Annotated in this window: 125 protein-coding genes, 3 tRNA genes and 5 pseudogenes (2 of these 133 running past the window's edge); 101 read left to right on the forward strand and 32 right to left on the reverse strand. The window is 63.8% G+C overall.

Annotated elements, in window-relative coordinates; translation table 11 throughout:
- The 3 genes in view from FBY21_RS07905 to FBY21_RS07915 are tightly spaced (at most 18 nt apart) and all read right to left on the reverse strand, a layout consistent with a single transcriptional unit that may run on beyond the window.
- A protein-coding gene (locus FBY21_RS07905; RefSeq protein WP_069561037.1) for a hypothetical protein crosses the window boundary here: on the reverse strand, nt 1–107 show its 5' portion. It extends 82 nt beyond the left edge of the window; the window shows 107 of its 189 coding nt (coding positions 1–107); it begins with the start codon at nt 105–107; its stop codon lies beyond the left edge, outside the window.
- Nucleotides 108–125: 18 nt separating this feature from the next.
- Complete coding sequence (locus tag FBY21_RS07910; protein ID WP_142010069.1) at nt 126–323, reverse strand: hypothetical protein; 198 nt, start codon at nt 321–323, stop codon at nt 126–128.
- A gap of 10 nt (nt 324–333) precedes the next feature.
- The gene (locus tag FBY21_RS07915; RefSeq protein WP_253543677.1) at nt 334–600 is read right to left on the reverse strand and encodes a helix-turn-helix domain-containing protein; all 267 of its coding nucleotides are present in this window, start codon (nt 598–600) and stop codon (nt 334–336) included.
- Between the two features lie 113 nt (nt 601–713).
- Between FBY21_RS07915 and FBY21_RS07920 the strand changes: the two genes are divergently transcribed.
- From FBY21_RS07920 to FBY21_RS08040, 28 genes and pseudogenes are all read left to right on the forward strand, one after another.
- Nucleotides 714–1,358, forward strand: a complete 645-nt coding sequence (locus FBY21_RS07920) for a helix-turn-helix domain-containing protein (RefSeq protein WP_142010071.1) — start codon at nt 714–716, stop codon at nt 1,356–1,358.
- Nucleotides 1,359–1,474: 116 nt separating this feature from the next.
- Nucleotides 1,475–1,723, forward strand: a complete 249-nt coding sequence (locus FBY21_RS07925; protein WP_142010073.1) for a DUF1654 domain-containing protein — start codon at nt 1,475–1,477, stop codon at nt 1,721–1,723.
- A 720-nt stretch (nt 1,724–2,443) separates the two neighbouring features.
- Entirely contained in the window at nt 2,444–2,623 is a 180-nt protein-coding gene (csrA, locus tag FBY21_RS07930; RefSeq protein ID WP_142010076.1) for a carbon storage regulator CsrA, read from the forward strand.
- Nucleotides 2,624–2,766: 143 nt separating this feature from the next.
- Nucleotides 2,767–3,078, forward strand: coding sequence for a hypothetical protein (locus tag FBY21_RS07935; protein WP_142010079.1), 312 nt, complete (start codon nt 2,767–2,769; stop codon nt 3,076–3,078).
- A complete protein-coding gene (locus FBY21_RS07940; RefSeq protein WP_142010082.1) occupies nt 3,075–3,263 on the forward strand; it encodes a hypothetical protein in 189 nt (62 codons plus the stop codon). The genes FBY21_RS07935 and FBY21_RS07940 overlap by 4 nt, the downstream gene beginning before the upstream one ends.
- Nucleotides 3,260–3,385 (forward strand): hypothetical protein, encoded by a 126-nt coding sequence (locus tag FBY21_RS29875; protein WP_260845191.1) that lies wholly within the window; start codon nt 3,260–3,262, stop codon nt 3,383–3,385. Before FBY21_RS07940 ends, FBY21_RS29875 begins: the two co-directional genes overlap by 4 nt.
- Nucleotides 3,375–3,845 (forward strand): zinc-finger-containing protein, encoded by a 471-nt coding sequence (locus tag FBY21_RS07945; RefSeq protein WP_142010085.1) that lies wholly within the window; start codon nt 3,375–3,377, stop codon nt 3,843–3,845. Before FBY21_RS29875 ends, FBY21_RS07945 begins: the two co-directional genes overlap by 11 nt.
- Nucleotides 3,842–3,988: a hypothetical protein gene (locus tag FBY21_RS29535; protein ID WP_170832288.1), complete on the forward strand. Its 147-nt coding sequence runs from the start codon at nt 3,842–3,844 to the stop codon at nt 3,986–3,988. Before FBY21_RS07945 ends, FBY21_RS29535 begins: the two co-directional genes overlap by 4 nt.
- 9 nt (nt 3,989–3,997) lie before the next feature.
- Complete coding sequence (locus FBY21_RS07950) at nt 3,998–4,750, forward strand: hypothetical protein (RefSeq protein WP_069564777.1); 753 nt, start codon at nt 3,998–4,000, stop codon at nt 4,748–4,750.
- Nucleotides 4,751–4,764: 14 nt separating this feature from the next.
- Nucleotides 4,765–5,724 carry a hypothetical protein gene (locus FBY21_RS07955; protein ID WP_142010087.1) on the forward strand — a complete coding sequence of 320 codons (960 nt, stop codon included), beginning with the start codon at nt 4,765–4,767 and terminating at the stop codon, nt 5,722–5,724.
- Between the two features lie 80 nt (nt 5,725–5,804).
- The gene (locus tag FBY21_RS07960) at nt 5,805–6,455 is read left to right on the forward strand and encodes a 3'-5' exonuclease (RefSeq protein ID WP_142010098.1); all 651 of its coding nucleotides are present in this window, start codon (nt 5,805–5,807) and stop codon (nt 6,453–6,455) included.
- A gap of 3 nt (nt 6,456–6,458) precedes the next feature.
- Nucleotides 6,459–6,917, forward strand: coding sequence for a single-stranded DNA-binding protein (ssb, locus tag FBY21_RS07965; protein WP_142010101.1), 459 nt, complete (start codon nt 6,459–6,461; stop codon nt 6,915–6,917).
- 21 nt (nt 6,918–6,938) lie between these two features.
- Entirely contained in the window at nt 6,939–7,859 is a 921-nt protein-coding gene (rdgC, locus tag FBY21_RS07970) for a recombination-associated protein RdgC (RefSeq protein WP_142010104.1), read from the forward strand.
- Between the two features lie 14 nt (nt 7,860–7,873).
- Nucleotides 7,874–8,869: pseudogene (gene yejK / locus FBY21_RS07975) on the forward strand (nucleoid-associated protein YejK); the annotation flags it as partial.
- A gap of 54 nt (nt 8,870–8,923) precedes the next feature.
- Nucleotides 8,924–9,121 (forward strand): annotated as a pseudogene (locus FBY21_RS29880) (DNA translocase FtsK); the annotation flags it as partial.
- Nucleotides 9,114–9,329 carry a hypothetical protein gene (locus FBY21_RS07980; RefSeq protein ID WP_142010106.1) on the forward strand — a complete coding sequence of 72 codons (216 nt, stop codon included), beginning with the start codon at nt 9,114–9,116 and terminating at the stop codon, nt 9,327–9,329. The pseudogene FBY21_RS29880 and the gene FBY21_RS07980, both read left to right, overlap by 8 nt.
- 108 nt (nt 9,330–9,437) lie before the next feature.
- Nucleotides 9,438–11,987 (forward strand): DNA methyltransferase, encoded by a 2,550-nt coding sequence (locus FBY21_RS07985; RefSeq protein WP_142010108.1) that lies wholly within the window; start codon nt 9,438–9,440, stop codon nt 11,985–11,987.
- Nucleotides 11,984–13,900, forward strand: coding sequence for a DNA cytosine methyltransferase (locus tag FBY21_RS07990; RefSeq protein WP_142010110.1), 1,917 nt, complete (start codon nt 11,984–11,986; stop codon nt 13,898–13,900). Before FBY21_RS07985 ends, FBY21_RS07990 begins: the two co-directional genes overlap by 4 nt.
- Nucleotides 13,897–14,130, forward strand: coding sequence for a hypothetical protein (locus tag FBY21_RS07995; protein ID WP_142010112.1), 234 nt, complete (start codon nt 13,897–13,899; stop codon nt 14,128–14,130). The genes FBY21_RS07990 and FBY21_RS07995 overlap by 4 nt, the downstream gene beginning before the upstream one ends.
- Before the next feature lie 3 nt (nt 14,131–14,133).
- Nucleotides 14,134–14,523 (forward strand): hypothetical protein, encoded by a 390-nt coding sequence (locus FBY21_RS08000; RefSeq protein ID WP_142010114.1) that lies wholly within the window; start codon nt 14,134–14,136, stop codon nt 14,521–14,523.
- Nucleotides 14,520–14,876 (forward strand): hypothetical protein, encoded by a 357-nt coding sequence (locus FBY21_RS08005; RefSeq protein WP_142010117.1) that lies wholly within the window; start codon nt 14,520–14,522, stop codon nt 14,874–14,876. Before FBY21_RS08000 ends, FBY21_RS08005 begins: the two co-directional genes overlap by 4 nt.
- 125 nt (nt 14,877–15,001) lie before the next feature.
- Nucleotides 15,002–15,406, forward strand: a complete 405-nt coding sequence (locus tag FBY21_RS08010; RefSeq protein ID WP_142010119.1) for a VVA0879 family protein — start codon at nt 15,002–15,004, stop codon at nt 15,404–15,406.
- A 353-nt stretch (nt 15,407–15,759) separates the two neighbouring features.
- Nucleotides 15,760–16,404: a dATP/dGTP pyrophosphohydrolase domain-containing protein gene (locus FBY21_RS08015; protein WP_253543679.1), complete on the forward strand. Its 645-nt coding sequence runs from the start codon at nt 15,760–15,762 to the stop codon at nt 16,402–16,404.
- Nucleotides 16,404–16,739, forward strand: coding sequence for a DUF4406 domain-containing protein (locus tag FBY21_RS08020; protein ID WP_142010121.1), 336 nt, complete (start codon nt 16,404–16,406; stop codon nt 16,737–16,739). The genes FBY21_RS08015 and FBY21_RS08020 overlap by 1 nt, the downstream gene beginning before the upstream one ends.
- A 2-nt stretch (nt 16,740–16,741) precedes the next feature.
- On the forward strand, nt 16,742–17,779 hold the full coding sequence (locus tag FBY21_RS08025; RefSeq protein WP_142010123.1) for a hypothetical protein: 1,038 nt from the start codon (nt 16,742–16,744) through the stop codon (nt 17,777–17,779).
- Between the two features lies 1 nt (nt 17,780).
- On the forward strand, nt 17,781–18,230 hold the full coding sequence (locus FBY21_RS08030) for a hypothetical protein (RefSeq protein WP_142010125.1): 450 nt from the start codon (nt 17,781–17,783) through the stop codon (nt 18,228–18,230).
- Nucleotides 18,231–18,280: 50 nt separating this feature from the next.
- The gene (locus tag FBY21_RS08035; protein ID WP_174244720.1) at nt 18,281–18,517 is read left to right on the forward strand and encodes a DUF4224 domain-containing protein; all 237 of its coding nucleotides are present in this window, start codon (nt 18,281–18,283) and stop codon (nt 18,515–18,517) included.
- A gap of 1 nt (nt 18,518) precedes the next feature.
- Nucleotides 18,519–19,586: a tyrosine-type recombinase/integrase gene (locus FBY21_RS08040; protein WP_142010129.1), complete on the forward strand. Its 1,068-nt coding sequence runs from the start codon at nt 18,519–18,521 to the stop codon at nt 19,584–19,586.
- Between the two features lie 99 nt (nt 19,587–19,685).
- On the opposite strand, the gene FBY21_RS08045 is transcribed toward FBY21_RS08040, so the two are convergent.
- The 5 genes from FBY21_RS08045 to uvrY form a co-directional block, all read right to left on the reverse strand.
- Nucleotides 19,686–19,759, reverse strand: a tRNA-Cys gene (locus FBY21_RS08045).
- Between the two features lie 43 nt (nt 19,760–19,802).
- Nucleotides 19,803–19,878, reverse strand: a tRNA-Gly gene (locus tag FBY21_RS08050).
- A 68-nt stretch (nt 19,879–19,946) separates the two neighbouring features.
- The gene (gene pgsA / locus FBY21_RS08055; RefSeq protein ID WP_044406387.1) at nt 19,947–20,507 is read right to left on the reverse strand and encodes a CDP-diacylglycerol--glycerol-3-phosphate 3-phosphatidyltransferase; all 561 of its coding nucleotides are present in this window, start codon (nt 20,505–20,507) and stop codon (nt 19,947–19,949) included.
- A 32-nt stretch (nt 20,508–20,539) separates the two neighbouring features.
- Nucleotides 20,540–22,363: an excinuclease ABC subunit UvrC gene (gene uvrC, locus FBY21_RS08060; RefSeq protein WP_142010131.1), complete on the reverse strand. Its 1,824-nt coding sequence runs from the start codon at nt 22,361–22,363 to the stop codon at nt 20,540–20,542.
- Complete coding sequence (gene uvrY, locus FBY21_RS08065; RefSeq protein WP_044406381.1) at nt 22,363–23,007, reverse strand: UvrY/SirA/GacA family response regulator transcription factor; 645 nt, start codon at nt 23,005–23,007, stop codon at nt 22,363–22,365. The genes uvrC and uvrY overlap by 1 nt, the downstream gene beginning before the upstream one ends.
- A gap of 857 nt (nt 23,008–23,864) precedes the next feature.
- Here uvrY and FBY21_RS08070 point away from each other — a divergent pair.
- The 6 genes from FBY21_RS08070 (at nt 23,865) to FBY21_RS08095 (ending at nt 29,600) form a co-directional block, all read left to right on the forward strand.
- Entirely contained in the window at nt 23,865–24,113 is a 249-nt protein-coding gene (locus tag FBY21_RS08070) for a hypothetical protein (protein WP_142010134.1), read from the forward strand.
- Nucleotides 24,114–24,670: 557 nt separating this feature from the next.
- Nucleotides 24,671–26,044 (forward strand): HEPN domain-containing protein, encoded by a 1,374-nt coding sequence (locus tag FBY21_RS08075; RefSeq protein ID WP_142010137.1) that lies wholly within the window; start codon nt 24,671–24,673, stop codon nt 26,042–26,044.
- 181 nt (nt 26,045–26,225) lie between these two features.
- Nucleotides 26,226–27,194, forward strand: coding sequence for a hypothetical protein (locus FBY21_RS08080; RefSeq protein WP_142010140.1), 969 nt, complete (start codon nt 26,226–26,228; stop codon nt 27,192–27,194).
- A 36-nt stretch (nt 27,195–27,230) separates the two neighbouring features.
- On the forward strand, nt 27,231–27,635 hold the full coding sequence (locus FBY21_RS08085; RefSeq protein ID WP_142010142.1) for a hypothetical protein: 405 nt from the start codon (nt 27,231–27,233) through the stop codon (nt 27,633–27,635).
- 1,455 nt (nt 27,636–29,090) lie between these two features.
- Nucleotides 29,091–29,336 carry a hypothetical protein gene (locus FBY21_RS08090; RefSeq protein ID WP_142010144.1) on the forward strand — a complete coding sequence of 82 codons (246 nt, stop codon included), beginning with the start codon at nt 29,091–29,093 and terminating at the stop codon, nt 29,334–29,336.
- A 12-nt stretch (nt 29,337–29,348) separates the two neighbouring features.
- Entirely contained in the window at nt 29,349–29,600 is a 252-nt protein-coding gene (locus FBY21_RS08095) for a hypothetical protein (RefSeq protein ID WP_142010146.1), read from the forward strand.
- A 53-nt stretch (nt 29,601–29,653) separates the two neighbouring features.
- On the opposite strand, the gene FBY21_RS08100 is transcribed toward FBY21_RS08095, so the two are convergent.
- Nucleotides 29,654–30,670, reverse strand: coding sequence for a phage portal protein (locus tag FBY21_RS08100; RefSeq protein ID WP_253543681.1), 1,017 nt, complete (start codon nt 30,668–30,670; stop codon nt 29,654–29,656).
- The gene (locus FBY21_RS08105) at nt 30,670–32,427 is read right to left on the reverse strand and encodes a terminase ATPase subunit family protein (protein ID WP_142010151.1); all 1,758 of its coding nucleotides are present in this window, start codon (nt 32,425–32,427) and stop codon (nt 30,670–30,672) included. Before FBY21_RS08105 ends, FBY21_RS08100 begins: the two co-directional genes overlap by 1 nt.
- Nucleotides 32,428–32,581: 154 nt before the next feature.
- Here FBY21_RS08105 and FBY21_RS08110 point away from each other — a divergent pair, with 154 nt between their 5' ends.
- The 29 genes and pseudogenes from FBY21_RS08110 (at nt 32,582) to FBY21_RS08235 (ending at nt 53,241) form a co-directional block, all read left to right on the forward strand.
- Nucleotides 32,582–33,421, forward strand: coding sequence for a GPO family capsid scaffolding protein (locus tag FBY21_RS08110; RefSeq protein ID WP_142010154.1), 840 nt, complete (start codon nt 32,582–32,584; stop codon nt 33,419–33,421).
- Nucleotides 33,422–33,464: 43 nt separating this feature from the next.
- Nucleotides 33,465–34,484 carry a phage major capsid protein, P2 family gene (locus tag FBY21_RS08115; protein ID WP_142010156.1) on the forward strand — a complete coding sequence of 340 codons (1,020 nt, stop codon included), beginning with the start codon at nt 33,465–33,467 and terminating at the stop codon, nt 34,482–34,484.
- A 5-nt stretch (nt 34,485–34,489) separates the two neighbouring features.
- Nucleotides 34,490–35,194: a terminase endonuclease subunit gene (locus FBY21_RS08120; RefSeq protein ID WP_142010159.1), complete on the forward strand. Its 705-nt coding sequence runs from the start codon at nt 34,490–34,492 to the stop codon at nt 35,192–35,194.
- Between the two features lie 100 nt (nt 35,195–35,294).
- Nucleotides 35,295–35,759 carry a head completion/stabilization protein gene (locus tag FBY21_RS08125; RefSeq protein ID WP_142010162.1) on the forward strand — a complete coding sequence of 155 codons (465 nt, stop codon included), beginning with the start codon at nt 35,295–35,297 and terminating at the stop codon, nt 35,757–35,759.
- A complete protein-coding gene (locus FBY21_RS08130) occupies nt 35,759–35,965 on the forward strand; it encodes a tail protein X (protein ID WP_142010165.1) in 207 nt (68 codons plus the stop codon). Before FBY21_RS08125 ends, FBY21_RS08130 begins: the two co-directional genes overlap by 1 nt.
- A 35-nt stretch (nt 35,966–36,000) precedes the next feature.
- Nucleotides 36,001–36,315, forward strand: coding sequence for a phage holin, lambda family (locus FBY21_RS08135; protein ID WP_107331438.1), 315 nt, complete (start codon nt 36,001–36,003; stop codon nt 36,313–36,315).
- Nucleotides 36,312–37,136, forward strand: coding sequence for an N-acetylmuramidase domain-containing protein (locus tag FBY21_RS08140; protein WP_142010167.1), 825 nt, complete (start codon nt 36,312–36,314; stop codon nt 37,134–37,136). The genes FBY21_RS08135 and FBY21_RS08140 overlap by 4 nt, the downstream gene beginning before the upstream one ends.
- Nucleotides 37,133–37,498: pseudogene (locus tag FBY21_RS29890) on the forward strand (LysB family phage lysis regulatory protein); the annotation flags it as partial. The gene FBY21_RS08140 and the pseudogene FBY21_RS29890, both read left to right, overlap by 4 nt.
- Nucleotides 37,419–37,676: an Rz1-like lysis system protein LysC gene (lysC, locus tag FBY21_RS29735; protein ID WP_222119520.1), complete on the forward strand. Its 258-nt coding sequence runs from the start codon at nt 37,419–37,421 to the stop codon at nt 37,674–37,676. The pseudogene FBY21_RS29890 and the gene lysC, both read left to right, overlap by 80 nt.
- On the forward strand, nt 37,673–38,152 hold the full coding sequence (locus tag FBY21_RS08150) for a phage tail protein (protein WP_142010172.1): 480 nt from the start codon (nt 37,673–37,675) through the stop codon (nt 38,150–38,152). The genes lysC and FBY21_RS08150 overlap by 4 nt, the downstream gene beginning before the upstream one ends.
- A complete protein-coding gene (locus FBY21_RS08155; RefSeq protein ID WP_142010176.1) occupies nt 38,145–38,612 on the forward strand; it encodes a phage virion morphogenesis protein in 468 nt (155 codons plus the stop codon). The genes FBY21_RS08150 and FBY21_RS08155 overlap by 8 nt, the downstream gene beginning before the upstream one ends.
- 255 nt (nt 38,613–38,867) lie before the next feature.
- Nucleotides 38,868–39,083 carry a hypothetical protein gene (locus FBY21_RS08160; RefSeq protein ID WP_111264494.1) on the forward strand — a complete coding sequence of 72 codons (216 nt, stop codon included), beginning with the start codon at nt 38,868–38,870 and terminating at the stop codon, nt 39,081–39,083.
- A complete protein-coding gene (locus FBY21_RS29370) occupies nt 39,080–39,226 on the forward strand; it encodes a hypothetical protein (RefSeq protein ID WP_160158581.1) in 147 nt (48 codons plus the stop codon). Before FBY21_RS08160 ends, FBY21_RS29370 begins: the two co-directional genes overlap by 4 nt.
- Before the next feature lie 13 nt (nt 39,227–39,239).
- Nucleotides 39,240–40,067: a phage antirepressor N-terminal domain-containing protein gene (locus FBY21_RS08165; protein ID WP_142010179.1), complete on the forward strand. Its 828-nt coding sequence runs from the start codon at nt 39,240–39,242 to the stop codon at nt 40,065–40,067.
- Between the two features lie 152 nt (nt 40,068–40,219).
- The gene (locus tag FBY21_RS08170; RefSeq protein WP_142010182.1) at nt 40,220–41,245 is read left to right on the forward strand and encodes a restriction endonuclease; all 1,026 of its coding nucleotides are present in this window, start codon (nt 40,220–40,222) and stop codon (nt 41,243–41,245) included.
- Nucleotides 41,246–41,340: 95 nt separating this feature from the next.
- Entirely contained in the window at nt 41,341–41,925 is a 585-nt protein-coding gene (locus FBY21_RS08175) for a phage baseplate assembly protein V (protein WP_142010186.1), read from the forward strand.
- Nucleotides 41,922–42,266 carry a GPW/gp25 family protein gene (locus FBY21_RS08180; protein ID WP_107331432.1) on the forward strand — a complete coding sequence of 115 codons (345 nt, stop codon included), beginning with the start codon at nt 41,922–41,924 and terminating at the stop codon, nt 42,264–42,266. Before FBY21_RS08175 ends, FBY21_RS08180 begins: the two co-directional genes overlap by 4 nt.
- A complete protein-coding gene (locus FBY21_RS08185) occupies nt 42,263–43,162 on the forward strand; it encodes a baseplate J/gp47 family protein (RefSeq protein WP_142010189.1) in 900 nt (299 codons plus the stop codon). Before FBY21_RS08180 ends, FBY21_RS08185 begins: the two co-directional genes overlap by 4 nt.
- The gene (locus FBY21_RS08190) at nt 43,159–43,779 is read left to right on the forward strand and encodes a phage tail protein I (RefSeq protein ID WP_174244721.1); all 621 of its coding nucleotides are present in this window, start codon (nt 43,159–43,161) and stop codon (nt 43,777–43,779) included. The genes FBY21_RS08185 and FBY21_RS08190 overlap by 4 nt, the downstream gene beginning before the upstream one ends.
- Nucleotides 43,776–45,179 (forward strand): phage tail protein, encoded by a 1,404-nt coding sequence (locus FBY21_RS29895; protein WP_142010196.1) that lies wholly within the window; start codon nt 43,776–43,778, stop codon nt 45,177–45,179. The genes FBY21_RS08190 and FBY21_RS29895 overlap by 4 nt, the downstream gene beginning before the upstream one ends.
- 11 nt (nt 45,180–45,190) lie before the next feature.
- Complete coding sequence (locus FBY21_RS29375) at nt 45,191–45,778, forward strand: phage tail protein (protein WP_160158582.1); 588 nt, start codon at nt 45,191–45,193, stop codon at nt 45,776–45,778.
- A 68-nt stretch (nt 45,779–45,846) separates the two neighbouring features.
- A complete protein-coding gene (locus FBY21_RS29380; RefSeq protein WP_160158583.1) occupies nt 45,847–46,611 on the forward strand; it encodes a hypothetical protein in 765 nt (254 codons plus the stop codon).
- 127 nt (nt 46,612–46,738) lie between these two features.
- Complete coding sequence (locus FBY21_RS08205; protein ID WP_142010202.1) at nt 46,739–47,926, forward strand: phage tail sheath protein; 1,188 nt, start codon at nt 46,739–46,741, stop codon at nt 47,924–47,926.
- Between the two features lie 45 nt (nt 47,927–47,971).
- Nucleotides 47,972–48,487, forward strand: coding sequence for a phage major tail tube protein (locus tag FBY21_RS08210; protein WP_142010205.1), 516 nt, complete (start codon nt 47,972–47,974; stop codon nt 48,485–48,487).
- A gap of 44 nt (nt 48,488–48,531) precedes the next feature.
- Nucleotides 48,532–48,828 carry a phage tail assembly protein gene (locus FBY21_RS08215; protein ID WP_107328454.1) on the forward strand — a complete coding sequence of 99 codons (297 nt, stop codon included), beginning with the start codon at nt 48,532–48,534 and terminating at the stop codon, nt 48,826–48,828.
- Nucleotides 48,829–48,836: 8 nt separating this feature from the next.
- Nucleotides 48,837–48,956: a GpE family phage tail protein gene (locus FBY21_RS08220; protein WP_107328453.1), complete on the forward strand. Its 120-nt coding sequence runs from the start codon at nt 48,837–48,839 to the stop codon at nt 48,954–48,956.
- Complete coding sequence (locus FBY21_RS08225; RefSeq protein ID WP_142010208.1) at nt 48,946–51,528, forward strand: phage tail tape measure protein; 2,583 nt, start codon at nt 48,946–48,948, stop codon at nt 51,526–51,528. Before FBY21_RS08220 ends, FBY21_RS08225 begins: the two co-directional genes overlap by 11 nt.
- Nucleotides 51,529–51,535: 7 nt before the next feature.
- A complete protein-coding gene (locus FBY21_RS08230) occupies nt 51,536–51,979 on the forward strand; it encodes a phage tail protein (RefSeq protein ID WP_142010212.1) in 444 nt (147 codons plus the stop codon).
- Between the two features lie 8 nt (nt 51,980–51,987).
- A complete protein-coding gene (locus FBY21_RS08235; protein ID WP_409563810.1) occupies nt 51,988–53,241 on the forward strand; it encodes a phage late control D family protein in 1,254 nt (417 codons plus the stop codon).
- 44 nt (nt 53,242–53,285) lie between these two features.
- Here the strand turns inward: FBY21_RS08235 and FBY21_RS08240 are convergent, their stop codons facing one another.
- A complete protein-coding gene (locus FBY21_RS08240) occupies nt 53,286–54,425 on the reverse strand; it encodes a hypothetical protein (RefSeq protein ID WP_142010219.1) in 1,140 nt (379 codons plus the stop codon).
- A 166-nt stretch (nt 54,426–54,591) separates the two neighbouring features.
- Here FBY21_RS08240 and FBY21_RS08245 point away from each other — a divergent pair, with 166 nt between their 5' ends.
- The 3 genes and pseudogenes from FBY21_RS08245 to FBY21_RS08255 all read left to right on the forward strand — a co-directional run bounded on the left by FBY21_RS08245 (nt 54,592) and on the right by FBY21_RS08255 (nt 55,745).
- Nucleotides 54,592–54,825, forward strand: a complete 234-nt coding sequence (locus FBY21_RS08245) for a hypothetical protein (protein WP_142010223.1) — start codon at nt 54,592–54,594, stop codon at nt 54,823–54,825.
- Nucleotides 54,826–54,845: 20 nt separating this feature from the next.
- A pseudogene (locus FBY21_RS29900) lies at nt 54,846–55,028 on the forward strand (phage late control D family protein); the annotation flags it as partial.
- Nucleotides 55,029–55,070: 42 nt separating this feature from the next.
- Nucleotides 55,071–55,745: a hypothetical protein gene (locus FBY21_RS08255; RefSeq protein WP_142010226.1), complete on the forward strand. Its 675-nt coding sequence runs from the start codon at nt 55,071–55,073 to the stop codon at nt 55,743–55,745.
- On the opposite strand, the gene umuC is transcribed toward FBY21_RS08255, so the two are convergent.
- On the reverse strand, nt 55,729–56,991 hold the full coding sequence (gene umuC, locus FBY21_RS08260) for a translesion error-prone DNA polymerase V subunit UmuC (RefSeq protein ID WP_142010229.1): 1,263 nt from the start codon (nt 56,989–56,991) through the stop codon (nt 55,729–55,731). The two genes, FBY21_RS08255 and umuC, sit on opposite strands and share 17 nt — an antisense overlap.
- Before the next feature lies 1 nt (nt 56,992).
- On the reverse strand, nt 56,993–57,424 hold the full coding sequence (locus tag FBY21_RS08265; protein ID WP_142010233.1) for a LexA family protein: 432 nt from the start codon (nt 57,422–57,424) through the stop codon (nt 56,993–56,995).
- A gap of 159 nt (nt 57,425–57,583) precedes the next feature.
- Between FBY21_RS08265 and FBY21_RS08270 the strand changes: the two genes are divergently transcribed.
- Nucleotides 57,584–58,066: a hypothetical protein gene (locus tag FBY21_RS08270; RefSeq protein ID WP_142010236.1), complete on the forward strand. Its 483-nt coding sequence runs from the start codon at nt 57,584–57,586 to the stop codon at nt 58,064–58,066.
- On the opposite strand, the gene FBY21_RS08275 is transcribed toward FBY21_RS08270, so the two are convergent.
- The 6 genes from FBY21_RS08275 to FBY21_RS08300 form a co-directional block, all read right to left on the reverse strand.
- Nucleotides 58,063–59,115 (reverse strand): hypothetical protein, encoded by a 1,053-nt coding sequence (locus tag FBY21_RS08275; RefSeq protein ID WP_142010240.1) that lies wholly within the window; start codon nt 59,113–59,115, stop codon nt 58,063–58,065. The genes FBY21_RS08270 and FBY21_RS08275 overlap by 4 nt on opposite strands.
- Nucleotides 59,116–59,325: 210 nt before the next feature.
- Complete coding sequence (locus FBY21_RS08280; protein WP_142010243.1) at nt 59,326–59,547, reverse strand: carbon storage regulator; 222 nt, start codon at nt 59,545–59,547, stop codon at nt 59,326–59,328.
- A gap of 158 nt (nt 59,548–59,705) precedes the next feature.
- Complete coding sequence (locus tag FBY21_RS08285) at nt 59,706–60,272, reverse strand: hypothetical protein (protein WP_142010245.1); 567 nt, start codon at nt 60,270–60,272, stop codon at nt 59,706–59,708.
- Nucleotides 60,273–60,275: 3 nt separating this feature from the next.
- Nucleotides 60,276–61,265 carry a hypothetical protein gene (locus tag FBY21_RS08290; protein WP_142010249.1) on the reverse strand — a complete coding sequence of 330 codons (990 nt, stop codon included), beginning with the start codon at nt 61,263–61,265 and terminating at the stop codon, nt 60,276–60,278.
- An 8-nt stretch (nt 61,266–61,273) separates the two neighbouring features.
- Nucleotides 61,274–61,681 carry a hypothetical protein gene (locus tag FBY21_RS08295; RefSeq protein ID WP_142010252.1) on the reverse strand — a complete coding sequence of 136 codons (408 nt, stop codon included), beginning with the start codon at nt 61,679–61,681 and terminating at the stop codon, nt 61,274–61,276.
- Nucleotides 61,682–61,719: 38 nt separating this feature from the next.
- Nucleotides 61,720–62,109, reverse strand: coding sequence for a helix-turn-helix transcriptional regulator (locus FBY21_RS08300; RefSeq protein ID WP_142010255.1), 390 nt, complete (start codon nt 62,107–62,109; stop codon nt 61,720–61,722).
- A 116-nt stretch (nt 62,110–62,225) separates the two neighbouring features.
- On the opposite strand from FBY21_RS08300, the gene FBY21_RS08305 reads away from it, so the two are divergent.
- The 11 genes from FBY21_RS08305 to FBY21_RS08350 all read left to right on the forward strand — a co-directional run bounded on the left by FBY21_RS08305 (nt 62,226) and on the right by FBY21_RS08350 (nt 69,049).
- On the forward strand, nt 62,226–62,462 hold the full coding sequence (locus tag FBY21_RS08305) for a hypothetical protein (protein WP_142010258.1): 237 nt from the start codon (nt 62,226–62,228) through the stop codon (nt 62,460–62,462).
- Nucleotides 62,463–62,497: 35 nt separating this feature from the next.
- Nucleotides 62,498–62,971, forward strand: coding sequence for a YmfL family putative regulatory protein (locus FBY21_RS08310; protein WP_142010261.1), 474 nt, complete (start codon nt 62,498–62,500; stop codon nt 62,969–62,971).
- A gap of 77 nt (nt 62,972–63,048) precedes the next feature.
- The gene (locus FBY21_RS08315) at nt 63,049–63,240 is read left to right on the forward strand and encodes a hypothetical protein (RefSeq protein WP_107328439.1); all 192 of its coding nucleotides are present in this window, start codon (nt 63,049–63,051) and stop codon (nt 63,238–63,240) included.
- Between the two features lie 2 nt (nt 63,241–63,242).
- Nucleotides 63,243–63,521, forward strand: a complete 279-nt coding sequence (locus FBY21_RS08320) for an ogr/Delta-like zinc finger family protein (protein ID WP_142010264.1) — start codon at nt 63,243–63,245, stop codon at nt 63,519–63,521.
- Entirely contained in the window at nt 63,518–63,868 is a 351-nt protein-coding gene (locus tag FBY21_RS08325) for a hypothetical protein (protein WP_107328437.1), read from the forward strand. The genes FBY21_RS08320 and FBY21_RS08325 overlap by 4 nt, the downstream gene beginning before the upstream one ends.
- 66 nt (nt 63,869–63,934) lie before the next feature.
- On the forward strand, nt 63,935–64,180 hold the full coding sequence (locus FBY21_RS08330; RefSeq protein ID WP_142010268.1) for a hypothetical protein: 246 nt from the start codon (nt 63,935–63,937) through the stop codon (nt 64,178–64,180).
- The gene (locus FBY21_RS08335; protein ID WP_107328435.1) at nt 64,177–66,915 is read left to right on the forward strand and encodes a toprim domain-containing protein; all 2,739 of its coding nucleotides are present in this window, start codon (nt 64,177–64,179) and stop codon (nt 66,913–66,915) included. Before FBY21_RS08330 ends, FBY21_RS08335 begins: the two co-directional genes overlap by 4 nt.
- A 52-nt stretch (nt 66,916–66,967) precedes the next feature.
- Nucleotides 66,968–67,111, forward strand: coding sequence for a hypothetical protein (locus FBY21_RS29385; RefSeq protein ID WP_160158584.1), 144 nt, complete (start codon nt 66,968–66,970; stop codon nt 67,109–67,111).
- Between the two features lie 50 nt (nt 67,112–67,161).
- Nucleotides 67,162–67,374: a hypothetical protein gene (locus FBY21_RS08340; protein ID WP_107328434.1), complete on the forward strand. Its 213-nt coding sequence runs from the start codon at nt 67,162–67,164 to the stop codon at nt 67,372–67,374.
- 70 nt (nt 67,375–67,444) lie between these two features.
- Complete coding sequence (locus FBY21_RS08345) at nt 67,445–67,744, forward strand: hypothetical protein (RefSeq protein ID WP_253543684.1); 300 nt, start codon at nt 67,445–67,447, stop codon at nt 67,742–67,744.
- Between the two features lie 135 nt (nt 67,745–67,879).
- Nucleotides 67,880–69,049, forward strand: coding sequence for an Arm DNA-binding domain-containing protein (locus FBY21_RS08350; protein WP_142010271.1), 1,170 nt, complete (start codon nt 67,880–67,882; stop codon nt 69,047–69,049).
- A gap of 121 nt (nt 69,050–69,170) precedes the next feature.
- Here FBY21_RS08350 and FBY21_RS08355 read toward each other — a convergent pair.
- A tRNA-Ser gene (locus FBY21_RS08355) sits at nt 69,171–69,258 on the reverse strand.
- Nucleotides 69,259–69,389: 131 nt separating this feature from the next.
- Between FBY21_RS08355 and FBY21_RS08360 the strand changes: the two genes are divergently transcribed.
- From FBY21_RS08360 to FBY21_RS08390, 7 genes are all read left to right on the forward strand, one after another.
- A complete protein-coding gene (locus FBY21_RS08360; RefSeq protein WP_044406370.1) occupies nt 69,390–70,058 on the forward strand; it encodes a Bax inhibitor-1/YccA family protein in 669 nt (222 codons plus the stop codon).
- Between the two features lie 103 nt (nt 70,059–70,161).
- The gene (tusD, locus tag FBY21_RS08365; RefSeq protein ID WP_142010274.1) at nt 70,162–70,554 is read left to right on the forward strand and encodes a sulfurtransferase complex subunit TusD; all 393 of its coding nucleotides are present in this window, start codon (nt 70,162–70,164) and stop codon (nt 70,552–70,554) included.
- On the forward strand, nt 70,554–70,913 hold the full coding sequence (gene tusC, locus FBY21_RS08370; protein ID WP_142010276.1) for a sulfurtransferase complex subunit TusC: 360 nt from the start codon (nt 70,554–70,556) through the stop codon (nt 70,911–70,913). Before tusD ends, tusC begins: the two co-directional genes overlap by 1 nt.
- A complete protein-coding gene (tusB, locus tag FBY21_RS08375) occupies nt 70,913–71,215 on the forward strand; it encodes a sulfurtransferase complex subunit TusB (RefSeq protein WP_142010279.1) in 303 nt (100 codons plus the stop codon). Before tusC ends, tusB begins: the two co-directional genes overlap by 1 nt.
- Nucleotides 71,212–71,547: a TusE/DsrC/DsvC family sulfur relay protein gene (locus tag FBY21_RS08380; protein WP_069561068.1), complete on the forward strand. Its 336-nt coding sequence runs from the start codon at nt 71,212–71,214 to the stop codon at nt 71,545–71,547. Before tusB ends, FBY21_RS08380 begins: the two co-directional genes overlap by 4 nt.
- Nucleotides 71,544–72,539, forward strand: coding sequence for a glycosyl transferase family protein (locus FBY21_RS08385; RefSeq protein WP_142010281.1), 996 nt, complete (start codon nt 71,544–71,546; stop codon nt 72,537–72,539). Before FBY21_RS08380 ends, FBY21_RS08385 begins: the two co-directional genes overlap by 4 nt.
- A gap of 74 nt (nt 72,540–72,613) precedes the next feature.
- On the forward strand, nt 72,614–73,615 hold the full coding sequence (locus FBY21_RS08390) for a glutathione S-transferase family protein (protein ID WP_142010284.1): 1,002 nt from the start codon (nt 72,614–72,616) through the stop codon (nt 73,613–73,615).
- On the opposite strand, the gene cysG is transcribed toward FBY21_RS08390, so the two are convergent.
- The 6 genes from cysG to ftsK all read right to left on the reverse strand — a co-directional run bounded on the left by cysG (nt 73,603) and on the right by ftsK (nt 81,193).
- Nucleotides 73,603–74,994 carry a siroheme synthase CysG gene (cysG, locus tag FBY21_RS08395; protein WP_107328426.1) on the reverse strand — a complete coding sequence of 464 codons (1,392 nt, stop codon included), beginning with the start codon at nt 74,992–74,994 and terminating at the stop codon, nt 73,603–73,605. The genes FBY21_RS08390 and cysG overlap by 13 nt on opposite strands.
- A gap of 98 nt (nt 74,995–75,092) precedes the next feature.
- A complete protein-coding gene (gene serS, locus FBY21_RS08400; protein ID WP_142010287.1) occupies nt 75,093–76,373 on the reverse strand; it encodes a serine--tRNA ligase in 1,281 nt (426 codons plus the stop codon).
- Nucleotides 76,374–76,389: 16 nt separating this feature from the next.
- On the reverse strand, nt 76,390–76,770 hold the full coding sequence (gene crcB / locus FBY21_RS08405) for a fluoride efflux transporter CrcB (protein WP_044406340.1): 381 nt from the start codon (nt 76,768–76,770) through the stop codon (nt 76,390–76,392).
- A complete protein-coding gene (locus FBY21_RS08410; protein ID WP_044406337.1) occupies nt 76,767–78,089 on the reverse strand; it encodes a replication-associated recombination protein A in 1,323 nt (440 codons plus the stop codon). The genes crcB and FBY21_RS08410 overlap by 4 nt, the downstream gene beginning before the upstream one ends.
- 18 nt (nt 78,090–78,107) lie before the next feature.
- A complete protein-coding gene (gene lolA / locus FBY21_RS08415) occupies nt 78,108–78,734 on the reverse strand; it encodes an outer membrane lipoprotein chaperone LolA (protein ID WP_074972582.1) in 627 nt (208 codons plus the stop codon).
- Between the two features lie 29 nt (nt 78,735–78,763).
- Nucleotides 78,764–81,193: a DNA translocase FtsK gene (gene ftsK / locus FBY21_RS08420; protein WP_139233688.1), complete on the reverse strand. Its 2,430-nt coding sequence runs from the start codon at nt 81,191–81,193 to the stop codon at nt 78,764–78,766.
- 200 nt (nt 81,194–81,393) lie between these two features.
- On the opposite strand from ftsK, the gene trxB reads away from it, so the two are divergent.
- The 4 genes from trxB to infA all read left to right on the forward strand — a co-directional run bounded on the left by trxB (nt 81,394) and on the right by infA (nt 84,146).
- The gene (gene trxB, locus FBY21_RS08425; protein WP_142010289.1) at nt 81,394–82,347 is read left to right on the forward strand and encodes a thioredoxin-disulfide reductase; all 954 of its coding nucleotides are present in this window, start codon (nt 81,394–81,396) and stop codon (nt 82,345–82,347) included.
- A gap of 36 nt (nt 82,348–82,383) precedes the next feature.
- The gene (gene aat / locus FBY21_RS08430) at nt 82,384–83,067 is read left to right on the forward strand and encodes a leucyl/phenylalanyl-tRNA--protein transferase (RefSeq protein WP_107328422.1); all 684 of its coding nucleotides are present in this window, start codon (nt 82,384–82,386) and stop codon (nt 83,065–83,067) included.
- Between the two features lie 53 nt (nt 83,068–83,120).
- Nucleotides 83,121–83,828, forward strand: a complete 708-nt coding sequence (locus tag FBY21_RS08435; RefSeq protein ID WP_044406323.1) for an arginyltransferase — start codon at nt 83,121–83,123, stop codon at nt 83,826–83,828.
- A 99-nt stretch (nt 83,829–83,927) separates the two neighbouring features.
- Entirely contained in the window at nt 83,928–84,146 is a 219-nt protein-coding gene (gene infA / locus FBY21_RS08440) for a translation initiation factor IF-1 (protein ID WP_002553999.1), read from the forward strand.
- 53 nt (nt 84,147–84,199) lie between these two features.
- On the opposite strand, the gene clpA is transcribed toward infA, so the two are convergent.
- Both clpA and clpS read right to left on the reverse strand, forming a co-directional pair.
- Nucleotides 84,200–86,470 carry an ATP-dependent Clp protease ATP-binding subunit ClpA gene (gene clpA, locus FBY21_RS08445; protein ID WP_142010292.1) on the reverse strand — a complete coding sequence of 757 codons (2,271 nt, stop codon included), beginning with the start codon at nt 86,468–86,470 and terminating at the stop codon, nt 84,200–84,202.
- A 28-nt stretch (nt 86,471–86,498) separates the two neighbouring features.
- Nucleotides 86,499–86,861 (reverse strand): ATP-dependent Clp protease adapter ClpS, encoded by a 363-nt coding sequence (gene clpS, locus FBY21_RS08450; protein ID WP_044406310.1) that lies wholly within the window; start codon nt 86,859–86,861, stop codon nt 86,499–86,501.
- A gap of 227 nt (nt 86,862–87,088) precedes the next feature.
- On the opposite strand from clpS, the pseudogene cspD reads away from it, so the two are divergent.
- Nucleotides 87,089–87,356 (forward strand): annotated as a pseudogene (cspD, locus tag FBY21_RS08455) (cold shock domain-containing protein CspD); the annotation flags it as partial.
- A 70-nt stretch (nt 87,357–87,426) separates the two neighbouring features.
- Here cspD and icd read toward each other — a convergent pair.
- A complete protein-coding gene (gene icd, locus FBY21_RS08460; RefSeq protein WP_044406307.1) occupies nt 87,427–88,683 on the reverse strand; it encodes an NADP-dependent isocitrate dehydrogenase in 1,257 nt (418 codons plus the stop codon).
- Between the two features lie 365 nt (nt 88,684–89,048).
- On the opposite strand from icd, the gene FBY21_RS08465 reads away from it, so the two are divergent.
- The 10 genes from FBY21_RS08465 to FBY21_RS08510 all read left to right on the forward strand — a co-directional run bounded on the left by FBY21_RS08465 (nt 89,049) and on the right by FBY21_RS08510 (nt 100,264).
- Nucleotides 89,049–91,277, forward strand: coding sequence for an NADP-dependent isocitrate dehydrogenase (locus tag FBY21_RS08465; protein WP_107328420.1), 2,229 nt, complete (start codon nt 89,049–89,051; stop codon nt 91,275–91,277).
- 95 nt (nt 91,278–91,372) lie between these two features.
- On the forward strand, nt 91,373–91,819 hold the full coding sequence (locus FBY21_RS08470; protein WP_044406298.1) for an NUDIX hydrolase: 447 nt from the start codon (nt 91,373–91,375) through the stop codon (nt 91,817–91,819).
- 61 nt (nt 91,820–91,880) lie between these two features.
- On the forward strand, nt 91,881–92,996 hold the full coding sequence (gene mnmA, locus FBY21_RS08475; protein WP_142010296.1) for a tRNA 2-thiouridine(34) synthase MnmA: 1,116 nt from the start codon (nt 91,881–91,883) through the stop codon (nt 92,994–92,996).
- On the forward strand, nt 92,996–93,616 hold the full coding sequence (gene hflD, locus FBY21_RS08480; protein ID WP_044406292.1) for a high frequency lysogenization protein HflD: 621 nt from the start codon (nt 92,996–92,998) through the stop codon (nt 93,614–93,616). The genes mnmA and hflD overlap by 1 nt, the downstream gene beginning before the upstream one ends.
- Nucleotides 93,617–93,724: 108 nt before the next feature.
- A complete protein-coding gene (gene purB / locus FBY21_RS08485; RefSeq protein WP_044406289.1) occupies nt 93,725–95,095 on the forward strand; it encodes an adenylosuccinate lyase in 1,371 nt (456 codons plus the stop codon).
- 61 nt (nt 95,096–95,156) lie between these two features.
- Nucleotides 95,157–96,323, forward strand: a complete 1,167-nt coding sequence (locus tag FBY21_RS08490) for a cupin domain-containing protein (protein WP_044406286.1) — start codon at nt 95,157–95,159, stop codon at nt 96,321–96,323.
- Entirely contained in the window at nt 96,316–96,741 is a 426-nt protein-coding gene (locus FBY21_RS08495) for a GNAT family N-acetyltransferase (RefSeq protein WP_044406283.1), read from the forward strand. Before FBY21_RS08490 ends, FBY21_RS08495 begins: the two co-directional genes overlap by 8 nt.
- 8 nt (nt 96,742–96,749) lie before the next feature.
- A complete protein-coding gene (locus tag FBY21_RS08500) occupies nt 96,750–97,379 on the forward strand; it encodes a histone acetyltransferase HPA2 (protein ID WP_142010298.1) in 630 nt (209 codons plus the stop codon).
- Nucleotides 97,376–98,185 carry a secretin N-terminal domain-containing protein gene (locus FBY21_RS08505; RefSeq protein ID WP_142010300.1) on the forward strand — a complete coding sequence of 270 codons (810 nt, stop codon included), beginning with the start codon at nt 97,376–97,378 and terminating at the stop codon, nt 98,183–98,185. Before FBY21_RS08500 ends, FBY21_RS08505 begins: the two co-directional genes overlap by 4 nt.
- A 483-nt stretch (nt 98,186–98,668) precedes the next feature.
- Entirely contained in the window at nt 98,669–100,264 is a 1,596-nt protein-coding gene (locus FBY21_RS08510) for an isocitrate lyase (RefSeq protein WP_044406275.1), read from the forward strand.
- Between the two features lie 118 nt (nt 100,265–100,382).
- On the opposite strand, the gene FBY21_RS08515 is transcribed toward FBY21_RS08510, so the two are convergent.
- The 3 genes from FBY21_RS08515 to FBY21_RS08525 all read right to left on the reverse strand — a co-directional run bounded on the left by FBY21_RS08515 (nt 100,383) and on the right by FBY21_RS08525 (nt 107,412).
- On the reverse strand, nt 100,383–100,676 hold the full coding sequence (locus FBY21_RS08515) for a hypothetical protein (protein WP_052807592.1): 294 nt from the start codon (nt 100,674–100,676) through the stop codon (nt 100,383–100,385).
- A gap of 101 nt (nt 100,677–100,777) precedes the next feature.
- The gene (locus FBY21_RS08520) at nt 100,778–105,646 is read right to left on the reverse strand and encodes a PAS domain S-box protein (RefSeq protein WP_142010303.1); all 4,869 of its coding nucleotides are present in this window, start codon (nt 105,644–105,646) and stop codon (nt 100,778–100,780) included.
- A gap of 35 nt (nt 105,647–105,681) precedes the next feature.
- The gene (locus FBY21_RS08525; protein ID WP_142010305.1) at nt 105,682–107,412 is read right to left on the reverse strand and encodes a putative bifunctional diguanylate cyclase/phosphodiesterase; all 1,731 of its coding nucleotides are present in this window, start codon (nt 107,410–107,412) and stop codon (nt 105,682–105,684) included.
- A 236-nt stretch (nt 107,413–107,648) separates the two neighbouring features.
- On the opposite strand from FBY21_RS08525, the gene FBY21_RS08530 reads away from it, so the two are divergent.
- A protein-coding gene (locus FBY21_RS08530; protein WP_074972558.1) for an HD-GYP domain-containing protein crosses the window boundary here: on the forward strand, nt 107,649–107,950 show its 5' portion. The gene runs 949 nt beyond the window's last position; the window shows 302 of its 1,251 coding nt (coding positions 1–302); the start codon lies at nt 107,649–107,651; the stop codon falls past the right edge of the window.

The raw sequence follows: 107,950 nt of genomic DNA on the forward strand, positions 1-107,950 counted from the left end.
TCCAGAAGCTGGCCGGCCAGCGCCTCGGCAGTCATGCCCCGGCGCAGCGCCTCGCGCTCCAGGCGAGCGAGCGTCATCTGGTCCAGCAGCAGATCGAGATCAGGCACAGGGCCTCCTTCGGGCCTTCAGCCCCGCTTCTGCTCGTCGGTAAGCTCGCCTTCGAGCTGCTCCAAGAGATCCAACTGGGTCTTGAGCAACTCGCGGCAGAACGCGGCACGCTGGGCCTTACGGAACCGGGCCCAGCCTTCGATTCGCTCAGCGGTCTCTTCGTCGACGCGGATCTTGATCTCCACGTCGTTGAGGTGTTTCCGGTTTGGATACATGGTCTGGCTCCTACGCAGCTTCGTCTTGCTGCCCGGGCTTCGCCTGTTCAACGAATCGCTCGGGGTAAAGGACATGGATTTCGGTCAGCACACCGTCGAAGACACGGACCAGCTTTTCGGCCATGGAAGGCGAAGCGCGTTGTTCACAGCGCTCAATCCGCGAGAGGTTTCCGGTGTCGATGTGCTCACCCAGGTCCCGCAGGCGCTGAGCAACGTCAGCGAGTCGCCACTGGCGAGCAAGGCGGGCCTTTTTGAGAGGGGTCATGGTCGGTTGCATGGCAATACCCTGTGTGTGTGCCAAGCAATTCTGCGCATAGCGCAGATTTATTTGCAAGAGAATCTGCGCCTGGCGCTTTGCGCGCCACGCAGACGTCGGTGGAAAATCGGGCCATGGACATTGGAAAAATCATTCGAACTGCGCGGAAAGCCAAACGCTGGACGCTCGAAGAACTGGCCTCTCGCGTAGGCTCCGACACCGGCAACCTCTCGCGCTTCGAGAGAGGACAGCAAGGCGCCAGCCAAGAGCTGCTCCAGAAGCTTCTGGCAGAACTCGGCATTACCCTGGCTGATGCTGCGTCGGCCGAACCCTCCGCGAACATTCAACCCACGCTGCAGCCTTCGCGCGCCCCGAAGGAGTACCCTGTTATCAGTTGGGTAGTCGCTGGAGAACGTGCATTGTCTCTCGATGCTTACTCGCCTGGCGTGGCGGAAGAATGGCTCGCCTCCACGGAAAGCGCGGGCCCGCACGGGTACTGGCTGATTGTGAGAGGACCCTCCATGACCAGCCCCTCTCCCCCGTCGTTCCCCGAGGGAACCCCCATCCTGGTGCAGCCAGAAGGCTTTGACCTGGTCAGCGGGAAGTTCTACATCGCGAAGCACCGCGACGGGGAAACCACCTTCAAGCAGTACATATATGACAGCGGCCGCGAGTATCTGGTCCCACTCAACAAAGAGTTCAAACAGGTTGAGATGGATGATCAGTGGGACATCATCGGTCGGGTCATCGACATGAAAGCGCCAAAGGGAGTCCTTTAGGGCGCACCCCTGCCAATATCCAAGAAGCCCAGCCTAGAGCTGGGCTTTTTTTTGCCCTCTTGATCGATAAAGGCCTACCGATATACTGTATATCCATACAGCAAAGGAGAGCCGTTATGGCACGCAAAGCAAGCAATAGTCGCACGCCTACCCCCTATGAAATCCTCGCAAAGCGAGTTCAGCAGCAGATCCTAAGTCCGCTGTCACAGGCCGAGCGACGAGCTTTGATCCAGCGTAATCCCGAAGACGATCAATCTGCCTGGGAACAGCTCCTCGATGAGTTGAGCCAGGAGGAAAGCGTAAAGATGACGCGCCGTGACGATGGAGCTGTACACCTCACCTGGGCAGCACCCACACCTTACTGACCCCCCCTCTCAGACGAGCCCGCCAATCGGCGGGTTTTTTATTGCCTCAAATTCTGCGCTTGACGCAGATTACATTCTGCGCATAATGCAAACCACATTCTGCGCTATGCGCAGATTCGGTGAGAACCGAACGCTCTTTAACAACCTGAACCCCCATGCCGGCTCTGGATACCGGCCTGCTCGAAGCTGCGACGCCCTTCTGGAGGCGACGCGCCGAGGGTTGCTTCGCTAACGCTCCCGGCCTGGACCCGTTGAAAGGGAAGAGTCTCCAGGCATAGCGGACAGGCGCGAAAGCGCTTGCGTTGATGGTTCGTGCCCAGCTGGTGGTGGCCTCGTAACCCCAGCCGCAACACGACTGCAGCGCTCGGCATGCCGGCGCCACGGTTCCCCTGACAGCCAGAAGCAAGACCGCGGGTTGTAGAAGCCCAGTAGGCGAACGCGGAGAGACGAACAACGCAAACCCGGGGTTTCGGCCCCGGGCTGCATTGGTGGGTGATCTGAATGCGCAGGCTGATGCGTCAGCGCGGAGGGAGATGTAGGGGCGGAACTCCCCTGCTAAGTCTGGCCAGCGGATTGACTGAGGTGCCTCCCGTGAAACTGGTATGCCGGAGTTACAGCACCGGCCAGATCACCCAACCCATGCAGCCACACCACGGCACCGAGTAACCCGCAGCCCTGCCGGTAGCAGGGCACCTCCCACCACAACGAAAGGAAATCGACATGCTGCTTCTCACCCGTCGCGTAGGCGAAACCATCGAAATCGGTAACGACATCAAGATCACCGTGACCGGCATCAAGGGCAACCAGGTGCGCATTGGCATCACCGCACCGCCCAGCGTGGCCGTCCACCGCAAGGAGATCGCGGACCGCATCCGCGACGAGGTGAAGCTGGCCAGCTGATCGGCCGGCGCCCGCCAACCAGAGCCCCGCACCAGCGGGGCTTTTCACATCCGCCCCCAGTCGAGAGCACTCGCCCCCGCGCCCAACGGCAGACAGCGGGTCGGTCGAGTGCTGCCCACTGCAGGCGAGCACAGGAGAGCGACATGCGAATCAGCACCGCACAGGCAGCAGCCGAACAGCACGTTTTCGACCAACTGGAGCACCGCGAGCCCGACGCGGTGGACGCCTTCGCGGCCCACTGCGACGACTCGCTGCCGAGCGAACAGACCCTGTCGCTGCTGCGCGCCGTGATCGAGACCGGCGACGCCGCCTGGATCCGCCTGATGGCCCGCATCAAGCCCGAAGCACCGGCCCTGCACTCGGCCCTGGCCGGGATCGTGGACCACATCGAAAAGCACCGTGCCCGGTTCATCGCCGAACAGGCCCAGCAACTGACCCATGGAGAAGCGGCATGAAATACCAAGTCGACCTGATCTACTCGAAGGCCTCTCGCCAGCCCGTCTACAGCGCCACCCTGGAGGCGCCCAGCCAGAGCGTCGCGGTGGCAGAGGTCACGACCTGGGCCCGCCAGGAGGGCTGGAAGGGCGAGCCGATCCGCAACAAGGTCCGCCCGGTCAACGACGTGGAGGACGCGGCATGAAAAACATCCGCTTCCTCTCCCTGCGCGCCGCCATCGAAGCCCTGGCCATGATGGGCATCCGCACGCAAGCCGACTTAGCAGCAATCGGGCTGCAGCTGAAGGAGGTGGGCAATGGCAAATGACCCGAGGGCTCGAACCCGAGGAAAGCTGGTCCCCAAGCCTCCCCTCCCCTACATCAGCCGCCGAGCATTGCGCCGGGTTCGCAACCCGCTGCCAGCCCCGACGCAGTGCCCGTACTGCGACGGCCCCGTCGAGCTGGTTGCCAACGAAGCAATCTACGGCCGCCCGTTTGGCGACTGGCCTTACGCCTACCACTGCGCTCCCTGCGGCGCGATGGTGGGCCTGCACCCAGAAACCGATATCCCCCTTGGCACGCTGGCCAACCGCGACCTGCGCGAGGCAAGGGTCACCAACAAGCAACTCTTCCACCGGATCAAGGAGCAGATGGGGTTCACGCGGTCCAGGGCCTACCTCTGGCTTGCCCGGAAGATGGGGATCGACCCCAACGAGTGCCACTTCGGCTGGTTTGACATCGAGACCTGCAAGAAGGCCGGCGACATCTGCAGAAGGAACCTCAAATGAACAGCCCTCAACGCGAGCGGCGCTTCGCCATCTGGCGTGGCGCCTTCGTCGCCATCCTCGCAATCGTCGGCTGGCTGTTCCTCAACGGCCTGGCAGACCGCATCGCCCCCACCAGTGCGCCGGCGGCGCAATCGAGCCGATAGGAGCATCCCATGGCACAGAGCAAGCAGAACCCCAACATGGCGCTCTGGGAGTCGGTCCAGACGACCGACACAAAGTACACCAAGACCGCGAATCTGGACGGTCGCACGGTCACCAGCATTAACGGCACCTACATCGCAATGCGCGCTACAGAGGTATTCGGGCCGGTCGGTAAGGGCTGGGGCTTCGACATCCTGGTTGACCGCATGGACCAGGGTGCGCCGATCCTCAACAAGGAAGGAGCTGTTATCGGCCACGAACTGATGCACACGATCCTGCTGAAGTTCTGGTACCTCCGGGGCGGCAAGAAGAACTACATCACCCAGTACGGGCACACACCTTTCGTGCGCAAAAGCCAGTACGGCCCCTACACCGACTTCGACGCGCCCAAAAAGAGCGTCACCGACGCCATGAAGAAGTGCCTGTCTCTCGCCGGATTCAGCGCAGACGTGCATCTGGGCATGTTCGACGACCAGACCTACCTGGAAGGTCTGGAACTGAAGAAGCGCCTGGAAGACGCAGGCGATCCCGAGTCGGCAATGGACGAGGTCAAGGAGGAGTTCAAAACCTGGCTCCGCTCCCAGCTCGAAGCGCTGAAGAGAGCCCCGAATCCCAGGGCCCTTGACCTCATGCGCAAGCAGATTGCCGAAAAGGCACGCGCCAAGGCATTGGTCGTCAAGTTCGACCCCGCTGACATCGAAGCACGCATCAACGAGGTTGCCGAAGAGCACCGGCTCAACCTCGCCCCCACTACTCCGGCCTGATTGGGAGAACCGTCATGACCATCCTCAACAACGTTGACCTGGCGACAGGCACTGTCGAAGTCGCTGAATACAGCACCACTGCCGCCGCTTTGGCGGCCCTGCGTGAAAAGTACTTCGTCCTTCCCGATGCCAACACCACCGAGGGCTACGAATTCATTCGCACCGGCATCAAGGAGCTGACGGGCTTGCGCACCAAGCTGGAGGAGGCTCGTAAGCGCGAGAAGGCGCCCTACCTCCAGGCCGGCCAGATCATCGACGCCGAGGCGAAGCGCATCACTGCCGAGCTTGTGCAGCTGGAAGACCCGATGAAGGCAGCCAAGAAGGCAGTAGACGATCGCGTAGAGCGCGAGCGCCAGGAACGTGTCGCCCGCCTGCAGGTGAAAGTGGACGCCATCAAGTCAATGCCTGGCCTGGTCCGTGGCAAGTCCAGCGCCGAGATCAGCGACATGATCGACCGCTGCGGAGAGATCGACACTTCGCACGACTTCTTTGACCTGACCAAGGAGGCAACCGCTGCGCAGCAGGCTGCCCTGGATGAACTGACCCAAATGCTGACCGACCGCCTCGCTTTCGAGGCCTCGGAAAAGCAGCGTGAGGAGCTGGAGGCACAACAAGCAGAGCTCCAGCGCAAGATGGACGAGCAACGCGCCGAGCTTGAGCGCCAGCGCCAGGAACTGGAGCAGCAACGTCGAGAGCTGGCGGCCGCACGCGAGGCCACGGCGCCGGCCGAGGACGTCGAGAAGATCGAGCTGCTGCAGGAGTCCCCTCCCTGCAAGGGCTTCACCACCGCATCCAGCTGGCGCGCCCGCGTCACCGATAAGTCCGCGCTGATCGCCGCGATCGCTGCCGGCTACGGCACCGAAGATCTGCTGATCATCGACCAGGCCGCACTCGATAGCCTGGCCAACGACAAAGGCCCCAGCCTCCAACTGGCCGGCGTCACCGTCGAGAAGATCCCGGCGAAAGCCGCCTGACCCACCCTCCTCCCTCCAAACCATGGCCCTAAGCGGCGCCACACGGTGCCGCTGACGGCCTCCCCATGCCGAGAGAAACCATGACCGCACTTCAGCTGCTCTACACCTTCGACACCGAAACCACCGGCTTCCCCGACTGGAAATCGCCCAGCGAGGCGCCGCACCAGCCGCACCTGGTGGACATCGCTGCACGCCTCTACACCCCGGAGGGCGGCCTGGTCGACTCCTTTGAGGCCCTCATCAGACCCGATGGCTGGGTGATCCCCGATGCAGCAGCGAACGTGCACGGCATCACCACCGAACGCGCCATGGATGAAGGCATTCCCGAAGCGGATGCCCTCGAACAGTTCCTGACCTTCCATCTCCGCGCGCAGATGCGGGTCGCGCACAACCTCAGCTTCGACGACCGCATCCTCCGGATCGCGCTGAAGCGCTACCAGGGTGACGAAGCGGCCGACTCGTTCGCCAATGGCCCCAGCTACTGCACCATGCGCAACAGCACCGACATCGTGCGCATCCCGCCCACCCCGGCCATGCGCGCCGCCAAGCGCTTCCACTTCAAGAGCCCGAGCCTGGGTGAGGCCTACACGCATTTCTTCCAGGAGGAGATGACCGGCGCCCACCGCGCCATGGCGGATGCCGCCGCTTGCGCCCGCGTCTACTTCGCCCTGCAGGGCGTGACGCTGGATGCCCCGCAGGCAGAGGCTCCAGCCCAACCGGTGGAGGCGTAGGCCATGGCACGCGGTGTCAACAAGGTGATCCTCGTCGGCAACGTCGGCGGCGACCCGGAAGTTCGCTACATGCCGAACGGCAACGCTGTCACCACCCTCAACCTCGCCACCGGCGACGTGTGGAAGGACAAGCAGACCGGCCAGCAGAAGGAGCGCACCGAGTGGCACCGCGTGGTGTTCTTCGGCCGCCTCGCCGAGATCGCTGGCGAATACCTGCGCAAGGGCTCCCAGGTCTACGTCGAAGGCAGCCTGCGCACCCGCAAATGGCAGGGTCAGGACGGCCAGGACCGCTACACCACCGAAGTCGTCGTGGACATCACCGGCCAGATGCAGCTGCTCGGCAGCCGGCCGGAGGGCAGCGAGACGCGGCGCCCGCCGCGTGAACAGACCCGGCCAACGACCCACCACCCGCAGCAACCGGCGCCGGACTACGACAGCTTCGACGACGACATCCCCTTCTGACGACCCCGGGAGACCCATCCAATGTGGTTTCGCAACCTGCTGATCTACCGCCTCACCCAAGACGTCCCCTTCGACCCCCAGGCTCTGGAGGCAGCCCTTGCCAGCAAGCCGGCGCGCGCCTGTGAAAGCCAGGAGTGGACGACCTTCGGCTTCGCGCCGCCCCTGGGAAAGGGCACCGACGCCCTGGTCCAAGCCAGTGCCGGCTTCCTGCTGATCTGCGTCCGGCGAGAAGAGCGCATCCTGCCCACCTCCGTAATCAACGAGGAGCTGCGCAAGAAGGTCGACGCGATCGAGGAAAGCCAGCAGCGCAAGGTCTACAAAAAGGAACGCGACCTGCTGAAGGACGAGATCGTCCAGACCCTGCTGCCCCGTGCCTTCACGCGCAAGTCGGCCACCTACGCGGCGATCGCGCCGGCCGAGGGCCTGGTCCTGGTGGACCACACCAGCCCGAAGCGGGCCGAGGACCTGCTCTCGACGCTGCGCGAGGCACTCGGCTCCCTTCCCGTCCGCCCGGTGTCCGTGAAGGTGGCGGCCACCGCCACCCTCACCGACTGGGTGCGCAACCAGAAGGCCGGGACCGACTTCTGGCTCAGCGACGATGCGCTGCTGCGCGACACCGACGAGGTCGGCAGCATCAACGTCAAGCACCAGGACCTGACCAGCGACGAGATCCAGCTGCACATCTCCTCCGGCAAGGCCGTCACCCGCCTGTCCCTCGCCTGGAAGGACAAGCTCTCCTTCGTCCTCGATGAGGGCCTGGTCATTCGCAAGCTCCGCTTCGACGACCTCCTGCAGGAGAAGGCACTCGACGACGCGGGCAAGGACGCCGACGCCCTGTCCCAGCAGATAGCCAGCTTCACGCTGATGATGCTGACCCTCCGCGAATTCATCCCCGCCCTCCTCGACGCCCTGGGCGGTGAGGAAGTGCCCACCGGCATCTGAGCCAGGAGCAGACCATGCCCATCATCAACGGCATCATCCACCACATCGACAAGAAGCCCGACGGTAGCCCCTCCGTGCTGCATCTGGCCGAAACCCCGCTGGGCCCGACTGAAGCCGCCAGCAACCTGCTCACCGACCTGAACGAGGCCTACAACGCCAAGCCCGGCAAGGCCTGGGGTCTGTTCCACGAGGAGTCCGGCGCCTACCCGCTGAGCAGATGGCTGAAGGAGTACCTGGTCGGTGGCCGTGACTTCACCGAATTCAGCCGCGACGCGGCCGAGCACCTCCAGCGCCTGCTGGAAGAGGCGAACCTGGCCACCGGCGGCCACCTCTTCATCGCCCACTACCAGCAGGGCATGACCGACTACCTGCAGGTGGCGGTGCTCCGCTACACCGAGGCCGTGGCCATCGACGCATCGCTGCAGGCGGTACCCGTGCGCTACCTGGACCTGAGCCAGCTCCACATGGCAGCGCGGATCAACCTGTCGGAGTGGCGCAACAACCCGAAGTCCCGCCAGTACATCTCCTTCATCAAGGCGAAGACCGGACGCAAGGCCACCGACTACTTCCGCGACTTCATCGGCTGCCAGGAAGGCGTCGACGCCCCGGGCGAGACCCGCACCCTGCTCAAGGCCTTCAGCGACTTCGTCGAGCAGGGAGACCTGGCCGAAGAACAGGCCCGCGAGAAGACCAAGACCCTGGTGGACTACGCCACCACCCAGGCCAAGCTGGGGAGCGCGATCACCTTGGAGGAGCTGTCTGGCCTGATCGACGAGGACCAGCCCCGGGCCTTCTTCGAGTTCATCCGTAACCGGGACTACGGCCTGTCGCCCGAGATCCCGCCGGACAAGCGCACCCTGAACCAGTTCAAGCGCTTCACCGGCCGCGCCGAAGGGCTCTCGATCAGCTTCGAGGCGCGCTTGCTGGGCTCGTCGGTGGAGTTCGACCAGGGCCGCGACGTGCTGGTGATCCGCAACCTGCCGACCCAGTTGAAAACTCAGCTGCGCAAGGCGGCACCTGACGCACAGTCAGAGCAGCACAGCGCCGAATTGGACTCCTACGCAGGCGTAGGTGACGACCCGCTGCTGAATGAGGCGATCGACTTCGTCCGCGAGACCCGTCGCGCCTCGATCTCGGCCGTGCAACGCAAGCTCGCCATCGGCTACAACCGAGCGGCACGCCTCATCGAGGACATGGAACGCCTGAAGGTGATCAGCCCCATAAGAACCGACGGCTTCCGTGAGGTGCTGGCCCATGCATAGCCGCCATTGCCAACCTGCCCCGCTGAGCGTGGACCCGATCAAGCACCCTCGGCGTGCCGCCGAACAGCACGAGCGCCAGCAGGCCGAGCGCGCACAGGCCCTGTTCAACGCTCGCCTCGCACCTGAGCAGATCCGCCGGCGCCTGCGCATGGGGCCGGTGACCTTCGAGCAGTTCGTGGCCCGCAACGGGCTCCGCGCCAAGGCGTGAACGCTCCCGCATGACCCTGGCCGCCCATGCGGCGGCCTCCTCCCTTCCTTTATCGCGCCGCGTCGGCGGCTCTGGCGTGCGTGCACGCCCATGAGACTGGGGACCCCCATGAACTACAACGACTTCCTGAAGCGCAAGGTATGCGTAGCCCCTTCGCTTGGCTTCGAGGTCGACCAGGCCCTGGTCAACCCTCGCATGAAGCCGCACTGCCAGGCGATCGTGCCCTGGCTCCTGGCTGGCGGGCGGCGCGCGCTGTTCGCGTCCTTCGGCCTGCACAAGACGGTGATCCAGCTCGAAGCGGTTCGCCTGGCGGCCGAGCACGCTGGAGGCCGCGGCCTGATCACCATCCCTCTCGGCGTGCGCCAGGAATTCCGCCGCGACGCTGTCGAGCGCCTGGGATGGGCAGAGCCGCCGCGCTTTATCCGCAGCATCGAGGAAGCCGACGCCACCGGCGTCTACCTGACCAACTACGAGACCGTGCGCGACGGCAAGCTGGACCCCCGCCACTTCGTGGCCACCAGCCTTGACGAAGCGGATTGCCTGCGCGGCTTCGGCGGCAGCAAGACGTTCCGCGAGTTCATGCGCCTGTTCGCTGGCGACGATCGCCAGGCAGGCGTTCGCACCGAGGGCGTCCGGTACCGGTTCGTGGCCACCGCCACGCCGTCACCCAACGACTACATCGAGCTACTTGCCTATGCCGCCTACCTGGGCGTGATGGACGTCGGCGCCGCCAAGACTCGCTTCTTCAAGCGCAACAGCGAGAAGGCCGACCAGCTCACCATCCACCCGCACAAGGAGGAGGAGTTCTGGCTGTGGGTCGCCAGCTGGGCGCTGTTCATCCAGAAGCCCAGCGATCTCGGTTTCAGCGATGACGGGTACCAGTTGCCGGAGCTGGACCTGCACTGGCACGAGCTGCCCAGTGATCACAGCCAGGCCGGTACCGAGAAGGATGGCCAGGGGCGCCTGTTCCGCAACGCGGCGATCGGCGTACAGGACGCATCCAAGGTGAAGCGCGACAGCCTGCCGGATCGAATCGAGCGCCTGCAGCAGATCCGCGCCGAGGCGCCGGCCGCCCACCGGATCATCTGGCACGACCTTGAAGCAGAGCGCCACGCCATCGAGGCCGCGATCCCGGGCGTCGTCAGCGTCTACGGCTCCCAGGTCCTGGACGAGCGCGAGCAGCTGATCGTCGACTTCAGCGACGGAAAATTCCCCGAGCTGGCCGCCAAGCCCGTCATCGCCGGCGCCGGCTGCAACTTCCAGCGGCACTGCCACCAGGCCGTCTTCCTCGGCATCGGCTTCAAGTTCCGCGACTTCATCCAGGCCGTGCACCGTATCCAGCGGTTCGGCCAGCAGCACCGCGTGCGCATCGACCTCATCTACACCGAGGCCGAGCGCGACATCCGCCGCCAGCTCGAACGCAAGTGGCAGCAGCACAACCTGCAGGCAGAACGTATGACCAAGATCATCCGCGACTTCGGCCTGGCGCATGCCGCCATGGCCCAGCAGTTGGCCCGCTCTCTCGGCGTCGAGCGCGTCGAGGCGAAGGGCGAGCACTACACCGTGGTGAACAACGACTGTGTGCTGGAGACCCAGCGCATGCAGAGCGACAGCGTGCACCTGGTCCTGACCAGCATCCCCTTCGGCAACCAGTACGAGTACTCGCCCAGCTACAACGACTTCGGCCACACCGACGACAGCGAGCACTTCTGGTCCCAGATGGACTACCTGATCCCCGAGCTGTACCGAGTACTTCAACCCGGGCGCGTCGCCGCGATCCACGTGAAGGACAGGATCACCCCCAGCGGGATCTCGGGCATGGGCTTCCAGGTGGTGCAGCCCTTCAGCGATGAGTGCGTGGCCGCCTTCCGCAAGCACGGCTTCGGCTTCCTGGCACGCAAGACCATCGTCACCGACGTGGTGCGCGAGAACGCGCAGACCTATCGCCTGGGCTGGACCGAGCAGTGCAAGGACGGCAGCCGCCAGGGCGCGGGCATGCCGGAGTACCTGCTGATCTTCCGCAAGCCCCCGACCGACCGCAGCAACGGCTACGCCGACGTGCCCGTGGTGAAGAGCAAGGAGGCGTATACGCGCCCGCGCTGGCAGTTCGACGCCCACGGGTTCACCCGCTCCAGCGGCAACCGCCCGCTGATGCCGCAGGATCTCGACGGCCTGGACCAGGCCGCGATCTTCCAGCGCTTCAAGGCCCACAGCCTGCAGGAGGTCTACGACTTCCGCCACGACGTGACCATCGCCGAGCACGTGGCCGACTCCGGCTGGCTGCCCAGCAGCTTCATGCTCCTGCAACCGCAGAGCTGGCATCCCGATGTCTGGACCGACATCACTCGAATGCTGACGCTGAACAGCACTCAGGCCGCCAAGGGCCGCGAGCAGCACATCTGCCCGCTCCAGTTCGACATCGTCGACCGCGCGATCGAGCAGTACACGATGCGCGGCGAAGTGGTCTACGACCCCTTCGGCGGCATCGGCACCACCCCCTACCGCGCCGTAAAGCTCGGCCGCTATGGCCGCGCCTGCGAGCTGTCCCCGGCCTACTTCCTGGACATGGCGGCCTACTGCGCCGCGATCTCTCGGGAAATGGCCATGCCTGACCTCTTCTCTTTCCTCGACGCTGAGCAGAAGGAATCCGCTGCATGATCAAGCGCACCCTCTACCACTTCCACTTCTGCTGCGGCCTGGGCGGCGGCGCCAAAGGGTTCAACCGCGCCAAGCCTGTCGTGGGCAACCTGCAGGCGAACTGGGAATGCCTGGGCGGAATCGACGTCGACCTCGCTGGACTGCGCGACTTCGAGCGGCTGGCCGGCGTGCCCGGGACGCTGATGGACCTCTTCACCCGCGACCAGTATGTGCGGTTCCACGGGAATGAGCCGCCGCCCGGCTGGCGCGAAGCGACGCCTGACGACATCCGCCGGGCCGCGCGTGGCCGCCGCCCTGACGCGGTCTTCATCTCCAGCCCCTGCAAGGGCGCCAGCGGGCTGCTGTCGGAGAAGATGAGCCTGACACCTCGCTACCAGGCGTTGAACGAGCTGACGCTGCGATGCGTCTGGCTGATGGGCGAGGCCTGGGCGGATGATCCGGTGCCGCTGATCGTGTTCGAGAACGTCCCGCGCCTGGCCACCCGTGGCCGACACCTGCTGGACCAGATCAACAGCCTGCTGGGCGGGTTCGGCTACGCCGTGGCCGAGACCACCCACGACTGCGGCGAGTTGGGCGGCCTGGCACAGTCCCGGAAAAGGTTCCTGCTGGTGGCACGCCACGTCGAGAAGGTCCCGCCCTTCCTCTACGAGCCGCAGAAGAAGAGCCTGCGCGCCGTGGGCGACATCCTCGGCCGCATGCCTCTGGCGGGTGACATCGCCGCGGCCGGGCCGATGCATCGCGTTCCGTCGCTCCAGTGGAAGACCTGGGTGCGCCTTGCTCTGGTGCGCGCCGGCAGCGACTGGCGCAGCCTCAACGAGCTGGCGATCGAGGATGGCTACCTGCGCGACCTGGTGATTGTGCCGGAGTACCGCAGCGGCTACATGGGCGTGCATGGCTGGGATGACAGCATGGGCACCATTGCCGGCCGCAGCAGCCCTACCAATGGGGCGTTTTCCGTTGCAGATCCGCGCTACGAGGCGTCGGCCCGCTGGAACTACGGCCAGCAGTACGGCGTTCTGAACTGGCGCGAGACCTCCGGCACCATCACCGGGCAGAAGTCGCCTGGGCAAGGGAAGTTCGCGGTGGCCGACCCGCGCGGCCAGAGCTTCGGGAAGTACCCGGTCACCGAGTGGAACGACCACGCCGGCACCGTCATCGCTGCCAGCACCACTGGGCAAGGCGCCTTTGCTGTCGCAGATCCGCGCCCTACCGGGGTGCGCCACAACAACGTGTTCCGCGTCGTCAGCATGGACCAGCACGCGGGCACGGTCACCAGCGGACACGGCCCCAGCTCGGGCGGCCAGGCGGTGGCCGATCCCCGGTACCACAACTGGCACCCCGGCGCGTCGAGCCGGAAGCTGAACGTGGTGCCGTGGACTGGCACCGCCGGTACCGTCACCGGCTCCCAGCAGGTGGCCAGCGGTGCGCTGTCGATCGCTGACCCGCGTGCACTGCATCGCAAGGAGGGCGACGCCTGGGTCGGGGGAGGCCATTACGGCGTGGTGGGCTTCGACCAGTCGGCCGGCGCCGTCTCCGCCAGCGCGCGCTACGACAATGGCCGCTGGAGCGTTGCTGATCCGCGCATGCCGGCGGCGGACGAGCGCCTGACCTGCATCATCCAGTCGCTCGACGGCACCTGGCACCGCCCCTTCACCACCCTGGAGCTGGCCGCCCTGCAGAGCCTGGTGGACCCCGAGGAGCAACTGGTCCTGGACGGGCTCAGCGACAGCGACTGGCGCGAGCGCATCGGCAACGCCGTTCCGCCGGCGGCGGCCGAGGCGATCGCCCACGTCATGGGGACCACCCTGCTGCTGGCCGAGCTGGGCGAGACGTTCATGCTCAGCAGCATGCCGATCTGGGTGCGGCCGGTGGCCGTCGGTCTGAGCGTCGCCTCGCAGGACTCGACGCTGTGAGCTGGTACGAGAGAGCCTGGCAGCACATGCACCAGGTGCACCAGCAGGCCCTGGCCGAAGGCTTGGATGCCATCGCCAGGGCCAGGGCCATCGACGACAGCTACCCGTGGCAGAAGCGCTCAGGCTGGCCCTACAAGGCCTGGCTGAGGGCTCGCCGCGATTTCTTCCCCCGCCACCAACTGCCGACGCCCCGGGCAACGCGCCCAGGGCCTGACCTCTTTTCGGAGTGAGAAATGAGCCGCACGCCTGACATTCTCGAAATTGCCGGGGTTCAGGCCTCGGCCTGCCCCACCCCCGAATTCCGCTTCTTCATCTACGACCCCTCGGGCTACGACTTCATCTACTTCCGGAGCCCCGAGGACCGAGCCACCGCAATCCGTACCATCATCGGCAGCTACAGCGCCGATGATGGCTGGGACGATGAGGTGGAGAACGTCTTTGCCGGAGAGATAACGCATACCTGCGAGAAGACTGCCCTTCAGTTGCGCCCCGACCAGGTAGATGAGGACGGCCTCGACGAAGAGGGCAACTACTGGGCCGAGAGCTGGGCCTATCGATGCGACTATGACTTGTTCGACCTGCTGCCGCAGCAGGCGAAGGATGGTAGCGAGGTGCAGCCATGAAAATGGCCAAGGCAAGCGAGAGCGACATTGAAGCCGCAGGCGAACTGCTGCAGCTGCTCGACGTAATTGACCGGCGCTGGGGTGGCCCCTGCCCCATTGACGCTCCTGACAACCTCTTCGAGTTCCTGGGATACAGCGACTTCGACGCTGATGATCCTGAGCACCTGCAGGTGCTCTACAACCACTTAGCCCGGCTGCTTTGCCGGGCTCCGAATTTTCACGGACGAATCATCGGCGGCATGTGCTACGTCATCCACAACCCGTGCAACGAGATCATCGATCCGGATCTCGACTACCTGGAGCTGCACCCAGTGCTCCGGGGGCTACTGAACAACCTTGCCCCAACGCCCTGAAAGCTCCCGCCTCCTGCAGCAATGTCGGCCACGGCGGGCCGCCCGCTCCGCGACAACTTCCATCCCATGCCAATCCGCCACACCGGGCAGAACGTCCGGGGCGGACCTATTCCGGAGAACGATGAATGAAAACCGCAACCCTGGACGAGTACCGCGACCTGATGAAGGCGCAGGGTGTTCCGCGCGAACACACGGCATTCCGCTGCCCGATGTGCAGCACGGTCCAGTCCGCTGCCGATCTGCTTGCAGCCGGTGCGGGCGACAATCTCGCAGCTGTCGAGCCCTACCTGGCCTTCTCCTGCGTAGGCCGCTTCACCGGCGCCGGCAGCCCCTCGGCGATGAAGGGCCTGGGCAAGGGCTGCAACTGGACTCTCGGGGGTCTCTTCCAGACGCACCAGTTTGAGGTCGTGACGGACGACGGCCGGCACCACCCCATGTTCGAGCCGGTCACCGCTGCAGAAGCGCAGGCCCACATGGAAGCGAAGGGGCTGACCGAGGGCGTCGACAGCGAGGGCGGCAGCTGTGACTAAGTCCGGAATCACATACTACCCCCGCCGGGCGCGCTGCCAGAACTGCACGGAATGCCACAACGACTGCAGCGCGCTGCCCTTCAGCACCATGCCGGTCTACCGGCAGGATGGAACCGATACCATCGTGACCTGCACCGAGTTCCGCCAGGCCAACTACTGCGGATCTCTCCGCAGCGACGTACGGCGAGGCGGCCAGCACCAATGAACGCCCCGATCTACTGCCGCTCCACCGGCCTGCGGGTTGGCACCTGCACCTGCCTCCGCTGTCGCCCGCCGGCTCCTGCGCCGGCCCAGTAACACCGATCCCCTACCCCCATCACCTGACTCTGCGCACTGCGCCGGAGGGAACAACCGTGTCCACGCATAACCACCCCGAAGATCAGGACGCCATCGAGAAGCTGCACTCCTCCTACATGGACGCCCTCTTCGACGCTGCCAACGATCGCCTTATCGAGTTCCAGGACAAGGCCTACCAGATGGGCCGCGCCCGTGGCCGCCTGGATACCTTCGACTTCGCCGCCCACCTGCAGCGCCAGCGCGAATTCAGCGAGCGCACTTTCGGCCCCGGCAGCCGCGCCAAAGGCGTGGTCGACCACATCCGCAAGGAACTCAAGGAGATCGAGGCCAGCCCGGGCGACCTGTCCGAATGGATCGATGTCGTCATCCTGGCCCTGGACGGCGCCTGGCGCTCCGGTGCCACGCCCGCGCAGATCATCGACGCCTTGGTCGCCAAGCAGACGAGGAACGAGGCTCGCACCTGGCCGGACTGGCGCTCTGTACCCCTCGACAAAGCGATCGAGCATGACCGAGCCGAGGATCCCATCGACGACGAGACGTACTTCGTTCACCGCAATGCCGGTAGGAAAGTGTTTGCGAAGCACGGCGAAGTCTTCGTCGATCAGGGAGGGCTGACCAGGGGCTGGGGGAATGGTTGGACCCGCATCAAGGCGACCTCTATCGAACATGCCCTGCAGATCGCTGAGGAGGTGTTGCCGTAATGAAGCGCATCTACCTCTCAGGCCCGATGTCCGGCCTGCCCGACGAGAACCGTCCGGCCTTCAACGCCGAGGCCACTCGCCTGCGCGCCCTGGGCTACCAGGTCGAGAACCCCGCCGAGCTGAACCCGCCCGGCACGCCCCGCCACATCTGCATGAAGGTGGACATCCAGGCGCTGCTGGGCTGCGACACCATCGCCCTGCTCCCTGGTTGGATCGACTCCGCCGGCGCAACTCTGGAGCGTGCCTGCGCCGTCCAGTGCGGCATCCGGACAATCGCCGCCAAGACCATCGCCGAGCCCTGCCAAGCGCCGGCCGAAGCCGCCCTGGAGCAATGACCGTGAACAAGGACCAACACCCAAACGCCGACGATGCATTCGAACCCGAGTTCATGACCTGGTGGGAAAAACACGGCCAGTACTGCCGCTCTGGCGGTGGAGATTACGAGCGGTCGTTTGCGTTCGAGGCCTGGCGCCACCTCTATCCGAAGCTGATGCAGGCCCGCGCCGCGCGCTCCGCCCCGCATGCTGACGGTATGGCCGATGCTTACGTCGGCGCGCGTGAGGACCTGGCTATCTGGAAGCACCGCGCATTGGAGGCCGAACAGAAGGTGCGCGTGCTGGATCAACGTATCGATCAGCTCGTGCTGGAAGCCCAGGGCGAAACCCGCATGGGCGAGCCGCACATAGCCCCGCCTGCTGCTGTGCCGGCCGAGTTGACCAACGTCCGTTGCATGTGCGGCGACGAGTACCCGCACGACAGCTACGGCGCTGGGTTCATTGCGGGCTCTGGCATGTGCGAGAACTGCGATGCAGCTATCCCGGCAAAAGAGCCGCCTGCTGCTGGGGTGCCGGAGGGGTGGCAGCCGATGGAGACCGCACCCAAGGACGGAACGCTGCTGCGCCTGCTGGTCGAGTTCGAAGATCACCCCATCGACGATGGAGCTGGGCCGTTCGCCACTGTCGGCACCAACTACCGGGACAACACGGGCGAAGACGCCTGGCAGATCGTGGGATGGTGCTGGGAACAGGATCGATTCATCGACGGCGTTGGCACGCCTATCGGGTGGCTTCCGATGCTCGCCGCCACCCCCACCCCGCCTGCATCCGAACAGCAGAGGGCTGTCTTCGCCATCCCAGACATGGATGAGCACCTGCTCCAGATACTGGGCCGTCCCAATTTCCGGTGCGCCCATATCGCGCAGGTTCTGCGGCTCGACGGTGCGGAGATCAGGAGGAAGGCCGAGGACGAGCAGGCAGTCGTTATTCACTGGATGCTGACCCTATACCTGGCCCATGGAGCCAAATGGTGGGAAGTCGCGACCGAGGAGGTCAAACGCATCCAGTCCGAGCATATGGCCAAGGGCGAGGGGGTGTGAGATGGCCGGACCACCGATTGAACCCCAGGAATACCTCTACGGCCCGACGGTCGTGCAGATCGAGGATCTTCGCGTCGCCCGAGGTCTGACCAGGCGCCCGCTGTCGTCATGCCGGCATCGCCAGCTGGTCTACGACGACAAAGAGCGCCGCGTCTGGTGCCAGGACTGCGAGCAGGAAGTGGAAAGCTTCGACGCGTTCCTGTCCGTGGTTGGCGTATTCCAGCGGGCGAAAGCCGAGATTGATCGCCGCCGACGGGAGCTGGAAGAGGTCGAGAAGTTCAGGATCGTCAGCCGGGCCGCGAAGGCCATGGATGCAGCATGGCGCAAGCGTGACACAGCGCCGCTCTGCCCTCACTGCATGACGGCAATCCTCCCCGAAGACGTGGCAAAGGGTGTTGCCGAGTGCTCCCGGAGCCTCGCACAGGCGCGCCGCAAGAAGCCCACCAAGTAACCCCCATCCCATAGCAACCCGCCGGCCATGCCGGCGGGATGGAGGCATTCATGTCCGAGGTATCCGAGTTCCTCACGGAGGACGAAATGCGCGCCATGATCGGCGCAACCTGGCCCAGCCGGCAGATCCAGTGGCTGGAGCGCCACCAGTGGAGGTTCGAAGTGAACGCCGCTGGCCGCCCCATTGTGGGGCGCGTCTACGCGCGCCTGCGCCTGGCCGGCGTGAAGCCGGACCAGAAGAACATCACGGCAGATCCGTGGGTGCTTGACATGTCAAACGTGAATTGAAATGCGACCGAAAGATCCGACGAACCGAGACCTGCCACCACGGATGGTGCGCAGGGTCCGAAAGCTGAAAAGCGGGAAAGTGTGGGTTGGCTACTACTACAACGGGAGGGACGAGAACGGCAGGCGGAAAGAGATCCCGCTGGGGAGTGATCTGGACGAGGCAAGGGTCGAATGGGCGCGGCTGTCGCGCCAGGCAGCGCCTAAGCCGAAGCACCTCATGGGGGCCATGTTCGACCGGTACGAGCGGGAAATCATCCCTACCAAGGCGCCCAGGACCCAGAGCGACAACCTGAAAGAGCTGGTGCGCCTACGCGCCGCTTTCGAGAATGCGCCGATCGACGCGATTACGCCGGCGATTGTCGCCCAGTACCGAGACGGCAGGACGGCCAAAACACGGGCCAACCGCGAGATCGCCCTGCTCTCCCATGTGTTCACGATTGCCCGGGAATGGGGGCTCACGGATCGTGAAAACCCCTGCTCCAGGGTGCGACGGAACAAGGAAAAGGTCCGCGACTACTATGCCACCGACCAGGTGTGGGACGCCGTCTACGCCCTCGCGGTGCAGGAGCTGCGCGACGCCATGGACCTCGCCTACTTGACCGGCCAGCGCCCGGCCGACTCCATCAAGCCAACGAAATTCGACATCACCGACGACTACATGCTGGTGGCCCAGGGGAAAACCGGGAAAAAACTGCGTATCAAGCTGCGGGACGGCGAGGAGTTGACGGGGCTGGGGCGCTTCTTGGAGGGGCTGATGGCCAGGCGCGAGCAGGCCGGCATCCGTAACAGCACGCTGATCACCAACCCTGCAGGTCTGCGCTTGAGCTACGCGATGTTGCGGAATCGCTGGGACGAGGCGCGGGCGAAGGCTGCCAAGGCCGCCGAGGAAAAGGGAGACCGGGCGCTTGCAGCTCGGATCCGGGAATTCCAGTTCCGAGACATCCGGCCGAAGGCGGCAACGGAAATTGAGGACATCGGCGAGGCCAGCAAGCTGCTGGGCCACTCGAAAGAGGAGACGACAAAGCGCGTATATCGCCGCGTTGGTGAGGTGGTGAAGCCCACCAAGTGACGCTTGGTTGCGGAAATGATCCGTTGTAGTTGCGGAAACTATTACGCGCGCCCGGAAATGAAAAAGCCCCGTAGACGTGAATCTACGGGGCTTCTCATATGGAGGCCGAAGTCGGAATCGAACCGGCGTACACGGATTTGCAATCCGCTGCATGACCACTCTGCCATCCGGCCTTAAATGAAGACGCCGCTTTGAGGCGGCGTCTTCATGACAATCTGGAGCGGGAAACGAGACTCGAACTCGCGACCCCGACCTTGGCAAGGTCGTGCTCTACCAACTGAGCTATTCCCGCTTTGTCTTGGTGACGGGCGCCATTCTATAGGATCATTAGCAGCCGTCAACCCCTTGATTCAAAAAAGTTTATTTATCTTTCGGCTCGGTGCTCAGGTGCGGCCAGGCGGCCAACAGGTAATGCAGCATCGACCACAGCGTCAGCGCGGCGGCGATGATCAACAGCAGGAAGCCGAGCACCACCCAGAAGCTCACCACCGGCGGATTGGCCAGCAGGATGACCAGCGCCAGCATCTGCGCCGCCGTCTTCCACTTGCCGAGATTGGAGACTGCGACCTGGGCACGCGCGCCCAGCTCCGCCATCCATTCCCGCAGTGCCGAGACCACGATCTCGCGACCGATAATGATGGCCGCCGGCAAGGTCAGCCACAGCGTATGGTGCTCCTCGACCAGCAGCACCAGCGCCACCGCCACCATCAGCTTGTCCGCCACCGGGTCGAGGAAGGCCCCGAACGGGGTGCTCTGCTCCCAGCGACGCGCCAGGTAGCCATCGAACCAGTCGGTGACCGCCGCGATGGCGAACACCGCGCTTGCGGCCATGTGGCTCCCCGAAAACGGAAGATAGAACAGCAGGATGAAGACGGGGATCAGCAGAACACGCAGAACGGTGAGCAGGTTTGGAATATTCATCGTCACAGCAAGACCGAAAAAGAGGGGGCATTCTACTCGCTGTGCAGGGCCGCATAAATCGACTCGGCGAGCTTTTTGCTGATGCCAGGTGCCTTGGCGATCTCCTCGATACTGGCGCGACTCAATTCCTGCAACCCACCGAAATGCTTGAGCAGCTCGCGCCGACGCTTCGGCCCTACTCCCGCCACCTCTTCCAGGCTGGAGGTCCGACGGGCCTTGCCGCGTCGTGCACGGTGGCCGGTGATGGCAAAGCGGTGTGCCTCGTCGCGAATCTGCTGGATCAGGTGCAGCGCAGGCGCGTCGGCCGGCAGGGTGAACTCGTTCTCCGGGCCATTGAGGTAAAGCGTCTCGAAGCCCGGCTTGCGGGTCACGCCCTTGGCCACGCCGAGCAGGATGAGTTCCGGCACTGCCAGCTCCTGCAGCACCTCCCGCGCCATGGCCAGCTGGCCTTTACCGCCGTCCACCAGCAGCACGTCCGGCAGCTTGCCCTCTCCATCCTTCAACTTGCTGAAGCGTCGGGTCAGCGCCTGGTGCATCGCCGCATAGTCGTCGCCGGCGGTCACGCCCTCGATGTTGTAGCGGCGGTAGTCGGACTTGAGCGCCCCTTCCGGGCCAAACACCACGCAGGACGCCACGGTCGCCTCACCGCTGGAATGGCTGATGTCGTAGCACTCCAGCCGCTGCGGCGGCTCGGCCAGGCCGAGCACCTCGCCGAGCGCTTCGAACTTGTCCGCCATGTGCTGGCGGTTGGCCAAGCGCGCAGCAAGGGCCTGCTCGGCGTTGGTGACCGCCAGTTGCTGCCAGCGAGCGCGGTTGGTCCGCACCCGGTGGCTGATGCTGAGTTCACGCCCACGCGACTCGGCGATGGCTTCGATCAGCGTCGGGAAATCCTCGTGGACGGTATTGACGATCAGCTCCTGCGGCAGATCGCGCTCATGGCTGCCCAGGTAGTACTGCGCAATGAAGGCCACCAGCACGTCGCCCACCTCTTCCTCGATCGCCACCTGGGGGAAGAAGTTCTTGCTGCCCAGCACGCGCCCACCCCGGACGCTGATGAGGTGCACACAGGCGCCGCCCGGGTTGACGATGGCGGCAACCACATCGACGTCGCCAGTGCCCCCCTCGATGCTCTGCTGGTCCTGCACGCGCCGCAGCATCGACACCTGGTCGCGCAACTCGGCAGCCCGCTCGAACTCCAGGTTCATCGCCGCCTGCTCCATGCTGTTGGTCAGCTCGGCTGCCAGGGCATTGCTCCGCCCTTCCAGGAACATCACGGAGTGGCGCACGTCCTCGGCGTACTCGTTCGCCTCCACCAGGCCGACACACGGTCCTTTGCAGCGCTTGATCTGGTATTGCAGGCATGGCCGGGTGCGGTTGCGGAAGTAGCTGTCCTCGCACTGGCGCACGAGAAACGCCTTCTGCAGCAGGTTCAGGCTTTCACGGATGGCCCCCGCACTGGGGTAAGGCCCGAAGTAGCGCCCCTTCTGCTTCTTCGCCCCGCGATGGATGCTCAGCCGCGGGAACTCGCCATCGGAGAGGTGCACATAGGGATAGGACTTATCGTCCCGCAGCAGGATGTTGTAAGGCGGCCGCCATTCCTTGATGAGCGTCTGCTCAAGCAGCAGCGCTTCCGTCTCGTTGGCGGTGATGGTGGTCTCGACCTGCGCGATGCGGGCCACCAGGGCAGCCGTCTTGGGCGCCAGACCGGTCTTGCGGAAGTAGCTGGCGAGGCGCTTCTTGAGGTTCTTGGCCTTGCCGACATAAAGCAGCTTGCCGCCCTCGTCGAACATCCGGTAAACGCCCGGACGCCCACTGCAGGCGGCAAGAAAATCACTTGCATCGAATGTGGGTTGCATCAGCTGACGGCGTCCACCATGCCGTGGCGAACCGCCAGCAGAGCCAGCTCGACATCGCTGGAGATGGAGAGCTTGTCGAAGATCCGGTAGCGGTAGGTGTTCACCGTCTTCGGCGACAGGCACAGCTTGTCGGAAATGGTCTGGACCTTCTGGCAGTTGGCGATCATCAACGCGATCTGGATTTCCCGCTCCGACAACAGGTCGAACGGCGAACCACTCGTCTGCGGCTGGAAGGACTTCAGCGCCAACTGCTGGGCAATCTGCGGGCAGATGTAGCGCTGCCCGGCGAAGACCTGGCGAATCGCCTGGACCATCTCTTCAAGCGCAGCGCCCTTGGTGAGGTAGCCCGCCGCACCGGCCTGCAGCAGCCGGGTCGGAAACGGATCCTCTTCGCACACCGTCACCGCCACCACCTTCAGATCGGGGTAGCTGCGCAGCAGCTTGCGGGTCGCTTCGAGACCGCCGATGCCGGGCATCTTCACATCCATCAGCACCACGTCGGGCTTGAGCTCGCGCGCCTTCTTCAGCGCTTCCTCGCCGCTCTCGGCCTGCCCCACCACCTGCAGCCCATCGATGTCCGAGAGCATGCGGCTGATGCCTGTTCTAACCAGATCGTGGTCATCGACCACCAGTACCCTAATCAAGCGACACCTCGCAGTGCACCGCCCGCCAAACTGGGGAGCGTCACATGGAAAGGCCGATACATTAGCAAGTCGGAGCGCTCAGACCTAGCGCGACCGCCACCGTCAAATCACAAGCGCCAGGAAAACATAAGCAGCAAGGACTGACAATCGAGTCCGCCTATCACCACCGGAGGAGTCCGCCGCAGCGGGCGCCCTCACCAAAGGGAAAATCGCCTCCGGAACTTCAGCGTAGGACGCCCTGACAGGGCGAGTCAGGCGCCTTGACGACCGGCTACGGGCAGACCGGAAACTGCCGAAGCGCCAGGTACAGAAATCGCCTATCGCGATGCCATCGCGCTTTAGGAAATAAAGAGACCGACGCACCCCCCCAAAAATCACGGCCGTCAAAAAGCAGTGCAAATCCATTGGAAGCGCAGCCACAAAAGAGCCAGCGGTGCCCAGCCGGCAAGCGTCAGCGCCGCACGGTACTGGTGGAGCCGCAGCCTGGAGAACGCCACCGAAAAGCCAGGACGCAGTAACTGAAAGGGCTGGAAGCACATCGAGAGCTACGTCATCGACGCCTGAAAAGAAAACCCGCAATGCCCCGATGGGCCCGAGCACTGTCGATTGACACCCTCTTCCCCACGCCCTAACGTTGCCGCGCTGCCCAACCTGGGCAGTCGGGATTGGCGTCCCGAACGAGGACAGGTGCATGAACGTTGTTCAGGCACCTTGCATGGTTGCACCCGCGTTATGGGGCGTGCCGTGCAGGGCATCTTCGGATGCACCGTTCGTTCTCGACGGTTACGCCAACCTGCATGGCCCGCTCCACCCTGATTGGCGTCAGGAGGCGGTCAGTCGACCCATCGAGAACAACCATGACCTCTGCAAACCTCAGTTCGCTCTACAAAAACGATCTCCATCACCTGACCCTCTACGAAGCGGCCTACGTGCGCCAACGCGCGTTGCTCGGCATGCTCGGCTTCCTGTCCAACATTCCCGACCACGGCACGCCATCCCCCGAACTGCTGGGCGGCGCATTCGCCTGCCTGGAGTACCTCGCCGAAGATGCCGCCCGGCTCTACGAGGCCGCTCAGGACGAAGCGAAAAATCACCCGACAGGCTGACCAAGTCAGCCTCATCTGGCACCCGCGCCGACGGCGACCAGCACCGCGACCTGGTGGCCGACGGCGGCGACAACCTCAAAGACCGAAGCACTGCGCCGCCCGCAACGAGTGGAACCGCCTGCATCGCGGCAGCGCCAGCCTCAGCTACAGACTGGCCAAGGACTGGCCAGACCCATCCCAGAACTCACCTACACCCTGCAGGACGTGAAAGACGCGATCGACACCATCGCCTGGCACGGCGGCAACATGCAGCACAGCCTCACCGCCAGTGGCGGCTACATCACTAGCCTGGAGCCGGAGAGCAAACTGCCCCGAAGACCTGGGGGACGCGCTGTACGAGGAAATGCCCGGCGACTACACCGGCGTGATCGCCTACTGCCAGGGCAAGAGACGGGGAAGGAGGAAAGCCTTTCCGCTGACGACCCGAGCAAGCCCAAACGCCTGCGGCATCTATATGCGAGCCAGGCGAATACGGAGCGGGCGATGGATAGAGAATATAGACATATTCACATCAAGAAAGGATGATTAGTCAGTCCATTAAGTGAATAGGACTCAAAATGAATTTAGACAAAGAAATCAATTCCCCCGGACTCTTTTGGACCCCTGGAAACGAAGACGCAAAAATCCCTGGAATACTAAAAATATCGGACGGCGGCGAAATAACAGTAGAAACAACCTCTGACAAGGATATTTCCTCAAGCGACTTGCATGTCGATAGAATCCTTGGCCACATTGAGACACTTGGATACGTAACACTTGACGACTGTTTTTACTGGGTAAAAAACTCAATCTTTGGCCTTAACCAACTATCTACCTCAAAAATAAAAGCAAGCCGCGCGTACATAGGCGCAATCTCGGATGACGACAGCCCTTTACTTTTCACAAAATTCATATTTGACATTGAGCTACTTAATGACTGGCTGAGATTAACAGGCATAAAAGTAGACATAGACTATGCAAGAGGCACCGGCACAGTAACCTACGAACCACAACCCCCTATACATATAGAGCTTGATGAAATAAAAATTTCAATCAAATTCCGCCACAGCATTCCGAGCCCCAATCAGCTAACTGAAGCCAAGATAACTCACAGCGCATATTTTGAAATCTCAACAGCCCACCCAAAAAATATTGACTTCTTCGTATCTCAAGCAAGAAAGACAGCTTCATTTTTCTGCATTGCCACAGACCAAGTTGTGGGAATAAAGAATGTAGAAGCAATTATTCCAGCAACCGAAACAACAAATGGGCGAGACATAAAAGTAGGCGTGTTCTACCGAAGCCTTCCATTCTCAACAACTCGCCCAACCCTGAGATCAAGACATGACTTCCCATTTACCTTTCCACAAATCTCAAGCCATTTTCAAGAAATAATAAAGTGCTGGATGAATAACTTTGACTCACTATACCCTTCCATCAATACATACATATCTACAAAAGATGGCACACACAAATATCTCGAAAACAAATTCCTATCACTAGCGCAAGCTCTAGAGACTTTTAGCAGAAGCACAAATACGGAAACCCAGTTTGAGGAAGAAGAATTTTCCAAATTATGTGAAACCCTTATCAGGGCCTGCCCTGAAGGGCATAAAGAATGGCTAGCAAGGCGCTTAACCCACGCAAATGAACCAAACCTAAGCAAGAGACTAAAAACTCTCTTTCAGCCATTTAATGAACAGATATCCATTGAAACAAGAAAAGTAAAATCCACCATAAGAAAAATCGTTGACTCAAGAAACTATCTGACCCACCTAGACAATGCCTCTAAAGACAAATGCGCCTCCCCTAAAGAAATGGTCGAACTGACCCATATAATGGACGCAGTATTCATCCTGACATTATTAAGACATACAGGAATACACGAGGAAGTAATTGAATACATAATACAGAGCCCAAATATCAAGCGCAGATTCACTCCATTTTATTAGCCATGATCAGTCCTAGTGGATTAACTGCACGGCAATTTGAACCCAGCCTGTCTAATACAGCATCGCTGCCAGCCATCCATTGCCACACTCCGTGCACTTAGCAAGTGCTCAATGCAGGTAGCGTTGCACGAAGCGGCCTCTATAATCGGGCGCCCCTGCGTTCTGGCATCAAGGATGATCGATGGTTGCTTTCTACTGGCTGACTCTGGGCTACGTCGTTGCGCCTGTTTTGCTCGGCCTGCTGTGCCGCTCCCTGGTCAAACACCAACTCGTGCCGGACTTTTTCAACCGTGCCCCTGCTCGCTTCAGGGCGCTGGATCAGAAGGTGCTGCTCGCCGGGGGTATCGTCGTCTTCCTGGGGCTGACAGGCATCGTGGCCGGACACAAGGCACTGGGAGGGGATGCGCCGTTCTGGGTGATGACAATAGCCCCCTTGGCCATGTACATCTGCACGGCCCGCCTGTTCTACCTCCGCTTCAAGCCGCAGATTCTCAAGTTCTCGGCTACACGGTTGGCCAAGTGGCTTTTTGCCCTGCTGGTGTTCATTGCAGTGTGGGTCTCCAACGTCTACACCGACAGCATCTTCCTTCACTACACGCGCATCGCCCCGTCCGATCTGCCTGCAGCGAAGACGGGTGTACTGGCCATCGTGACGGTGTTTGTCTGGGTCACCCTGATCAGCCTTCTGACATTGGTTCCTTACCTTCTGATTGCACTCGCTCTGGGCGCAATGACGCCCAAGAAAGCGGCGGCGGAAGCGGTCATGTGCCTAAGCCCCGCCAGCCGACAGAGTCCGCCCTCTCCGCCGTTTGCCGTCACGCTCATCCTATTCGGCGGCCTGGCCTTCAGCAGCATCACCCCGCTCAACCTGTTGGACTACACAAGCAGAAACCCGGAGCTTGAGCCGTTCGTGCGCAAGCTCATCGTGTTCGCCTCGTTCCACCTGAAAGACAGCCAGTGCACCAACAATCAGCCCGAGGGCAGCCGTTTTGCGCCCCTCGGCTACGAGCGCCTGGCCGTCGCCATTCCGGATGAGGAGAAGGGCTACCTGTTCAAGACCCTCAAGTGCCCGAACGGCGACGCGGCCAAGGCGCCAGAGAAGAAGCCGCAGGTCTCGGTACCCTTGGAGTTCGATCAGCAGGCGCTGTAGGTTCGCTTTTTACACCCGAGGGGACGAAGGAACGCCATGATCCCAACCCATAGCAAGGAGCGGCTGCCGCAGGGGTTTACCTATCCCCTGGGGGCCCAGGTGATAAACGAACTGATCGGCGACGTGCCCCAGTTCGGCAAGATCGAGCTGTGCTTCAACTGGAAGGACGACTTCCGCGCTTCACGCTGGCGCAAGCGCATCCAGGAGCGCGGGTTAGTTCGGCTCGCCGCGATCAACTACCTGTCCATCTGGGACGAATGGCGAATCTACTTCTATTCCGTACCCTCCGACTGCAGCGTGGCGGCCAGAGACTTTCTGCTTGCCGGAGCCCTAGCGCAGGTGGGAGACACCCTGCGTGGCCTGGTCAACTCGCCCCGACACTTTCACCATGATGTAACGTGGCAACTACCCCCTGTCGCCAACAAACAGAGCACCTCATAGCCCTGTCGATCAGTCTCACCCTCGAGTACCACGCGCGTACTCGCAGCAAAGCGGCGACTGTAGCTAAGCCTGAACCCACCCTGGCCGCATGAAGTCCGCCAGCGAAAGCGACGATCCTGGGCGCGCGTCGAAGCTGTTGGGCACACCGACAGCGCATCACGGAGACCGTATATCGCCGCGTCGGCGGGGTCGTCGCCCCTACCCACTGACCTGAAGTTGCGGAAACGGCCTATCAAGCTGCGGAAACGATCGCTGACGACATCCGCTGGAATTGCGACCTGCAAAAACGCCAAAGCCCCGAATATCGGGGCTTTGGCGTCTATGTATATGGCGGAAGCGGTGAGATTCGAACTCATACGCGCGGCGTTAGCATGGCTGTAACCCACATGAATCGGGGCCTCTGGCGCAGAGAGTGCCATCTTTTTGTTCCCAGACTGTTCCCAAGCGCCATCCATGCATCGGGACCGTGAACCGCGTTCCCCATGGATTCGGCTCATTTCGGTTGACCCAACCGAATCGGGTAATAAAGGTTAGCGACACCCCTGAACAATGCTTAAACCCCTCTGGAGCGGGGCTTTCAAGAGTTTGAAGAAAGGTAATTTCTTGGTAATCAATTGGTTAGCTGATTACCCGTACTGGCAGTCAGCTGAAACTTCTTACAAATCCTTTAAAATCAATAGATTAGAGAAAAACAACCTTTCTACTTACTTGTCATTACCCGCTGAGGTTATGCCCGAAACCCAGCAGCCACACCTCTTCCGGGCATGCCAGACGTAGCACCTAACCGAAATTACCCAGTTTTGGCGGCGCCCCTGAAAAAGGTCGCTTGAGAACTAACCCATTAAGTCCGTGGAGCGCAGGGAAATGAAGGGTGATTCTGGCGCTACGACAGGCAAGAAGCGCAGTTACTGGACTGCCTGGCGCCGTATGCAGGGCTGCAGAAAAAGCGACCTATTTAGACCGCAGGCGTGGCGGGGGGACGACTGCGCGCGCCAACTACGCCGCAAGGACTCAGGCGCCTAAATTTTGACGAATTTATGTGAATTCCAGGCGAAAGACGGAAAGCCGTCATCCCGACGAACGGCAATGTCAGCGAAACCACTGAATCTGTAAGGGTTTTCTGCGACAACCGAATGGTTATCCACAGATTGTTCAGTTCTTCTCGCCTTGCAAAGGCAAATCGGAACTATAAGATGGGGTTCGTAGGCCGAAACCACCACTACATGTTGTGTTTTCTAACTACGACTGCGTAGCGGGAAGACTACGAACGGGAGCGCTTCCGTCGACCAAAACCTGGCGACCCCGTCCGTACCACCTGACCCCATACGACAGAAACGACGCTGGCTCAGATAGGGGTGTCAATTAAGCGTGTAGGTGGCGACTCCGTCAATCCACCACTGCCGAACGGCATCTCCTCCGGGCCAGCACCTTCCTCTGCCCACCCGGAGAAATCCAATGGCAAATCGCAAACAAACTTCCGGCGACGTTTCCAAGCTCGCCTCTGAAACTCTCCGCAATCCCAACGCCTCCGCCACTGCTAAGAGCCTGGCGGCTTCTGCCTTGGCGCAAACCTCCACAACCAAGGAGACCGGCAAGGATATGGAAGCCAAAGCCTCCAAGGTTCTGCAATCCGAGAAGTACAGCGATGAGACCAAAACCCTTGCGGCTTCGGTGCTCTCGCAATCGGATAAGAAGCGATGAGTGGTGAAGAAAATGGCTATCTTCTTCATTGAGTACGATCTGCGCAGGAAGCGGGACTACAAAGCCCTTACTGAAGAACTGGCACGATTCGGTGCCATCCGCGTCCTCGAGTCCCTCTGGTGCTTTCAGCGTGTAAACGCGAGTGCTACGGGACTGCGAGACCACTTCAGGAACTTCATGGATGCGGACGACGGCATAATCGTCTCCGAAGTTGGCGAATGGGCAAGCTACAACACCAATGGCAACCCGAACCAACTCAGGTAGCCACTAAGGGCCCCATCGGGGCCCTTAGTCCGTCAAGTCAGCCCGTGACCAGCCTATTGAGAGGCAGCGGCCTCTGCCCTAAACCCTAGTTCCCACTCAAACCTCACCACCTCCTCCCCCGCCCACTCATTAACCTCCTGGAGCCGCGCCTGTAGCGGCTCCAGTTCGTTCTGCACCCATACCTCCGTCGCGTCCTTGATCGAGCCGAAGCCGCCGGCGTTCTGCGGGACGATACCCATCAGCTGTGGAGGGATCCGCAGGCCGGCCAGCATGTCGTCGCGGGTGATGTTCTTTATCGAACCGAACTCATCCTTGGCCGCCACTTCGCTGACGGGGATCAGCTGCAGCCCCTCCTTCTTGCCGTTCGGGGCATAGACGAACAGGTTGCGGAAGTTGCCTGGGCCCTTGGCGTTCTTCAGCGCGTTGCGCAGGGCATCGATGTCCTCCTCCTTCTGCGCCGCATCGGTCATGTAGAGGATGAAGCCCGCGTGCGACCCGTTGTTGTAGTACTTGCGGCGGAACAGCGTGGCCGACTCATTGAGCAGGCCGGACTGGAGGGCCGCCAGCCACTCGGGCATGCCGTACACCTCCTGGTGGATGTCCGCCTCGCGCAGGTGGCAGATGGTCCCCTTCTCGAACTCGTGCTCATCCTTCCAGCCGCGCACCAGGTAGTAGCGGTCGAGATCCTCGCCCCGCCGCATGTACTTAGCCAGGCAGGGCTGCAGGGCCACGGACGTGCCGAGCATGGACCGGCGGCGCTCCAGGTAGGCATTGCCGGACCAGAGCCAGTCCAGGGCGAACTGCTCGAAGGCCGTCCGGGACAGCAGCCGGTGGGGGACGAACGCCCGGGCCAGCATGTTGCGCTTGAAGGTCAGCCCCGACTGCAGGTACACGCTCGCCGAGATCGACCGGGACAGACCGTCCAGCGACAACGGCGGCTCGTACCAGCGCCCGTTGAAGGCGCATTCCAGGTAGTCGAAGATCTCGCGCCCGCTGAGGACCGGCGTCGGGTCGCCAAAGGTGAAGGCCTCGACGCCTGCAGGCGCGGCGGCTGGGGTTTGGGTGGTCATCATTGCAGCTCCATAAAGCCGGTGTTGGATGTCGTCTGCCCTTCGAGTGGCTCGTTCTGCAGGGCATGGAACAGGGCCCAGGCCAGATCGGCATGGCCCGTGGTTTCGGTGCGGCCGGCGGTGTAGGTCATGTGGCGACCGCTGGCGGTCATGGTCTTGCGGATGGCCATCAGCGCCTGGGCGAAGTCGGTCCAGCCGGCGTCGAACTCCAGCCGCCCCTTGTGGATCACGTCGTAGGCCTTCAGCACCAGGCGCGTCTTCACCTCGGGCGAGTAGCTGAAGGTCACCAGGTTGGGGAAGAACTGCTTAACCAGCTGCGCCACGCCCGAGCCCATGCCCGTGGTATCGATGCCGATGTAGGTGACCCAGAAGCGCTCGGTGATTTCCTTGATCACCTTGGCCTGGGCCGCGAAATCCATGCCCCTGAACTGGTGCTTCTCCAGCACCCGGAAGGCCCCGCCCGGCACCTGCGGCGGCGCCACCACCACCAGGCCGGCGGTATCCCCGGTCTCGGCCGGGTCGTAGCCCACCCACACCGGCCAGCTGGCGTAGGGGCGCTTGGCGAAGGGCTTGTACTCCCCTTCCCACTTCACCCAGCTGTCCACCATGCAAGGCTGCAGCATGGCCAGGGGGAAGACCGACGCCCCGTCGTCCACGAACTCGCACATCAGCAGGTTGGCGAAGGCCTCGGGCGAGTACTCGAAGCGCAGCTCATCGATATCGAACAGGTCGCAGCCCCGGTCCGCCGCGTCCAGGATGGTGACGATCTGCCGCCAGATCTTGTCCTCGCACAGGCGTCCCTGCTGCAGCGCGCCGTGGCTCACGTCCACCTTCAGGTGCTGCGCCGCCGGCTTGCCCCGGTTGAACACCTCCCCGGTCCAGAACGTGTACGCCTCGTGGGCCATGCTCGACGGCGTCGAGAAGTACGTCTTGCGCCACCTCTTGTGCATCGCCATGCCGCTGGCGACCTTGTTCAGCTCCTGGAACTTGAAGGTCCAGAAGAACTCGTCGAAATAGAAATTCCCGTGATAGCCCTGGGCCGTGCGCGCGTTGGTACCGAGGAAGTGCAGCTCGGCGCCATTGGGCAGGATGATCGGGTCGCCGGTGAGATCGACGCCCGTCACCTCGCGGGCAAAGGCCTGGATATAGGCCTTGAAGATGTGCGCCTGATTCTTCGAGGCGGACAGGAAGATCTGGTTTCGGCCCGTGCTAAGCGCATCGATCAGCGCCTCCCGGGCGAAGTAGTAGGTCGCGCCGATCTGGCGTGACTTCAGGATCACCCGGGTGCGCTGGTTGCCGGCCCGGTACCAATCCTTCTGGTAGTCGAAGCAGCCATCGAGGAAGGCCTCGACCAGCCGCTCCACCTGGTCCTCGCTGAACTCGTTGCGCCGAGGCTTCGCCTTCGGCCCCGCATTGCGCTTGGCCAGCTCCGGGTTGAGGTCCGTTTCGGTACCGCCGCCCTGGTAACGCTGAATCCTCGCCTGCCGCTCCAGCTGCCGGTGCAGCAGATCGATCTCCTTGAAATCGCCGCCGGTCTTGCCGTCCTTGAGGATCAGCTGCACGAGCCGCGCCTCCAGCGCACCCCCGATGCGCTCGACGTTGCCCGCCCGGTCCCACTCATCCCGGGCCTTCCAGCTGTGCAGGGTCTTTTCCTTCTCGCCCAAGAGATCGGCGATATCGGTGACGCGCCACCCCATCCAGTACAGGTGCTTGGCGTGGCGTCGAGGGTCGGTCGGGAGGCTGGCGATAGCGTTCATGGCGCCGATGCTGCCGCCCGCGCGCGAAGCACACCCGCACCGCCCCTTGTATCCCCTGCCCCTACAAAGCCCGCGCGTTGCCCGCCCAGGGCCGTCTGCCGACCATGCCCCTCAACGCCGACTGCGGCAAAGCAGCTGAAACCGAGGACACCCCATGAAGAAATTCCGCTCGAAGTGGCTCCGCGTTGCCGTGGAAGGCGCCACTACCGACAAGCGCGTGATCAAGCGCAGCTGGCTGGAGCAGGCCGCCAAGAACTTCAGCCAGAACACCTACGGCGCCCGCATCTGGCTGGAGCACTTCCGCAGCCTGCTGCCCGACGGCCCCTTCAAGGCCTACGGCGACGTCGTCGCCCTCAAGACCGAAGAGGTGGAGATCTCCGGCCAGAAGAAGCTCGCCCTCTACGCCCAACTGGAGCCCACCAGCGAACTGCTCGCCCTCAACAAGGCCAAGCAGAAGATCTACACCTCCATCGAGCTCGACGAGAACTTCGCCGACAGCGGCGAGGCCTACATGGTCGGCCTCGCCGTCACCGACTCCCCGGCCAGCCTGGGGACCGACGTCCTCGCCTTCTCCGCGCAGAAGCCCGAAGCAAGCCCCTTCCGCGGCCGCCACTACTCCGAGACCTCCATGTTCTCCGAGGCCATCGAAGCCGATCTCGAATTCGAAGAAGTCACCGACCAGGTGGGGCTGTTCGGCAGCCTCAAGACCGCCATCAGCGACCTCATCAGCAAGGGCAAGGACAGGGAAGGCCGGGACGCCGCCACCTTCAACGAGCTGGGCGAAACCCTCGAAGGCCTCGTCACCTTCGCCACCCAGCAGCAGGCGCACGCAGCCAGGGCCGACACCGCCATCGCCAACCTCACGAAGGCGGTAGAGACCATCACCACCGACTTCGCCGCCCTGAAGGAGCAGCTCGGCAAGACCCAGGACCTCAGCCAGAAGCAACGCCCGCCGGTCACCGGTGACAAGCAGCGCGTCGTAACCGACTGCTGATCCCCACGGACAGCCAGCAGCCAAGGAACAACCGGAGAGCCCCATGCGCAACGAAACCCGCAAAGCCTTCAACGCCTACCTGGACCAGGTGGCCAAACTCAACGGCGTCGACAGCGCCACCACCAAGTTCGCCATCGAGCCCAGCGTCCAGCAGAAGCTGGAGCAGCGCATGCAGGAATCCAGCGAGTTCCTCGGCCAGATCGGCATGATCGGCGTCGACGAACTGATCGGCGAAAAAGTCGGCATCGGCGTCAGCGGCACCATCGCCAGCCGTACCGACACCACCGGCGACGGCGTGCGTACCCCGCGCGAAGTGCAGGCCCTGGACAACCAGAAGTACGAGGCCAAGCAGACGGATTTCGACACCGCCATCCGCTACTCCCTGCTCGACGCCTGGGCCAAATTCCCGGAGTTCCAGGCCCTGCTGCGCGACGCCATCATCAAGCGCCAGGCCCTGGACCGCATCATGATCGGCTTCAACGGAACCAGCGCCGCCGCCACCACCAACCGCAGCACCAACCCCCTCCTGCAGGACGTCAACATCGGCTGGCTGCAGCAGTACCGCAACAACGCCCCGCAGCGCGTCCTCAAGGATGGCAAGGCCGACGGCAAGATCGTCATCGGCAACGGCGCCGCCGCCGACTACAACAACCTCGACGCCCTGGTGTTCGACGCCGTGGCCAACCTGCTGGACCCCTGGCACCGCAAGGACCCCGGCCTGGTGGTGATCCTCGGCAGCAACCTGGTTCACGACAAGTACTTCCCGCTGGTGAACAAGGAGCAGCCCGCGTCCGAGAAGCTCGCCACCGACATGATCCTCTCGCAGAAGCGCATGGGCGGTAAGCAGCCGATCGAGGTCCCCTACGTGCCCGACGGCGCCATGCTCATCACCACCCTGCCCAACCTGGCCATCTACTGGCAGCTCGGCGGCCGGCGCCGCTACATCCAGGAGAACCCGGCCAAGAACCGCATCGACAACTTCGAATCGAGCAACGACGCCTACGTCGTCGAGGACTACGGCCTCGGCTGCCTGGTCGAGAACATCGAGCTGCTGGAGGCCTGACCGCCATGGCCCTGAGCCCCGCCAAACGCCACTTCATCAAGACCTCAGCCGCCATGGCGGCCGAGGCCACCCCCCACGGCGCCACCGTCGAAGGCCTGCAGGCCTACGAACAGCAGCTCGCCCAGCTGCACCAGGACCGCCTGCGCCTCAGCCAGGTCCAGGGCAACGAGCGCAAGGCCGAACTCAAGCGCCAACTGGTCCCCGCCTACGCCCCGTACATCGAAGGCGTGCTGGAGGCAGGGCAAGGCGCCCAGGACGACGTGCTCGGCTACCTCATGGTCTGGCGCATCGACATCGGCGACTACCAGGGCGCCCTCGACATCGCCGAGTACGTCCTGCAGCACGGGCTCGCCCTGCCGGATCGCTTCGAACGCTCCAGCGGCTGCCTGGTCGCCGAAGAGATTGCCGAAGCCGCCCTCAAGGCGCAGAAGACCAAGGACAGCTTCGACCTCGACGTGCTGCACCGCACCCTCGCCCTCACCGACGACCAGGACATGCCCGACGAGGCCCGCGCCAAGCTCTACCTCGCCGCCGGCCGCGCCACCCTCGAAGGGCTCACCCAGGACAACCCAGGCCCGCCCGGCAAGCTCCAGGCCGGCGCCGACCTGCTCAAGCGCGCCATCGAGCTGCACAGCATGTGCGGCGGCAAGCAAGCCTTCGACGCAGCCACCAAGCTGCTCAACAAACTCGCCGCCAAACCAGGCGGCTAACCGAGCGGTCCCCCGCAACCCGGGCGGCTCGGGGCCGATCAGCAGGACCTCCTCCCTTGCTGTGACGCCCCGACCACCGCCCTCCACGCGAGAGCAGCACATGAGCGGTTTCGTCGGCGGCGACACCACCCCCGCGAGCTTCACCCTGGCCAATGACGGCTTCTGGCCGGACATCGACGCCGACCACCTGCGCGAAGCCCAGCGCATCGCCGGCACCATCACCAACGCCCGCCTGGAGCTGGCCACCGTCAACGCCATGCTCAGCGTCAACAGCGACCTGGTCACCCGCCGGGCCGAATGGACTGCCAAGGGCCACGCCACCCTCGCCGACGTCCCCAGCCCGAGGATCAACGGCGTCAGCGCCCTGGTCCACGCCTACCAGCGCGCCGTGTACTGCGCCACCAGCGCCGAGATCGCCGAGCGGTACCGCAGCTACGACGCCACCAACAGCGGCGAACAGAAGGCCGCCGACGAGGTGGACAGCATCGCCGAGTACCGCCGCGACCAGCGCTGGGCCATCCGCGACCTGCTGGGCATCGGCCGCACCACCGTGGAGCTGATCTGATGAACAGCGTCCGCGCGCTCCAGGGCGACACCGTCGACGCCATCTGCTGGCGGGTCTACGGGCGCACCGCCGGCCTCACCGAAGCGGTGCTGGAGGCCAACCCCGGCCTGGCCGACCTCGGCCCGGTCATCCCCCAGGGCCACCGGGTCACCCTCCCCGCCCAGGCACCCCAACCCCAACGGCCAACGGTGAACCTATGGGACTGAAACCCACCCCCACCCCACCCACAGGAACGACGCGCATGCCTGACCGTCCCGAAACCTGGGCCTGGCTCGCCGCCTGGCTGGAACACAACTGGCCCGGCGTCTACGCCGGCCTGCTCGCCGCCCTCATCGCCGGCCTGCGCGTCATCTACGGCGGCGGCACCCTGCGCCGGGTGCTGCTGGAATCCCCGCTGTGCGGCCTGCTGGCCCTGTCCGTGAGCCACGGCCTGGGCCTGGTGGGCATCCCGCCCGGATCCGCGCCCTTCTTCGGCGGCGCCATCGGCCTGCTGGGGGTCGAAGGCGTCCGCGCCCTCGCCCGCCGCTTCTTCAACCGCAAGGTGGACTCCCTATGACCCCGCTCAAACACGGCGACCGCTCCCAGGCCGTCGCCCAGCTGCAGAAAGCCCTCGTCGCCCAAGGCGCCACCCTCGCCGTGGATGGCGACTACGGCGACGCCACCGAGCAGGCCGTGCGCACCTACCAGGCCCGCATCGGCCTGGTAGCCGATGGCATCGCCGGCGACAAGACCCTCGCCGCCCTCGCCGGGCAGGACACCGGCCGCCTGCTCAGGCACGCCGACCTGGTGGCCGCCGCCAAACGCCTCGGCATCGAGCTGGCCGCGCTCTACGCCGTCAACGAGGTGGAGAGCCGAGGCCAGGGCTTCCTCGCCAACGGCCGCCCGGTGATCCTCTTCGAGCGCCACGTCATGCTCGCCCGCCTCAAGCTGACCCGCGCCCCGGACGACGACGTACAGCAGCGGGAGCAGCGCGCCCTGGAGCTGGCCGCCAAGTTCCCCAACCTGGTCAACGCCGCACCCGGTGGCTACGCCGGCGGCACCGCCGAACACCAGCGCCTGGCCAGCGCCCGCCAGCTCGACGACACCTGCGCCCTGGAGTCCGCCAGCTGGGGCCTGTTCCAGATCATGGGCTACCACGCCACCGCCCTCGACTACCCCAGCGTCCAGGCCTTCGCCGATGCCATGCAGCGCAGCGAAGCCGAGCAGCTCGACGCCTTCGTCCGCTTCATCGAAGCCGACCCGGCCCTGCACAAGGCCCTCAAGGGGAAGAAGTGGGCCGAGTTCGCCCGCCGCTACAACGGCCCCGCCTACGCCCGCAACCTCTACGACGTGAAGCTGGAGCGCGCCTACGCCCGGCACACCGAGGCCGCCGCGTGAGCCCCCTGCGCCAGGCCCTCTACGGCCTCGCCCTGCTGGCCACCCTGGCCCTGCTGCTGTGGACCCAGCAGCTGCGCAGCCAGGCCGAAAGCGCCCGCGCCGAGCGCGACGACCAGGCCCTGCAGCAGGCCCGCGAGCGCATCGAGCGCCAGGCGCAGGCCATCACCCAGCTGGACCAGGCCCTGCAGGCCGAACGCACCGCCCAGGCACAGCTGCGCACCCTCCAGGCCCAACTGCGCCAGGGCCTGGCCCAGCGCGAGCGCACCCTCAAGGAGCTGACCCATGCCGACCCCGACCTGCGGACCTGGTCCGCTCTGCCTCTGCCTGCTGCTGCTCGCCGGCTGCGCGAGCGCCCCGCCCTCAGCGGAGCGGACGCTTACCGTGACTGGCTGTCCCGCAGTGGTGCCGTGCCAGCTGCCGGCGACGGCGCCGAGCGCTAACGGCGACCTGCTCAGCGACAGCGAGCGCCTCGAAGCCGCCTGGGCCGACTGCGCCGCCCAGGTCGATATGGTCTACCGCCACCAACAGGGCCAGCCATGAACAAACCCACCAGCCTGCGCCGGCACCTGCTGGCCAGCGTCCCCGACCTGCAACGCAACCCCGACCGCCTGCTGGTGTTCATCGATAACGGCACCCTGCGCTGCACCGCAGCCAGGTCCCTATCCTGGGAGTACAACTACGACCTGCAGGTGATCCTCACCGACTACGCCGGCGACCCGGACCTGATCATGCTGCCGCTGCTCGGCTGGCTGCGGGTCAACCAGCCCGAGCTGCTCGCCAACCTCGACCGTGCCCGCGAGGCCGTCCGCTTCGAGGTGGACATCCTCGACAACGACAAGGCCGACGTCGCCTGCACCCTGCGCCTCACCGAGCGCGTGGTGGTGAGCCACGACGCCAACGGCCAGGTGCAGCTCAGCCACCCCGGCGAACCCCAGCCCAGCGAGGCCCTGCTGGATCCCGACTGGCCCGCCCCGGGCCAAGGCAACCAGGACCTGTGGTACGTGCCCCATGGCTGACCAACTCGACGACCTGAGCGACTGGCTCACCCCGCTCATCACCCGCCTGCAACCCACCGAGCGCACCCGCCTCGCCCGCCAGGTCGCCCAGGCCCTGCGCCGCAGCCAGCAGCAACGCATCGCAGCCCAGCGCAACCCGGACGGCAGCGCCTACGCCCCGCGCAAGCCCCGCGAGCTGCGCGCCAAGGCCGGGCGCATCAAGCGCAAGGCCAGGATGTTCACCAAGCTGCGCACCGCCCGCTACCTCAAGGCCCAGGGCCGCGCCGACGGCGCCGTGGTCGGCTTCACCGGCCGCATCGCCCGCATCGCCCGCGTGCACCAGTACGGCCTGCGCGACCGCCCCGCCCCCGGCGCCCGCGACGTGCAGTACGCCAAGCGCGAGCTGCTCGGCCTCACCGATGCCGAGCGGGACCTGGTGCGTGACCAGGTGCTGGCCCACCTCACCGGCACAGTCCCTTGACGGTCCACAACCCCGGCGCTATCGTCGGCCCGTCGTTGTAAATCCAGCGACACGAGCTTGGCCGCTCGTTCTTAGTACAGGCGCACGGCGCCGTAACGGCGTTTTTTTGTGCCCGCGTTATGGCGGGCCGTGCGTGGGACACCTTCGGGTGTGCCGGGACCCTGTACCCCGGTCGGCCAACCCGCGTACGGTTCGTCACCCTCCCCTGCTTGGCCGCAGGCGGTGGCGAACTCCAACCAGTACAGGAGTTCCACCATGTCCGAGAAGCGCCCCTACGGCCTCACCGAAGACGATCAGTTCAAGCTCCACCGCGCCCGCAACGTTCTGCGCCTCCTCCAGTACCTCTCCGAAGCCGACAAGCAAGGCCCCCTTGAGCCCGAACTGCTGGGCAGCGCCTATGGCCTGCTGGCCGAACAGCTCGATGCGGTGATCGCCAGCAGCGAGCACCGGACCGGGAGGGCACGCGCATGAGCCGCCTCCGCCACCTGCTCGCCCTCTGCCTGCTGCCCCGAGACGAGCGCGCCCTGTTGCAGCACCTGCGCCATCTGGCCGAAGCTGACCGCCGCTTCATCCTGCGTGCCGTGGCAGCCCTGGCCCAGCACCCCGCCGCCTGACAAGGAGACCGTCATGAGCACCGCGCAGCAACTGATCCCGGTTCCGTTCTATGAAGACACCGTCGTGCTGATCGGGCAGGACAACGAGCCCTATGTGGCGATGCGGGCCATCGTCGAAAACATGGGCCTCAACTGGGCCAGCCAGTACACCAAGCTGAAGTCCAATCCAGAGCGCTGGGGTGTTGTGATCATCGCAACACCTTCACTGGGCGGGATGCAGGAGGCTGTGTGCCTTCCGTTGCGCAAACTGGCAGCTTGGCTCATGGGGATCGCTCCCAGCAGGGTAAGCCCCGAGCTACGCGACAAGATCGTCCGCTACCAGAACGAATGCGACGACGCCCTGTGGGACTACTGGACCAAGGGCAGCGCCACCCGCCCAGGGACACAGCCGGCCACCCAGCGCATCGCCCTCTCCCGCCACCGCCTCGCCCTGGGCAAGGAACTGCTGCGCACCCGCGATGCCGGCATGCGGCAGATGATCCACCAGCAGCTCGACGAAGTGTCCCGCGCCATGGGGCTGCCCACCCCGCCCATCGACAGCATCGGCCAGGCCACCCCGGCCGTGCCCGACCTGCTCGCCCCCTTCTGGGCTGCCCTCGCGGCCCTGGACGCCAAAGGCGTGGCCTACAACCACGCCCGCACGCCCGACCTGCTGGCCGTCAACCTCCCCGAGCTGGCCCGCCTGTTCCTCGAGCACGGCCAACCCCTGCGCCTGGACAACGCCCTGCGCACCGCGCTCTGGCACAGCCCGACGCCCCGCTGCCTGCACAAGAACCACCCCCTGGCCAGCCGGCTCACGGGCAAGACACTGCGGTGCTGGGTGTTTGAGAGTCCGAATTGAAGTAGAGGCGCCATTTGGGCAAACAAAAAGTGCTGCGCTACACGCTAACAGCCTGCTCTTAAAGCGAGCATGATAAAAAGCATACCTATTTAAATTGCCTCACCTTACAACTGCCCACCATTGAAAAACCCAAGCACAACAAGGAGAGAGTTATGCAATACAAGCCTTACAGTGACTTTGAGAATCTAGTGGGGCGAATGCTACATAAACTAGGATTTACGGTCACTCCAGTTAGCAACTCAGGAACTCCAGACACCGGACTGGATATGATTGCCGCTCAGGGGCAAGAAAAGATTGGAATTCAAATTAGGTTTTATCGTGCCCCCAGAGTCTCCGAAAGCATCTTAAAGAATGCCATACGCACCCTGAGAAACGGCATGGCCCATGCGGGATTGGAAAGGGGCGTACTTGTAACCACGAGCCATATTGGAAACTCAACTCCGTCCCACCCACCGTTCCTTATCACTGTTTGGGACAGGACAAAGCTTCTTAAAGTCGCAACTGAACACCCTGAATTTTATGATGAATTAATATCGCTACTTGAGATCGGAGCCAGCGAACTACCCGAAACTCTCGCATCCTCTGGAGTTGCTTCAGGGCCTATCTCGCTAGAGCCATTTTTCGAGCCTGACCCTGAGCCCACCTCGAGAGCCAAAGAGCTTTCGGAAGACTTAAGAAAACTCCCTTTTGGCAGAGAGTCCGCCCAAGCCTTTGAGGATCTGGGAACAGAAATATTCAAATATCTATTTGAAAATGACTTAGCCGGCTGGCTGACTCAAGCAACTACTTCTGACGACCTGAATAGATATGACTGCGTCTGCCGAATAAAGGGCGTCTCGCTATTTTGGGAATTCATTCTTCACAACATCAACAGCCGCTATCTTGTTTTAGAATTCAAAAACTATTCGAGCGAAATTGATCAAGGACAAGTCTTAACGACCGAAAAATATCTTTATCGAAACGGACTACGAACTTTTGCAATAATCTGCGCGCGAAAAGGGGCTTCCAGCAGCGCAATAAAAATGGCACAGGGCGCGATGAGAGAGAATGGAAAACTGATTTTGATTTTGAGTGACGAAAACCTCCAAGAGATGCTCAAATTAAAGGAGACTGGGCGCGAGCCTTCGGACTATCTATTTGACCTGGTAGATGAATTCCTAATGAAGCTCCCTCGCTGACACTACTAGCCTCATCTATTAACTCTGTATGTAAAGCGAGTCGCTACAATTTGGCTTAGCTGTTCAAAGCTGACGATGCCGCCATCCTAGGCGGCATGAACAACTTCGCCACCCTCGCCCGCCTGCTGGAAAACCTCATCCGCCTCGGCACCGTCGCCGAGGTGGACCATGCCGCTGCGCGGGTGCGGGTGCAGAGCGGGCAACTGCTCACCGGCTGGCTGCCCTGGCTGGCCCCTCGCGCCGGGGCCGACCGGGAGTGGAACCCGCCCACCCCGGGCGAGCAGGTCCTGGTGCTCAGCCCCTCGGGGCAGACGGCCCAGGGCGTGGTGCTCTGCGGCCTGTTCAGTACGGCCATGCCCGCCAATGGCGACCGCCCCGCCCTGCAGCGCATCACCTACCGCGACGGCGCGGTGATCGAGTACGACAGCGCCGCCCACCACCTGCGCGCCATCCTGCCGGCTGGCGGCAGCACCGAGCTGGTGAGCACCGGCGGCATCAGCATCACCGGCGACATCACCCACCAGGGCAACTACACCCAGACCGGGGACTACACCCAGGCCGGCAGCCAGAACGTTGCCGGCACCGTCACCGTGAGCGCCGACGTGGTCGCCGCCGGCGTGAGCCTGGTCAACCACGTGCACCTGGGCAACCTGGGCGCCCCCACGAGCCCGCCGCTATGAACCGCCACACCGGGGCCGCCATCAGCCGGCGCGAGCACATCCGCCAGAGCATCGGCGACATCGTCACCACCCGCATCGGCAGCCGCGTGCAGCGCCGGGAGTACGGCTGCCTGCTGGTGGACCTGATCGACCAGCCCGGCAACGCCGCCACCCTGCTGCGCTGCTACGCCGCCATCGCCATGGCCCTCATGCGCTGGGAGCCGCGCGTGCGCGTGGACCGCGTGCAGCTCACCCAGCTCAGCCAGGCCGGGCAGTACGTGCTGGAACTGGAGATCACCGACCGGGAAAGCCTGGACGCCGGCAGCCTGAGCGTGCCGCTCAACCTGGGGGCCGTGGCATGAAGACCTTTACCCCCATCGACCTGGCCCAACTGCCCGACCCCAAGGTGGTGGAGCAGCTGGACTACGAGCAGATCCTGGAGCAGCGCAAGGCCGCGCTGCTGGCCCTGTGGCCCGAGGCCGAGCGCGCGGAGATCGCCGCGCGCATGGCGCTGGAGTCCGACCCGCTCAACAAGCTGCTGCAGGAGAACGCCTACCGCGAACTGGTCTGGCGGCAGCGGGTCAACGAGGCCGCCCTGGCCACCCTGCTGGCCAAGGCCCGGGGCGCCGACCTGGACCAGGTGGCCGCCAACTACAACGTGCGCCGCCTGGTGGTGACGCCCGCCACCGACCAGGCCCCGGCGGTGATGGAGGGTGACGACGCCCTGCGCGAGCGCGCGCAGATGGCCTTCGAGGGCCTGAGCACCGCCGGCCCGCGCAACGCCTACGTCTACCACGCCCGCAGCGCCGACGGCCGGGTGGCCGATGCCACCGCCGTGAGCCCGGCCCCGGCCGAGGTGGTGGTCACCGTGCAGGCCCTGGCCGGCGACGGCAGCGCCCCGGCGGACCTGCTGGCGGGGGTGCTCGCCGCCCTCTCCGACGAGGACGTGCGCCCGGTGGCCGACCGCGTCACCGTGCAAGGCGCGCAGATCCTCCCCTACAGCGTCACCGCCACCCTCTACCTGGCCAGCACCGGCCCCGAGGCCGAGCCCATCCTGGCGGCGGCCGAGGCCCGTTGCCGGGCCCTGGTCAACGCCCGCCGGCGCCTGGGGGTGGAGGTTTCCGCCTCGGCCGTGCATGCCGCGTTGCACGTGGAGGGGGTGCGCAAGGTGCAGCTCAACGGCTGGGCCGACATCGTGCCCATGGCCTACCAGGCCGGGTACTGCACCGGCATCCACCTCAGCCTGGCGTCACTGTGATGGCCCGCCCGCTGCTGCCCGGCAACGCCACCGCCCTGGAGCGCCTCGCCACCCAGGCCCTGGCCGAGATCGAGCGGGTCCCGGTGCCCATCCGCGACCTGGTGAGCCCCGAGCGCTGCCCGGTGGCCTTGCTGCCCTACCTGGCCTGGGCGTTCTCCGTGGACCGCTGGGAAGCCGGCTGGAGCGAGGCCACCAAGCGCCAGGTGATCCGCTCCGCGTGGTTCGTGCACGCCCACAAGGGCACCATCGGTGCCCTGCGCCGGGTGGTGGAGCCGCTGGGCTACCTGATCCGCGTCACCGAGTGGTGGCAGACCACGCCAGCAGGCCCGCGCGGCACCTTCGCGCTGGACATCGGCGTGCTGGACTCCGGCATCACCGAGGCCATGTACGAATCCCTCACGCTGCTGATCGACGACGCCAAGCCCCTGAGCCGGCACCTCACCGGCCTGGCCATCAGCCTGGAAGCACGCGGCGCCGTTGCCCTTGGCGCGGCGGTGCTGGATGGCGAAACCCTCACCGTCTACCCCTACGCCCCCGGCCCCATCGAGGTCAGCAGCCCCACGCTGGTGGCCGGCGGGACCTCCCACCTCATCGACACCCTGAGCGTATACCCATGAGCCAGACCTACTACGCCATCCTCACCGCCCTCGGCGAGGCCAAGCTGGCCAACGCCGCCGCCCTCAACCAGCCCCTGCAGATCAGCGACATGGCCGTCGGCGACGGCAACGGCAGCCTGCCTAACCCGGACCGCACCCAGACGGCCCTGGCGCGCGAGACCTACCGGGCCAACCTCAACACCCTGCAGGTGGACCCGGCCAACGCCAGCCAGGTCATCGCCGAGCTGGTCATCCCCGAGACGGTCGGCGGCTGGTGGATCCGCGAGCTGGGCCTGTACGACGCCGCCGGCGCCCTGGTGGCCGTGGCCAACTGCCCGCCCAGCTACAAGCCGCAGCTGGCCGAGGGCAGCGGTCGCACCCAGGTGCTGCGCATGGTGCTGGTGGTGAGCAGTACCAGCGCCGTGGAGCTGAAGATCGACCCCAGCGTGGTGCTGGCGACACGGGCCTACGTGGATACCGCCGTCACCAGCCACCAGGGTGCCGCCGACCCGCACCCGCAGTACACCACCGAGTCAGAGGTCGCGGCGATGATCGCCGCCGAAATGAACAGCCGCGACAGCAAGCAGAGCGCGCTGTACACCACCACCGCCGCCATCAACCTCAACGGGCTCGCGACCCAGGCCGGTGGCGACTGGGCCACCGCGCTGATCGCGGGGGATCGGATACTGGTGAAGGACCAGGCAGCCGGCGCCAGCAACGGCCTGTATGTGGCAGCCGCCGGCGCCTGGGCCCGGGCGACCGATGCCGACGCCTCCAGCATGGTGACGCCTGGGATGCTGGTCACCATCGAGGCCGGAACCGTGCTGGCGGACACCGTGTGGGAACTCACCACCAACGGCCCCATCGTGCTCGGCTCCACCGCGCTCACCTTCGAGCTGACGGCCGCCCTGAACGCCACTCAGGCCGACGCCGAGACCGGCACCAACAACGTCCGCCGCATGACGGCCCTGCGTGTGTTCCAGGCCATGCGCTCTGCTGCAGCTTCGGCCACCGAGCTGCTGCGCGGCGTGCTGCGGGTCGGCACTCAGGCCGAAGTGAACGCCGGCGCCCTGGACGACGTGGCCGTCACCCCGAAGAAACTGCGCTGGGGATTCGCCATCAGCCTCGCAGCCAATGGCTACGTCATGTTCCCTTCGTGGCTGGGCGGCCTCGTCCTGCAGTGGGGGCTCTCTTCGGTGATTACCTATGACAGCCGCGTCACTGTCAGCTATCCGATTGAGTTCCCGACGGCTTGCCTGGTCGCACTCGCAAACTACAAGAGCAACGACACAACACTCGACCACTGCCAATCATATGGAGTGGCAAAGCTCACGAAGTCGAATTTCATGATCGAAAACCAGTGGGTCTACAACGGCGGCGCCGCAAATTTCCCTGCCACCTGGATCGCCATCGGCTATTAACGGAGAGCACCATGCAACGCTTCTACAGCCAGGAAACCGGAAACACCTACCTGCAGGGAGTTCACCAAATCCCCGCCGGGGCCGTCCCGATCCCCGAAGACCGTTACCTCGCCGTCATCGCCAACCCGCAGCCCGGCATGGTGAGGTCACATGACGCCGAAGGACTCCCTATCCTGGTCGTTCCGCCTGCCCTTCAGCCCAGTGCCGGCGCTTTGTGCGCCCGCATCGACACCGCCGCCGACGCGGCCCGCCGCACCGTGGCCGGCGACCCCCTGCGCGCCGTGGAGTACGAGCGCGCCGCCGCCGAGGCCGAGGCCTTCGCCGCCGCCGACTACCAGGGCGAGGTACCGCGCAGCGTTGCCGCCTGGGCCATCAACGGGCGCACCCCGCGCCAGGCTGCCGACAGCATCCTGGCCGAGGCCGCCGCCTACACCGAAGCGCTGTACCAGATCCGCGAGACACGCCTGCAGGCCAAGGAGCTGATCCGCCAGGCCATGGCGGAAGGCGACAGCGCCCAGGCCGAGGAGATTGCTGCCGAGACCGTTGCCGCCATCGAAGCCGCCGTACAGGGGAGAGGCAAAGGTACCGAGGCAACGTGATAGCCATTTGCAGTCAATCAGTTACGGCTATTAGCATCGGCGCCGCCTCTCAACAACAAGGAGCCGTTATGAGTTCACGCAAGCCCAAGAGCCGCACCAGGCTGCCCAGCAAGCAGAAGCAACCTACCCGCATGCAGGTGTTCTGCAAGAAGTACGAAGACTTTGTGCTGCTGCCCTACTTCGTGTGGTTCTTGAATGCCTTCGGCATGGGCGGGGTGGATCGCCTGATCTCCAAGCACGCCAACGACTACGCCCTTGAGCGCCTGGAACGGCTGATCGAAGAGCTGCAGCGAAAAATCGACAGCAACCTGCTCCAACCAGGCTCAGAAGAATTCGTCGCCGCGCTGCACCAGAGCATCAACGCGCTGATGGAAACCACCAGCACCGAGAAAGCCAAACTCTTTGCCGTGGTGCTGGCTGATACCTGGAACAGCGCCAACGCCAGCTGGACCGAGGTATCCCAGACGCTGAAACTGATTCGTGAGCTGGAAGACGTCCACATCATGCTGCTCAGAGAGGCGCTGAAGGTTCACAACACCCTCGGCCCGCAGGCGACATTCACCGTCAGCAAGCGCTACCCGCGCAGCACCCCGATTGATCTCCGGCTGCCCAACGTGAGCACTGAGCTGCTGGAACTCTGCGTATCCGACCTGATCGCCAAGGGGCTGATCAACGACTCATTCGTCGATAACGAGGCAATGAGTACCGCCGAGCGCTTCGCCTCAATGAGGCCGGGCCGGCTGGTCTATTGCATTTCGGAGCTGGGCATCTGGTTCCTCCAGCGCCTGCACGAAACCACCTCCGAGCCGACGACAGCGCTGGCGACCCACTGACCGATACGCCCCGGCCCGCCGGGGCGTTCCCACTCTGTAACCCCCTCCCCTACAACCCCCGCCGCTCGCCGCGCCGTCGCGCGCGCGGCAGCCTGTGCCCTGTCATTCCACAACGCAGGCACCGACCATGGCCGACTACCTCCACGGTGTGCGCGTCCTCGAAATCAACGAGGGCACGCGCCCGATCCGCACCATCCCCACCGCCGTCATCGGCCTGGTCTGCACCGGCGCGGACGCCGACAACGCGACCTTCCCCCTCGACACCCCGGTGCTCATCACCAACGTGCAGACCGCTGTCGGCAAGGCCGGCACCCAGGGCACCCTGGCCGCCAGCCTGCAGGCCATCGCCGACCAGACCAAGCCGCTGACCATCGTGGTGCGCGTGGCGGACGGCACCGGCGAGACCGAGGCGCAGAAGGCCGCCTCGCTCAAGTCCCACCTCATCGGCACCACCACCGCCGACGGCAAGTACACCGGCATGAAGGCATTGATGGCCGCCAAGGGAAGATTGGGCGTGGTGCCGCGCATCCTCGGGGTGCCGGGGCTGGACAGCCAGGAGGTGGCCGCCGCCCTGGTGAGCATCGCCCAGTCCCTGCGCGCCTTCGCCTACCTCAGCGCCCACGGCTGCAAGACCAAGGAAGAGGCTGTCGCCTACCGCAACAACTTCGGCGCCCGCGAGTGCATGGTGATCTGGCCCGACTTCCAGCGCTGGAGCACCACCGAGAGCGCCACCGTCACCGCCCCGGCGGTGGCCATCGCCCTGGGCCTGCGGGCCAAGATCGACCAGGAGATCGGCTGGCACAAGACGCTCTCCAACGTTGCCGTGGACGGCGTCACCGGCATCAGCGCCGACGTCTGGTGGGACCTGCAGAACCCCGCCACCGACGCCAACTACCTCAACAGCAACGAGGTCACCACCCTCATCCAGGAGGCCGGCTTCCGCTTCTGGGGCTCGCGCACCTGCTCCGCAGACCCGCTCTTCGCCTTCGAGAACTACACCCGCACCGCCCAGGTGCTGGCCGACACCATGGCCGAGGCGCACTTCTGGGCCGTGGACAAGCCCATGACCCCGGGCCTGATCAAGGACATCATCGCCGGCATCAACGCCAAGCTCCGCGAGCTGAAGGCCGCCGGCTACATCATTGACGGCCAGGCCTGGTACGACCCCGAGGCCAACGACAAGGACACCCTCAAGGCCGGCAAGCTGTTCATCGACTACGACTACACCCCCGTGCCGCCGCTGGAGGACCTCACCTTCAAGCAGCGCATCACCGACCGCTACCTGGTCGACTACGCCGCCCAGATCAACGCCTGACCCACGTCCGGCGCGGATCTGGCCGCGCCGTAGGAGAGCGCCCCCATGGCCCTGCCCAGCAAACTCAAGAACATGATGCTGTACGTCGACGGCAACTCGTACGGCGGCGTCTGCAAATCCGTCACCGTGCCGGTGCTCGCCCGCAAGATGGAGGCCTTCCGGGGCGGCGGCATGAACGGCCCGGTCAAGGTGGACCTCGGCTTCAGCGACGACGGCCTGCAGATCGAATGGACCCTCGGCGGCCTCGACGTAGCGGTGCTGAAGCAATACGGCGCCGTGGGCGCCGCCGCGATCCCCCTGCGCTGGGCCGGCGCCTACCAGCGCGACGACACCGGCCAGGTCATGGCGGTGGAGATCCAGGTGCGCGGCCGGCACGAGACCATCGACAGCGGCGAGGCCACCCCGGGCGAAGACACCGAGGTGAAGATCACCAGCGCCCTCAGCTACTACAAGCTCACCATCGACAACGCCGAAGTGGTCGAGATCGACCTGCTCAATTTCATCGAGAAGGTGGACGGCAAGGACCTGCTCGAAGCCCAGCGCCAGGCCCTGGGCCTGTAACCCCCGCGCCCCGCGCGGGGCGCCCCGACCCCGAGGAATCCCCCATGAGCACGAACCCCAACAGCGTCGAGCTGGAAACCCCCATCAAGCGTGGCGAGCACACCTTCGCCAGGATCGAGCTGCGCAAACCCACCGCCGGCGAGCTGCGCGGCGTGCACCTGGCCGAGCTGGTCCAGCTCGACGTGGACAGCCTGATCAAGGTCATCCCGCGCGTCAGCGTACCCACCCTTACCGACCACGAGGTGCGCGGCCTGGACCCGGCCGACCTGCTCGCCCTGGGCGCCAAGGTGGTGGCTTTTTTGCTGCCGAAGGCGGCGATGGACAGCTCCCCCGCCGCGTAGAGGACGCCATGGCGGACATCGCCGTGGTGTTCCACTGGGCCCCGGCCGACATGGACGGGCTCACCCTCACCGAACTGACCGAATGGCGCGAGCGCGCCCGGCTACGGAGCCAGCCAGATGGCCGCTGACCAGTTGCAACTCCAGGTCATTCTCTCCGCGCTGGACCGCGTCACCGCACCGCTCAAGCGCATCCAGGGCGGCTCCGTCGGCGTCGCCCGCGAGCTGAAGGCCGCCCGCGACCGCCTCAAGGAACTCAACGCCCAGCAGCGCGACGTCTCCGCCTGGCGCGCCCAGTTCAGCGCCGCCCAGGACACCGAGCACGCCCTGGGCGCCGCCCGCGCCCGCGTGCAGGCCCTGAGCCGGGAGATGGCCAACACCACCGTGCCCACCCGGCAGATGACCCGCGACCTGCGCAGCGCCATCCGCGAGGCCACCGCCCTCAAACGCCAGCACGGCGAGAACCAGGTGCAGCTCCAGGGCCTGCGCAGCAAACTGGCCGCCGCCGGCATCGACACCCGCAAGCTGGGCAGCGCCGAGCGCGACCTGCGCGGGCAGATCAGCGCCACCACCCGCGCCATCGGCCAGCAGGAGGAGCGGCTCAAGCGCATCACCACCCAGCAGAAGCGCCTGGCCGCCGCACGTGGCCAGTACGACGCCTCCCAGGCCCTGGCCGGCAGCATGGCCGGCGTGGGTGCCGGCTCCGCCGCTGCAGGTGCCGCCCTGGGCGCCCCGGTGCTGGGGGTGGCCAAGACGTACATCGCCTTCGAGGACGCCATGCTCGGCGTCGCCAAGCAGGTGGACGGCGCGCGAGACGACTCCGGCCAGCTCACCAGGACCTACTACGAAATGGGCGATGCGCTGAAGGCGATGTCCGAGCGCATCCCCATGGCATCGACGGAGCTGGCCGCCCTGGTGGAAGGCGGGGCGCGCATGGGCATCCAGGGCAAGGATGAGCTGCTGAAGTTCGCAGGTGTGGCCGCCAACGCCGCCACCGCTTTCGAGCTGCCGGCGGACCAGATCGGCGAGGACCTGGCGCGCATCGCCAACCTCTACAAGCTGCCCATCAAGAACATCGACCAGCTGGGCGACGCCATCAACTACCTGGACGACAACGCCCAGTCGAAGGGCGGCGACATCATCGACGTGCTGCAGCGCGCCGCCGGCGCCACCGCCACGGCGGGCATGAGCTTCAAGGACGCGGCAGCCCTGGGCAGCACCTTCCTCAGCCTGGGCGCCACGGCTGAAACGGCCGGTACCGCCACCAACGCCATGATCCGCGAGCTTTCCAACGCCAGCATCCAGCCCAAGCGCTTCAAGGACGGCCTCAAGGCCCTGGGCCTGGAGGCCAAGAAGGTGCAGGCGGACATGTCCCGCGATGCCACCGGCACCATCCTCAAGGTGCTCGATGCCCTCAACAAACTGCCCAAGGAGCAGCAGAGCACCGTCACCACCCAGCTCTTCCTCAAGGAGCACGGCAAGGACGCCGCCAAGCTCGCCGCCAACGTCGGCGAGTACCGCCGCCAGCTCGCCCTGGCCAACTCGGAGAAGGCCAAGGGCTCCATGCAGCGCGAGGCGGACATCCGCGCCGAATCTCTCTCGGCCCGCCTGCAGATGGCGCAGAACCGCGCCTTCAACCTCTCCGCCACCCTGGGCGAAACGCTGCGGCCTTCGATCATCCGCCTGATCGAAGGCTTCAACCGCATCCTCGAGCGCGTCACCACCTGGGTGAAGGCCAACCCCGAGCTGGCCTTCACCATCCTCAAGGTGGTGGCGGGCCTGGCGGGCCTGGCCACGGTGTTCGGCACCCTCACCCTGGGCATCGCCTCCCTGCTGGGGCCGTTCGCCATGTTCCGCTACGCCATGATGCTGGTGGGCATCAAGGGCGGCGGCCTGGCCAGCGTGCTGTTCAACCTCGGCCGCACCGTACTGCCCATCGTCGGCCAGGCCATCCTGTGGATCGGCCGCGCGCTGATGATGAACCCCATCGGCCTGGCCATCACCGCCATCGCCGTGGCGGCACTGCTGATCTACAAGTACTGGGACCCGATCAAGGCCTACGTGATGAGCCTGTGGGCCGAGATCAAGGCCGGCTTCGACGGCGGCATCGGCGGCATCACCCAGCTCATCATCAACTTCAGCCCCCTGGGCCTGTTCTACCGGGCCTTCGCCGCCGTGATGAACTACTTCGGCGTGGAGATGCCGGGCAAATTCACCGAGTTCGGCAGCATGCTCATGCAGGGCATGGTCAACGGCATCACCAGCGGCCTGGCCGCCGTGAAGGACAGCATCACCGGCGCCGCCGACAGCACCATCACCTGGTTCAAGGAGAAGCTCGGCATTCACAGCCCCTCGCGGGTGTTCGCCAGCCTGGGCGGCTTCACCATGGCCGGCCTGGTGCAGGGCCTGGCCGGTGGCGAGGGCGACGTGCTGGGGCAGATCAGCAGCACCGCCCGGCGCCTCACCGACGCCGGTGCCGGCATGCTGGGCATGGGCAGCGGCATCCGCCTGGACACCCGTGCCCCGGTCCAGGCTGCCGGGGGCGGCGGCACCGTCGTCCAGGGCGACACCATCCACATCACCATCCACGCTGCCCCCGGAACCGATGTGGCCGGCCTGCGGCAGCAGATCAACCAACTGCTCGACGAGCGCGAGCGCAGCAAGGCCGCCCGGGTGCGCTCCCGCCTGAGCGACCGGGAGTAAACGCACCATGATGATGGCCCTCGGCATGTTCGTGTTCGGCCTGCCCACCCTCGCCTACCAGGAGCTGCAGCGGCAGACCGAATGGCGCCACCCCAGCAGCAGCCGGGTGGGCACAAACCCGGCCCGGCAGTTCGCCGGCCGGGGCGACGACACCCTCACCCTGCCCGGCATCCTGCTGCCCGAGCTGGCCGGCAGCCTGCTCAGCCTCGACGCCCTGCGGGAGATGGCCAACACCGGCAAGGCCTACCCCATGGTGGAGGGCAGCGGGCGGATCCTTGGGCTGTGGGTGATCGAGCGGGTGAGCGAAACGCGCAGCCTCTTTTTCCCCGACGGCACCCCGCGCCGCATCGAGTTCAGCCTGGGCCTGACGCGGGTGGACGACGGCCGCACCGACCTGCTCGGCGCCGCCAGCGCCACGGGCGTGAACATCCTGCGGAGGATCCTGCTGTGATCGAGGGCCTGGTGGATGCCGCCCTGGGCATCCTGCGGGACGCCGCCCGCAGCGCCCTGGGCGACAACGACTACCCCGCGCCCATCTTCCGCCTGAGCGTGGACGGCCTCGACATCGCCCAGCAGGTGAGCCCGCGCCTGATCAGCCTCAGCCTCACCGACAATCGGGGCCTGGAGGCGGACCAGCTGGACATCAGCCTCAGCGACCACGACGGCCTGCTGGCCATCCCGCCCAAGGGCGCCGTGCTGCGCCTGTGGCTGGGCTGGACCGATACCGGCCTGGTGGACAAGGGCACCTTCACCGTGGACGAGACCGAGCACAGCGGCATGCCCGACGTGCTCAACATCCGCGGCCGCAGCGCGGATCTGCGCAAGCAGCTCAAGGTCAAGCGCGAGCTGAGCTACAGCGGCACCACCCTGGGCGAGGTGATCCGCCAGATCGCCCAGCGCCAGGGCCTGGTGCCCGTGGTGGCCGAGGCCCTGGACGCCCAGCCGGTGCTGCAGCTGGACCAGGCCAACGAGTCCGACGCCAACCTCCTCACCCGCCTGGGCGAGGACTATGACGCCGTGGCCACGGTGAAGGCGGGCAGGCTGCTGTTCCTCGGCGGCAACGGTGGCAAGACCGCCAGCGGCGCCGAGCTGCCCCACATCACCCTCACCCGCGCCGACGGCGACCAGCACCGCTACCTGGTGGCCGACCGCGAGGCCTACGACGGCGTGCGCGCCTACTACTACAACGTCAACAGCGCCAGGAAGGAGGAGGCCATCGCCGGCGGCGGCGACAACCTCAAGGACCTGCGCCACACCTACAGCGACCAGGCCAGCGCCCTGCGCGCCGCCCGCAGCGAGTGGAACCGCCTGCAACGCGGCAGCGCCACCCTCAGCTACAGCCTGGCCAAGGGCCGCCCGGACCTCATCCCCGAACTCACCTACACCCTGCAGGGCGTGAAGGACGAGATCGACGCCATCGTCTGGCACGGCGGCAACGTGCAGCACAGCCTCACCGCCGACGGCGGCTACACCACCAGCCTGGAGCTGGAGAGCAAACTGCCCGAAGACCTGGTGGACGCGCTGTACGAGGAAGTGCCCGGCGACTACAGCGGCGTGATCGCCTACTACCGGGACAAGAAGACGGGGAAGGAGGCCAGCGTCACCGCTGGCGACCAGAGCAAGCCCAAACGCCTGCGGCACCTGTATGCGAGCAAGGCGAATGCGAAGCGGGCGGTGGAGAGGGAGTGGAACAAGTTGCAGCAGAGTTATTGATCTCTATCGTGAACTCACCGAGTTGGCTGACAAGGTCTTTGTCGTTATTCACTTTCCAAAGAATGCCTTAGCTGTCGCATGAATTCATGTACGTGAGCTTCAACCTCTTCCCTGAATGTATCCGAATAGGTGATCCGCACATTGCCCTCATGCACACTGGCACAGAAGGCTTTGCACAAAAAACCTATATGCTTGTCGTACTTCCTAATGAATGGAGTCGTAAAGACTCCGGACGGCGTATTAACCCTGATCAGATAACAGAGAAACTCCCCCAAAAAATTGATGTCATCACAACATTCTTCTACATAGGTATCACGATAGCGAGTGACCGGAGCAATGGTGAATGTCCGATCATTTCGAGCCACATAATCCTCTTCATCCTCGTCGCAGTGGATTTCCAAACTTCGGATTTTTAGGTCATCGCCCTCATAGGTGGACTTGAGCAGGAACTGAGGGAAGTCGATTTGAAGTATGCCTTTGGAGTCGAGCTTTGCCTCCGCAAAGGCGTAAACCACATCTGAAATCTTGTGAAACTGGCCTCCGTGATATGCTACTACCTCGAACCCGCCTCCAAACAGATTTGCAATAGTCTCGGACTCGAACTTGTTTTCAAATTCGTCAACTAGGTGATTTGCGAACTGATGAAGGGCCATACAGGTGCCATGCACCACGATGTCCTCCTCAGGGACATCAAATGCAGCCAGAAGGTAACTTTCATGGTGCTCAATGGCATGAGCTGCTCCCGATCCACCGACGTACAGCTCGAAATGCTCGTTGGAACATCCAAAATCCGCACAGTAACTTGTGATCTGGATTTCATCGTCCTCAACACTCAGTGCGATAGCTTTAAGATTTGCTTTTTTGAGCCGCTCGTCAGCAACGAGGGCGTTCAGAAAACGCTTACCTGTCAGCTCAGAGTCTTCCGCTAAGAGCTTATCAAGCTGTCGTATCGCGTCCTGAATATCAGGAACGTCGCCGGCAAAAGCGACAGCGAAGTGATCGTTCACCACCAAAATTTTTTGGCAAAGCCCGACTACGGTGTGAGCTGCTAGGGTAGAGCCTTCAGTGTCGGACTGAAACGACGGGATCTGAGAGGGGCTCATCCAAGTATTGGGGCTGGTGAGCAGAATGTCAGCTTGAAGGAAGCCACCTCTCTTCAAGTGATAGCCTGTAATCATGGTCATGTGCAATTCCTTTGGCGTTAGAGCTACAGCGAGGTACATGGCTGCGCGCCTGAACTGTAACTCACTCCTGACGCTGAGTGTTCCGTCCTCGACAAATACCTAGGTACTCAACGTCGGCGGAAGATCATCTGCTTTATCGAAAAATCTCGTGGGTAGTGTCCAAGCTTTGCACATCGTGTTCGCCTCACTCCACCTGAAAGACAGCCAGTGCACCAAAAACCAGCCCGAGGGCAGCCGGTTTGCCCCCCTCGGCTACGAGCGCCTGGCCATCGCCATTCCGGATGCGGATAAGGGCTACCTGTTCAAGACCCTCAAGTGCCCGAACGGCGACGCGGACAAGGCGCCGGAGACGAAGCTGCAGGTCTCCGTGCCTTTGGAGTTCGATCAGCAAGAGATCTAGGGCTGACTACATTCGCCCTGGACCAAAGCGGCGTGATCGCCTGCTACCGGGACAAGAAGACGGGGAAGGAGGCCAGCGTCACCGCTGGCGACCAGAGCAAGCCGAAGCGCCTGCGGCACCTGTATGCGAGCAAGGCGAATGCGAAGCGGGCGGTGGAGAGGGAGTGGGGAAAACTGAAGCAAGCGTTATCAACTTCAGCCTAAGCACTTGTAAGATGATGCGAATATCACCCAAGGAGCGGCGTCATGAGCGAAGTAGCAGCACAGCTAACAAGTGGAGACACAAATCAAATAATCACCATCGCAATTACGGCAGCAATTGCAATAGTTTCACAATACATCATTACCAAGACAACAAAAAAAGCAGAATACGAATCCATCAAAGAAAACTTCAAGCACACACTAGAACAACACGAACAGCTTACAGAAAAGAGCGGAAAGATAAACCATCATTTCAACCGCGAAGCTCTTGCCTACCAAATTAAGCTGAGCCACTATGAGTCAAAATCAACCGAAGCCATTGTTGCCTGCTACGAAAAATTAGTATCTCTTCAACAAGTAATGATGGACTTTCTTGCGTCCGACAATAGAGAGAGTGAAATCGAGGGCGTAATTGACAGCCTAACGGAATATAGAAATTTAGTAATAGCCAAGAAAATATGGATTCCACCACAAACACTGGATCTTTTTGTTGGGATACAGAAAGAGCTTCAATATGAAGTAACTCGCTACATTAAGGCACTTAGAAGCCTGCAAAAAACCGCTCAGAAAGATGACAAAGAGCTGGATATAATTTACCAAGCTCAAGGAAATTTTTATGATTACATTGTTCAGTTATCTAATCGTCTTTCTGATTTTGGCGATCACCTTGCGGAAGTTATCCGAAAAACAGTCCACTCACACTCTAGTTCACCTCTCTAATCTCCCCCCACCGACTCACATACCCCGGCGATTTGAGCGCCTGTTTCATCGCCCACCCCGCCTCGTAGGGCACCGCTGCTAGCCGCACGGTGCCGCGCCCCATGCGCTGGTTGATCCGGTCCAGCGTTGCCATCAGCTCCGCGCTGCGCGGCCGGGGGCTGGGGGCGAACAGGTCGGCCTGGATCTGCCCGGGCCGCACGAAGTCCATCAGCAGCACCCCCGCCTTCTGGTACCGGTAGCCGGGCTGGTAGATCGCCTCCAGCCCGGCCAGGGCGGCGCGCACCAAGTCGCGGGTGTCGTGGGTGGGGTACGGCAGCGGCACGCTGGCGGTGCGTGCGTACTGGCGTTCGGTGGGGTTGAACACGCCGGTGCGGATGTACACCTGCAGGCGCTGGCAGTAGTCGCCCTGGCTGCGCAGCTTCTCGCCGGCGCGGCTGGCGTAGGTGGCCACCGCCTCGCGCAGCGGCACCAGGGCGGTGAGGCGTTCGGAGAACGAACGGCTGCAAGCGATCATCTGTTTCGGCTCGGGGCCGTCGTCCAGGGCGTAGCAGGCCTCCCCGCGCAGCTCGCGGATGGTTTTCTCCACCACCGCGCTGAACAGCTTGCGCATCGTCGTGGCGTCCTGCTGGGCCAGGTCCCAGGCGGTGCGGATGCCCATGGCCTCGAAGTGCCCGAGCAACTTGCGCCCCACCCCCCACACCTCGCTCACCGGCGCATCGCGCAGCAGGGCCTCGCGCTGTTCCGGCCGGGTGGCCACCACCACGCCGCTGCGCGACCGCCTCTTCGCGGCCCAGTTGGCCAACTTGGCGAGAGTCTTGGTGGTGGAGATGCCGATGCCCACAGGCATGCCCACCAGGCGCGCCATCTCGGCCTTGATGTGGCGGCCGTAGGCGGCCAGGGGCTGGTTGAGGCCGGTGAGGTCCAGGAAGGCCTCATCGATGCTGTACACCTCCACGCGCGGCGCCAGGCCGCGCAGCACGTGCACCACCCGCGCGGAGATGTTGCCGTACAGGGCGTAGTTGGAGCTGAACACCTCAATGCCGTGCAGGGCGATGCGCTCGCGCAGCTTGAAGTAAGGCTCGCCCATGGCGATGCCCAGCGCCTTGGCCTCGTTGCTGCGGCTGATCACGCAGCCGTCGTTGTTGGACAGCACCACCACCGGCAGGCCGCGCAGATCGGGGCGGAACAGCCGCTCGCAACTGACGTAGAAGTTGTTGCAGTCCACCAGGGCGAAGACGCGGGGCATGTCAGGCGCTGGCGAGGGCGTGGATGTTGTGGGTGACCACGCCGAACACCTCCAGCTCGTCCTCGGCGGCGAGGCGGATGTCCGGGTAGGCGGGGTTGGCCGAGCGCAGCACGGGCAGGCCGTTCTCCAGCTCCAGGCGCTTGCAGGTGAAGTCGCCGCGCACGATGGCCACCACCACCTGGCCCGGGCGCGGGGTGAGGGAGCGGTCCACCACCAGGGTATCGCCCCGGTAGATGCCGGCGCCGGTCATGCTGTCGCCGCCTACGCGCAGGTAGAACGTCGCCGCGGGGTGACGCACGAACAGATCGAGCACGTCCAGCTCGGCCTCGATGTGGTCATCCGCCGGCGAGGGGAAGCCGGCTGACACCAGGCAGGAGAACAGGGGCAAGCGCACGTGGCCGCTTTTGTAGCGGCCAAGCAAGGTCAGGGGCATGGGGGCATTCCGATAATACTGGATAGATATACAGATAGCAGGCTGTAGGAAAGCTCGCAACTTGACCAGACAAACGCCACCTTCGCCGACCACGGCGTTGCCTGGCACCCTCCTCCGCACTAGCCTCCCAGCCCTCTACCCCGCACAGGAAAGGACTCCATGCACGCCCTGCGTACCGCCTGCCTCGCCCTTGCCGCCGCCCTGGCGGCTACCTACGCCACCCTCGCCCTCACCGAGCGCCCCGCTCGCACGCAGCCGATCACCCGGCCGCCGCTGCAGTTCCAGGAGCAGGACGGCGAGCTGAGGGTGTGGGGCGCCTGGGAGCTGGTGAAGGGCGACAGCCCCTACGACGTGCGCGCGGTGGAGATCCGCTGCTACAAGGCCCAGGGCCAGTGCATCAGCGCCACCGCCCTGGTGCTGAACCACAACGAAGGCCAGGACGTGGAAGCCCAGGCCCACCTGTTCACCATCAGCAAATGGACGGCCCAGCGCCTGGAGGCCAAGGCCGGGCCCGGGAAGGAGGACTGCAGCGAATGGACCCTCGCCCTGTACCCGGCCGACCGCAGCGGGAAGCTGAACTGGAAGGGGTCGGCCGGGTGCGAGGTGGATGCCGGGGAGGCGGTGTTGGTGGGGGATGACTAGCCCGGACCGCCGGCCTTCCCAGCCCGGCCCGCGAAGATTTTCTGGATAGGCTCAAGTCCATCGAACGTCGAAGGCAGTTTGTCGTCTTGCATCACCAAACCACTGAAAATCAGTGTTTCGAATTTTTCGAGAGCGTTGGGATTACCGTCCTTCATGTCTTTGGAACACTTCGAATACTTCTGGATGAACCGGCATAGCGTGCGTCTAAGGTCAATCTGTAACAGCTGGGCCTTAGTGGAGTTAACGCTATGCAACATGATCCGGAAGAAGTAAATCAGGACCAACTCAAGGGCGCCCAAGGTAACCAGAAGCGTAATATTCTGCTCACTGAGCATGTCAATTGCCCCGTTGGTTTTTTCACCGCCGAGTACGACAAGCGTGTAGATCAGTTTGATGACGAGTGGCGCGACAACGCAACAGCCAAGGGTAATAAGCCAAGCCTTCTGCCAGCAGAGCTCTCTTCTTTTTTGGACCCAAAGACTGTGAAAGCCTTTATAAAGCCCGACAAAATTAAAAGCGATCTCTTGTTTATCCAACTGCTTACTCAGCTCCAAAGTGCGCGCTTCTGCACCCTCGATCTCCTTGAGTCGCGCATCAACCTTATCAATTCCTGCAATATACCGACTTAGACAGTCAAAATCACTCGAAGCTTTTATACCATTAAGAACATTGGATACGAGCACCATCTCCGCTTGCAGCAAAATCTTTACGTAACCTGCAGGCAAACTTTCTCTCATCTCAACAAAACGACTATCAAATAAGCCTGTTTCTTCATTTTCAAATTCAAAGCTAGAAACCAAAAGATACACACAACAGTAAAGCTGTGCTGCATCTTCATCTTTGACACTCTCGCCATTATTCAAAATACTCAAAATCCTTCTCAACTCATACAACCAGTGATTAGAAAAGGACTTTGGAAAACTGGATGAAGGAAAACGAGAAACCAGCCTTTTAAGTAAAATTAATGCTCCACCCAAAAGTCCATCACTAGGTATTGTTTTGGCAGCCCAATCTCCAGACAGATCGAATAAATTTTCATCTGAGCTCATTCTCATCCCTTCTCAGTTGCAGTGAAGTAAAAATCCCTTGCGAGAAGACTGCGCCTCGCAGAACTGGACCCGCGCGTAAAGGCAAAGAAGGAATGCGGTCCACCATCCTTGGCCAATACCCACCGGCAAGATATTGCCATCAATTCGCCATCCTCTCCAAGGACACAAACGCCGACTTGTAGCCGGCGTCTGTAGAGGGTTTCAGGCGGCTCAGCGGCGGGGATCATCCCTGCACAGCCACTCCTCCCGGATGATGCTGACATCAGCAGGTGCGCGGATGCCGAGGCGGGTGGTGCGGGAGGTGGTGCTGTGCACCTCGATCACGATGCCTTCGCTCTGCAGCTGCGCCACGATGGTGGCCGGGTCGGCGTCGGGGTGAACGTGGAGGTAGAGGCGCTGGCCTTCGCCGCGCGTGACGATCAGGTGGGGCATGGGGTGTCTCCTTCCTTGGCGGCCTCGATCTAAGGCCCACGGCCCATCCTAACTGCCTTGTCGCGTCCTACAGGGCGGCTCGGCTTGCGCCGGAAAAGGCCCTTGCCAAACAAGTGCCATGACGGAGGATGAAGCTCATCGCCATGGCACAGCGCCGACTATTCATGCAGCTTATAGCCTAGGTAATAAAGTCCCCAAAAAGTCGCCAGTATCATTTGGTGTAACAACAGGAAGTAAACGAAGACGGAGAGCCACCCCACATAAAAGCCCACTTCGATCGTACCAATGCTCAGCGAAACGATGCTTGTGCCATATCCAACTGAAAATATTGAAATCATGATGAGCACGATGCTCTCAGCCGTAAGGAACGAAAAAAGCATCGCAAGAAATCGGCGGCGCGTTAGCGATATGAGATTCTCTGTATCTCTAAATCTAACTTTTATCCTTGGAGTAGGCTCAGGTAAGACACTGTCAATATCAGACTTCCCGAAAGTAGCGATAGCGGCCAAAGCCGCAATATAAAAACCGGGAAGCGACTGAACAAAACCCAACACAAGAGAAATAACACCACCACCCTTTACAACATCATTCAAATTTCCCAAGCACGCCAGCAAGGCAACTGTTAAGAGCGCTAATACAACAGGGTAGAGCCAATCAATTCGCCATTTATATGGGTGCCTGATAGCAAGATACCCAAAGGGGCGCAATAACTGCTCTAGTAGCATGTTCTACTCCATAAGCTCTAGCATTTCCTTGATAATACCATTGTTAATTTGATTAAGACTCGCAACATTGACCAATGGCGCCTGAATTATGTGACGCTTGATGTATTTATTTATATCCACAAGATTACCAGTATCGGTATCAATAGTAGCGTCTCGTGGTTCACCTTTTTCATTTTTGAAGCGAATACGCATCTGAGCATACTCACGTTGCTCCGCAGCTTTATTCCGGACCTGACGAACCATAGCGGCAAGGCTTCCTGCAAGAGAGCGCTGAGGCCTCAATTTTACGAATTTAGCATCCTCAAATACGGCCCCCCTGTCATCCCAGACAGCTCCGCGCTCGGTGAAGTCTAGTAGTTCAATACCTGTCAGCACGCCTGTCTCAAGCTCTTCTTGAAACTCCGACGAGGGATGACCAAGCAACTCTACAGTGTGGATATGCCGCACCATCAAGGGGTTCCCATCGGCATCGCGGGCACCATTAATGTTGGGAATTAAAAACCGCTCTGGGAAATGTTTTCGGCAATATGCAAAAATAAATCTCATGTAGTCTTTTATGCTGCTCGCATGGAGACCAGAGCCAAACACCGTTTCAACCACGCACAGATAATAGTTATCCCCTCTGGTCGGTTGAAGCGGGATAATCACGTGCGCTGAGTAGTCACCGCCATGTCCCGGCGGCTTGGTGTGGACAACTCGGCTTTTATTCTCCGGATCGGAGGAAACAGCGTCAGGTGCGTTCGGATCACATCGATTGATAAGAAAGATCAGGCGATCATTTCTTAATTCAAGATCAGAAATGTAATACCTTGCCGATTTCTCGCTTCGCCCCTTCTTAAGAATCGGATCACCGCCCTTAAATAGTTGATCAATGAGCGCATACATCTCCCTCAATGATAGCGGATCAGTCTCGAAATTTGCTTCATTCTCACTGGCTTGGGAAACGCCCCTAGCGGTGATCTTCAAATCATAGAAAGTTGCAGTACGATGCACTTATCACCTCAACTATCAACTACTGTGAAAACATGTTGCTTCATATAGTTCAACGCCTTCGCTTGCCTAATAGTGGGCGTCAACAGGTTGGTAACCGCTGTCACAACTCGAAACCCATACCCCATAGCCATAACCGCCAGATACGCACAATCCGCCGCTTTGAAGCCGGGAAAGAATCGGAGGCCGGGTGTCGAGTTGCGCTTTGAGGGCCGGCCCGGGGCCGGTGGGGCTTGGTCCAAAAGCAGGTGATCGTAGCCTTCGAGATAGGCCTGGATTCGATCCTTGCGGAAGGTACGGGGCGGGCTGTCGGTTACCGTTCGCCCCTGGATATAGCGAGTGTTCTCAAACCGGCGAATCAACATCCAATCGCGTGATTCACCTTTGGCGTCTTGGTAGACGAAACGCAGGGGAAGCATGAAAACCGTCCTTGGTTGCTGTTCCTAGTAGGAACAGACTATGCCAGCCTTTTGCCAGCTACGACAACGGCCTCAAGCTCCGCAACGCGTTGTTCGAGCGTGTTCAGGCGCTTCTTCTCTTCGGCATGACGCTGAATGTCTCGCTGGGCTTCTTCGTCCAGTTCACGCCACAAAGCCAACATTGCTCGCTCTCTTGGGCTATCAGCAGGTTCAGCGGGGGTATTACCGCCGTTCTCACGGTACATGCTCCCCTCCCCCGTCAGCAGCCAATCAAGGCTGACGCCTCGCTCCAGCGCCACATCTACACAAATTGTGTAAGGCACCGAGTCTCGGCTACGCCAGTTCCCCAGGGTTGATCGGTTGACCTGGAGGGCATCGCCCAGCTGATTGTCGTTTTTAACGCCAAAGACCTCATGCAGACGGTCCATGACGCTCGCCGCGCTTGTATTTCCCAAAATTGGAAACTCTCCGTTGACATGCCCCAATTTGGGACATAGGCTTACACGTATTGAGAACATCTTATCCAAGCGAGTGCTGTCAGACCATGAACAAACGACAGATTCACGCCCGGCTCATCGAGCAGGGCCTCAGCTTCCGCCAGTTCGCGCTCAGCAAGGGCTATGAGCCGCGCACGGTGACGCAGACCGTTGAGCGCTGGGCAGAGTCGGCAGACCTGCCGAACGGGCGCATTGCCTTCTCCATCATGCGGGACCTCTCCCAGCTACTTGGGACGGAGCTGATTCCGGGCTTGCTGGCGCATCCCTTTGCGAAGGTGAGCTGACCGTAGCGGTCGGCCTGGCTGGGGGAAACGAGAACATGAAGCACGCGATTCTTGATAGCCGCCGCAAGGCGGTGATGAGTGCGGTGGCGGCCTTCCCGGGGGGCCGCGAGTGCGCGGCGGCGCACCTGGGGCTGGAGCTGAAGCGGCTGGACAACCAGGTGTACGAGAACCCGGGGCACCGGCCGCTCTCGGACGAGCAGGTGCGGCAGATCGAGCTGATTGCCGGGACGCGCTTTCTGCCGGACTACCTCTGCCGGCTGTACGGCGGTGTGTTCGTGTCGATGCCGGAGGCGGAGGAGCTGGACAACATCGACCTCTACGCCCGTGCCCTGGCCACGGATGTGGCGGAGGGCAAGGTAGACCAGATCATCGCCAAGGCCCTGGACGACGGGCGCATTACCGAGTCGGAGCTTGCGCAGATCATCGCGGCGCACCGTGCGCACATTGCGGCGCGGCATGCGGAGGTAGGGGCGGTGATCACGCTGCACCTGCAGGCGGGTGAGCCATGAGCGGGCCCTGCGCACGTTGCCGGCCACGCCTGGTGGCGGCCGATCCAGCCTTCACATCCATTTGCGGGAGAACACCCATGGCACACCTCAGTGATGACGTCAGAGCACAGTTGATCCGCCTGCTGGACCGCGCGCAGGAGCGTCTGGACACCTTGAGGGAGGTGGTGGCGGAGGTCGATGGGGGCGATGCCGGCAGCGAGATCCGCCTTGCGCTGGGTGATGCGCTGGTGCCGCTGAACATTGCGCTGGAAGTGGCGGAGCCCCTGTAACGATGAGCACCTACAAGCTGGTTTGCCCGCACTGCAAGGGCCGCATGCGCATCCGCACCAGTGAGGGGACCCATGTGTTTCTGCGGGTGGCCTACCTGCAATGCACCAACGAGGCCTGCGGCTGGTCGGCCCGGGCCGAATTCGAGATGACCCACGAGATGAGCCCCTCGGGCATGCCCAACCCGTCCGTGCGGTTGCCGGTGGCTCCGGTGGCGCTGCGGCGGGAGGCGATGCGCCAGGCGGGCGACAAGCAACTGGACCTGCTGGAGGTACCCCGATGAGCGCCCTGCCCCACGATGTGGACACTCAGGACTACCAGGAGCAGATGCTGCGTGCGGCGCTGGCCTATCTGCGGCGCCATGCCGATGAGCACCTGGGCGACGAGCAGCTGCTGCAGCGGGCGACGCTGCACCTGACCCTGGCGCTGGAGGTGCCGCTGTTTCTGGCCCAGCGCCTGGTGGAGCGGGCCTTTGCCCGGCTGCGGGAGGCGAACCGGGTGGAGGTGGACCTGTCGGCGGCGCCGGACCGGGATGCGATCTGCCTGATCGATTGCCGCAACGGCCAGAAGATCTTCGTGCAGCGGCGCATTCTGCCCTCTGCCTTTCTCGCGCGCTTCACCACTCCCTGATCACTGACACGCCCAGCCCGCGCTGCGGGTTTGGGGTTGTTGCATCCGCAATTCGAGGGTCATGCCATGTACAAGCCGGTTGCGATCCACCTGGACCTGCCCCGGACCTGGGCCGAGGCGCTGCTGAAGAGCCTGCGGGCGGAGTTGAACCGGGCCATCAACGAGCACTGGTACGACGACCGCTACCGCTCGGTGCCGGCGGCGCTGCGGGCGCGCCGCATCCTCGATGATTACCCGGCGCTGGCCGGCAACAAGCGCACCATCGGTGCGCTGATTGCTGCGCTGCGCGCCTCTGCCAAGGCCACACGATGAAGTCGATGCCGAGAGAGATCCGCCTGGAGGTGCTGCGCCGCCTGGAGCACACCTACGGGCTGGTTCGCGCGAGCAATACGCAGTACCTGCGCAAGGGCACCTGCCCGGCCTGCGGGAGAAAGGAGCTGTACAGCCGCCATGACGAGCCGTGGTTCATCAAGTGCGGCCGGGAGAGCAAGTGCGGTGAGCAGTGGCATGTGAAGGAGCTGTTCGAGGACTTGTTCGATGACTACAGCAAGCAGCACCCGGCGACGGAGCTGGCGCCGCACGCTTCGGCCGATGCCTATCTGCAGTTCGCCCGTGGCTTTGACCTGGGGCTGATCAAGGGCTGGTACACCCAGGAGAACTACTACAACCGGGACCTGGGCATCGGCAGTGCGACGGTGCGCTTCGCGCTCGAGCACGGCGGCTACTGGGAGCGGCTGATCGACCGGCCGCACCGCTTCGGCAAGATGAAGGCGCGCTTTGCGCCAGGGCAGTCGCCCCGGGGCCATTGGTGGGTGCCGCCGTGTGTGGACCTGCTGGAGGCGGGCGAGCTGTGGGTGGTGGAGGGCATCTTCGATTGCATCGCTCTGCTCCACCACGGGATTGCGGCGGTGTCGGCGATGAGCAGCGCGCACTTCCCCTTCGAGTCGCTCAAGGCGCTGGCCAAGGCCCGTGCGGAGGCCGGCAAGCGGCTGCCGAGGCTGGTGTGGGCGCTGGACAACGAGCCCGGTGCGCACCGCTATACGCGCAAGCACGCGGCGATGGCCCGGGAGCTGGGCTTCCCTTGTGAGGCGGCGCAGATCCCGCAGCGCGAGCGCAAGGCGGACTGGAACGATCTGCACCAGCGCTGGCAGTTCATCGATGACCCGGCCCGACGTGCGGAGGCCATGGACCGGGACCTGAAGGCGGCCCGCTACCACGGGGCGCTGCTGCTGGCGGAGAACGCCAGCGAGAAGGCGCTGCTGATGTACAACTGGCGCGAGCAGGGGGAGTTCCACTTCGGCCATGAGAACCGCCTGTACTGGTTCAAGCTGGACATCGAGAAGTTCAACAGTGCGATGCGCGGGCTGGAGGATACGGAGGACCAGGACGAGCAGGTGCTGAACCACAAGCAGAAGCGCGAGAAGGCGCTGCGCCAGGCGGGCTGTGTGGTGGAGATCGCCAACTGCTACCCGCAGGCTTTGTACTTCCAGCGCAACGAGATCACGGACGAGAGCTGGTACTACTTCCGGGTGGACTTCCCGCACGACGAGCCGTCGGTGCGCAACACCTTCACGGGGGGCCAGGTGGCGGCGGCCAGTGAGTTCAAGAAGCGCTTGCTGGGCATGGCGGCGGGGGCGGTGTTCACGGGGACCGGGGCGCACCTGGACAAGATCATGAAGGAGCAGCTGTACGGGCTGAAGACGGTGCGCACCATCGATTTCATCGGCTATGCGAAGGACCACGGCTGCTATGTGTTCGGGGACCTGGCGGTGCGCGGTGGGGTGGTGGAGCAGGCGAACGCGGAGGACTACTTCGAGTTCAAGGGGCTGCGCCTGAAGTCGCTGCAGAAGTCCATCAAGCTGGAGATCGCGCGCACCGATGAGGGCTACCGCCGGGAGTGGCTGGACTGGCTGTGGCTGTGCTTCAACACCCAGGGGCTGATCGCGCTGGCGTTCTGGTTCGGTTCGCTGTTTGCGGAGCAGATCCGCGCGGAGTTCCAGTCCTTCCCGTTCCTGGAGGTGACGGGCGAGGCCGGGGCGGGCAAGTCGACGTTGCTGATGTTCCTCTGGAAGCTGCTGGGCCGGCCGGATGAGGAAGGCAAGGATCCGTCGAAGATGTCCAAGGCGGGCTTGCGCCGCTGGCTCAGCCAGGTGTCGGGGATGCCACTGGTGATGCTGGAGGCCGACCGCAGCGACAGTGCGGGCAATGCGGCCAAGGCTTTCGACTGGGACGAGTTCAAGCCGATGTTCAACGGCGGCAGCCTGGGGGTGACGGGGGTGAAGACCGCCGGCAACGAGACCCATGAGCCGCCCTTCCGTGGGGCGCTGGTGATCAGCCAGAACGCGACGGTGCAGGCCTCTGAGGCGATTCTGACGCGGATCGTGCGCTTGCACTTCGTGCGGCCGGAGGTGACCAGCGCGAGCCGGGCGGCGGCGGACAACCTCAACCACCTGCAGGCGATGGAGGTGAGCCACTTTCTGCTGATGGCGGTGCGGGCGGAGCAGAAGGTGCTGCAGGTGTTCCGCGAGCGGGTGAAGGCGCACGAGCAGGCGCTGCGGGGCCTGAAGGAGATCCGCATCGAGCGGATCATCAAGAACCACGCGCAACTGATGGCGCTGACCGATGCGATGCGGGAGGTGGTGCCGCTGAGTGACCGCCAGCACGAGGCGGTGCTGCGCGAGCTGACGGCGATGGCGGTGGGCCGCCAGTACGCGGTGAACGCGGACCCGCAGGAGGTGGCGGAGTTCTGGGAGGTGTACGAGTACCTGGAGTCGCTCTACGACGAGCCGCTGGTGAACCACAGCAAGAAGCCCGGGGTGATCGCCATCAACCTCAACGAGTTCTGCGAGCGGGCCGCGGAGCACAAGCAGAAGCTGGCCGATGCGGCGACGCTGCGCGCGCTGCTGGTCAACAGCCGGTCCCGCCCGCTGATCGACAAGAACAAGGCCGTGGACAGTGCGGTGCGCGCGGCCTTCAACAGCCGCAACAACGCCTGCAACCAGCGCTGCACGACGGTGAAGTGCTGGACGTTCAAGGACCAGGCCTGATCCCCCGCCAGGGCGCGGCAACGCTCTGGCATCAACCCCAAGGAGAAGCACCATGCAAACCCACGATAACCAACAGGAACGCCAGCACAGCCGTGCGGAGTGGATCTACACCCTGGGCAGCAGCGCGGTTGCGCTGTTCGCCATGGGTTTCATCGCCTACCAGGCGCCGGGCGTGCTGCTGGCGCTGATGCCCTGACCGGACCGCCCGGGCGCGGCAACGCCTGGGCGCGCTTGAGGAGACCCGCGATGCAGCAGCTCTATGCAGAGATCAAACCCACCAGCAAGTACGCCTACCAGGCCGAGTGGTGCCGCAGCCAGGGCTACGGCTATCCGTTCAAGGTGCGGATCGCTCCGGACAAGGACGGCTACACGGTGAAGGGCGGCTACGGCGGCCGGTACCGGATGGAGGATGTCGATCTGTTCGTGTTCGACGGGGAGACGAAAGTCCGCCTCGGCTGACCGCCAGAAACAAGAAGGCCCCGGCGAGCGGCAACTCACCAGGGCCTGACCAACCCCAAGGAGAAGCACCATGCAAGCACAAGCCCCCGAAGTCAGTGGCGCACAGGCTACCACTGCTGACGACCGCCAGACCATGGCCACTGCGGTGTGTACCGAGCCCATCACCATCAACGTGCGCCAGAGCACCGGGACCTACATCGCCAGGGCGCGCGGCTACAAGCCCACCGCGAGCTGCACCTCCGGCGCGGCCCAGGCGGCCGAGGCGCTGGCCAGGAAGCTGGGCCTGGCTCCCGATCTGCTCCAGGAGCAGCCACGCGAGGGCCTCGACTACGGTTGCTCGCGCTTCACCCACTGCGGCTGCAAGGCTTAATGCCCCCAGGCCCGGCGCCCTTCGGCGCTGGGCCATCCAACAAGAATCGACGATGCGCAATTCTCGGCCCCTCGCGGGGCCGAGCCTTCACGGTGCCCCTAGACTGGCGCCGTTTTCTTATGTGTGGGGACACAGATGGCTGATGGTGTCGAGGTGCGCGGCAGGACCGTGCGCGTGTATTTCCGCTATGACGGCGAGCTGTGCCGGGAGCCCTTTCCCGGGGAGGCCACTCCGGAGAACATCGCCCAGGCCGAGCGCCTGGTGGGGATGATCAATTACGAAATCAAGGCGGGCACCTTCAGCTATGCCCGGCACTTCCCGGACTCCCCGAAGGTCAAGACCAACACCCTCGGCCACTACATCGATCTGTGGCTGGACATCAAGCGCAACAAGATGGCCCCCAGCGGCTTTCGCGGCTATTGCAGCCGGGTGGAGACCCACATCCGCCCGCGCTGGGGCGAATGCCAGGCGGACACCATCGACCACCTGGACGTGCAGGACTGGGTGCAGAACACGCTGATGCCCAAGCTGCACAACAAGACGGTGCGCGAGGTGGTGAGCAACCTGCGGCAGATCTTCCGCCTGTACCGCACGCGCAACCGATCTGCGCATGATCCAACCGATGGCATCGAGATCACCCTGCCGGACGCCGAGGACCCGGATCCGTTCACCCGGGAGGAGATCGAGAGCATCCTCGGCACGCCTACCCATCGCCAGGCGGAGCTGAATCTCATCGAGTTCATGCTGTGGAGCGGCCCACGTGTGAGCGAGGCGCTTGCGCTGGCCTGGGAGGACGTCGACCTCGAGGCCGGTACGGTGACCTTCCGCCGCGCCAGGGTGCGCAGCCAGCACAAGGTGACCAAGACGCGCCGCTCAACCCGGAAGGTGCAGCTGCTCGCCCCTGCCCTGCGCGCGCTGCAGCGCCAGGCGCCGCTGACCCGGAACCTGAAGCCGGTGCCGATCGAGGTGATCGACCGCGACAACCGCACCAGGAAGGCGCAGAAGGTGCGCTTCGTCTTCCACAACACAGCCAGCGGCGAAGCCTTCTCGACCTCAGACACGCTGCGCAACGGATGGTGGAATGGGCACCTGAAGAAGGCCGGCGTCCGCCAACGCGGCCCGAACCAGTGCCGCCACACCTTCGCCAGCCAGATGCTGTCCAGCGGAATAGCCACACCGGAGTGGATCGCCGACCAGATGGGCCACACGTCCACGGCGATGATCTTCAAGCACTACGCCAAGTGGATCAGCACGGACGGGCCAGACGTCGTCGGCCTGCTGAACCAGGCGCTCAAACTGATCTGAAAGCAACAAAAAAGGGGGCCTCGAAAGGCCCCCTTTTTCATGCGCTGTTCCCAAAATGTTCCCAAATCGTTCCCTTTTGCGGGTTTCGATTTAAAAACCTCAATGAAAACAACTACTTAGATGGCGGAAGCGGTGAGATTCGAACTCACGGACAGTTTCCCGTCGGCGGTTTTCAAGACCGCTGCCTTCAACCACTCGGCCACACTTCCGCATTTGCGGGCGGCAATAGTACCCGAACGCAACACGCTGTCAAACTCTGTCACGTGGGACGTTCGTGCGCTCTGTTATCATTTCGCCCGACTGCGGTCACGGACCTTACAAACTTGCAGGAGTCATGCAAATGAGCGATCACGATTACGCAATCAGCCAGGCGCAGGCCGGCGACCTCGAAGTCAGCCGGGTGCTGCGCAACACCTATGGCCTTCTGGCGCTGACCCTGGCCTTCAGCGGCCTGGTCGCCTACGTCGCGCAGCAGATGCGCGTCGGCTACCCGAGCATCTTCGTGGTGCTGCTGGGCTTCTACGGTCTGTTCTTCCTGACCGTGAAACTGCGCAATTCCGCCTGGGGCCTGCTGTCCACCTTCGCCCTGACCGGCTTCATGGGCTACACCCTCGGCCCCATCCTCAACCGCTACCTGGGCATGCCCAACGGCGGTGAAGTAGTAGCCTCGGCGTTCGCCATGACGGCGCTGGTGTTCTTCGGCCTGTCGGCCTATGTGCTGACCACCCGCAAGGACATGAGCTTCCTGGGCGGTTTCATCACCGCTGGGTTCTTCGTCCTGATCGGCGCCATGCTGGCCAGCTTCTTCTTCGACATCAGCGGCCTGCAACTGGCGATCAGCGCTGGCTTCGTGGTGTTCTCCTCGGTCTGCATCCTGTTCCAGACCAGTGCGATCATCCACGGCGGCGAGCGCAACTACATCATGGCGACCATCAGCCTGTACGTGTCGATCTACAACCTGTTCGTCAGCCTGCTGCAGATCTTCGGTGTGATGAGCGGCGACGACTGATCCCGCAGCCTCAAGGAAAGCCCGCTTCGGCGGGCTTTTTCTTGCCTGCAAAACGACGTCCCAAGCCTTATCATGGCGCCCTGCATTCAAGACGATCTGCTCCATGAAATTCGCCATCGCCCTCTTCTCCCCGCCCCACTCGCCAGCCTCTCGCCGGGCGCTGCGCTTCACCGAAGCCGTGCTCGCGGCCAGCCATGAAGTGGTGCGGCTGTTCTTCTACCAGGACGGCGTGCACAGCGCCTCGGCCAACGTCGTCGCACCGCAGGATGAAACCGATACGGCGCGGGAATGGCAGGCACTGGTCGCGGCTCATCAACTGGACGGCGTGGTGTGCATCGCCGCTGCGTTGCGCCGGGGCGTGCTGAATGCCGAGGAGGCGGCGCGGTACGGCCGAGAGGCGGCCAACCTGGCGGGTGGATGGACACTTTCCGGCCTCGGGCAGTTGCACGAAGCCGCTCAACTGGCAGACCGGCTGGTCTGCTTCGGGGGGGACTGATGGCCAAGTCCATGCTCATCATCAGCCGTCGCGCGCCAGGCTCTGGCCCCAGCGCCCGCGAGGCGCTGGACATCGCGCTGGCCGGTGGTGCCTTCGATCTGCCGCTGGCCATGCTGTTCATGGATGACGGCGTCTTCCAGCTGACGCCTGACCAAGCTCCCCACCATATTCAGCAGAAAGACCTCAGTGCCAATCTGCAGGCCTTGCCACTGTTCGGGATCGAGGATCTGTTCGCCTGCGCCTACAGCCTGCAGGAACGCGGGCTGGATGCCTCGCACCTGGCCCTGCCTGCCCAGCCACTGGATGACGAGGCGCTGCGCGCCCTCATCGCGCGCCATGACCTGGTGGTGACCCTCTGATGAGTACGCTGCATATCCTTTCCCACTCACCGTTCGGCGACAGCCGCTTTGCCAGTTGCCTGCGCGTGCTCGACCAAGGCGATGCCCTGCTGCTGACGGGTGAGGCAGTCCAGGCCCTGCGCCAGGGCTCCGCTCCCAGGCTGAAGCTGGACCAGCTCCCTGCCCAGGTGGCGCTGTTCGCCCTGGAGGAAGACATCCTGGCCCGCGCCCTGACCGACCTCCCCTGCCATTGCACCGCCTTGGACTACCCGCGCTTCGTGGCGCTGTGCCTGGACTACGACAAGGTGAACAGCTGGCTATGAACACCCTGGAGCATGACGGCCGCAACCTTGCACTGGACAAGGACGGCTACCTGGAAAACCTCTCCGACTGGAGCCCTGCCGTCGCCGAAGCGCTGGCCCGCAGGGAGGAGCTGGTGCTGACGCCAGCCCATTGGGAAATCCTCGAACTGTTGCGCGCCTTCTACGACGAGTTCCAGCTGTCACCGGCCAATCGCCCGCTGATCAAGTACGTCGCTCAGAAGCTGGGCCCGGAAAAGGGCAACAGCCTGCACCTCAATCACCTCTTCAAGGGCGCTCCTGCCAAGCTTGCCGCCAAGCTCGCCGGCCTGCCCCGACCGACGAATTGCCTATGACGCCCGCAGCCCCGACTGAACACCCGTTCGCCCAGTTCGTCCGCATCCTCGGCAAAGGCAAACGCGGCGCCCGTGGCCTGACCCGGGAAGAAGCTCGCGATGCCATGGGCATGCTGCTGGACGGCGAAGTGGAAGAGGCCCAGCTCGGTGCCTTCCTGATGCTGCTGCGGCACAAGGAGGAAAGCGCCGAAGAGCTGGCGGGCTTCACCGAAGCCTTCCGTGCACGCAATGACGCTCCTCGCCTGCCAATCGACCTGGATTGGCCGAGCTATGCGGGCAAGAAGCGCCATCACCCCTGGTTCCTGCTGGCGGCCAAGGCCCTGGCCCAGGGTGGGTACCGCATCCTGCTGCACGGTGGCGGCCTGCATACGGCGGGACGGGTCTATACGGAACAGTATCTGGAGTGCCTGGGCATTCCCGACTGCGCAGACTGGTCGGCTGTCGAAGCCGCACTGGTCCGTCACAACATCGCCTTCATTTCCCTGGGGGCCTGGGCGCCGCGCCTGCAACGGATGATCGACCTTCGCAACGTGCTCGGGCTGCGCTCGCCCATCCACTCACTCGCACGCGTGCTGAACCCGCTCCAGGCCCGCTGCGGCCTGCAGAGCATCTTCCACCCGGGCTACCAGGCCGTGCATCGCGAGGCGAGCCGCCTGCTGGGCGACACCTCGGTGGTGATCAAGGGCGAAGGCGGCGAGATCGAGGTCAACCCTGACAGCGCCTGCACCCTGTTCGGTACCCGCGATGGCGAGGTATGGGACGAGGACTGGCCGGCACTTTCCGCACTGCGCCATGTGAAGCCTGAGCGCCTGGCCGTCGACCAACTGCTGGGCCTATGGCACGGAAGCCGGGACGACAGCTACGGCCAGTTAGCTGTCACGGCCACTATGGCGCTCGCCCTGCGCGGCCTGGGCCACGACCGGGACGCGGCATTTGCCGAGGCCGAGCGGCTGTGGGCACAGCGCAATCCATCGATACCGTCGATAACCTGAACCCGGATTCTTCATCCCTCTGCCCGCCTCATCGCCTCTAGACTGGCGCCTCGCATTTCAACGAGGTCAGGACAATGGGATTGCTGGTCGACGGCACATGGCACGACACCTGGTACGACACGTCCGGGGATGGGCGTTTCAAGCGCGAGGACGCCCGGCGCCGCAACTGGATCACCCGTGACGGCGAGCCAGGTCCGAGTGGTGTCGGCGGCTTCAAGGCAGAGGCCGGGCGCTATCACCTCTACGTATCCCTGGCGTGCCCCTGGGCTCACCGCACCCTGATCGTGCGTCGCCTGAAAGGGCTGGAATCGCTGATCGGTGTTTCAGTGGTGAGCTGGCTGATGCGGGAAAACGGCTGGACCTTCGACCGGGCACAGGGCTCAACCGGCGACGCGCTCCATGGCCTGGATTTCCTGCACCAGCTCTATACCCGGGAAGACCCGACCTACAGCGGCCGGGTGACCGTGCCGGTACTCTGGGACACGCAGCAGCAGCGGATCGTCAGCAACGAGTCATCCGAGATCATCCGGATGTTCAACAGCGCCTTCGATGAACTGACCGGCAACACACTCGATCTCTACCCTGCCCCGCTGCGGACCGATATCGACGCCTGGAACGAACGCATCTACCCGGCGGTGAACAACGGTGTCTACCGGGCCGGCTTCGCCACCACCCAGGCGGCCTATGAAGAGGCGGTGACCACGCTGTTCGGGGAGCTGGATGCCCTGGAGGCGCGACTGGCTGAGTCCCGCTACCTGGCGGGCCAGCACGTCACCGAGGCCGATTGGCGGCTGTTCACCACCCTGATCCGCTTCGACGCGATCTACCACGGGCACTTCAAGTGCAACCTCAAGCGCCTGGCGGACTATCCCAATCTTTCAGGCTGGTTGAGGGAGCTGTACCAATGGCCCGGGATTGTGGAGACAGTGGACTTCACCCATATCAAGGGCCACTACTACGCCAGCCACCGGACCATCAACCCGACCGGGATCATCCCCCTCGGCCCCGAACTCGACCTGCTGAGCGCCCACGCTCGCGATCACCTGCCGGGGCGCGGCATTGCTCAGTCCGCCTGAGCGCCTTCGAACCAGGCGAGCTGGTCACGCAGTTTGACCACCTCGCCGACGATCACCAGCGTCGGCGCGTGGACTTCGTGCTCGGCCACCAATTGCGGCAGGTTGCCCAGGGTGCCGGTGAACACCCGCTGATTGCGGGTGGTGCCCTGCTGCACAAGCGCCGCCGGCGTATCCGCTGAGCGGCCATGGCGCACCAACTGCTCGCAGATGATCGGCAGGCCCACCAAGCCCATGTAGAACACCAGCGTCTGGCCGGGCGAAGTCAGGTCAGCCCAGGGCAGGTCGCTGCTGCCATCCTTCAGGTGCCCGGTGACGAAGCGCACCGACTGCGCATGGTCGCGGTGGGTCAGCGGGATGCCGGCATAAGCGGCGCAACCGGAGGCAGCGGTGATGCCCGGCACCACCTGGAAGGGGATGCCATGGGCGGCCAGTTCGCCGATCTCCTCGCCACCCCGGCCGAAGATGAACGGGTCACCACCTTTCAGCCGCAGCACCCGCTTGCCCTGCTTGGCCAGGTCGATGAGCAGGCGATTGATCTGCTCCTGGGGGACGGCATGGTCCGCGCGGCGCTTGCCCACGTAGATCCGCTCGGCGTCACGCCGGCACATCTCGATGATGGGCTCGGCCACCAGGCGGTCGTAGAGCACCACATCCGCCTGCTGCATCAGCCGCAGGGCGCGGAAGGTGAGCAGGTCCGGATCGCCCGGGCCAGCCCCCACCAGGTACACCTCGCCCAGAGGCTTGGGCGCACCGCCCGCGACCCGCTCGGCGAGCATTCGCTCGGCTTCGGCGGGTTGCCCAGACAGCACGCGTTCGGCGATCGGCCCCTGGAAGACGTCCTCCCAGAACACCCGGCGCTGCTGCACGTCGGGGAACAGTTGCTTGACCTGCTGGCGGAAGCGCTTGGCCAGGCCGGCCAACTGGCCATAGGCGGATGGGATCCAGGTCTCGATCTTGGCGCGGATCAGCCGGGCCAGGACAGGCGCATCCCCCGCACTGGACACCGCGACGATCAACGGCGAGCGGTCGACGATGGCAGGGAAGATGACGCTGCACAGGGCCGGCGCATCCACCACGTTGACCGGCACGCCACGCGCCTGGGCATCGCGGGAAATCTGCGCGTTGAGCGGCTCGTCATCGGTGGCGGCAATGACCAGCACCGCGCCCTCCAGGTCACCCGAGGCATACCCACGGCGATGCACCAACCCCTGGGACTGCTCGACCAATGCCACCAGCTGACTGTCGATCTCCGGCGCCACAACCCGCAGGCAGGCGCCGGCGTCCGCCAGCAGGCGCGCCTTGCGCAGGGCGATCTCTCCACCCCCGACGACAAGCACATGACGACCCTGGAGGTTGTGGAACAGCGGTAGGAAATCCATGGAAAAGCCCTGGGTGAATCGGGAAGAAACAGCCCGCGTCGGCAGAGGCCGAGACGCGGGCTGGACAGGCTGGCAGACGCCGGTGCGGGCGCAGGCAATCAGCCGATGATGTCGATGCCGCCCATGTAGGGTTTGAGCACCTCGGGCACACGAATGCTACCGTCCGCCTGCTGGTAGTTCTCCAGCACGGCCACCAGGGTCCGGCCTACGGCCAGGCCGGAGCCGTTGAGGGTGTGGACCAACTCCGGCTTGCCGGTTTCCGGGTTGCGGTAGCGCGCCTGCATGCGGCGGGCCTGGAAGTCACCGCAGTTGGAGCAGGAGGAAATCTCGCGGTACTTGTCCTGGCTCGGCACCCAGACTTCGAGGTCGTAGGTCTTGGTGGCGGAAAAGCCCATGTCACCGGTGCACAGGGCGAGCACGCGGTACGGCAGCTCCAGCAGTTGCAACACGCGCTCGGCATTGCCAGTCATGGATTCCAGGGCTTCGAAGGACCTGGACGGCTCGACGATCTGCACCATCTCGACCTTGTCGAACTGGTGCTGGCGGATCATGCCGCGGGTGTCACGGCCGGATGCACCCGCCTCGCTGCGGAAGCACGGGGTGTGGGCGACGAACTTCAGCGGCAATTGCTTGGCGTCGAGAATCTCGCCCGCCACGATGTTGGTCAGGGACACTTCGGCGGTGGGGATGAGGTAGAAGTCGGCCTCGTTCTCACGGCTGATCTTGAACAGGTCTTCCTCGAACTTCGGCAGCTGGCCGGTACCCTGCAGCGCGGGCGCCTGGACCAGATAGGGGGTGTAGGCCTCTTCGTAGCCATGATCACCGGTGTGCAGGTTGATCATGAACTGAGCCAGGGCACGGTGCAGACGGGCGATAGGGCCGCGCAACAGGGCGAAGCGGGCACCGGAGAGCTTGGCGGCGGTTTCGAAGTCCAGCCAGCCATGCTGCTCGCCCAGGGCGACGTGGTCCTTGATCTCGAAATCGAAGCTGCGCGGGGTGCCCCAGCGACGAACCTCGACGTTGCCCTCTTCATCCGCGCCCACCGGAACGGACTCGTGGGGGATGTTGGGGATGGTCAGCAGCAGGCCATCCAGCTCGGCCTGGATGCGGTCGAGTTCACGCTTACCCTCTTCCAGCTCGCCGCCCATGCGGTCCACATCGGCCAGCAGCGGTGCAATGTCCTCACCGCGCTGCTTGGCCTGGCCGATGGACTTGGAGCGGGCATTGCGCTCGGCCTGCAACTGCTCGGTGCGGGTCTGCACGGCCTTGCGCTGGTTTTCCAGGGATTCGAGGCGCGCCACGTCCAGTTGGAAGCCACGGGCGGCGAGGCGCTGGGCCACGTCCTGGGTCTGGGTGCGTACCAGTTTGGAGTCGAGCATGTGAGGTTCCCGTCTATCAGAATTTGGTCAAAGTCAGGCCTGCCCAGGTCGCAAGCAGACCACCCAGCACGCTGATTGCCGCATAGCCGAGGGCCAGGGGAACCTGGCCGCTCTCCAGCAGGCGCAACGTGTCGAGGGAAAACGAAGAAAACGTCGTCAGGCCGCCGAGAAATCCGACGATCAAGCCTGCACGAAGCTCGATCGGCACCTCCGGCCGCTGCAGAAACAGGCCATAAAGGAAGCCGATGAGCAGGCAGCCGACGATATTGACGGCAAGAGTACCGAGGTAGAAGTGCCGAGGCCAGTGCGCCGAGACCCAGTTGGCCGTGGCGAAGCGCAGCAGGGTGCCGGCAACGCCGCCCAGGGAGACGGAGAGCAGCAAGGGCAGCGGCGTCATGGGCGTCTCTTCCTCGGGCTACGGGCATCGAGCGTGGCGAGGTGCTCGAGCTTGTCGCGGATCTTGAGTTCCAGGCCTCGGGGCACCGGCTCGTAGTAACGACGCGGCTCGAGGTCTTCGGGGAAATAGTCCTCCCCAGCGGCATAGGCATCGGGCTCGTCGTGGGCGTAGCGGTATTCGTCCCCATAGCCGAGCTGCTTCATCAGCTTGGTCGGCGCGTTGCGCAGGTGCAGCGGCACCTCGCGGGAGCCGTTCTCGGCCACGTCGCGCATGGCGGCCTTGAAAGCCGTGTAGACCGCGTTGCTCTTGGGCGCGCAGGCCAGGTAGACGATGGCCTGGGCCACGGCCAGCTCGCCCTCGGGGCTGCCGAGGCGCTCCTGCACATCCCAGGCGGCGAGGCACAGGCTGAGCGCCCGTGGGTCGGCGTTACCAATGTCTTCGCTGGCCATGCGTACCACGCGACGGGCGATGTAGAGCGGATCGCAACCGCCATCGATCATCCGCGCGTACCAATAGAGCGCGCCGTCGGGACTGGAGCCGCGCACGGATTTGTGCAAGGCGGAAATCTGGTCGTAGAAGGCCTCGCCACCCTTGTCGAACCGCCGGCGGCTGTCGCCCAGCAGGTTCTGCAGCAATTCGGGGGCGATCTCGCTGCCATCTTCGGCGAGGTCAGCAGCGTTCTCCAGCAGGTTGAGCAACCGGCGACCGTCGCCATCCGCCGCTGCGACGAGAATGGAGAAGGCTTCATCCGAGAGGCTCAGCTTGCGCTTGCCCAACCCCTTCTCCTCATTGAGCGCTCGCCCGACGAGGCGACGCATCGCCGGCTCGTCGAGGCTCTTGAGCACGTAGACCCGAGCACGGGACAGCAGCGCGTTGTTCAGCTCGAAGGAGGGATTCTCGGTGGTGGCGCCGATGAAGATCAGCGTGCCGTCTTCCACGTAGGGGAGGAAGGCATCCTGCTGGGATTTGTTGAAGCGGTGCACTTCATCGACGAAAAGGATGGTGCGCCGACCGTATTGAGCAGCCTGCTGACGGGCCATCTCGACGGACTGACGAATCTCCTTCACGCCCGAGAGCACGGCGGAGATGGTCTCGAAATGCGCGTCGCTGACCTGGGCCAGGAGCTTGGCCAGGGTGGTCTTGCCCACCCCGGGGGGCCCCCAGAAGATCATCGAGTGAAGCGCGCCCTGCTCAAGGGCCTCCCGCAGGGGCTTGCCCGGCGCCAGGAGGTGCTCCTGCCCGACGTACTCGTCCAGCGTGGTGGCGCGCAGACGCGCGGCCAGTGGCTGGGCGAGGGGTTCGCTGCGGAACAGGTCCATGGGACGCGGTGGGCTCCGTTATTCCTGGATGACGTCGGCGCCTTCGGGGATCTTGAAGTCGAACTGCGCGGCATCGAGTTTCTGGTTCATCTTCACCCCGAGGAACAGGATGTTGGTGCGCTGGCCGACGCTGTCGATCAGTTGCATGTCGTTGATCACGCCGTTGCGGAAGGACAGGCGCAGGGTGTCGAACAGGGTGTCCTTGGCCTTGGGCTTGAGGATGAAGTCGACCACGTCACCGCCTTCCTTGTGGGTGATCTCGAAGTTCTCGCTGATCTTCGAAACGTCACCGGACAGCAGCAGGGCCGGGGTGTGGGTCAGGCGCTGGTCCAGGGTCTGGATGGTGACCTGCTGCAGGTCCGGGTCATACAGCCAGACCTTCTCGCCATTGGAGACGAGCAGCTGCTCCATGGGCTCGTCGGTGTGCCAGCGGAACAGACCGGGACGCTTGAGCGCCAGCTCGCCGGAGGTTTCCTGCAGTTGGGTGCCGGAGCCGTCCAGGGTCAGCTGGGAAAAGCGGCCGGTGATGGTCTGGGCCTTGTTGAGCATTTCGGTCAGGCGGGAAATGGCCACCTGGTCGTCTGCCTGCACCTGGGAGGCGACAAAGCCGAGGGCAGCGACGAGCAGCATGCGGATCAGGCGCATGGGAATCCTCTTGAGTGAACCGTTCAGGGTTAATCGCGGATCGGCGCGGGAGCGACCACGTCGCGCGAGCCGTTGGAGTTCATCGGAGTGACCACACCGGCCATCTCCATGGCTTCGATCATCCGGGCAGCGCGGTTGTAGCCGATCTTCAGCTTGCGCTGGACTGCCGAGATGGAGGCACGACGGCTTTCGGTGACGAAACGTACGGCCTCGTCATACAGCGGGTCATCTTCGCTGCCCTCGCTACCACCCTCACCACCTTCGAAGCTCCCGGAGGCACCACCGCCCTCCTCCACGCCGGCGAGGATGTCTTCGATGTAGTCGGGTGCGCCACGCAACTTCCAGGCTTCCACCACACGGTGCACTTCGTCGTCGGAGACGAAGGCGCCATGGACACGGATCGGCAGGCCGGTGCCCGGCGGCAGGTAGAGCATGTCGCCGTGACCCAGCAGCTGCTCGGCGCCGCCCTGGTCGAGGATGGTGCGGGAGTCGATCTTGCTGGAGACCTGGAACGCCATGCGGGTGGGGATGTTCGCCTTGATCAGGCCGGTGATCACATCCACCGACGGACGCTGGGTGGCGAGGATCAGGTGGATGCCCGCTGCCCGCGCCTTCTGGGCGATACGGGCGATGAGTTCTTCGACCTTCTTGCCGACGATCATCATCATGTCGGCGAATTCGTCGACGACCACGACGATGGTGGGCAACTGTTTCAGCAGGGGTGCTTCATCTTCCATGCTCTCGCGACGATAAAGCGGGTCGGGCAGCGGCGTGCCGGCCTCTTCGGCGTCCTTCACCTTGCGGTTGAAGCCCGCCAGGTTACGCACCCCCATCGCCGCCATCAGCTTGTAGCGGCGCTCCATCTCGGCAACGCTCCAGCGCAGGGCGTTGGCCGCTTCCTTCATGTCCGTCACCACAGGACAAAGCAGATGCGGGATGCCTTCATAGATGGAGAGTTCGAGCATCTTGGGGTCGATCATGATCATCCGCGCCTGTTCCGGCGTGGACTTGAAGAGGATCGACAGGATCATGGCGTTCACGCCCACCGACTTACCGGAGCCGGTGGTACCGGCCACCAGAAGGTGAGGCATCTTGGCGAGGTCGGCGATGACCGGCCGACCGCCGATGTCGTGCCCCAGGGCCAGCGTGACCGGCGATTTGGCGTCGTCGTACTCGGTGGAGGACAGCACTTCGGAGAAGCGCACGATCTGCCGGTCTTCGTTGGGGATCTCGATACCAACGGTGGTCTTGCCGGGAATGACCTCGACCACGCGCACGCTGATCACCGCCAGGGAACGGGCCAGGTCCTTCGCTAGGTTGGAGATGCGGCTGACCTTGACGCCAGCCGCCGGCTGGATTTCGAAGCGGGTGATCACCGGGCCCGGGTGGACGGACTCCACCATGACCTCGACGCCGAACTCCTTCAGCTTGATCTCCAGCAGGCGCGACATGGCCTCGAGCGACTCCGGCGAGAAGCTCTTCTGCTTCTTCTCGGCAGCATCCAACAGGGAGATGGGCGGCAAGGTTCCTTCCACTGCGCTGTCGATGAAGAGCGGGACCTGCTTCTCCTTCTGAACGCGTTTGCTGGGCTCGGCAGGCTTGGGTGGCGGCGGCGGCGCAATGGTGGGCGCCGGACGGCTTTCCCGCTCGGTCATGTGCTTGGCAAGAGATTCCTCGCGCTCGATCAGGCGTTCCTTGACCTTGGCCTGCTCGCGGGTGTCCTTGACAACCGGGGCTGCCACCTCGGTGACGCGGTCATCGACCTCGCGGAGCTTGGCAACCAGCTGCTTGCGCTCCATGCGGGCGTTCCACCAACGGGTGATCAGGCTCTGGATCAGCTCCACCAGATCGAGGGTGATCTTGCCGGTCAGGTCCATCACCTTGAACCAGGACAGGTCAGTGAACACGGTGAGGCCAAACAGAAACAGGGCAAAGAACAACAGCGTACTGCCCTGCACGTTCAACGCATTGACCGAGAGATGGGCGAGGCTCTCGCCCAACGCGCCACCGGCAGAAGCCGGCATGCCGACGCTGTCCTGGAAGTGGATATCGGCCAGCGCAGCACCGGCCAGTACCAGAAAGACCAGGCCAATCAATCGCCAGGAGAACAACCAGCCGCTCCAGTCGATGGGCTGGTGACGGTGGCGGAAGACCTGCAGCGTCTTGATTCCCAGCAGCAACGGGAAGACATAGGCGAAATAGCCCAGCGCCATGAACAGGATGTCGGCGGACCAGGCGCCCAGGCGGCCAGCGGCATTCTGGACCTGCTCGACGTTACTGGTGTGGGTCCAGCCCGGGTCGGTGGAGTCGTAGGTAAGCAGCGCCATCCAGAGATAGAGGCACAAGGCGCCCAGCGCAATCAGCGCTCCCTCTTTCAAGCGGGAGTGCAATTGCTGTCGCCAGACTGGAATCTGGGCAGAGGGGGTGGAATTCTTCAAACGCCTGGTTTCCTGCGCCATTGGCGCGTCCAAGATTCGATCAGGGGCGAAAAAGACGCCCATTGTACGGGTTTAACGCTCGGACGCCACAGCGCACACGGCGCGGCGGGTGCGTTTTGCTGACGCTTCCTGCTTCGGTGTAGCATAGCCCGCAGCGTCTTGCGCAGTGCTCAATTGGAGCACGCATTCTCTTTTGTGACAAAGACTTATGAGGCCTTTTTATGAGCGACGTCAAGCATTCACGCCTGATTATCCTGGGCTCCGGCCCAGCCGGTTATACCGCTGCCGTGTATGCTGCACGCGCCAACCTCAAGCCCACCGTCATCACCGGCATCCAGCCTGGCGGGCAACTGACCACCACCACTGAGGTGGACAACTGGCCCGGCGATGTCGAGGGGCTGACCGGCCCGGCGCTGATGGAGCGCATGCAGAAGCATGCCGAGCGCTTCGACACCGAGATCCTCTACGACCACATCCACACCGCCGAGTTGCAGCAACGCCCCTTCATCCTCAAGGGCGACAGCGGCACCTACAGCTGTGACGCGCTGATCATCGCCACGGGCGCCTCCGCCCAGTACCTTGGCCTTCCGTCCGAGGAGGCATTCGCCGGCAAGGGCGTTTCGGCCTGCGCCACCTGCGACGGCTTCTTCTATCGCAACCAGGTTGTCTGCGTGGTGGGCGGCGGCAACACCGCCGTCGAAGAGGCGCTCTATCTGTCCAACATCGCCAAGGAAGTGCACCTGATCCACCGCCGCGACAAGCTGCGCTCGGAGAAGATCCTGCAGGACAAGCTCTTCGAGAAGGCAGCCAATGGCAACGTCCGCCTGCACTGGAACCAGACCATGGACGAAGTGCTGGGCGACAAAACCGGCGTCACCGGCGTACGCCTGAAGAGCACCGAGGACGGTTCCACCCAGGAGCTGCAGCTGGCAGGCGTGTTCATCGCCATCGGCCACAAACCGAATACCGACCTTTTCCAGGGCCAACTGGAAATGCGCGACGGCTACCTGGTGATCCGTGGTGGCTCAGAGGGCAATGCCACGGCGACCAGCATCGAGGGCGTCTTTGCCGCCGGCGACGTAGCTGACCACGTCTATCGCCAGGCAATCACCTCGGCAGGCGCAGGCTGCATGGCGGCCCTGGACGCCGAAAAATTCCTCGACGACAGCCACTGACGATGAGGTCGGGCGGCCATGCCGCCCTCCCCTTCCATGCTGACCTGGCTGAATCGCGAAACCTACGACTTCCCTCCCCTGGAGCGCGCACTGCGTGAGCCCAACGGCTTGCTCGCCGCAGGCGGCGACCTGAGCGCGGAGCGCCTCCTCGCCGCCTATCGCCACGGTTGCTTCCCCTGGTTCCAGGAGGGGCAGCCGCCACTCTGGTGGTCACCCGACCCACGCACCGTCCTATCCCCCCACGAAGTCCACGTATCACGCAGCCTGGCGAAAATCCTTCGCCAGGGCAGGTTCGAGGTGAGCTTCGACACGGACTTCGCAGCCGTGATCCAGGGTTGCGCAGGCCCTCGCAGCTATGCAGACGGAACCTGGATCACCGACGCCATGCAACAGGCCTATATCGAGCTGCACCAGAGGGGCTTCGCCCACTCGGTGGAAGTCAGGCTGAACGGCGAACTGGTGGGCGGCCTCTATGGCCTGGCTATCGGCAAGCTGTTCTTTGGCGAATCCATGTTCAGCCGGGCAGACAACGCTTCGAAGGTCGGCTTCGCCACGCTGGCCACCCACCTCGTCAAGTGGGGATTCGTATTGATCGACTGCCAGATGCCCACCTCGCACCTCCAGAGCCTGGGCGCCTACGCCATCCCCCGCAGCGAGTACGCCCGCTACCTCCAGCTGTATCTGGACCAGCCGAACACCGCCGACTGGACCGTCGCCTAGGCGAGTCGCCAACCCTGACATACACTTGCGGAAGGCTTTTCCGAGGTTCCGCCATGACCGAGCTGGCCCGCTTGAAGTTCTATGCCACTCAGCCACACCCATGCAGCTATCTGCCCGGGGAACAGGCCACTACGCTGTTCCTCGACCCCAGCCAGCCCATGGACGTGGACGTCTATGCCGAGCTCTCGGAAATGGGTTTCCGCCGCAGCGGAGACCACCTGTACCGCCCCCACTGCCAACGCTGCACCGCCTGCGTTCCTGCCCGAATCCCCGCCGCACCGTTCAGCCCCGACCGCCAGCAGCGCCGCATCCTCAAGCGGAACGCGGACATCGAAGTACGCGGAGTGAAACCCTCCTTCACCGAGGAGTACTACGCGCTCTACGTGCGCTACATCGAGGAACGCCATGCCGACGGCGACATGTACCCTCCGAGCCGCGACCAGTTCTCGACCTTCCTGGTCCGCGATCTTTCGTTCTGCCGCTTCTTCGAGTTCCGCCTGCAAGGACGCCTGGTCGCAGTAGCCGTTACCGACGTCCTGCCGAACGGTCTTTCCGCCGTCTACACCTTCTACGACCCTTCGGAAGAACGGCGCAGCCTGGGCCGCTTCGCGATTCTCTGGCAGATCGGCGAAACCCTGCGCCTGGGCCTTGAAGCCGTCTACCTCGGGTACTGGATCAAGAACTGCCGCAAGATGAATTACAAGACCCAGTACCGTCCAATCGAGCTCTTCGTGAACCAGCGCTGGGTCACTCTGACCTGAAGCCCTTGGCGAGCGGTGGCATTTTCGGGCACAATGCACGCCGTTTTTGCCAGGCGCCGATTGCACCCGGCCATTCTTTGATACCGAGGGCTCTACTGCATGTCGAAAGAAGACAGCTTCGAAATGGAAGGCACTGTCGTCGACACCCTACCCAACACCATGTTCCGCGTGGAGTTGGAAAACGGGCACGTCGTCACCGCGCACATTTCCGGCAAGATGCGCAAGAACTACATCCGCATCCTGACCGGTGACAAAGTTCGCGTCGAGCTGACTCCCTATGATCTGAGCAAAGGCCGCATCACCTACCGCGCCCGCTGATCGGATCCAGAAAAAAGCCCGGCAATCGCCGGGCTTTTTCGTTTGCCTGACTATCAGGCCATCTCGGCCGTCGTCTCGAACTCGAAAGCCAGCTCACCCCCCTTCACATCGACGTGCACCACGCCGCCGTGATCGGCCAGCTCACCGAACAGGATCTCCTCCGCCAACGGGCGCTTGATCTTATCCTGGATCAGGCGAGCCATGGGGCGAGCCCCCATCTGTACGTCGTATCCGCGCTCACCGAGCCATTCCCGCGCCTCGTCACTGACAACCAGCTGGACACGCTTGTCCTCCAACTGGGCCTGCAATTCGGTGAGGAACTTGTCGACCACGTTCTTGATGGTCTCCATCGACAGACGACCAAACTGGATGATGGTGTCCAGGCGATTGCGGAACTCGGGCGTGAAGCTCTTCTTGATCACTTCCATCGCATCGGACGAGTGGTCCTGCTGGGTGAAGCCAATGGACGCTCGCGCAGCAGTCTCGGCGCCGGCGTTCGTGGTCATGATCACGATCACGTTGCGGAAGTCAGCCTTGCGCCCGTTGTTGTCGGTGAGGGTGCCGTGGTCCATGACCTGCAGCAGCAGGTTGAAGACCTCGGGATGCGCCTTCTCGATCTCATCCAGCAAGAGCACGCAATGCGGCATCTTGGTGATGGCCTCGGTCAGCAATCCACCCTGGTCGAACCCGACGTAGCCGGGAGGCGCACCAATGAGACGCGAGACGGTGTGCCGCTCCATGTACTCGGACATGTCGAAGCGCACGAGCTCGATCCCCAGCGCTTTCGCCAGCTGGCGTGCAACCTCGGTCTTGCCCACGCCGGTAGGGCCGGCGAACAGGAAGGAACCGACCGGCTTGTCCGGGGACTTCAGACCGGCACGGGAGAGCTTGATGGCCGTCGACAGCGAATCGATGGCAGCATCCTGACCGAAGACGGTGAGCTTGAGGTCACGTTCGAGATTGCGCAGCAGCTCCTTGTCGGAACTGGTGACGTGCTTGGGCGGAATGCGCGCGATCTTTGCGACGATATCTTCCACCTGAGCCACCTCGATCCGAGCCACGCGCTTCTCTTCCGGCTGCAGGCGCTGATAGGCGCCGGCCTCATCGATCACATCGATGGCCTTGTCAGGCATGTGGCGATCGTTGATGTAGCGAGCCGCCAGCTCCGCCGCAGCACGCAGCGCTTCATCGCTGTACTCGATGTGGTGGTGCTGCTCGAAGCGCGGCTTGAGCCCTTTCAGGATGCCGATGGTGTCCTCGACGGAAGGCTCGACCACATCCACTTTCTGGAAGCGCCGCGCCAATGCCCGATCCTTCTCGAAAATGCCGCGGAACTCCTGGAAGGTCGTCGAGCCGATGCAACGGATTTCACCCGAGGACAGGAGCGGCTTGAGAAGGTTGGAGGCATCCATCACCCCTCCGGATGCCGCACCCGCACCGATGATGGTGTGAATCTCATCGATGAACAGGATCGCATGGGGGCGCTTGCGCAACTCGTTCAGCAGAGCCTTGAAACGCTTCTCGAAGTCGCCACGGTATTTCGTCCCGGCCAACAACGCACCGAGATCCAGGGAGTAGACGACACTGTCGGCCAGCAACTCCGGCACCTGGTTGTCCACGATGCGCTTGGCCAGCCCCTCGGCGATGGCAGTCTTGCCGACACCAGCCTCACCGACCAGCAACGGATTATTCTTGCGACGACGCGCCAGGATCTGCGCTACGCGCTCAACCTCATTCTCGCGTCCCACAAGCGGATCGATGCGCCCTTGTCGGGCAAGCTCGTTCAGGTTGCTGGCATAGGCATCGAGCGGATGGCCTGCCGAAGAAGACTCGCCGCCCTCCTCATCCTGCATTTCCTGCTCGCTCTCGTGCTGCTCGCCATGCCCCGGAACCTTGGAGATTCCATGAGCGATGTAGTTGACCACATCGATACGGGCGACACTCTGCTGCTTGAGCAGGAAGACGGCCTGGCTCTCCTGCTCGCTGAAGATGGCCACCAAAACGTTGGCCCCGGTGACTTCACGCTTGCCGGAGCTCTGAACGTGGAAGACTGCACGCTGCAGGACGCGCTGGAAGCCTAGCGTCGGCTGGGTTTCACGATCCTCGTCGTGCTGAGGGATCAGCGGCGTGGTGGAGTCGATGAACTCCTGAAGATCACGCCGGAGCTTATCCAGGTTGGCGCCACAGGCGCGGAGGACGGCGGAAGCAGCATCATTGTCCAACAGGGCCAGCAGCAAGTGCTCGACCGTCATGAACTCATGACGTTTTGCGCGTGCTTCCTTGAAGGCAAGATTGAGGGTGACTTCGAGCTCGCGGTTCAACATAGCTTCACCTCATACCCAAGTGGCCGGATTAACCGTCCTTCTCGATCTCACAGAGCAGCGGATGCTGGCTCTCTCTCGCGTATTGATTCACCTGCATAGCCTTGGTTTCAGCAATATCGCGCGTATACACACCACATACGGCCCGCCCTTCGGTATGGACGGTCAGCATGACCCGCGTCGCCACTTCGCGATCCAGGTTGAAGATGGTTTCCAGCACCTCGACCACGAAATCCATCGGCGTGTAGTCATCATTGAACATCACCACCTTGTACATGGATGGTGCCTTCAGGGCCGGCTTGGCTTCCTGAAGCACCAGGCCGGCATCATCACCGCCGATGTGCTCGGGGTGATCCTGATTGAATGTTAGTCGAATCTGGCTGCTTGCATGCATGCTGGAAAAAGCTTCTTGGCCGATGGAAAGGAACGCCCCATGGAGTTTGACCCGCTTCTCAGCCGGTCGCCGCATCGCCTTGACTAAAGGCAAAAGGGTGTTACAAACAAGGGATACCCACCTACGGGTATCAAGGGTTCCGCACCTTCGTCCGCCCGGTCGGGCCTGGCGCGGGGTCGTAGTGGATGATACTCCAGTGATGGAGTCCTTTGCAGAGGGATATCAGCATGGTTAGCGGTAAGGTCAAGTGGTTCAACAACGCCAAGGGGTATGGATTTATCCTCGCTGAAGGCCGAGATGAGGACCTGTTCGCCCATTACTCGGCGATCCAGATGGAGGGCTACAAGACCCTCAAGGCTGGCCAGCCGGTAAGCTTCGACATTATCCAGGGCCCCAAGGGCCTGCATGCCGTGAACATCAGCCCTGTCACGGCGGCCAGCGATACCCATGGCACCACTGCAGTTGCCTCTGCCAAAGGTAGCGCCGTCGAAGCCTGACCCTGAAAGCTGGGGAAACGAAAAGGCCGGTCAAGTTGACCGGCCTTTTTTTGTTGCACGTCTATCGATCACATGTGCGTGATGATGGCGTCGCCGAACTCGGAGCAGGACTGCAGCTTGGCACCGTCCATCAGACGCTCGAAATCGTAGGTGACGGTCTTCGCCGCAATGGCACCGTTCACGCCCTTGATGATCAGGTCCGCAGCCTCGCCCCAACCCATGTGGCGGAGCATCATTTCGGCGGAAAGAATCACCGACCCCGGGTTCACCTTGTCCAGGCCTGCGTATTTAGGCGCAGTGCCGTGGGTCGCCTCGAACATCGCCACCGAGTCGGACAGGTTGGCGCCCGGAGCGATACCGATACCCCCTACCTCAGCCGCCAGGGCATCGGACAGGTAGTCGCCGTTGAGGTTGAGGGTCGCGATCACGTCGTACTCGGCCGGGCGCAGCAGGATCTGCTGCAGCATGGCGTCGGCGATGACGTCCTTCACCACGATGTTCTTGCCAGTGCGCGGATTCTTGAACTGCATCCACGGCCCGCCATCCAGCAGTTCGGCACCGAACTCCTGGCGTGCAATCTCGTAGCCCCACTCTTTGAAGGCACCTTCGGTGAACTTCATGATGTTGCCCTTGTGCACGAGGGTCACGGAGCTGCGATCATTGTCCACCGCGTACTGCAGGGCCTTGCGAACCAGGCGCTTGGTACCTTCCTCGGAAACGGGCTTGATACCGATACCGCAGTTCTCGGTGAAGCGGATCTTCTTAACACCCATTTCCTCGGTGAGGAACTTGATGACCTTCTCGGCCTCGGGGCTACCCGCCTTCCACTCGACACCCGCATAGATGTCCTCGGAGTTCTCGCGGAAGATCACCATGTCCACGTCGCCGGGCTTCTTGACCGGGCTCGGCACGCCTTCGAACCAGCGCACGGGGCGCAGGCAAACGTAAAGATCCAGCTCCTGACGCAGGGCCACGTTGAGGGAGCGGATGCCACCACCCACCGGCGTGGTCAGCGGGCCCTTGATGGATACGACGTAGTCGCGCACAGCCTCCAGGGTTTCCTTGGGCAGCCAGGTGTCCTGATCGTAGACCTGGGTGGCCTTCTCGCCGGCATAGACCTCCATCCAGGCGATCTTGCGCTCACCGCCATAAGCCTTGGACACGGCAGCGTCCACGACCTTGATCATTACAGGGCTGATGTCGACACCAATACCATCGCCCTCGATGAAGGGAATGATGGGGGTATTCGGTACGTTCAGGGACATATCCGCGTTAACGGTGATTTTGTCACCGACTGCCGGAACCTGGATCTTTTGGTATCCCATGCTGAGCTCCATATTGTGGTTTGAGAATGCTCTTGCGGCCCGTGAGCCTACTCCAAACGGGCGGTCATCGACCATATCTTCCTTAGTCGAAACATCGTGCCAGAGCCAGCCAACCGAAAGGAATGGTACACTGCGCGTCGTGACCTCATGGTCACCTGGGTCGAGCAGTCTGGGACCAGGCTCAACTGACCCTGAAGCGGCCAGACCACCATCATGATCGGGCCGAGCAACGCTCTACTGGCGCTCCATTACCCCTCCGCGGCAATTCTCGGCACTGCTCAACATCGGATCCGTTTGAGCGACTGCATCTACCGGTGCGCTACGAGAGTCTGTGCGCGTCCAGCATAGAAGAGAGTCAAACGTTAATGCCCAACCGTCCGAAGATTACCTACACCTTCACCGACGAAGCCCCAGCGCTCGCCACCTACTCCCTCCTCCCCATCGTCAAGGGATTCGCCGCCTCCGCCGGCATCGACGTGGAGACCCGCGACATCTCCCTCGCCGGACGCATCCTCGCCACCTTCGCCGACACCCTCCCTGCCGACAAGCGCATCGAGGATGACCTGGCCTACCTGGCGACCCTTGCGACCGCTGCCGACGCCAACATCATCAAGCTGCCGAACATCTCCGCATCGGTACCGCAGCTGAAGGGCGCCATCGCAGAACTCCAGGCACTGGGCTACAACGTCCCCAACTTCCCTGAAGATCCGCAGAGCGAAGAAGAGAAGGAAATCCGCGCGCGCTACACCAAGGTGCTGGGCAGCGCCGTGAACCCGGTCCTGCGCGAAGGCAACTCCGACCGCCGCGCCCCGGCAGCCGTCAAGGCCTACGCCCGCAAGCACCCGCACTCCATGGGCAAGTGGAGCATGGCCTCCCGCTCCCACGCCGACTACATGCGTGGCGGCGACTTCTTCTCCAGCGAGCAGTCCATCACCATGGCCAAGGCCGGTGACGTTCGCATCGAATTCGTCGGCAAGGACGGCCAGGTCGAGCTGAAGAAAAAGCTGGCCCTTCAGGACGGCGAAGTGCTCGACAGCATGTTCATGAGCTGCAAGAAGCTGCGCGCCTTCTTCGAACAGACCCTGCAGGACTGCAAGGAAACCGGCGTCATGTGGTCCCTGCACGTCAAGGCCACCATGATGAAGGTCTCCCACCCCATCGTGTTCGGCCACGCCGTCAGCGTTTACTACAAGGACGTCTTCGACAAGTACGGCGACCTGTTCAAGGAACTGGGTGTCAACCCGAACAACGGCATCAGCAGCGTCTACGACAAGATCAAGGCCCTGCCCGCCTCCCAGCAGGAAGAGATCCTGCACGACATCCACGAGGTCTACAGCCACCGCCCCGAAATGGCGATGGTCGACTCCGTCAAGGGCATCACCAACTTGCACATCCCCAGTGACGTGATCGTCGACGCCTCCATGCCGGCCATGATCCGCAACTCCGGCCAGATGTGGGGCAAGGACGGCAAGCAGAAAGACACCAAGGCCGTGATGCCGGAAAGCACCTACGCCCGCATCTACCAGGAAATGATCAACTTCTGCAAAACCAACGGCGCGTTCGACCCCACCACCATGGGCAGCGTACCGAACGTCGGCCTGATGGCGCAGAAGGCCGAGGAATACGGCTCCCACGACAAGACCTTCGAGATGACCGCCGACGGCACCATGCGCGTCGTCGCTGCCGACGGCACCGTCCTGATGCAGCACGAAGTGGAAGCCGGCGACATCTGGCGCGCCTGCCAGACCAAGGACGCCCCGATCCGCGACTGGGTCAAGCTGGCCGTCACCCGTGCCCGCCAGTCCAACACCCCGGCCATCTTCTGGCTGGACCCGGAACGCGCCCACGACCGCGAACTGCAGAAGAAGGTCGAGCTGTACCTCAAGGACCACGACCTGACCGGCCTGGACATCCGCATGATGGGCTACAACGAAGCCATCCGCGTCTCCATGGAACGCATGATCCGCGGCCTGGACACCATCTCGGTGACCGGCAACGTCCTGCGTGACTACCTGACCGACCTGTTCCCCATCATGGAACTGGGCACCTCGGCCAAGATGCTCTCCATCGTCCCGCTGATGGCGGGCGGCGGCATGTACGAAACCGGCGCCGGCGGTTCCGCGCCCAAGCACGTGCAGCAACTGGTGGAAGAGAACTACCTGCGCTGGGATTCCCTCGGCGAGTTCCTGGCCCTGGCCGTCTCCCTCGAAGAGACCGGCATCAAGACCGGCAACGCCAAGGCCAAGCTGCTGGGCAAGACCCTCGACGAAGCCACCGGCAAACTGCTGGACAACAACAAATCCCCGTCCCGCAAGGTCGGCGAGATCGACAACCGCGGCAGCCACTTCTACCTGGCGCTCTACTGGGCCCAGGCCCTGGCCGCCCAGGACGAAGACGCCGAACTCAAGGCCCACTTCGCCCCAGTCGCCAAGGCCCTGACCGAGCAGGAAGCCGCCATCGTCGCCGAACTCAACGGCGTACAGGGCAAGCCTGCCGAAATCGGCGGCTACTACCGCTCCAACCCCGAGCTGACCAGCCAGGTGATGCGCCCCAGCGCCACCTTCAACGCGGTCATCGACGGACTGGTCGCCTAAACGACCTGCAGTACCAGAAACCCCGGGCATGTCCCGGGGTTTCTTTTTCCGGCGCAGCCCTGCGAACATGTCGCCCCCTCAGAAGGAGCCACACCATGACCTGGCAACCCCACATCACCGTCGCCACCGTGGTCGAAGACCAGGGCCGCTTCCTCCTGGTCGAGGAGGAAGCCGACGGCCGGGCCGTCCTGAACCAGCCCGCCGGCCACCTCGAAGCCGACGAGACGCTGCCCCAGGCCGCCCTGCGGGAAACCCTCGAAGAGACCGGCTGGGAGGTTGAACTCACCGCCGTCACCGGCATCTACCTGTACACCGCCCCCAGCAATGGCGTGACCTACCAGCGCGTCTGCTTCGCCGCCCGCCCCCTGCGCCATCGCCCCGACCTGGCACTGGACGACGGCATCATCGGCCCGCGCTGGCTCACCCGTGACGAGCTGGCAGCCCAGCAGGACCGCTGGCGTAGCCGCCTCGTCCTGCGCTGCGTCGACGACTACCTGGCGGGTGAGCGCTTTCCCCTGGCCCTGATCCGCGACCCGGCCTGATCGCCCCCATTCGCCGCAACTGGTAGAATCCCGTTCTTTTTTGCAGCAGCAACAGATTCCTATGTCCGATAAAGCCAACACCCGCGTCATCGTCGGCATGTCCGGCGGCGTAGACTCCTCGGTTTCCGCTCTCCTGCTGATGGAACAGGGCTACCAGGTGGAAGGCCTGTTCATGAAGAACTGGGACGAGGACGACGGCACCGAGTACTGCACCGCCAAGGAAGACCTGGCCGACGCCCAGGCCGTGTGCGACCGCATCGGCATCAAGCTGCACACCGCCAACTTCGCCGCCGAGTACTGGGACAACGTGTTCGAGCACTTCCTCGCCGAATACAAGGCCGGCCGCACGCCGAACCCGGACATCCTCTGCAACCGCGAGATCAAGTTCAAAGCCTTCCTCGACTACGCCCTGATGCTCGGCGCTGACCTCATCGCCACCGGCCACTACGTGCGCCGCCGCGATATCAACGGCCGCACCGAACTGCTCAAGGGCCTGGACCCGAACAAGGACCAGAGCTACTTCCTTCACGCCGTCGGCGGCAAGGAAATCGCCCGCACCCTGTTCCCCGTCGGCGAACTGGAAAAGCCGGAAGTCCGCGCCATCGCCGAGAAACACGGCCTGGCCACCGCCAAGAAGAAGGACTCCACCGGCATCTGCTTCATCGGTGAACGCCGCTTCAGCGACTTCCTCAAGCAGTACCTCCCCGCCCAGCCAGGTGACATCGAGACCACCGACGGCGACGTCATCGGCCGCCACCACGGCCTCATGTACCACACCATCGGCCAGCGCCAGGGCCTGGGCATCGGCGGCATGAAGGACGCCAGCGACGAGCCCTGGTACGTCCTCGCCAAGGACGTCGCCCGCAACGTCCTCGTGGTTGGTCAGGGCAACGAACACCCGTGGCTGTTCTCCCGCGCCCTGCTCGCCTCCGAGATCTTCTGGGTGAACCCCATCGAACTGGACGCCCCGCGCCAACTCACCGCCAAGGTGCGCTACCGCCAGGCCGACCAGGCCTGCACCCTGGAGAAGACCGCCGACGGCTACCGCGCCGTCTTCGCCGAGCCCCAGCGCGCCGTCACTCCCGGCCAGTCCGTGGTCTTCTACGACGGCGAGGTGTGCCTCGGCGGCGGTGTGATCGAGAGCGCCGAGCCCTGGTACAGCGAGGAACGCACCTGATGGCCCCGCTGAACGAACAGCTCATCGCCCTCGGCGGCGTCTTCGAAGCCGCCGCCCTGGTCGACCGCATCGCCAAGACCGGGCAGATCAGCGAAGCCCCCCTCGCCTGCATGATCGGCAGCCTGCTGGTGCGCGACCCGAAGAGCACCCTGGACGTGTACGGCGGCGACGACATCAACCTGCGCGACGGCTACAAGGCCCTGGTCAGTGCACTCGAACGCGAGCCCGCCAGCCTCCAGCGCGAGCCCCTGCGCTACGCCCTGTCGCTGCTCACCCTCGAACGCCAGCTGGCCAAACGCGACGACATGCTCGACCAGATCGGCAGCCGCCTTGACCAGATTCAACAGCAGGTCCAGCACTTCGGCCCGGCCCACGACAACGTCGTCGCCTCCTGCGCCTCGCTCTACCAGGACACCCTCAGCACCTTCCGCCAGCGCATCCAGGTGCATGGCGACATGCGCTACCTGCAGCAATCCACCAACGCCGCCAGGATCCGCGCCCTGCTGCTCGCCGGCATCCGCTCAGCCCGCCTCTGGCGCCAGCTTGGCGGCCACCGCTGGCAGCTGCTGTTCAGCCGTCGCAAGCTGCTCGCCGAGCTCTATCCCCTGCTGCGAGGGTGAGCCCAGCGACCGGTCGCCGGAAGGTGACCGGTCGGGCACGGCGACCGGGTCGGTTTTCATGTATGATGTGCGCCCTTTTCGTTGACCGACCTGCCCGAGACCCCCTCCATGCAGCTCTCTTCGCTCACTGCGGTTTCCCCCGTCGATGGCCGCTACGCCGGCAAAACCAGCGCCCTGCGTCCGATCTTCAGTGAATACGGCCTGATCCGTTTCCGCGTCCAGGTCGAAGTGCGCTGGCTGCAGCGCCTCGCCGCCCACGCCGGCGTTCCGGAAGTGGCGCCCTTCTCCGCCGAAGCCAACGCCCTGCTGGACAAGCTCGCCGAAGACTTCCAGCTCGAGCATGCCGAGCGCATCAAGGAAATCGAACGCACCACCAACCACGACGTGAAGGCCGTGGAGTACCTGCTCAAGGAGCAGGCCGCCACGCTGCCGGAACTGGCCAAGGTCAGCGAATTCATCCACTTCGCCTGCACCAGCGAGGACATCAACAACCTGTCCCACGCCCTGATGCTGCGCGAAGGCCGCGACCAGGTAATCCTGCCGCTCATGCGCCAGCTGGCCGACGCCATCCGCGATCTCGCCGTGCGCTTCGCCGACGTCCCCATGCTGTCCCGTACCCACGGCCAGCCCGCCTCGCCCACCACCCTCGGCAAGGAAATGGCCAACGTCGTCTACCGCCTGGAGCGCCAGATCGCCCAGGTGGCCGCCGTCCCGCTGCTCGGCAAGATCAACGGCGCCGTCGGCAACTACAACGCCCACCTGTCCGCCTACCCGGACATCGACTGGGAAGCCAACGCCCGCGAATTCATCGAAGGCGACCTGGGCCTGACCTGGAACCCCTACACCACCCAGATCGAGCCCCACGACTACATCGCCGAACTGTTCGATGCCGTTGCCCGCTTCAACACCATCCTCATCGACTTCGACCGCGACGTCTGGGGCTACATCTCCCTCGGCTACTTCAAGCAGAAGACCGTTGCCGGCGAGATCGGCTCCTCCACCATGCCGCACAAGGTCAACCCGATCGACTTCGAGAACTCCGAAGGCAACCTCGGCATCGCCAACGCCCTGTTCCAGCACCTGGCCAGCAAGCTGCCGATCTCCCGCTGGCAGCGCGACCTGACCGACTCCACCGTGCTGCGCAACCTCGGCGTCGGCTTCGCCCACAGCGTCATCGCCTATGAAGCCAGCCTCAAGGGCATCGGCAAGCTGGAGCTGAACGCCCAGCGCATCGCCGAAGACCTGGACGCCTGCTGGGAAGTCCTCGCCGAGCCGGTGCAGACCGTCATGCGTCGTTACGGCGTCGAGAACCCCTACGAGAAACTGAAGGAACTGACCCGCGGCAAGGGCATCAGCCCCGAAGCCCTGCAGACTTTCATCGACGGCCTGGCCATCCCTGCCGAAGCCAAGGCCGAACTGCGCAAACTGACCCCGGCTGCCTACATCGGCAACGCCGTGGCCCAGGCCAAGCGCATCTGACGGGCAACCGCCTCCATACGCCCGGCCGTGCCGGGCGTTTTTATTTCACAGGTTCACTGCCATGACTTCCGATCTTCCCCTGCAAATCCTCGGCGGCATCTCTGCCCGCGAATTCCTCCGTGACTACTGGCAGAAGAAGCCGCTGCTGATCCGCCAGGCCATCCCAGGCTTCGAAAGTCCCATCTCCCCCGATGAGCTGGCCGGCCTGTCCCTGGAAGAGGAAGTCGAGTCGCGCATCATCCTCGAACATGGCGAGCGCCCCTGGGAGCTGCGCCGCGGTCCCTTCGCCGAGGACACCTACCAGAACCTGCCCGAGCGCGACTGGACCCTGCTGGTGCAGTCCGTCGACCAGTTCGTCCCGGAAGTCGGCGAACTGCTGGAGCACTTCCGCTTCCTGCCCAACTGGCGCATCGACGACGTCATGATCAGCTACGCCGCCCCGGGCGGCGGTGTCGGCCCGCACTACGACAACTACGACGTCTTCCTGCTCCAGGGCCACGGCCACCGCCGCTGGCGCATCGGCCAGATGTGCGACGCCGACAGCGCGCTGCTGCCCCACGGCGACCTGCGCATCCTCGCCGAATTCATGGGCACCGATGAGTGGGTCCTGGAACCCGGCGACATGCTCTACCTGCCGCCGCGCCTCGCCCACTTCGGCACCGCCGAAGACGACTGCATGACCTACTCCGTCGGCTTCCGCGCCCCCAGCGCCGCCGAAGTGCTCACCCACTTCACCGACTTCCTCGCCCAGTTCATCCCGGACGAGGAGCGCTACAGCGACGCCGACATCCAGCCGGTCGAAGACCCGCACCAGATCCAGCAGGACGCCCTCGACCGCCTCAAGGCCCTGATCGCCGAGCACATGAGCGACGAGCGCCTGCTGCTGACCTGGTTCGGCCAGTTCATGACCGAGCCGCGCTACCCCGAACTGGTCACCGGCATCGAAGTCGATGAAGAAGCCTTCGTCGGCGCCATCGAAGACGGCGCCGTGATCATCCGCAACCCCAGCGCGCGCATGGCCTGGTCGGAAGTGGACATCGGCCTCGTGCTGTTCGCCAGCGGCCAGAGCCGCCTGCTGCCCTCCTCCCTGCGCGAACTGCTGCGCCTGGTGTGCTCCAGCGATGCACTGCACATCGAGAACCTCGGCCGATGGCTGGCCGACGAAGACGGGCGTAAGCTTCTGTGGGAACTGATCAAGCAAGGAAGTCTGGAGTTTGCCGATGAGTGAGATTCACGTCCGAATCGCCGACTGGCAGAAGGACAACGCTGACTTGCGACGCATCCGCGAGGCGGTCTTCATCGCCGAGCAATCCGTGTCGCCTGAACAGGAGTGGGATGCCGAGGACGCCGACGCCGTGCACTTCCTCGCCCTCGAGCACGAGTACGCCATCGGCACCGCTCGCCTGTTGCCCGACGGCCACATCGGTCGCGTTTCGGTCCTCAAGGATTGGCGCGGCCTGCATGTCGGTGATCGCCTGCTCGAAGCGGTGATCGCCGAAGCGGAGCGCCGCGGCCTCAAGCAGCAGATGCTCTCGGCCCAGGTCCACGCCACGCCGTTCTACGAGCGCCATGGCTTCCGTGTGGTCAGCGAAGAGTTCATCGAAGCCGGCATCCCCCACGTGGATATGGTGCGCGACAGCCAATAGAGGTCCCCATGGAATCGAACGTCCCGGAAAACGAAGAGATAGAGGCCGAGCTGCCTGCCATCGAATTCCATTCACCGGGACGTTTCGATGTCCATAACCCGGTTCCGGACCTGCGCGAACCCGCCCCCTGGGAACCCGCTCCCTTCGTGCTCGGCCAGCACGACGCCCTGCAGCGCTTCGCCAAACCCGAGGAAGCCCGCCCCCACGCCCTGGCGCTCCTGCAACAGGCCCAGCGCAGCCTCAACCTCTACACGCCCGACCTGGAAGCTTGGCTCTATCACCACAGCAGCATCCAGACAGCCTGCACCCGCTTCCTCCTGGCCAACCCGCGCAACCGCCTGCGCATCCTGATCCGCGACGTGATCCGCCCGGTGAAGGAAGGCCACCGCCTGCTCAACCTCGTGCGCCGCCTGTCCAGCAACAGCCAGATCCGCCGACTCAACCCGGACCACGCCAGCGAAGAGTGCGCCTACCTGCTGGTGGACGACCGTGGCCTGCTGATGCGCCCTGAGCTGGACAGCTTCGCCGGCTACGCCCTGTACAACGACCCCGGCCGCTGCCGCCTGCGCCAGGTCCAGTTCGACCAGGCCTGGGACCAGAGCGTCAGCGACCCCGACCTGCGGAGTTTCCTGCTATGACGCCACGCGCCCTGCTCGCCGCCCTCTGCCTGGCCCTGAGCCTGCCCCTGCAGGCCGCCACCGAAGTCATCCCGCTCAACTACCGCACCGCCGAGGACGTGATGCCGGTGGTGCAGTCGGTGATCGGCAACGAAGGCCGGGTCAGCGCCTACGGCAACCAGCTGATCGTCAATGCCTCCCCGCAGAAGATCCAGGAACTGCGCGGCGTGCTCGACAAGCTCGATACCGCCCCGCGCCGCCTGCTGATCTCGGTGGACACCAGCGACAGCAACTACCAGGACGACCAGGGCTACAGCGTCAACGGCTCGGCCAGCGTCGGCGGCGTTGACGTCCAGGCCGGCCGTGGCGAAGTCAACGGCCGCGACCAGGTGCGCATCATCCGCCGCAGCACCGACAGCCGGGGCGGCGGCGTCCAGCAGGTCCAGGCCACCGAGGGCTACCCCGCCCTCATCCAGGTCGGCCAGAGCGTGCCCATCACCAGCGCCAGCACCGGGCCCTATGGGCAGGTCTACACCAACACCGAATACCGCAACGTCACCCGCGGCTTCTACGTCACCGCCAGCGTCACCGGGCAGACCGTGCACGTCAGCCTCAGCAGCAACCGCGACCGCCTCAGCCAGTCCCAGCCGGGCGCCATCGACATCCAGAGCACCGACACCCGCGTCAGCGGTCGGCTCGGCGAATGGATCACCGTCGGCGGCGTCAACGAATCCAGCCAGAGCGACAGCAGTGGTTTCCTGCACCGCCAGACCACCCAGGGCAGCGAAAACATGACCCTGCGCCTGAAGGTCGACAGCCTCGACTGAGCCCCCTCCAACTGACCATCCAGTCGCACACACGACTTTTGTAGTAGTCACAAAAAAACACTACAAAAACGTTTGACGAACACTTGTTTGAGGCGCATGATGGCCCCGCTCCCGCTAACCAGGGGCCCTGAAACGGGTCTCCGGGCCGTGCTCCAGACCAACGAGCCGACCCGTGTTGTGTAGCCCAAAAGGCAGTGCGACGAGGTTGCGACTGGAACGAGGTTGTCCTGAGGGACGGGGAAGCACCGCGAAACTGGCAGACGAAACTTCACCCCTATTCGTGCGTCAAGGCATCCACGAGCCGAAAGCGCCACGGGTAGCGATCACCGAAGCCGCCTGCACCGTTCGTCTCAACCCCTCCCTCCGAGTTCACACTCGCTCTGGTCACATTCTCAGCGTACTGCGGTGAGCAACCCGCCATGGCCTTCCAGGTCCTTGCACGGGGAAGTTGGTGCTCAACCATACACATTTGAAGGATTGACCATGTCCGCATATCAGAACGAGATCAAAGCCGTTGCCGCGCTGAAAGAGAAGTACGGCAGCAGCTGGAGCGCGATCAACCCCGAGTACGCAGCTCGCATGCGTGTGCAGAACCGCTTCAAGACCGGTCTGGACATCGCCAAGTACACCGCGGCCATCATGCGCAAGGACATGGCCGAGTACGATGCCGACTCCTCCGTCTACACCCAGTCCCTGGGCTGCTGGCACGGCTTCATCGGTCAGCAGAAGCTGATCTCCATCAAGAAGCACCTGAAGACCACCAACAAGCGCTACCTCTACCTGTCCGGCTGGATGGTCGCTGCCCTGCGTTCCGACTTCGGTCCGCTGCCCGACCAGTCCATGCACGAGAAGACCGCTGTCGCCGGCCTGATCGAAGAGCTGTACACCTTCCTGCGCCAGGCTGACGCCCGCGAACTGGACCTGCTGTTCACCGCTCTGGACGCTGCCCGCGCCGCCGGTGACAAGGCCAAGGAAGCCGAAGTACAGGCCCAGATCGACGGCTACGAAACCCACGTCGTCCCGATCATCGCCGACATCGACGCTGGCTTCGGTAACCCGGAAGCCACCTACCTGCTGGCCAAGAAGATGATCGAAGCCGGTGCCTGCTGCATCCAGATCGAGAACCAGGTTTCCGACGAGAAGCAGTGCGGCCACCAGGACGGCAAAGTGACCGTTCCCCACGAAGACTTCCTCGCCAAGATCAACGCCGTTCGCTACGCGTTCCTCGAGCTGGGTGTGGACGACGGCGTGATCGTTGCCCGTACCGACTCCCTGGGTGCCGGCCTGACCAAGCAGATCGCCGTGACCAAGCAGCCGGGCGACCTGGGCGACCAGTACAACTCCTTCCTGGACTGCGAAGAGATCTCCGCTGCCGAACTGAAGAACGGCGACGTCGTGATCAACCGCGAAGGCAAGCTGCTGCGTCCCAAGCGCCTGCCGTCCAACCTGTTCCAGTTCCGTCAGGGCACCGGCGAAGACCGCTGCGTACTGGACTGCATCACCAGCCTGCAGAACGGCGCCGACCTGCTGTGGATCGAAACCGAGAAGCCGCACGTTGGCCAGATCAAAGGCATGGTTGACCGCATCCGTCAGGTCATCCCGAACGCCAAGCTGGTCTACAACAACAGCCCGTCCTTCAACTGGACCCTGAACTTCCGCCAGCAGGTGTTCGACGCGTTCGTCGCCGAAGGCAAGGACGTTTCCGCCTACGACCGCGCCAAGCTGATGAGCGTCGAGTACGACGAGACCGAACTGGCCCAGGTTGCAGACGAGAAGATCCGTACCTTCCAGCGTGACGGTTCCGCCCACGCCGGCATCTTCCACCACCTGATCACCCTGCCGACCTACCACACTGCGGCCCTGTCCACCGACAACCTGGCCAAAGGCTACTTCGCCGACGAGGGCATGCTGGCCTACGTGAAGGGTGTTCAGCGTCAGGAGCTGCGCCAAGGCATCGCCTGCGTCAAGCACCAGAACATGGCTGGCTCCGACATCGGCGACAACCACAAGGAGTACTTCGCTGGCGAAGCGGCTCTGAAGGCAAGCGGTAAAGACAACACCATGAACCAGTTCCACTAATAGGAGCTGTTCACCGGCGGGCCCTCGGGCCCAGCCGGATGCCTCAAGGCCCCGGTAGCGATACCGGGGCCTTTTTTATTTTCGCCTGCTGACCAGTCCCGCCTCGCCCGCTCCCGCCTTACTGGCCGTTGACCAGCCGCAGGCGCTTCTCGGTGAACACGCAGATCACCCCCGCGTTGTTGTGCATCACCGGATGGTTGAAGTCGCAATAGGCCGCCGCCACGCTCAACGGCAACTGCTCGTTGCCCCAGCGGGCCGGCTTGAACCAGGCCAGCTCGCCCTCCTTGCACAGCCGTGCATCGGCGTCGGAGGTGAAGGTGCACAACGCCGTCTGGTCCACCTGCTTGTCCAGGCAGGCGGTCAACGGCAGAACCATCAGAAGGGCCAGGAAGGGCTTGAAGGGAAGACGCATGCTGCTCACACCTCGGCAGTGGTTGAAGTGCCGATTTGAGCGAGCCGGCGCCCGCCAGTTCCGCAGCGCCGGGAAGAATTCGGTATCAGGCCCGATACCCTTCAGTCCGGCGAAGACGCCGCATCACTGGGCAGCAGGTCACGGGCCAAGGCCTGGGCGCCCTGGAAGTCCAGACGCTCCACCCGCGCGGCAAAGGCAGCTGCCGCCTCCCGCAGGCTGTCCGGAGCACGCCCTTTAAGCTCCCGCGCGCGGTCCAGCGCCTGGATCGAGCCGCTGGCCAGCAGCTCCAGCGTCTGCTGCAGCGCCTCACGCCAGGCGTCCTCATCCAGCGCCGGCAAGGGCTCCTGCCCCTGGCCAGTCGACGCATCCACCTGGAACTGCTCCAGCAGTTGCTGGTTGCTCTCCACCAGCAGCGCACGCATCTGCAGCAGCCAGCTCGGGTCTTCGAGGAAGGGAGCAGCCGTATCCGGGGTCAATCCACGGCCCCGGTTCTCCAGCTCCATGGCCAGGTGTGAAAGCGCCCTGGCCCCCATCGTCCCGGTACTGCCCTTGATGCCATGCAAAGCCGCCAGCACACCGCGCAGGTCGCCATCGTCACGGGCCTGCTGCAGTTGCTCCAGCTGACGCTCGGTCTCCTCGCGGAAGCTGACCAGCACCGTCTGCAGCAATGGCAGGTTGTCGGCAAAACGCGACAGGATCGACGCCGGCGGCTCCAGCAACACCTGCGCACCCGATTCGGCACGGGGGGGCGGAGGCTCCGGCAGCGCCGGGGTAGCCCCACCGGTCCAGAACAGCAGCACCCGGGTCAGTTGCTGGATGTCCACCGGCTTGCCGACGTGGTCGTTCATCCCCGCCTCCAGACAGGTGCGACGGTCCTGCTCCGAGGCATTGGCGGTCATGGCGATGATCGGCAGGGTGCGGCACCGTTCATCCAGGCGGATGCGCCGGGACGCCTCCAGGCCATCGATGTCCGGCATCTGGATGTCCATCAGCACCGCATCGAAACGCTCCGGCTCCGCCAGCACCGTCTGCACCCCCTCCAGGCCGCCCTCGGCCAGGATCACTTCCGCGCCCTCGCCCATCAGCAGCTCCGAAGCCACCTGGCGGTTCAGCGCGTTGTCCTCCACCACCAGCAGGCACAACCCGGCGAGGTGCCGAACCCGCGCCACACCGGCGGCAGGCTGGCCCACCGCCCCCTCCTCGCCCCAGATCGCCCGCTGCACGGCAGTGGCCAGCTGCTGGGGCGTCACCGGCTTGGTGAGGAACGCCGCAAACGGTGCCCGTCCCTTCTGCTGCTGGTCCGCCAGCACCTCGCTGCCGTGGGCGGTGATCATCACCACCCGGGGTGCTGCAGCCCCCAGTGCCGCCAGGGCACGGCTGCTGGCCAGCCCGTCCAGCCCCGGCATGCGCCAGTCCATCAGCACCAGGTCGAACGGATCGCCCCGCCGCGCCGCCTGCTGCACCGCCGAGACAGCCGCCTCGCCCGACATCACGTATTCACTGCGCCACCCCAGGGACAGCAGCGTGCGCAGCAGCACCTCCCCCGCCACCGGGTTGTCGTCCACCACCAGCAGGTGCAGCGGCGCATCCACGCACGGGCACTCGCTGCGCAGGGCGGCGACCGGCTCGCTGATGCCCAGCCGCACATCGAACCAGAAACGGCTGCCTTCTCCCGGCCGGCTTTCCACCTTCAGCTCGGCCCCCATCAGCTCCACCAGGCGCTTGCAGATCACCAGGCCCAACCCGGTGCCGCCGAAGCGCCGCGAGGTGGAGGCCTCGGCCTGGGTGAAGCCGTCGAAGATACGTTCCAGTTGCTCCGGGCTGATACCGATACCGGTGTCGCTGATCGATACCTGCAGCAGCGCCGAAGTGTCATCACAGGCCAACTGCCGGAAGGCCACCACCACCTGGCCACGGCTGGTGAATTTCAGGGCATTGCCACCCAGGTTGATCAGCACCTGCTGCAGGCGGAAGCTGTCCCCCACCAGGTGCAACGGCAGGTTGGCGTCGAGGTCGAACATCACCTCTACATCCTTGTCGCCCTGGTTGCCCGCCAGCACCACTGCCAGGTCGCGCATCAGTGACTCCAGCTCGAATGGGTGCGGATCGAGCTGCAGCTTGCCGGCTTCGATCTTCGAGTAATCGAGAATGTCGTTGAGCAGCCCCAGCAACGAGCGCGCCGCTGTCTGCGCCTTGAGCACGTAGTCCAGCTGGCGGTTGTCCAGCCCGGTGCCTTGCACCAGGTGCAGCATGCCCAGCACCGCATTCATCGGCGTGCGGATCTCATGGCTCATGTTGGCGAGGAAGAAGCTCTTCGCCGCGCTGGCCGCATCCGCCTTGTCGCGGGCATCCCGCAGGCGCGACTCCAGTTCCCGCTGGGCGGTGATGTCGAGGTTGATCCCGGTCACCCGGGTGGGCCGGCCCAGGGAGTCCCGTTCGATCTGAGCCGCCGCCTGGATGTAACGTACCTGCCCGTCCGGCCGCACGATGCGGAAGATCGGGTCATAGACGGCGGTCCCGGCGATGGCCCCTTGCAACTGCGCCACCACCCGGTCCATGTCGTCCGGGTGCACACGCTGGCGCCAATGGTCGAACGTGAGGCCTTGTTCCCGCAGGCTGCGCGGCTGTCCATACAGCTCGAACATGCGGTCGTTCCAGTGCAGCCGGTTGTCTTCCAGGAACCACGACCAGATGCCCAGGCCCGCCACCTCCGAGGCCAGCAGCAGCTGGTCGCGGGTGGCCACCAGCTCCTTGCGCTGGCGATGCTGCTCGCTGAGGTCGGTCACCACGCAGACCATGCGCTGCTCGCCACCCACCAGCATCGGTGCCAGGGTGACCTGCATGGGAAAGGCGCTGTCGTCACTGCGCCGCCCCCACAGCTCCATCCCGCTGGGCCCCAGACCCTCCACCGGCTGCTCGTAGCCCGTGAGCAGTTCGTGGAAGCGCTCCAGGGACACGGGCTCGATCAGGTCCTCGATGGAGCGCCCGACCATATGCTCGGGCGATACCCCGAACACCACGCCACCCGCCGGGTTGAAGGTCTGGATGCGCCCCTCGCCATCGAAGGTGATCACCGGGTTCACCGCCGTATCCAGCACAGCACGGGTGGTCGCCAGGCTCTCCGCCAGGCGCCGCTCGGTGGCCTTGCGCTCGGTGATGTCGAGGGAAATGCCCAGGTAGCCGGTGATGCGCCCCTGCTCATCGCGCATCGCGGTCACCACCAGGGTCACCGGGAAGCGGCTGCCATCCTTGCGCACATAGGTCCACTCACGTGCCTCGGAACCTTCCAGCTCAGGCACCTGGACGAACACCCGGAACCCCTGCACCGGCTTGTCGTAATAGGCGGAAAGCTCCCGGCCACGGGCCACCACCTCTTCGGTCACATGCAGCAGCGCCGGCGTCTGGCGCCCCACCAGTTCCTCGGCCGAGTACCCCAGCAAGCGCTCGGCACCGCGGTTGAACACCCGGATCAGCCCGTCCGGGTCGGTGGCGATGATCGACACCTCGGTGGCCGCGGTCAGCACGCCGTCCAGCAGCACATTGGTGCGCAACAGCTGGGCTGTACGCTCGGCCACCTGGGTCTCCAGGCTGGCATTGAGCTCGAGGATGCGCGCCTCTGCCTGCTTCTGCGCCGTGATGTCACGCACCGTGCGCGAAATGCCCACCACCCGGCCCAGGCCATCCAGGATCGGCGCGATCGACAGGGCCACATGCACCAGGCTGCCGTCCTGGCGCCGGTAACGGGTTTCGTAGAGGCTGATGCGCTCCCCGGCCAGCGCCTGGCGCAGCAATGTTTCTTCCTGCTCGTGGCCGCGCTCCGGCACCACCAATGCGGCCAGGTCCTGGCCGATGGCCTGCTCCGCGCTGTAGCCGAGGATCGCCTCGGCCCCCTGGTTCCAACTGGTGATCACGCCACCCAGGGTCTGGCCGACGATGCCATCGGCCGAGTTCTCGACGATGGCCGCCAGCCGCGCCTGCTCCGCCAGCACCTGGTGCTTGCGTCGGCGGCTCATCAGGCTCGCCCCCAGCAACGCCGCCAGCAGCAGGCTCAGCCCTGTCCCCGCCACCCACACCATCGCCGGAGGCGGCAGCGCCAGACGCTCGACAAACGACGGCAGCGCAGCCAGCTCGATCTCCCAGCGACGGCCGTAGAGATCCCGCAGGACCTTCTCCTGGTGGACTTCAGGCGCCTCGGACGAATCCGGCGCGCTCTCGTAGAACAGCGGCTCGTCCGAATCCTCGGTGATGTCCCGCAGGCGCAGGCGCATCGTCTCGTCCACCACCTCCAGCCCCTGCAGCACCTGCTCGGTGATCAGCGGCGAATAGCTCCAGCCCATGGCCTGACGCTCCCGCTCAGCCTCGGTCGCCGGCACCACCCCGCTGCGGTAGATCGGCATCAGGATCAGGAACGACTGGCGCGGCTTGCCCAGGGACTGCACCAGGGTGATCGGTGCCGTCAGCCGCACCTCACCACTGCGCATCGCCGACAGGGCCGCTTCACGGCGGTTGCGCTCGGAGGCGATGTCCAAGCCAATGGCGGGCTCGTTGCCTGCCAGGGGCTCGATGTACTGGATGATGAAGTGCTCGCCCGGGTGGTCCGTCAGTTCATGGATGTCGAAATCCGCCGGCCCGTCGGCCCGCGCCTTGACCAGGAAACCGGCCAGCTCGGCCTGTGGCACACGGCGGATCAACCCGAAGCCCCGCGCACCCGGAAACTCTTTGGTGATATCGCGGGAGCGGGCATAGCGCTGGAAGATCTCCCGCGTCATGCCCCACTCCCCAGCGGTCAGCAGGCTGCCCCGAGCCCCACGCAAACCGTACTGGTAAAGCTCCAGGCGCTTCACAACGCCATCTGCGGCACGCTCGGTGACGTCATGCAGGGCCTCGTGCAGACGATCCTGGTTGGCGCGCTCCAGCAACCCCGCCAGCAGGCCAGTCACCAGCAAGCCGGCCAGAGCCGTGAGGAGCATGGCAACCAGTGGAACGGACACCTGCCCGCGGTTTCTCACTCGGCCTCCCCCTCGCCATCCAGAGTGGTCCAGCAGCGCGGGTGCTCACAGTGCTCGGCGAGGAAGCCACAGGCGTCCTCGTAGGGCAGCGGCCGGCAGAACAGGTAGCCCTGCATCAGCCGGCACCCCAGCTCCTGAAGACGCCGGGCCTGGCGCGGACACTCCACGCCCTCGGCCACCAGTTCCAGGTCCAGCGCCTGGGCCAGGCGGATGACCGCCTCGATGATGGCCGCATCGCTGCGGTCGGTGAGCATCTCGCGGACGAAGCTCTGGTCGATCTTCAGCACATCGATGGGCAGGCGCTTGAGGTAGGCCAGGCTGGAGTAACCCGTGCCGAAGTCATCAATGGCGATGCGCACGCCGATCTCCTTCAGCGCCAGCAGGGTGGCACGGGTACGGTCGATGTCGTGGGCCAGCACCCCTTCGGTGATTTCCAGTTCCAGGTGGTTCGGCGGCAGGCCCGACTCCTCCAGGATGGCCGTGACCATGCCGAGGAAGCTCTCCTCGCGGAACTGCACCGCCGAGATGTTCACGCTCATGCACACCGGCCAGCCCATGGCGATCATCCGCTGGGCATCGTTGCAGGCCTGCAGCATCACGAACTTGCCGATGGGGATGATCAGCCCCGTCTCCTCCGCCAGGGGGATGAAGTCCGCCGGCGACACCAGTTGCCCGTCGGACGTGCGCCAGCGAACCAATGCCTCCACGCCGCTGGGGCGGCCGTCGGTGACGTCCACCTTGGCCTGGTAGAACACCTCGAACACCCGCTGCTCCAGCGCCCGGCGCATATGCCGTTCGAGCATGTGGCGGGCCCGGGTGCTGTTCTCGATCTGCTCGGAGAAGAAGCGGAAGCGATTGCGGCCCTCCTGCTTGGCCTGATACATCGCCGCGTCCGCATAGCGGTAAAGCGACTCGAAATTGTCGCAATCATCGGGGAAAAAGCTGATGCCGATGCTCCCCGACAAGTCATAGCGGTTGCCGTTGATCAGCAGCGGCTGGGCGATGATCCCCAGCAGCCGGTCGGCAAAATCTCCCACCGCATCGAAGCCCTGCACGTCCGGCAGCAGCACCACGAACTCGTCACCGCCCTGGCGGCTCACCGTGTCCACCGAACGCACCGCTGCAGACAGCCGCTGGGCCACCTCGCGCAGCACCTGGTCCCCGATGGAATGGCCGATGGTGTCGTTGAGGAACTTGAAGTTGTCCAGGTCCAGCATGAGCATCGCCACCCGCCCCTCGCTGCGCCGGGCCTTCTGGATGGCCTGGGCCGCACGGTCCTGCAGCAGGGCGCGGTTGGGCAGACCGGTCAGGGCATCGAAGCAGACCACCCGCTTGGCCTGCTCGCGCAGGTCCAGGTGGGCACGCACATGGGCGCGCACCAGCGGCAGGTTGAGTGGCTTGCGGATGAAGCCCAGGGCACCGCTCTCCAGCGCCTTCAACTCGTTCTCCGGCCCGCTGTGGGCGGTGACGAACAGCACCGAGGCCCCGCGCAACTTCGGGTCCGACTTGATCGCCCGGCAGATCTCGAAGCCGTCCATCAGCGGCATCTGGATGTCCAGCAGCACCACGTCCGGGCGGCAGGCCCGCGCCACATCCAGCGTTCCCGTTCCCCCGTTGGCGACATGAATGGACGCCAGGTCGCGGATCGCCTCGCTGAGGATGAGGACGTCGCTGGCCTGGTCATCGACGATCAGGATCACCGGCTCGGAGCTGAAAGAATCCTGCATTCCCTGCTACTCGCTTTCCCTGATTGACAGAGAGACTAGACGAATATGGCACGGTGCCATTGGGCCGCCGGACGGTCGTCGGGCGAAGACGGAACGCCGCATGCCGCGCGGCGGCCTTCACTCAAGATAGAACAGCCGTGCAAGCTTGCAGGCGGCGTTTCAAAGCCGGCCATCGCCCGCCTATAGTGAGTGTCAGCCGGCCCTGCCGAGCGCCTTTCCCCCGTCAGAGTAGTGCCATGACACTCAAACGCATCGCCACCACCGACCTGCAATTGGGCATGTACGTTCAGGAGTTCTGCGGTTCATGGATGGACCACCCGTTCTTCCGCGCCAAGTTCGTGGTCAAGACCGACAAGGACCTGCAGCGCATCCGCAACAGCGATGTTCATGAAGTCTGGATCGACACTGACAAGGGCCTGGATATCCACCAGGACCAGCCCAGCGTCAGCGTCGAGGAGGCCGAAGCCGAGATCGACGCCCGCCTGGCCGCCGCCGAGCAGGCGCCGCCCATCGAGCGTGCCGACCTGGAAAGCGAAGT

This window comes from Pseudomonas sp. SLBN-26, from assembly GCF_006715895.1.
Lineage (GTDB): Bacteria > Pseudomonadota > Gammaproteobacteria > Pseudomonadales > Pseudomonadaceae > Metapseudomonas > Metapseudomonas otitidis.

Excerpts from the sequence above, each read along its gene's own strand:
- FBY21_RS07910 (WP_142010069.1), bottom strand. The coding sequence starts at position 323 with ATGTATCCAAACCGGAAACACCTCAACGACGTGGAGATCAAGATCCGC.
- FBY21_RS07915 (WP_253543677.1), bottom strand. The coding sequence starts at position 600 with ATGCAACCGACCATGACCCCTCTCAAAAAGGCCCGCCTTGCTCGCCAG.
- FBY21_RS07920 (WP_142010071.1), top strand. The coding sequence starts at position 714 with ATGGACATTGGAAAAATCATTCGAACTGCGCGGAAAGCCAAACGCTGG.
- FBY21_RS07925 (WP_142010073.1), top strand. The coding sequence starts at position 1,475 with ATGGCACGCAAAGCAAGCAATAGTCGCACGCCTACCCCCTATGAAATC.
- csrA (WP_142010076.1), top strand. The coding sequence starts at position 2,444 with ATGCTGCTTCTCACCCGTCGCGTAGGCGAAACCATCGAAATCGGTAAC.
- FBY21_RS07935 (WP_142010079.1), top strand. The coding sequence starts at position 2,767 with ATGCGAATCAGCACCGCACAGGCAGCAGCCGAACAGCACGTTTTCGAC.
- FBY21_RS07940 (WP_142010082.1), top strand. The coding sequence starts at position 3,075 with ATGAAATACCAAGTCGACCTGATCTACTCGAAGGCCTCTCGCCAGCCC.
- FBY21_RS29875 (WP_260845191.1), top strand. The coding sequence starts at position 3,260 with ATGAAAAACATCCGCTTCCTCTCCCTGCGCGCCGCCATCGAAGCCCTG.
- FBY21_RS07945 (WP_142010085.1), top strand. The coding sequence starts at position 3,375 with ATGGCAAATGACCCGAGGGCTCGAACCCGAGGAAAGCTGGTCCCCAAG.
- FBY21_RS29535 (WP_170832288.1), top strand. The coding sequence starts at position 3,842 with ATGAACAGCCCTCAACGCGAGCGGCGCTTCGCCATCTGGCGTGGCGCC.
- FBY21_RS07950 (WP_069564777.1), top strand. The coding sequence starts at position 3,998 with ATGGCACAGAGCAAGCAGAACCCCAACATGGCGCTCTGGGAGTCGGTC.
- FBY21_RS07955 (WP_142010087.1), top strand. The coding sequence starts at position 4,765 with ATGACCATCCTCAACAACGTTGACCTGGCGACAGGCACTGTCGAAGTC.
- FBY21_RS07960 (WP_142010098.1), top strand. The coding sequence starts at position 5,805 with ATGACCGCACTTCAGCTGCTCTACACCTTCGACACCGAAACCACCGGC.
- ssb (WP_142010101.1), top strand. The coding sequence starts at position 6,459 with ATGGCACGCGGTGTCAACAAGGTGATCCTCGTCGGCAACGTCGGCGGC.
- rdgC (WP_142010104.1), top strand. The coding sequence starts at position 6,939 with ATGTGGTTTCGCAACCTGCTGATCTACCGCCTCACCCAAGACGTCCCC.
- FBY21_RS07980 (WP_142010106.1), top strand. The coding sequence starts at position 9,114 with ATGCATAGCCGCCATTGCCAACCTGCCCCGCTGAGCGTGGACCCGATC.
- FBY21_RS07985 (WP_142010108.1), top strand. The coding sequence starts at position 9,438 with ATGAACTACAACGACTTCCTGAAGCGCAAGGTATGCGTAGCCCCTTCG.
- FBY21_RS07990 (WP_142010110.1), top strand. The coding sequence starts at position 11,984 with ATGATCAAGCGCACCCTCTACCACTTCCACTTCTGCTGCGGCCTGGGC.
- FBY21_RS08000 (WP_142010114.1), top strand. The coding sequence starts at position 14,134 with ATGAGCCGCACGCCTGACATTCTCGAAATTGCCGGGGTTCAGGCCTCG.
- FBY21_RS08005 (WP_142010117.1), top strand. The coding sequence starts at position 14,520 with ATGAAAATGGCCAAGGCAAGCGAGAGCGACATTGAAGCCGCAGGCGAA.
- FBY21_RS08010 (WP_142010119.1), top strand. The coding sequence starts at position 15,002 with ATGAAAACCGCAACCCTGGACGAGTACCGCGACCTGATGAAGGCGCAG.
- FBY21_RS08020 (WP_142010121.1), top strand. The coding sequence starts at position 16,404 with ATGAAGCGCATCTACCTCTCAGGCCCGATGTCCGGCCTGCCCGACGAG.
- FBY21_RS08030 (WP_142010125.1), top strand. The coding sequence starts at position 17,781 with ATGGCCGGACCACCGATTGAACCCCAGGAATACCTCTACGGCCCGACG.
- FBY21_RS08035 (WP_174244720.1), top strand. The coding sequence starts at position 18,281 with ATGTCCGAGGTATCCGAGTTCCTCACGGAGGACGAAATGCGCGCCATG.
- FBY21_RS08040 (WP_142010129.1), top strand. The coding sequence starts at position 18,519 with ATGCGACCGAAAGATCCGACGAACCGAGACCTGCCACCACGGATGGTG.
- pgsA (WP_044406387.1), bottom strand. The coding sequence starts at position 20,507 with ATGAATATTCCAAACCTGCTCACCGTTCTGCGTGTTCTGCTGATCCCC.
- uvrC (WP_142010131.1), bottom strand. The coding sequence starts at position 22,363 with ATGCAACCCACATTCGATGCAAGTGATTTTCTTGCCGCCTGCAGTGGG.
- FBY21_RS08070 (WP_142010134.1), top strand. The coding sequence starts at position 23,865 with ATGACCTCTGCAAACCTCAGTTCGCTCTACAAAAACGATCTCCATCAC.
- FBY21_RS08075 (WP_142010137.1), top strand. The coding sequence starts at position 24,671 with ATGAATTTAGACAAAGAAATCAATTCCCCCGGACTCTTTTGGACCCCT.
- FBY21_RS08080 (WP_142010140.1), top strand. The coding sequence starts at position 26,226 with ATGGTTGCTTTCTACTGGCTGACTCTGGGCTACGTCGTTGCGCCTGTT.
- FBY21_RS08085 (WP_142010142.1), top strand. The coding sequence starts at position 27,231 with ATGATCCCAACCCATAGCAAGGAGCGGCTGCCGCAGGGGTTTACCTAT.
- FBY21_RS08090 (WP_142010144.1), top strand. The coding sequence starts at position 29,091 with ATGGCAAATCGCAAACAAACTTCCGGCGACGTTTCCAAGCTCGCCTCT.
- FBY21_RS08095 (WP_142010146.1), top strand. The coding sequence starts at position 29,349 with ATGGCTATCTTCTTCATTGAGTACGATCTGCGCAGGAAGCGGGACTAC.
- FBY21_RS08100 (WP_253543681.1), bottom strand. The coding sequence starts at position 30,670 with ATGACCACCCAAACCCCAGCCGCCGCGCCTGCAGGCGTCGAGGCCTTC.
- FBY21_RS08105 (WP_142010151.1), bottom strand. The coding sequence starts at position 32,427 with ATGAACGCTATCGCCAGCCTCCCGACCGACCCTCGACGCCACGCCAAG.
- FBY21_RS08110 (WP_142010154.1), top strand. The coding sequence starts at position 32,582 with ATGAAGAAATTCCGCTCGAAGTGGCTCCGCGTTGCCGTGGAAGGCGCC.
- FBY21_RS08115 (WP_142010156.1), top strand. The coding sequence starts at position 33,465 with ATGCGCAACGAAACCCGCAAAGCCTTCAACGCCTACCTGGACCAGGTG.
- FBY21_RS08120 (WP_142010159.1), top strand. The coding sequence starts at position 34,490 with ATGGCCCTGAGCCCCGCCAAACGCCACTTCATCAAGACCTCAGCCGCC.
- FBY21_RS08125 (WP_142010162.1), top strand. The coding sequence starts at position 35,295 with ATGAGCGGTTTCGTCGGCGGCGACACCACCCCCGCGAGCTTCACCCTG.
- FBY21_RS08130 (WP_142010165.1), top strand. The coding sequence starts at position 35,759 with ATGAACAGCGTCCGCGCGCTCCAGGGCGACACCGTCGACGCCATCTGC.
- FBY21_RS08135 (WP_107331438.1), top strand. The coding sequence starts at position 36,001 with ATGCCTGACCGTCCCGAAACCTGGGCCTGGCTCGCCGCCTGGCTGGAA.
- FBY21_RS08140 (WP_142010167.1), top strand. The coding sequence starts at position 36,312 with ATGACCCCGCTCAAACACGGCGACCGCTCCCAGGCCGTCGCCCAGCTG.
- lysC (WP_222119520.1), top strand. The coding sequence starts at position 37,419 with ATGCCGACCCCGACCTGCGGACCTGGTCCGCTCTGCCTCTGCCTGCTG.
- FBY21_RS08150 (WP_142010172.1), top strand. The coding sequence starts at position 37,673 with ATGAACAAACCCACCAGCCTGCGCCGGCACCTGCTGGCCAGCGTCCCC.
- FBY21_RS08155 (WP_142010176.1), top strand. The coding sequence starts at position 38,145 with ATGGCTGACCAACTCGACGACCTGAGCGACTGGCTCACCCCGCTCATC.
- FBY21_RS08160 (WP_111264494.1), top strand. The coding sequence starts at position 38,868 with ATGTCCGAGAAGCGCCCCTACGGCCTCACCGAAGACGATCAGTTCAAG.
- FBY21_RS29370 (WP_160158581.1), top strand. The coding sequence starts at position 39,080 with ATGAGCCGCCTCCGCCACCTGCTCGCCCTCTGCCTGCTGCCCCGAGAC.
- FBY21_RS08165 (WP_142010179.1), top strand. The coding sequence starts at position 39,240 with ATGAGCACCGCGCAGCAACTGATCCCGGTTCCGTTCTATGAAGACACC.
- FBY21_RS08170 (WP_142010182.1), top strand. The coding sequence starts at position 40,220 with ATGCAATACAAGCCTTACAGTGACTTTGAGAATCTAGTGGGGCGAATG.
- FBY21_RS08175 (WP_142010186.1), top strand. The coding sequence starts at position 41,341 with ATGAACAACTTCGCCACCCTCGCCCGCCTGCTGGAAAACCTCATCCGC.
- FBY21_RS08180 (WP_107331432.1), top strand. The coding sequence starts at position 41,922 with ATGAACCGCCACACCGGGGCCGCCATCAGCCGGCGCGAGCACATCCGC.
- FBY21_RS08185 (WP_142010189.1), top strand. The coding sequence starts at position 42,263 with ATGAAGACCTTTACCCCCATCGACCTGGCCCAACTGCCCGACCCCAAG.
- FBY21_RS29895 (WP_142010196.1), top strand. The coding sequence starts at position 43,776 with ATGAGCCAGACCTACTACGCCATCCTCACCGCCCTCGGCGAGGCCAAG.
- FBY21_RS29375 (WP_160158582.1), top strand. The coding sequence starts at position 45,191 with ATGCAACGCTTCTACAGCCAGGAAACCGGAAACACCTACCTGCAGGGA.
- FBY21_RS29380 (WP_160158583.1), top strand. The coding sequence starts at position 45,847 with ATGAGTTCACGCAAGCCCAAGAGCCGCACCAGGCTGCCCAGCAAGCAG.
- FBY21_RS08205 (WP_142010202.1), top strand. The coding sequence starts at position 46,739 with ATGGCCGACTACCTCCACGGTGTGCGCGTCCTCGAAATCAACGAGGGC.
- FBY21_RS08210 (WP_142010205.1), top strand. The coding sequence starts at position 47,972 with ATGGCCCTGCCCAGCAAACTCAAGAACATGATGCTGTACGTCGACGGC.
- FBY21_RS08215 (WP_107328454.1), top strand. The coding sequence starts at position 48,532 with ATGAGCACGAACCCCAACAGCGTCGAGCTGGAAACCCCCATCAAGCGT.
- FBY21_RS08220 (WP_107328453.1), top strand. The coding sequence starts at position 48,837 with ATGGCGGACATCGCCGTGGTGTTCCACTGGGCCCCGGCCGACATGGAC.
- FBY21_RS08225 (WP_142010208.1), top strand. The coding sequence starts at position 48,946 with ATGGCCGCTGACCAGTTGCAACTCCAGGTCATTCTCTCCGCGCTGGAC.
- FBY21_RS08230 (WP_142010212.1), top strand. The coding sequence starts at position 51,536 with ATGATGATGGCCCTCGGCATGTTCGTGTTCGGCCTGCCCACCCTCGCC.
- FBY21_RS08240 (WP_142010219.1), bottom strand. The coding sequence starts at position 54,425 with ATGACCATGATTACAGGCTATCACTTGAAGAGAGGTGGCTTCCTTCAA.
- FBY21_RS08255 (WP_142010226.1), top strand. The coding sequence starts at position 55,071 with ATGAGCGAAGTAGCAGCACAGCTAACAAGTGGAGACACAAATCAAATA.
- umuC (WP_142010229.1), bottom strand. The coding sequence starts at position 56,991 with ATGCCCCGCGTCTTCGCCCTGGTGGACTGCAACAACTTCTACGTCAGT.
- FBY21_RS08265 (WP_142010233.1), bottom strand. The coding sequence starts at position 57,424 with ATGCCCCTGACCTTGCTTGGCCGCTACAAAAGCGGCCACGTGCGCTTG.
- FBY21_RS08270 (WP_142010236.1), top strand. The coding sequence starts at position 57,584 with ATGCACGCCCTGCGTACCGCCTGCCTCGCCCTTGCCGCCGCCCTGGCG.
- FBY21_RS08275 (WP_142010240.1), bottom strand. The coding sequence starts at position 59,115 with ATGAGCTCAGATGAAAATTTATTCGATCTGTCTGGAGATTGGGCTGCC.
- FBY21_RS08280 (WP_142010243.1), bottom strand. The coding sequence starts at position 59,547 with ATGCCCCACCTGATCGTCACGCGCGGCGAAGGCCAGCGCCTCTACCTC.
- FBY21_RS08285 (WP_142010245.1), bottom strand. The coding sequence starts at position 60,272 with ATGCTACTAGAGCAGTTATTGCGCCCCTTTGGGTATCTTGCTATCAGG.
- FBY21_RS08295 (WP_142010252.1), bottom strand. The coding sequence starts at position 61,681 with ATGCTTCCCCTGCGTTTCGTCTACCAAGACGCCAAAGGTGAATCACGC.
- FBY21_RS08300 (WP_142010255.1), bottom strand. The coding sequence starts at position 62,109 with ATGGACCGTCTGCATGAGGTCTTTGGCGTTAAAAACGACAATCAGCTG.
- FBY21_RS08305 (WP_142010258.1), top strand. The coding sequence starts at position 62,226 with ATGAACAAACGACAGATTCACGCCCGGCTCATCGAGCAGGGCCTCAGC.
- FBY21_RS08310 (WP_142010261.1), top strand. The coding sequence starts at position 62,498 with ATGAAGCACGCGATTCTTGATAGCCGCCGCAAGGCGGTGATGAGTGCG.
- FBY21_RS08315 (WP_107328439.1), top strand. The coding sequence starts at position 63,049 with ATGGCACACCTCAGTGATGACGTCAGAGCACAGTTGATCCGCCTGCTG.
- FBY21_RS08320 (WP_142010264.1), top strand. The coding sequence starts at position 63,243 with ATGAGCACCTACAAGCTGGTTTGCCCGCACTGCAAGGGCCGCATGCGC.
- FBY21_RS08325 (WP_107328437.1), top strand. The coding sequence starts at position 63,518 with ATGAGCGCCCTGCCCCACGATGTGGACACTCAGGACTACCAGGAGCAG.
- FBY21_RS08330 (WP_142010268.1), top strand. The coding sequence starts at position 63,935 with ATGTACAAGCCGGTTGCGATCCACCTGGACCTGCCCCGGACCTGGGCC.
- FBY21_RS08335 (WP_107328435.1), top strand. The coding sequence starts at position 64,177 with ATGAAGTCGATGCCGAGAGAGATCCGCCTGGAGGTGCTGCGCCGCCTG.
- FBY21_RS29385 (WP_160158584.1), top strand. The coding sequence starts at position 66,968 with ATGCAAACCCACGATAACCAACAGGAACGCCAGCACAGCCGTGCGGAG.
- FBY21_RS08340 (WP_107328434.1), top strand. The coding sequence starts at position 67,162 with ATGCAGCAGCTCTATGCAGAGATCAAACCCACCAGCAAGTACGCCTAC.
- FBY21_RS08345 (WP_253543684.1), top strand. The coding sequence starts at position 67,445 with ATGCAAGCACAAGCCCCCGAAGTCAGTGGCGCACAGGCTACCACTGCT.
- FBY21_RS08350 (WP_142010271.1), top strand. The coding sequence starts at position 67,880 with ATGGCTGATGGTGTCGAGGTGCGCGGCAGGACCGTGCGCGTGTATTTC.
- FBY21_RS08360 (WP_044406370.1), top strand. The coding sequence starts at position 69,390 with ATGAGCGATCACGATTACGCAATCAGCCAGGCGCAGGCCGGCGACCTC.
- tusD (WP_142010274.1), top strand. The coding sequence starts at position 70,162 with ATGAAATTCGCCATCGCCCTCTTCTCCCCGCCCCACTCGCCAGCCTCT.
- tusC (WP_142010276.1), top strand. The coding sequence starts at position 70,554 with ATGGCCAAGTCCATGCTCATCATCAGCCGTCGCGCGCCAGGCTCTGGC.
- tusB (WP_142010279.1), top strand. The coding sequence starts at position 70,913 with ATGAGTACGCTGCATATCCTTTCCCACTCACCGTTCGGCGACAGCCGC.
- FBY21_RS08380 (WP_069561068.1), top strand. The coding sequence starts at position 71,212 with ATGAACACCCTGGAGCATGACGGCCGCAACCTTGCACTGGACAAGGAC.
- FBY21_RS08385 (WP_142010281.1), top strand. The coding sequence starts at position 71,544 with ATGACGCCCGCAGCCCCGACTGAACACCCGTTCGCCCAGTTCGTCCGC.
- FBY21_RS08390 (WP_142010284.1), top strand. The coding sequence starts at position 72,614 with ATGGGATTGCTGGTCGACGGCACATGGCACGACACCTGGTACGACACG.
- cysG (WP_107328426.1), bottom strand. The coding sequence starts at position 74,994 with ATGGATTTCCTACCGCTGTTCCACAACCTCCAGGGTCGTCATGTGCTT.
- serS (WP_142010287.1), bottom strand. The coding sequence starts at position 76,373 with ATGCTCGACTCCAAACTGGTACGCACCCAGACCCAGGACGTGGCCCAG.
- crcB (WP_044406340.1), bottom strand. The coding sequence starts at position 76,770 with ATGACGCCGCTGCCCTTGCTGCTCTCCGTCTCCCTGGGCGGCGTTGCC.
- FBY21_RS08410 (WP_044406337.1), bottom strand. The coding sequence starts at position 78,089 with ATGGACCTGTTCCGCAGCGAACCCCTCGCCCAGCCACTGGCCGCGCGT.
- lolA (WP_074972582.1), bottom strand. The coding sequence starts at position 78,734 with ATGCGCCTGATCCGCATGCTGCTCGTCGCTGCCCTCGGCTTTGTCGCC.
- ftsK (WP_139233688.1), bottom strand. The coding sequence starts at position 81,193 with ATGGCGCAGGAAACCAGGCGTTTGAAGAATTCCACCCCCTCTGCCCAG.
- trxB (WP_142010289.1), top strand. The coding sequence starts at position 81,394 with ATGAGCGACGTCAAGCATTCACGCCTGATTATCCTGGGCTCCGGCCCA.
- aat (WP_107328422.1), top strand. The coding sequence starts at position 82,384 with ATGCTGACCTGGCTGAATCGCGAAACCTACGACTTCCCTCCCCTGGAG.
- FBY21_RS08435 (WP_044406323.1), top strand. The coding sequence starts at position 83,121 with ATGACCGAGCTGGCCCGCTTGAAGTTCTATGCCACTCAGCCACACCCA.
- infA (WP_002553999.1), top strand. The coding sequence starts at position 83,928 with ATGTCGAAAGAAGACAGCTTCGAAATGGAAGGCACTGTCGTCGACACC.
- clpA (WP_142010292.1), bottom strand. The coding sequence starts at position 86,470 with ATGTTGAACCGCGAGCTCGAAGTCACCCTCAATCTTGCCTTCAAGGAA.
- clpS (WP_044406310.1), bottom strand. The coding sequence starts at position 86,861 with ATGCATGCAAGCAGCCAGATTCGACTAACATTCAATCAGGATCACCCC.
- icd (WP_044406307.1), bottom strand. The coding sequence starts at position 88,683 with ATGGGATACCAAAAGATCCAGGTTCCGGCAGTCGGTGACAAAATCACC.
- FBY21_RS08465 (WP_107328420.1), top strand. The coding sequence starts at position 89,049 with ATGCCCAACCGTCCGAAGATTACCTACACCTTCACCGACGAAGCCCCA.
- FBY21_RS08470 (WP_044406298.1), top strand. The coding sequence starts at position 91,373 with ATGACCTGGCAACCCCACATCACCGTCGCCACCGTGGTCGAAGACCAG.
- mnmA (WP_142010296.1), top strand. The coding sequence starts at position 91,881 with ATGTCCGATAAAGCCAACACCCGCGTCATCGTCGGCATGTCCGGCGGC.
- hflD (WP_044406292.1), top strand. The coding sequence starts at position 92,996 with ATGGCCCCGCTGAACGAACAGCTCATCGCCCTCGGCGGCGTCTTCGAA.
- purB (WP_044406289.1), top strand. The coding sequence starts at position 93,725 with ATGCAGCTCTCTTCGCTCACTGCGGTTTCCCCCGTCGATGGCCGCTAC.
- FBY21_RS08490 (WP_044406286.1), top strand. The coding sequence starts at position 95,157 with ATGACTTCCGATCTTCCCCTGCAAATCCTCGGCGGCATCTCTGCCCGC.
- FBY21_RS08495 (WP_044406283.1), top strand. The coding sequence starts at position 96,316 with ATGAGTGAGATTCACGTCCGAATCGCCGACTGGCAGAAGGACAACGCT.
- FBY21_RS08500 (WP_142010298.1), top strand. The coding sequence starts at position 96,750 with ATGGAATCGAACGTCCCGGAAAACGAAGAGATAGAGGCCGAGCTGCCT.
- FBY21_RS08505 (WP_142010300.1), top strand. The coding sequence starts at position 97,376 with ATGACGCCACGCGCCCTGCTCGCCGCCCTCTGCCTGGCCCTGAGCCTG.
- FBY21_RS08510 (WP_044406275.1), top strand. The coding sequence starts at position 98,669 with ATGTCCGCATATCAGAACGAGATCAAAGCCGTTGCCGCGCTGAAAGAG.
- FBY21_RS08515 (WP_052807592.1), bottom strand. The coding sequence starts at position 100,676 with ATGCGTCTTCCCTTCAAGCCCTTCCTGGCCCTTCTGATGGTTCTGCCG.
- FBY21_RS08520 (WP_142010303.1), bottom strand. The coding sequence starts at position 105,646 with ATGCTCCTCACGGCTCTGGCCGGCTTGCTGGTGACTGGCCTGCTGGCG.
- FBY21_RS08525 (WP_142010305.1), bottom strand. The coding sequence starts at position 107,412 with ATGCAGGATTCTTTCAGCTCCGAGCCGGTGATCCTGATCGTCGATGAC.